We start from the raw sequence: 111845 nt of genomic DNA on the forward strand, positions 1-111845 counted from the left end.
GGACCCAGCAATGCGCATCGGCCGGTACCCGCATATGGCTGCGATGGGCGCAGTAGAACTTGTTGAGTATCGACTGACATTCGGCGGGTAGCTGACGCGGTTTGAGTTCGAGCATGAGCAGTATCCGATGACGCAGCGCATGGTACCCGATGAGCGCCGTAACCTGTTCTAGCCGGCCCGCCCGATCCGTTTATCCGATAGCCGCAATTTTCGCTGTAGTGCAGGCTCTGAAGAGAACTACTCCACAGGGCCATAACAATGATAGATCTCCTGATAGTGGTGGTTTTCATCCTGTACGGTCTGGGTTCAGGCCTCCGCGCGCGCGGAAAGGCCTCTCAGAGTCTCGATGAGTATTTTCTCGCCGGCAAAACGATCAAAGGCTGGAAGGCGGGGTTTTCCATGGGGGCGACTCAGTTCGCCGCCGATACTCCGCTACTTGTTACCGGCCTCGTTGCAACGGCTGGCATCTTCGCGCTTTGGCGATTGTGGATTTACGGCCTTGCGTTCCTGCTCATGGCTTTCGTGTTCGCGGTTGGCTGGCGTCGGGCCGGGGTATTGACCGATGCCGAGTTGACCCGGGTGCGATATAGCGGCAAGGGTGTCACTCCGTTACGTTTGCTTAAGGCGATCTACTACGGCACGGTGATCAATTGCGTGGTGCTGGCGATGGTGCTGGTGGCCGCCATTCGTATCGCCGAAGTGTTCCTGCCATGGCATTTGTGGCTGCCCGCTGGAGTGTACGAGCCCATCGTGGATTTCATCGCCTCTACAGGCATACAGCTCGGTGAAAGTATTACCGGGCTGGAGCCGGCGATGATGAGCGCCAACAACCTGATATCGATTCTGCTGATTCTCGCGTTCACCGCGATGTATTCGATAACGGGGGGGCTTCGCGCTGTGGTCCAGACGGATGTAATGCAGTTCAGCCTGGCGATGATCGGCACGCTGCTTTATGCCTGGTTCGTCGTCGACGCCGCCGGTGGGTTGGGCGGGCTGACGGATCGCATTGTGGAAATCTACGGAGCCGAGCAGGCGAGCAGGATGTTGTCCTTCGCCCCGCCAGCCGATGCGGGTGAGGCGCTGATGCCGTTCCTGGTCATCATCGGTCTGCAGTGGTTCTTCCAGATGAACTCCGACGGTACTGGCTATCTTGCGCAGCGAAGCATGGCGTGCCCGACCGACCGTGACGCTCGAATAGCCGGTCTGGTGTTCGCCTGGCTACAGATATTTCTGCGCAGTCTGTTCTGGCTTGCGATTGCGGTTGGGCTGCTGGTGCTATACCCATTCACTCCAGCCGAGATGGCCGGCGATGGTTTCACGGCCGGGCGGGAAGCACTGTTCGTGCAAGGTATCGAGGATTTGTTACCGCCGGGCGTGCGCGGCCTGATGCTGGTCGGATTGCTGGCCGCGTTGGCGTCTACCGTCGATACACACCTCAACTGGGGCGCGTCTTACTGGAGCAACGATGTCTATGGCGGCGTATTCGCGCCACATGTGCTCAAGCGCAAGCCAAGGGATCGCGAGTTGGTGCTGGTGGCGCGGCTGTCCAACGTGCTGATTCTGGTGATCGCGATGATCATCATGGCCAATCTCGGTTCGATCCAGACCGCCTGGTTTATTTCGCTACTGTTTGGCGCGGGGATGGGTTCGGTGCTAGTGCTGCGTTGGCTCTGGGAACGAATCAATCTGTACTCGGAGCTGACCGCCATGGCGGTATCGCTGATTACGGCGCCTTTGCTCCTCTATTACTTGGGCACCGATCCGGAGCGCGAATGGATACGTCTCGGAATTATGGCCTTGACCACTACATCCGCCGCGATCCTGGTTACCTTCATCACTCCGGCGACGGACGACGCCACGCTCAAACGCTTCTATCGCCGTGTTCGCCCCTTCGGCTTCTGGCGGCACGCAGCGATGCTCAACGGCATTGGGGCTGCGGTGTCGGTCAAGGCATTAGGGACTCGGTTGTTCGCCGTGGCGGTAACCGCCGTTTCGCTTTTTTCATTGCTAGTCGGTGTTGGTCGCCTGATGTTCCCGCCGCCGCAGGGCAGCTCCCTTATTAGTTGGCTGTGTCTGGCGGTTGGGTTATTGCTGATACCGGTCTGGCTGCGAATCGCCATGGGACGACAGTTCGATACGGATCCGGAAGATGAACTATTGCCGGAAGATGTATCGGCGCGAAAAAGTAGCTCGGCGTGATTGGACATCCATTCTTGGGTCGGGCTTCATGTCGGCTGATCGGGTTGTATAGATTCGCTCCGTTTGTTGTTTGGCGATCTCAGCCCGGTTAGGCGATAACTAGCGCAGCGGCGAAACAAATTAAATAATCAATAAAAATAACAGCTTACTTGATATACCTAAAATAAAATGAACAGTAGTTGTGCTCCTCTTGTCATTAAAATACGCATCGCGTGAGCGTTACTGCGTATCCGCCATAGTAAGAACAAGAGGGTGTTGTCATGAAACGACTTTTCAAAACTTCTCTCCTGGTAGCCGCCATGCTTCCCGCTATCGCAGTTGCCGCTCCGGTGGCAGGTGATCGTGAAGTTACCTTGAGCGGTGCGGGAAGTAGCGACAAGGACTTCGACGATACAGTGTTCTCAGTACAAGGTAGTTGGGGTACTTATCTTGATGAGCGATCCATGTGGGGCATTCGGCAAACGGTTAACGCCCGCGATTCTGAAGGTGAAAGCGTGCAGTTCGATGGCTCCACCCGAGTGTTTTATGACTACCACTTCGGTAGTGGGAACACTCGCCCATTCATTGGCCTGAGCGTGGGTGGAGTCTACGGCGAGGAAGTGGACGAGACCTTCATGGGGGGGCCGGAACTCGGCATAAAATACTGGGTTCAGGACAAGACGTTCATCACTGCGATGGCTGAATATCAGTTTCTGTTCAAGAGCGGAAGCGATGCGCGAGATCGTTATGACGATGGAGCGTTCTTCTATAGCGTCGGTATTGGTTACAACTACTGATGCATGTGAGTGCGATGCCCGGCGGCATCGCACTTTTATCGCTTCGTTTGTTTATTCTTTCGCTTCGCTTGATATAACCATAGCCCGTTAGCCTTCAACCAGATTCCGCAAAAAGTTCTGCAAGGCCAACCCCGGTTCGTCATCTTCCGAAGTGATCATCTGAATTCCCCATTGGCTGAGAATTTCTTCCTGCACCGGGTTGGGTTTGTGCGAGAAGACATAGGATATCGGCCGGACGCCAAGGGTTTCGTGTTCGTTCCAGATCTTCGATAGTTTGTAGAACAATAATCGAATGTTGGTATCCGAAAGGCTGTAGCCAATAAACAGAACGGCTTTGCTCAATGTGTCCGCGCGCAACTTGATATCCAGCGGCGTTTCGAATTGCAGGCGCTCGTAATAGCTCGTTTCATCGAGCACGATTGAGTCATCGTCATCGAAGTCGCCATGAAATTTGACGATCTGCCTGACGCCATCGCGGGCCTTTACCAGGTCACTGGCATTGGCGATCTTGATGTAACCAACGCCATGAGCATCATGGGCGTTCTCCAACCAGCGGTCGTAGTTGGTCGTGTAGATCGCTGGAAACCGACCTTGAACGATCAGCCGGTGAATCTCCGAATCCCGAATCTCGATGCTCTTGTGCCACTCCCGGTCCATCCAGCTGCGCAGTGGCCCGATGTTGCCTTTTCTGATGCGGTAGTACTCGGCAAGCGAGAGGAAGTTTCCATAGGTATCGAAGACATCGGGGTCGTAATCGAGTTGCTGGGCAATTTCGTTGATCAGGTCGCGCCAGGGCGGTAGTCCGATATTGGCCGACACGCCGGAGCCTACGAAAAGAATCAGGCGGTTATGCCGGTATGCCTCCAGAAGCTTCTGCATCTATACCTCTCAGACCCGGCGCAAGTGATTGATGAAGGCGTTTAACGCCCGCTTGCGCATGGAAAGCTCGTTATGGACGCCACCCAACTCGGCGAATGTGCAGGAGTAACCATCGGGAATGAACACGTTATCCCACTCGAAGCCCTCTGCACCCGCCGGTTCGCGGGAAATTCTGCCGGTAACTTCTCCCTCGAAGAAATGCCGCTTGCGACCGTCGCAGTAGCCGATCAGCGAACGTGCCACCGCGGAAGAATCGTCCAGATTGCCGATCAGTTCGGAGAAGCGCACGGCGTGCAAACGATCCCAGAACGTCTGGGTCAGGCCGCCGGGGAAACCGTTCAGGCTATTGATGAACAGGCCCGAGTGCTCGACGAAGACCGGTTTGCCAATCATTTTGAAGGCGTCCATCAGCTTGTCACTGACCAACTGATGCAGATCTTCGGTTTGCTGTTCCACGATGCGCACCGGGAAGCTGATGATCTCAATGCCGCTCTGCTCGAGAAATTCCCGTGCGTCGCAAATCTTCTGCTCGTTGACCGATGCAAAGCGGATCTTCATCTAATCACCCTGACTGCTGTTCGAAGCGGATGCCGCATCCGAGCATCGTTATCCCACAGAGTTATGACGCAGCGATGTGCCCAGGGTTCGGCCTGCCGATCCGCGTCGGTTATGGCCGCAGCGAGTGCGGGTGCGCCGGGCACGACTGTTGTCCGGCTTGCAGGATGCGTTCCGCCGGTACCCGCAACTGCACCAAGAGGTAGTCGGCGAAGTCCGCTGAGTAGTCCTGCCTGGCAATGGCGAGCGCCATGCATTCGAGCCAGGCGTCCCGCTCGGTTTCGCCCACCGTCCAGCGTCTGTGGAATTGCGGGATGCTGATGCTGCCGAACTTTTCGGCGTAACGGCGCGGCCCACCCAGCCAGCCACAGAGAAACGCCGCCAAACGTTCGCGCGCCTCACTCAGGTCCTGCGGATACAAACGGCGTACGCAATGGGCGGCTTCGTGCTCGTCCACGATCCGGTAGAATTCCGCGACCAGCTGTTGGATGCCGGCTTCGCCGCCGGCTGCCTTGAACGAGGCGTCGCCGACGCCGAACGGAGCGTTGGAGGTTGTACTCATCGACTGTCTCGCAAAGGAGTTGATTGTTTCCGGTGCTGGGATTGATCCAGCGCAATGGATATGTTCCTGGCGCTCGGGAGCATTGGGCGGTGGTCTATGCTGTTCTCAAATGTTCAATGGAGACCGCCATGCGCAACATTCTTTTAGCTTTCGACGGTTCGGACAACGCTAAACGGGCGCTGCGATACATCGTCGACTTCGCCGCCGATGCGCCTAAACCGCTTCAGGTGCACGTCCTGAATGCGCAGCAGGAACCGGTCATCTATGGCGAATTCGTCACCGCAAGTACGGTTGAAGATCTGAACAAGAGCTTTCTTGAAAAATCTCACCATACACTGGAGCAAGCCGCTACGGAGTTACAGGCCGCCGGCATACCGCACCAGACCCATGCCGTTCTAGGCGACGTCGCAGCGCAGGTGAATGCGGCGGTGCAGCAATTCGGCTGCGACACCGTCGTCATGGGCACACGCGGCCTAGGCAGCTTTACCGGCATGTTGCTGGGCTCGGTTGCCAACCGTGTGGTCCATGAGGTTTCGGTGCCGGTCCTGCTGGTCAAGTAACCAGAGCGTGTGAGCTGTACCCGTTTCGTCGCGGCTCACGCGAAACGGGAACAGATTCGAGATCACTGAATCAATCCGACTTGCCCTTGAGCAGGTCACCTAGGTTGGCGAAGGCCTTAAAGGTTTCCTTCGAGCCCAGATCGCTGCCTGGCCTGGCTTCGGCCTGGTACTGATTGTCCGTATAGCGTGAATGCTCGTTGTCGTGGCAATACAGGCAGAGCAGTTCCCAGTTGGAGCCATCCTCGGGGTTGTTGTCGTGGTTGTGGTCCTTATGGTGGACCGTCAGTTCGCTCAGCCGCTTGCCTGAAAACTCCCGCGCGCAACGTCCACAGACCCAGGGGTACATTTTCAGCGCCTTCTCGCGATAGCCCTGTTCGCGCTGGGCGTACGGCGTATTCGGTTTGTTCGTGCTCATGGTGTTTACCCTCTACCGGAATCCAGACCCGTCAGCCCGCCAGGCCGACATAGACGTTCTGCACATCGTCATGGGCATCGATGGCCGCGAGGAAGGCTTCGACTTCTTCGAGCTCCGCATCGGAAAGCGTCGTGACGGGGTTCTTGGGTCGATAACCAAGCTGGGCCGACTGTACGGTGAAGCCCTGTTCAGGCAGCGCCCGGCAGACCACGTCCATATCGCTGGGATCACTGATGAATAGCGTGGCCCCGTCTTCGGCGGCTTCGAAATCCTGCGCACCGGCTTCGATGGCGGCCAGTTCCGGATCGGCGTCAGCCGTGTCCGGCGCCGCTTCGATCAGGCCGCAGTGGTCGAAATCCCAAGCGACAGAGCCGGACGAACCGAGCTGACCCTTGCGGAACAGTACGCGGATCTCAGCGACGGTGCGGTTGACGTTGTCGGTCAGGCACTCGACGATCACCGGCACCTGATGCGGGGCGAAACCTTCATAGGTGGTGCGTTCATAGTGGACGCTTTCACCGAGCAGGCCGGCGCCTTTCTTGATTGCGCGCTCCAGGGTTTCTCGCGGCATCGAGGCTTTCTTGGCCTGTTCCACCACCAGGCGCAAGCGGGGATTCATATCCGGATCGGCGCCGCTGCGGGCTGCGATCATGATCTCCTTCGACAGCTTGCCGAAGGTGCGTCCCTTGGCGTTGGCTGCCGCTTCTTTATGCTTCGCTTTCCACTGTGCGCCCATGCTTGCTCTCGTGCGGGTTGATTCGTTCGCAGAGATTCTAGCTCTTTGCAGCCGAAGCTGGCACGGAGTGCATGACATCGACCCATGCCGGAAAGAGCCATTCGCGGGGCAGGTTTGCCGCGTTGCGACTGTATTGCCGAATCCTTTGCTCGCTGTATGAGTGCACGATCGCAAGGGAGGGCTTTAATGATTTTTTAACTTGGGAAGTGCGCCATGGCACCCAAAGACCTCCTGCTGGCCCTCGTGGTAATCGTTGTCTGGGGCATGAACTTCGTGGTGATCAAGGTCGGTTTGGACGATATTCCGCCAATGCTGCTCGGTGCGTTGCGTTTCATGCTTGCCGCCTTCCCGGCGATTTTGTTCATCAAACGTCCGCTACTGCCGCTGCGCTGGCTGCTGGCCTATGGCGCGACCATCTCGCTTGGGCAGTTCGCCTTTCTGTTCTCGGCCATGAATGTCGGCATGCCGGCCGGGCTGGCTTCGTTGGTGCTGCAATCGCAGGCATTTTTCACGCTGTTCTTCGCCGCGCTGTTTCTTGGCGAGCGTCTGCGGGCGACCAATTTCATCGGCTTGTTGATCGCTGCGGGCGGGCTGCTGCTGATCGGCATGCAGGGCGATCGCAGCATGACCTTGGCTGGCTTCGTGCTCACCATCTGTGCGGCGTCGATGTGGGCGCTGGGCAATATCGTGACGCGCAAGGTGGGCAAGGTGAACCTGGTTGGACTGGTGGTGTGGGGCAGCCTGATTCCACCGATCCCATTCTTTGCGCTTTCATGGATGATGGAAGGCCCGCAAGTAATCGAAAGCGCATTGCGCGGTATCGGCTGGAGTTCGGTTCTGGTGCTTCTCTATCTGGCCTTTGGTGCCACCATCCTCGGCTACAGCCTGTGGAGCCGGCTATTGTCGCGCTACCCGGCCAACACCGTGGCACCTTTCTCGCTACTGGTACCGGTGGTGGGGCTGACCTCCGCCGCGCTGCTACTCGATGAGCATCTTGGTGTGATGCAGGCAATCGGAGCACTGCTGGTAATGCTGGGGCTGATGATCAACGTAGGCGGCGGCTGGCTGCTGGGCCGGGTGCGCATGGTGCTGGGCAGTTCGACTGCCTGACAGCAAAACGCCCCGCACCGGGAGCCGGGCGGGGCGCTGTAACTTAGGATATCTCAGCGAGCGGCGTGGCTTCCCAATAGAGGTGTGGCTCCGTTGGCTTTCTCTCGTTTAGCCGAGCGCTTTTCCTGCGCAGTTTTCAGTGGTTTCTTTTTTGCGTTCTTCTTTGTATCCATACCTTTGCTCATGGTGTCGCCTCGCGGATTAATGGCTGGTTGTGCATCCCTGCGTCGGTCTGCTCTGTGGCCAGGGCACCTCGGAGTGAGCGTTGAGGATTCAAAGTAGATGTGCCCGAGACTACGCCTGATCGGCCGCTCTGGATAGCGGCACTTGAGCTGCGGTCAGCGTCTGCTGCCGGTTGTTCAGCTGCTGAGCGATACGTTTGCCCCAGCGGCGCCAGACAGGGGTAAGCAAAGTGCGCTGGCCGCGCTGCTGCCACCTCGAATCGGGGCTCTGACTGTAGTCCATCGGCAGGGGCTCGAGCCGCGAAGGAGGCCTTCAACCGACTGCTCATCCGTTCAGGCGAGCCAGTTCACGGCGAACCATCGCCGCGTATTCCGGCGGGGTGAGTTGGTAGAGCTCCGAGGCGACCCACGGTAGCCAACGAGTTCCCAGTTCGGGTCGTTTGTCGAGTAGCCGCCGTGCTTCGGCGGTCGCCCGCTCGGCATGTTGGCGATGAAAGTCCGCTCTGCTCATGATGGCTTCGCTCTTGGCTGAGCAGGCGATTCTAGTCGAGCAGGCGCGAGGGCGGGGCAGCGGTCTTGGTAAAGCCGTCATGCCGCGCTAGGCTCGGCATTCTTATTTACCGAGTGCGATCCATGCCAGTGCCCCTGAACTTCAAGGACAAGATCTCCCGCCAACGGCCATACGGCCAGATGGAACAGGGGATGCGCGCCTCGGACGGCAACCTGCAGGCGGTCATCGATCAACTGGAAAGCGACCGCGGCCGCATCATAAATTCGGCTGCGGTGCGTCGCCTGCAGCAGAAAACGCAGGTGTTCCCGCTGGAGCGCAACGCGGCGGTGCGTAGCCGGCTAACGCATTCGTTGGAGGTCCAACAGACCGGTCGTTTTATCGTCCGTACGCTATATAAGCAGCTTGGCAACAAGGCTAGCCTGTATGGCCTCGATGATCTGGAAGGAGCGCTGGAAAGCCTGGTGGAAATGGCCTGCCTGATGCACGACATCGGTAATCCGCCCTTTGGGCACTTCGGCGAGTTCGCCATCAGTGAGTGGTTTGCACGCCATCTCGAGACGCTTTTCGACTCGGCCGTACCGATGGAGCAGGGAGGTATCGAGCTGCGCGCACGCATGCTGCTCGATCTCAAACAGTTCGAAGGCAACGCTCAGGCGATTCGTTTGGTGGTGAGCCTGTTGCGGCTCAATCTGACCTATACCCAGACGGCCGGCCTGCTCAAGTACGTGCGTGCGGCCTACGCGCCCAAGCCTGACAAGGGCACGCCTGGCGCCTATCTGCACAAGAAGCCGGGCTTCTATCTATCCGAAGCGCCGTTCGTGGATGATTTGCGCACGGCGCTGGGTCTGCAATCCGGTACGCGCCATCCCGTTGCCTACATCATGGAAGCGGCGGATGACATCGCCTATTGCCTGGCCGACATTGAGGACTCGGTGGAGAAAGGCATCTTCACCATTGAACAGCTGGCGCAACTGCTGGTAGCCAAGTTCGCCGAGCACGGATCGCCAGACGAGCCGATCGAGCCAACCGGGCGCAGCTTTCGCAGCATGGTCGCCTATGCCGAGTCGCGCGCGCGGAAGGAGCCGATCAACAAGGTCGGCGAGTTCTTCATCTGGTTACGGGTAAACATGGTCCATCCGCTGGTGCAGCATGCGGCTCAGCAGTTCGTCGACAACATCGAGTCGGTCTACCACGGCACACTGGACCGCGCACTGCTGGAAGATTCCAGCTTGGTCAACGCCATCGTGCAGACCTTCAAGGACGTTGCGATGGACCGCGTGTTCTGCCATCGGGAAGTGGAAACCCTGCAATTGCAGGGCTATCGCATTCTGCAGGGCTTGCTCGACGCCTATGCACCACTGCTGCGCGTAGCCCCGGAAACCTTCCAGGCCCTGACCGAGGGAGGCTGCCGCAGCGAGCCACATCTGCAGATGTTGGCGCGGCGATTGCCAAGCCAGCTGATCAAGGCCTACCACGAGGCCATGAAAGTCCACTCTATGGAATCGCCTGACCAGCCGCTTTGGGAGTTCTACTACCGCTGCCGAATGCTGCAAGATTTCGTTAGCGGCATGACCGATCAGCTTGCACAGGACGAATATCGGACCCTTTCCGCCTTGTAGTCGATGTGGCGCCTCCCTTCGCTCCGTGCTGCAGTCGCGAAACTATCGGGCCGGTTCGTGTGCCGTCTCAGTTCGACCCGGTTTCACATTCCATAGTTACGCATGAACAAGGCGACGCAGTCCTGCACATGCTTGTCGGCTTCTGCCTGGTCGGGCAGTTCCGCGTAGCCGATCAACAAGCGGAAGTGCGCGGCGCCCTTTATCAGCGAGCAGAAATGTTCGGCAGCGCGCATGGGCTCGCTCACCCGCAGCAATCCACGCTGGTTGGCCTGAATCAGCAGTTGCTCCAGATCCACCAGCAAACGCTGCGGTCCTGCGTCGAAAAACATGCGTGACAAAGCAGAATTCTGCGTGGCCATGGCCACCATCACACGGTGCAGTCCGATGGATTCCGGGCTGTTAACTAAGGCATGGAATGCATAGCCCAACTCCAGTAGTACCTGGCTGATCGAGCAGCCGTCCTCGAGGACGAACAGCTTGCGCGGCAAGCGCGTCTCGCAAGTGGTTTTTATCGCCTCGCCAAACAACGCTTCCTTGTCCTTGAAATGGCTGTATAGCGTGAGCTTGGAAACGCCGGCCTCGGCAGCGATGGCCTCCATGCTGCTGCCTTCGTAGCCGTTGCTGAGGAATAGCACCTTAGCGGCGGCCAGTACTGACTGGCGCTTGGCTAAATCCTTCGGACGGCCGGGGCCAGAGGGTGCGGATGGGGTTTTTGTCATATGCGCTTTTAATACTAGACTGGTGAGTTCGGTATTTTTACTATACCGCGCAGTATAAGTATTAAAGCCCGCCTGGCGACAAAGAGAGATCCATCGTGTTCCGACATGCCCTGCCTTTCCTCGGTGTCATTGGTTTCGCCTTGCTTGCCGGTTGCGGCAATGGTGAGCCCGAGCAGCTTTCTGCAAGGCCGGTCATGGTGGTTCAGCCGCAACCGGCCAGCGAGTCGGTCGAAAGCTATCCAGGCGAGGTGCATGCGCGTTACGAGCCTGAACTGTCGTTCCGGATCGGCGGAAAGGTGACCGAGCGTCTGGTTGAAGCCGGTGAACGAGTGCGCAAGGATCAGCCCTTGGCCAAACTTGATCCGCGGGACGTGCAGTTGCAATTGGAAGGCTTGCGCGCTCAGGTTGCCGCCGCGGAAGCCAACCTTCGCGTTGCCCGCGCTGAGCATGAGCGCTACAAGACGCTGATGGATCGCCAGCTGGTCAGCCGCTCGCAATTCGATTCTTCCGAAAACGCCTATCGCTCGGCCCAGGCGCGTCTACAACAGGCGCGCGCTGAATTCGATGTGGCGAGCAACCAGGTCGGCTATGCCGTTTTGCGGGCGACCCGCGACGGGGTTATAGCCCAGCGTCGGGTCGAGGTCGGCCAAGTGGTCGCGGCAGGGCAGACCGCATTCGTGCTCGCCGCCGACGGCGAGCGCGAGGTGGCGATCAATCTGCCGGAGCAGGCGCTGGATCGCTATGCGGTAGGGCAGAAGGTCTCGGTGGAAATCTGGTCGCATCCGGGCAAGCAGTACCCGGGACATATTCGTGAACTATCGCCGGCAGCTGATCAGCAAACGCGTACCTACTCGGCGCGAGTCGCGTTCACCGATGCCGAGGTGCCGGCCGAGCTGGGGCAGAGCGCCCTGGTGTCGATCCGCAATAACGGCGAGGTGCCGCTGGCTGTTCCGCTCTCGGCTGTCACGGCGGAGCAGGGCAAGGCCTATGTCTGGCGAGTGACGGAGGGCGCCACCTTGGAACGAGTCGCCGTGCGCACCGGCGCCTTCGGCGAAACCCTGGTACCCATACTGGACGGCTTGCAAGCTGACGACTGGGTCGTGCTGGCCGGCGTGCAGATGCTGCATGAAAACCAAGAGGTCAGGGCGGTCGACCGCGACAACCGGCCGGTCGTGCTGGCGGCGCAGGAGTAATCGCGATGCGCTTCAACCTCTCTGCCTGGGCGCTGGGTAACCGGCAGATCGTGATCTATCTGATGCTGTTGGTGGCTGTCGTCGGAATACTTTCCTATAGCAAGCTCGGCCAGAGCGAAGATCCACCCTTCACCTTCAAGGCGATGGTGATTCAGACCCAGTGGCCTGGCGCCACGGCCGAGGAAGTCTCTCGTCAGGTCACTGAGCGCATCGAGAAGAAGCTGATGGAGACCGGCGATTACGAGCGCATCGTTTCCTTCTCGCGGCCGGGCGAATCCAACGTAACCTTCATGGCGCGCGACTCGATGCGCTCCGAGCAAATCCCTGAACTTTGGTACCAGATCCGCAAAAAGATCGGCGACATTCGTCACACCTTGCCGGCCGGGGTGCAAGGTCCTTTCTTCAACGATGAGTTCGGCACCACCTTCGGCAACATCTATGCGCTGACCGGCAAGGGCTTCGACTATGCGGTGCTCAAGGATTATGCCGACCGCATCCAGCTGCAGCTGCAGCGGGTGACGAATGTCGGCAAGGTCGAGCTGATCGGCCTGCAGGACGAAAAGATCTGGATCGAGCTTTCCAACGTCAAGCTGGCCAACCTGGGAGTACCGCTGGAAGCCGTGCAGCAGGCGCTCGAAGCGCAGAATACGGTGTTGTCGGCGGGCTTCGTCGAGACCCCGAGTGACCGAGTCCAACTACGCGTGACCGGCAGCTTCGAGACGGTCAAGGAAATTCGCGACTTCCCCATCCGCGTGGCTGGCAGCACCTTTCGCATTGGCGATGTGGCAGAAGTCTATCGTGGCTTCAACGATCCGCCGGCGCCCCGTATGCGCTTCATGGGCGAGCCGGCGATCGGTCTGGCGGTGTCGATGAAGGACGGTGGCGACATTCTCGTGCTGGGCGAGGCGCTGCAAGGCGAATTCGCACGCTTGCAGCAGGAACTGCCGGCCGGCATGGAGTTGCGCAAGGTGTCCGACCAACCGGCAGCGGTAAAGACAGGGGTCGGCGAGTTCGTTCAGGTGCTCATTGAGGCGCTGGTAATCGTACTGCTGGTGAGCTTCTTCTCGCTCGGCGTGCGCACCGGTCTGGTGGTGGCGCTATCGATCCCGCTGGTCTTGGCGATGACCTTCGCGACCATGAATTACCTCGACATCGGTCTGCACAAGATCTCGCTCGGCGCGCTGGTGCTGGCGCTCGGGCTGATGGTGGATGACGCGATCATTGCGGTAGAGATGATGGCAATCAAAATGGAGCAGGGCTTCGACCGGCTCAAGGCGGCGAGCTACGCCTGGACCAGCACGGCTTTTCCGATGCTGACCGGCACCCTGATCACCGCGGCGGGTTTCTTGCCGATTGCCACGGCGCAGTCGAGTACCGGTGAATACACCCGTTCAATCTTTCAAGTGGTGACCATCGCACTGGTTGCTTCTTGGATCGCCGCAGTGGTATTCGTCCCTTTATTGGGGGCCAAGTTGCTGCCTGATCTGGCCAAGCGTCACGCGCAAAAACACGGTGGTAGCGATGCGGGGCACGATCCCTATTCAACGCCGTTCTATCAGCGGGTGAGGCGGATCATTCACTTCTGCGTGCGTCGACGCAAAACGGTGATCGTACTGACGCTGTTGCTCTTCGCCGGCTCGATTGCCCTGTTCCGTGTCGTTCCACAGCAATTCTTCCCGGTATCGGGACGTCTGGAGCTGATGGTCGATCTCAAGCTGACCGAAGGCGCTTCGCTCAAGGCCACCGAAGCCGAGGTGCGTCGCCTCGAAGAGTTGCTCAAGGATCGTGCCGGTATCGACAACTATGTCGCCTATGTCGGCAACGGCTCGCCACGTTTTTATCTGCCGCTCGATCAACAGCTGCCTGCTACCAGCTTCGCTCAGATTGTAGTGCTGGCTAACAGTATCGAAGAGCGCGAAGCCCTTCGCAGCTGGTTGATCGATCGCCTGCGAGAAGATTTCCCAACCCTGCGCGGGCGTGTCAGTCGGTTGGAAAATGGTCCGCCCGTGGGGTATCCGGTGCAGTTTCGGGTAACCGGCGAGCACATCGATGTCGCCCGCAAACTGGCACGTCAGGTCGCCGCCAAGGTTCGTGAGAATCCTCATGTGGCCAACGTACACCTGGATTGGCAGGAGCCGAGCAAGGTGGTCTGGCTGAATATCGACCAGGATCGCGCCCGCGCCCTTGGGGTGAGCACGGTCGAGCTTTCGAGTTTTCTCAAGCGCACCTTCACCGGCACCACTGCGGGCCAGTTCCGCGAAGACAATGAGCTGATCGAAATCCTGCTACGCGGCACCGAACGCGAGCGCGAAATGCTGTCGATGCTGCCCAGCCTGGCGATTCCTACCGCCAGCGGTTTAAGCGTGCCTCTGTCTCAAGTCGCCACGCTGGAATATGGCTTCGAGGAAGGCGTGATCTGGCATCGCAATCGCCTGCTGACGGTAACGGTGCGTGCCGATATCTATGGCGAACAGCAACCGGCTTCTCTGGTGCAGCAGATCGAGCCGACGCTGAGCGAGATTCGCGATGCGCTCCCCAGCGGCTATCTGCTGGAGGTTGGCGGGACGGTGGAAGATTCCAGCCGCGGGCAGGCGTCGGTGAATGCCGGTATGCCGCTGTTTATCATCGTCGTGGTCAGCCTGTTGATGGTCCAGCTCAAAAGCTTTTCGCTTTCGGCGATAGTCTTTCTCACGGCGCCGCTGGGGCTGATCGGCGTTGCGCTATTCCTGTTGTTGTTCGGTCAACCGTTCGGCTTCGTCGCGATGCTCGGCACCATCGCGTTGTCGGGGATGATCATGCGCAACTCGGTGATTCTGGTGGACCAGATCGAACAGGACATCGGTGCCGGCCATGACCGCTTCAACGCCATTGTCGACGCCACGGTGCGCCGCTTCCGGCCCATCGTATTGACCGCGCTGGCATCGGTGCTGGCGATGATTCCGCTGTCACGCAGCGTGTTCTTCGGGCCGATGGCCGTGGCGATCATGGGTGGCTTGATCGTTGCGACCGCACTGACGCTGCTGTTCCTGCCGGCACTTTATGCGGCCTGGTTCCGCGTGAAGGAAGAGCGCCTGGCATAAGGGCGCATCGCCGGCGTTTATTCAGACGCCGGCCGCCTGCAGCAACTGATCAGCCGCCGCCTTGGCAAGCAGCGCCTGATCGGCGGGACCTTCGATGTGCGCCATGCTCAGCGCGCCCTCGATCAGAAACTGCAGTTGTCGCGCTAGCTGCTCTGGCTGCGGTGCGTCGAGCGCTTCGAGCAGTTCGCGCAGATGCGTCTGAAACTGAGCCTTGTACGTCGCCGAGCGCTGATGAATCGGATGATCGCGGTCCTGGTATTCGGCCGCGGCGTTGATGAACAGGCAGCCACAAAACGCGCTCGGGCTGTGAATCATATTGTTCAACCCATCGAAAACGCCGAGAAGCGCCTTGCGTGGCGGCAGGGTGTCGCGCGCTTCGCGCAGGCGCTCGAGCATTGGCAGCTGACGGGCGTCGAGCACCGCGAGAATCAACTCTTCCTTCGATTTGAAGTGCTTGTACAGCGTCATCTTCGCCACGCCAGACTCGCTGAGAATCCGGTCGATGCCCGTGGCGTGGTAGCCCTCTGTGTAGAACAGCCGCTCGGCAGTGCTGAGCAATAGGTCGCGCTTGTTCGTTGCCATATCGGTCTCCTCGGGCGGCCATTATGCGGGAGCGATTCTTTTCCCTCCAATCGTCATCCTCGTGAACATTTTGTGCTTGAAGTGTACAGACAGGTCTGTCTATTATCCAGTCGTGCCTCTACAAACCCCCATCTTGCGAAGGAGCGACACGATGAAACTGTACGATCTGACCCTGTCCGGTAATTGCTATAAGGCGCGCCTGTTTCTCAGCCTGATCGGCCAGCCGGTTGAGCTGGTTCCGGTGAACCTGCTGCAAGGGGAGCACAAGCAACCGCCGTTTCTCACTATCAACCCGCGCGGGCAGGTACCGGTTCTGGAGGATGGCGATATCCGCGTGATCGACTCCCAGGCCATCCTCGTTTATCTGGCACGGCGCTACGCCGGCGAAGTCTGGTATCCGCAGGATGCGCTGGCTCAGGCCCGCATCGTTGGCTGGCTGAGTTTCGCCGCCAACGAGATGCATCACGGCCCGGCCACGGCTCGGGTAGGGCGCTTGTTCCGCCGTCCGATCGACGAACCCTTGACCGCCAGCCGTGCTATCGCTGCTTTGCAGCTGGTCGAGCAGCAGCTCACCGAACATGCCTGGCTGGCCGAAACCGCTGCGCCAACCATCGCCGATCTCGCGGTATATCCCTACGCGGCGCTGGCTGGTGAGGGCGGTATTGATCTCGGTCCGTACCCGGCAATCCGTGCCTGGTGCTCGCGCATCCGCGAGCTACCGGGCTACATCGGCATGCCCGGATTGGAATAGGACGGCTTGGAATTGGAGATACCGTCATGAGCAGCCCCTTCCACATCGGCGAGCAATCCGTTCAGGCCCGCGCCGGCGTTCGCGAAAAAGCTGAGCAGATAGGCAGTCGCATGATCCGCCCATTCATGCCGGAGCAGCATCGGGAATTCTTCGCGCAATTGCCGGCGTTGTTAGTGGCGGCAGTGGACAGCGAAGGGCAGCCTCATGCATCGGTACTCTGCGGTGAGGCCGGGTTCGCCTGGTCGCCGCATCCGGCCCTGCTTTGTGTCGGCGCCAAGCCTCAAATCGACGATCCGATCACGTCATTGCTGCAGCCGCGCGCCGCGGTCGGTTTGCTCGGGCTCGAGTGGCCGACCCGCAGACGCAACCGGATGAATGGGCGAGTCGTTGAAAGCGACGAGCGAGGCTTCAGCGTTGCGGTCGCGCAGTCGTTCGGCAATTGCCCGAAGTACATCCAGGCGCGTGATTGGCAGGTGATTCCGCGCCCGCCGGGTTTAATGCTCGAAGGCGATGGCCTGGACCAGCAGTGGCTGGCGCTGGTGACGGACGCCGACACGCTGTTCATCGCCAGTCAGAGTTCGGACCCGCAGGGTGGTGGGGTGGATATCTCGCATCGTGGCGGACCGGCCGGCTTCATCGAAATCGGCCGGGACGGTCGTCTCTGGATGCCGGATTACAGTGGCAATCGGCTGTTCAACACGCTCGGCAATCTGCTTATCGAGCCGCGTTGCGGACTGCTGATGATCGATTTCAGCAGCGGCGATCTGCTGCACCTGCAGGCGCGTGCCGAGGTGGTCTGGCCTGAGCAATATGCGGCGCTGGGCGTCACACCGCCGCCCGGTGCCGAGCGAATGCTTGCACTGACTCCGGGACGCTGGATGCTACGCCGCTCGCGTTTGCCGTTGGCGTTCGCTTCACCCCAGTTTTCGCCATTTCTTCCCAAGGCAGGAGTGTGAGCCATGCGCAGCCTGAGGATCATCGGCCTGTCATTTATGCTGTTGGCCGGGACAGTGAACGCGGCGGAACTGCGCTTCAGCTTGGTTCGCACAGCGCAGACCACGTCCAGCGGTGAATTCACCTGGCGCGACGGTAGCTGGGTAGCGCCGCCAGTGGTCAATCACATAGCCGTTCTAATCGAGTATCAGGGCAGCCGGCTGTTATTCGGCACCGGCCTTGGCCGGCAGATCGATGCGCAGCTGAACAGCGCGGTTCCCTGGCGTGAAAAGCGCTACGGGGCCGTGCAGCCTGCGCGTGATCAGCTGGATCGTGACGGCATTACAGTCGACCGGGTTGTGCTGGGTTGTGCCCGTTGGGAGTACGCGTCCGGGTTGGCTGACTTCGCCGATCTGCCGGTGCTGGCAAATCCGGAAAGCATTCATTACGCCAGTACCGCAACGCCGCCAGCGGTGATCCCAGCGCAGTTCGCCCATGGGGTCGATTGGCAGCCGCTGCGCTTCGAACGGCGTACTTTTTATGGATTCGAGGATAGCCTCGACCTATTTGGCGACGGGCGGCTGATAGTGGTGAAACTGCCCGGACATGGCGCGCTAGGACTGTTTCTCCTACTGGATGATGGGCAGCGCTACTTCTATCATGGCGATGCCGTCGGCAGTGAAGGCGCTCAAAAGCTGCTACCTGCCGATGTCTTGCAGGTGCGAGATGCTCAGCTGCAAGCGCGGCTCGGTTTTTATCCAGCGTGGATCGAATAAGGGGCTCTGCCAAGGCCGTTCTTGAGCGGCTCCGTTCGTCTGCTTGAACACGTGAACGAAACGCCAACAGCTAAGCTTAAGCCTGTGATTTTCCTAGGAAGCCAGGCCGGAACATATGGGCGCAGTATGGCGGAGCGATACCTCCCGGGCGGCTGGTGGCAAGCGCGCATCGAAGACCAGCAAAACCGGTAGACCAACCACGCACGGCAGCCGTCTGGCTCGCCGCATGACCCTGTTGCTGGGCATCTCGCTACTGGCGGGCGGCGGCTATGCGGCCTGGCATGAGATGCATACCTCAAAGCTGCAGGCACTCTGGCTAAGCCGCTATGCGGAAAACCTCGACTATCGGGTCGAGCCCGGCGCAAGTACCAGTATCCATTTTCCCGAGGCCGGACCTTTCGACCGGCGTCTGGGCTACTCGGCGCTGCCGACTTTTCTCGAACGGCTGGCCGAGCGCGGTTTCGATATCCGCCAACAGGTGCGTTTTTCACCGGCCTTGCAACGCTACGCCAGCCACGGCTTCTTCGTGCCCTATCCGGAAAAGTCGCAGGCGGGGCTGACGATAGACGATTGCCGGGGTGAACCCCTGTACGCCAACAGCTACCCGCATCAGTACTACGAAACCTTCGAAGACGTGCCGCCGATCATCGCGATGAGCCTGCTGTTCATCGAGGATCGCGGGCTGCTCAACGCCGAGCGACCGCTCGCGAATCCGGCTGTGGACTGGCCGCGTTTCACCATGGCGGCTGTGAGTCAGGTCGAGAAGAAGCTCGGCCTGCCGGTGCAGGCGGCGGGCGGCAGTACGCTCGCGACCCAGGTGGAGAAATACCGCCACTCACCAGAAGGTCGAACCGGAAGCGCCGAAGAAAAGATTCGGCAGATGATATCGGCGAGCGTGCGCACCTACCGCGAAGGTCAGCTGACCTTCGCCACACGCAAGCGTATCGTGCGCGACTACCTCAACAGCGTGCCGCTGTCGGCGGCGTACGGCCACGGCGAAGTGCATGGCATCGCCGATGGGCTGCGGCTCTGGTTCGGCGCGGATTTCGCCGAGGTTAACCGTGCGCTGGACTCACGCCGCAACGCCGATGTCAGTTATGAGGCGCAGGGTCTGGCGCTGCGCCAGGTGTTGTCGCTGCTGATCGCGCAGCGGCGTCCATCGTATTACCTGTTCACCGGGCGCGACGATATGGCGACGCTCACCGACAGCCACATCCGTCTGCTGGCCAACGGCGGCGTGATCGACACCCGGCTGCGCAACGCGGCGCTGCAGCAGAAGGTCAGCTTTCGCGACCTGCGCCGTGAACCGGGTATTCGTGAAGTTCCGACCAGCAAAGGCATCACCGCCGCGCGCATGCGTCTGAGCAGCCTGCTCGGCGTGTCGCTGTATGAACTGGATCGTCTCGATCTGGCCGCCACCACGCCGCTGCACGGGGAATTGCAGAAGCAGGTCAGCGATTATTTGCTGCGTCTGGCGGAGCCGGACTTCGCGGGCGAGGTCGGGCTGTTCGGCGAGCGAATGCTGTCGCCGGAGCGCACGGCGGACGTCCGCTACAGCTTCACGCTGTTCGAGCGCGGTGAGCAGGGCTTTCGCGTGCGTGTACAGACCGACAACACCAACCAGCCGTTCGACATCAATGAAGGCAGCAAGCTGGAGCTGGGCTCCACGGCCAAGCTGCGCGTGTTGACCACCTATCTCGAAGTGATTGCCGAATTGCACGATCGCTACGCGCAAAGCGAGATCAGCGAATTGCGCAAAGCCGAGGCGGTCGATCCGCTGACACGCTGGGCCGTGGGTTATCTGATCGAGAATAAGGATCGCAACCTGCCGGCGATGCTCGATGCGGCGCTGGAACGACGTTACTCGGCCAGCCCCGCCGAGCGCTTCTTTACCGGTGCGGGCATGCACCGGTTCGGCAATTTTCGTCGTGAGGATGACGGACGTTTGCCTACCATGCGCGAGGCGCTGCGAGAGTCGATCAACCTGCCGTTTGTACGCCTGATGCGTGATCTGGTGAGATACAGCACCTATCAGACTTCCAACGGCGCCGAACTGTTGAAAAGTGACGACAACCCTGAGCGGCGTGAATATCTGCGTCGCTTCGCCGACCGCGAGGGCTCGGTGTTCCTTCAGCGCTTCTGGAAAAAATACCGTGGCAAGACTGCAGACGAACGCATCGAAGTGCTGCTCGACGGCATGCGTCCGACGCCGCCCCGGCTCGCCGCGGTGCACCGCTACCTAATGCCAGAAGCCGATCGCGCCGCCTTTGATCGTTTCCTCAAGCAGGCCCTGCCGGGTGTCGAGCTTAACGACGAAAAGCTTGATTCGCTGTACACCCGTTATGGCCCCGGTGCCTATAGCCTGCCAGATCAGGGTTACATCGCCCGGGTGCATCCGCTGGACCTTTGGTTGCTGGGCTATTTGATCAAGCACCCCGACGCGGGTATCTCCGAGGTGATCGCTGCCAGCACCGCCGAGCGGCAGGAGGTCTACGGCTGGCTGTTCCGCAGTCGGCACAAGAGCGCGCGCGACAGTCGTATCCGCATCATGTTGGAAGTGGAAGCCTTCACCGATATTCATCGCCGCTGGCAGCGCCTGGGTTATCCCTTCGATCATTTGGTGCCGTCGCTCGCCACCGCGCTGGGCAGCTCCGGCGACCGCCCGGCCGCGTTGGCGGAGCTGATGGGCATCATCGTCAACGATGGTGTAAGGCTGCCCAGTGTGCGTATCGACAGCCTGCATTTTGCCAGCGACACGCCGTATGAAACGCGCGTGGGCGTCAGGCCGAATACGGGTGTCAGGGTGCTGCACAGCGAAGTGGCCGCGGCGTTACGCGAAGCGCTCGCCAACGTGGTCGAGGGGGGTACGGCGCGCAGGCTGCGCGGCAGCTTCCTGCAAAGCGACGGCGAACCGCTGCGTGTTGGCGGCAAGACCGGAACGGGCGACAACCGCATCCAGACCATCGGTGCAGGCGGGCGGTTGATCAGTTCGCTGGCATTGAACCGGACTGCCACTTTCGTTTTCTTTCTCGGCCCGAATCATTTCGGCACCTTGACTGCCTACGTTCCAGGGCGCGGCGCAGACAGTTTCCGCTTCACTTCGGCGCTGCCGGTGCAGGTGCTCAAAGGCATGGCGCCGATTCTCCAGCCCTATCTGCAGATCGGCGCGCAGACGCAATGTCAGCCGCCGGCAGAGCCGATCAAGCCCACGCTGACTGCCAGCATGGTGTCGAGCTCCTGACCGGCCGCAGCCAGGTCGGCTCAGGAAGAATTGCAGAGCGCTTCCCGCTCGGCGAGACTCGTTCGATTAGCGCGCCCGACGGCGGGCGCCGAGCAGGGGTGAGGGCCGAGCATGAAACTGCCGATCTATCAGGTCGATGCATTCACTGGTGAGCTGTTCAAGGGCAACCCCGCCGCGGTGGTGCCGCTGGAACAATGGCTGAGCGATGCGCAGATGCAGTCGATCGCCATCGAGAACAACCTGTCGGAAACGGCCTTTCTGGTACGCGAGCCGGACGGTGCCTTTCACATTCGCTGGTTCTCGCGCATTACCGAGATCGACTTTTGCGGTCACGCAACGTTGGCCAGCGCGTTCGTGTTGCTCAGTCAGGGAATGGCGACGGCGCCGCTGACCTTCCGTGCGGCGGCGGTGGGCGACATCAGCGTCGCGCAGCTGGACGACGGATTGCTGGAAATGAACTTCCCCAACCGCGAACCCGAGCGCGTGGATAACCCTCCGGCGGAGCTATTCAACGGCCTAGGCATCGTTCCGCAAGCCGTCCTGAAAAGCAGTCAGGCCTGGTTCGCCGTATACGAGGACGAGGAGCAGGTACGCGCTCTGACGCCGGACCTCGCCGCCCTCAAAACACTCGCCCCGCTGGATGTGGTGATCACCGCGCCGGGGCGTGAGCAGGACTTCGTCTCGCGTTACTTCTGGCCGGCCAATGGTGGCGATGAAGATCCGGTAACTGGCTCGATCTATGCCGGCCTCGCGCCTTACTGGAGCGGGCGCCTGGGTAAATCCTCGCTGGTTGCGTTGCAGGCCTCGCGTCGTAGCGGACTACTGTATTGCCGGGTGGAAGGGGAGCGCGTGTTCGTCGCCGGGCGAGCAGTGCAGTACCTGCAAGGAACGATCGAGGTTTAGCGTCGTGTGTGGCTTGCCGCCGAGGCTTCGTTTTTAGAACGATTTAATCATACGTCCGAGTAATTCCATGGCCTTCTCACTGCGCTCATCCCAGGGGTGGCCATGGTTCAACCGCGCGCAGTTTCGGAATCGTTGAGTGGCCGAAAAGATCGGGCCGGGGGCGAGGCTGATGCCTTGAGCGAGCGCGAGCTGCAGCAGCTGCAGGGAATCGACCTGCTCCGGAAACTCGAACCACAGGAAGTAACCGCCAGCGGGGCGTGTGACCCGGGTGGTCGCCGGGAAATGTCGGGCGGCAGAGGCGAGCATGGCGCCTTGTTGCATTTCCAGCGCGTGGCGCAGCTTGCGTAAATGGCGGTCGTAGCCGCCGTGTTGCAGGTAATCGGCGATGGCTGCCTGGGCCGGGACGGAAGGCGAAATAGTGGTCATCAGCTTGAGCCGGCTGATCTGCTCGGCGTACCGCCCGCCAGCGACCCAGCCGACTCGATAACCCGGCGCGAGGCTTTTGGAGAATGAGCCGCAGTGCATGACCAAGCCGTCGCGGTCATGGCTTTTGACGGGCTTGGGCGGTTCCTGGGAGAAATAGAGCTCGGCGTAGACGTCGTCTTCGATCAGTGGCACCTGATGCTGCCGCAGCAGCTCGTAAAGCTGCAGTTTCTTCGGTTCACCCATGCTCGCGCCCAGCGGATTTTGCAGGCTGCTCATGAACCAGCACGCCTTGATCGGAAGCTTGGCGAGGCTGTCCGCGAGGGTTTCCAGATCGATGCCCTCGCGCGGATGCACCGGGATTTCCACCGCCTTGAGCTTGAGCCGTTCCAGCACCTGGAGCGTGGCGTAGAAGGCGGGTGCTTCGATGGCGACCAGGTCACCTGGCTCGGTTACGACCTGCAGGCACAGATTCAGCGCCTCCATGGCGCCGGTGGTGATCACCAGCTCGTCCATCGGCAGCATCACGCCGCTGACCATGTAGCGCAGGGCGAGTTGCCGGCGCAGGTCCGGATTGCCGGCCGTCATCTCGGCGATCACCGCGCTGGCCGGCATGTCGCGTATGCACTGAGCCATGGAGCGCGCCAGGCGTTGCAGCGGAAAGAGTTCCGGGCTGGGAAAGGCCGAGCCGAAGGGCACGGTGTTTGGATCGCGTAGCGAGGCGAGCACCGAGAACACCAGCTCGCTGACGCCAACGTCGGTGGTTTCGGCCAGCCGCGGCCCGATCTCGGGTTCGTGCAGCGGACGCTTGGCATGTTCGCGAACGAAGTAGCCCGAACGCGCCCGCGCTTGAATCAGGCCGCGATCCTCGAGCAGGTAGTAGGCCTGGAATATTGTCGACGGGCTGACCCCGTAGGTGCGGCTGGCGTGGCGCACCGACGGCACTCTTTCGCCCGGCCCCAGTACGCCGGTGCGGATCAGTTCGGCTATTTCGTCAGCAAATTTTTCGTAACGCTTCATGCGTCTGGCTCAGCTGCGGCAATGGGTGACGATACTGCACGAAGCGTGAACGGTGCACCTCGTGTTGCCGCGCGGATCACCACGCGCTCACGGATTGGCCGGCGCGACGAAGGTGCTGTTGATACTGACGGCACTGTGTGGATCGTCCAAGTCACGAACCTTGAACTGCAGCCTGTGGCTCAGTGCACGGCTGTGGCTGGGGTCGGTGAGCGCCACGCTGACTGGCAGATCGGCGATCTCGCCGGGCGCCAGGCTGATTTCGCGTCGAGCGTGCAGCTCGAACGGCCCCTTGCCGAGCGATATCGCGTACTGCCGGTGCTGCTGGGTCTTGTTGATGACCTTGAGGCGGTACATGTTTTCGATCTGGCCCTGCGTATTTTCGCGATACAGGGTGCGGTCCTTGGTGACGTCCAGCGAAAGCATCGGTCGGGCATCCAATGCCCAGACGAAGGCCCCGATCATCACCAGCAGTGCCGCGGCATAGCCGACCAGACGAGGGCGAAACAGACGCGTCTTGCCGCCCTGCAATGCGCGCTCGGACGTGAAGCGGACCAGTCCGCGCGCATAGCCCATCTTGTCCATCACGCTGTCGCAAGCATCGACGCAGGCGCCGCAACTGATGCAGTCCAATTGCAGGCCGTCGCGGATGTCGATGCCGGTGGGGCAGACCTGCACGCACAGGGTGCAGTCGATGCAGTCACCGAGGCCCTGCGCGCGCGGGTCGCTGTCCTTGCGCCGCGCGCCGCGGCTTTCGCCACGGGCCGCATCGTAGGAAACCAGCAGGGTATCGGCATCGAACATCACCGCCTGGAAGCGCGAATAAGGGCACATGTGCAGGCAGACCTTTTCCCGCAGCCACCCCGCATTGAGGTAGGTCGCAGCGGTGAAAAAGAACAGCCAGAAACCGGCGGACAATCCGAGCTCCAGGGTGAACAGGTCACCCACCAATTCACGTACCGGAACGAAGTAGCCGACGAAGGCGAGCGCCGTCGCGAGACTGACCGCCAGCCAGATCGCGTGTTTGGCGGAGCGGCGCAGCAGCTTCGCAGCGGACCAGGGCGCGGCGTCGAGCTTGATCCGCTGGCCGCGGTCGCCCTCGGTGATCTTTTCCGCCCACATGAAAATCCACGTCCAGGTGCTCTGCGGGCAGGCGGAGCCGCACCATACTCGGCCGGCCAGCACGGTGATGAAGAACAGGCCAAAGGCCGCGATGATCAGCAATGCCGACAGCAGGATGAAGTCCTGCGGCCAGAAGGTGGCACCGAAGATGTGGAATTGCTGTTTACCGAGATCCCAGAGCACAGCCTGACGGCCGTCCCAGTTCAGCCACTGGGTGCCGAAGTAGAGCAGCAGCAACAGACCTCCGCTCAGCAGGCGCAGATTGCGAAACAGGCCGGAGAAGCTGCGGGTATGGATCGGTCCGCCCGTCTGGGCGGGCGTCAGGCGTATCGGTTTGCTCGGATCAACAGTAGCGATGATCGTGGCGGGAATTCGTTCGGTCATTTTGTGCGCCCCATAGGCATTCAGGCGGGACGAATGATCGAGCGGAGCAGAGATGTAGAACAGTCTCAGTCCTTGAGTGTAAATACAGATCAGATGGCGGGCGGAGGAGCTCGCATTATGAGCGCATTAGCCTGGAAGGCTGGCTATGCCCGGGCTCGTGATCGGCATCATCGGAAAAATACGACAAACTGCTCTCAGGCCCTGCGACGTCGCGCCACAGGAGAATTAGGATGAAACCCGTGAATAACTGATCCGGTTTTTTTGCCTCTATCTGCACCTGTTTCGCCTCTGCCACAGCGGGCGATAGTCCCGAGCTTGCATCGGTTGCGAGCGCATGCTGCTATCGATCCCTGGTTTAGCCTTTCTGCGTACCGTTCTGCTGTCGACCCAAGGAGTACCAATGATCCTCAAAGGCCTGACTTGGCTAGTAGTGCTGCAATTGCTTGGCAGCGTCATCAATCTTCTGCTGCTCCCTGCACTCCCTGGGCCGATCATCGGCATGGTGCTGCTGTTCGGCCTGCTGTTGCTGCGCCGCGGTATTCCTGAACCACTCGAGAAAACCGCGGCCCTGCTGCTGCAATACCTGCCGCTGCTGCTGATTGTGCCGGCGGCCGGGATCATGACCAGCAGCGATGCCTTGCTAGCCGATCTGCCTGCCATCGCGGCCGGTCTGGTGCTTTCGTTGATGGTGACCGTTCCGTTTTGCGGCTGGCTGATGCAGTACCTCATTCGGCGGACGGAACGCCGCAGAGAGAATCAGCTATGAATGGTCTTGAATGGCGCGATGTCTGGGCGAAGACATTCGACCACCCGCTGTTTTCCGTGGCGCTAACGCTGATCGCGTTCCAGCTTGCACTGGCACTCTACCGACGCAGCGGCTGGCTGGTGCTGCAGCCGGTGATGATCGGCATGCTGCTGGTGGTCGGAACGCTATACCTGTGCGGCATCGATTATGCGAGCTACCGCGAGGGCGCCTCGATGATTGCCGTGCTGGTCGGCCCGGCAACGGTGGCCTTGGCGGTGCCACTGTATCGTCATATCAAGCGTATCCAGCAACTGTTCTGGCCGATCCTCATTACCCTGGTGAGCGGCGGCGTGCTGGGCGTCGTCCTGACGTTGCTGATTTCCAGTGCGATGGGCGCGGATCTGTCGGTACTGATGAGCCTGTCGCCCAAGGCCGCAACCATGCCGATCGCCATGCTGGTGGCTGAGCAGATTGGTGGCCTCGCTTCGCTGGCGGCGGTATTCGTGATGCTCACCGGTGTCATCGGCACGGCGCTGGGGCCGTGGCTGTTGGGTTGGGCAGGTGTCGATCATCCCGCTGCCCGGGGCCTGAGCTACGGCATCAACGCCCACGCCATCGGCACAGCTCGCGCGTTGGAGGAAAGCGATGAATGCGGCGCCTTCGCCGCGCTGGGCATGAGCCTGCTGGGCATTCTCATCGCGCTGTTTCTGCCGGTGCTGTTGGGTTGATGTTGCTGTTGCGCTTGGGCGATCTGAGCCTAACCTTAAGGTCCTAACCTTCCGGAGTGGCCCCATGTTCGAGCAGTTCCAGCGTGACGAGTGCGAGGTCAATGGCGTACGGATCGCCTATCGCAAAGGCGGCTCCGGGCCGCCCTTGCTGCTGCTTCACGGCTACCCGCAAACGCATGTCATGTGGCACGAAGTGGCCGATCAGCTGGCGGAACGGTTCACTGTCGTAGCGGCGGATTTGCGTGGCTACGGCGATAGCAGCAAGCCCGAGGGTGGCGAGGATCATGTGGCCTACAGCAAGCGCGAGATGGCGCTCGACCAGGTCGAATTGATGCGCACCTTGGGCTTTGAGCGTTTCGATATTCTTGCCCACGACCGCGGCGCCCGGGTCAGCCATCGTCTAGCGATGGATCATCCACAGGCGGTTCGCCGGCTGATTCTGCTGGACATCGCACCGACCCTGGCGATGTACAGCCAGACCGATGAAACCTTCGCGCGCGCTTACTGGCACTGGTTCTTTCTGATCCGCCCGGCGCCGTTGCCGGAAACGCTCATGGACGCCGCAACCGAGCTGGTATTGAAGACCGCCGTGGCGACCCGCGCCGACCATCATCACCCGTTCACCGCTGCCGCCTACGCTGAATACCTGCGCTGCATGAGGCTGCCCGGCACTATTCACGCGTTCTGTGAAGATTATCGGGCCAGTGCCGGCATCGATCTGCAGCATGACCAGGAAGATCGTGCTGTTGATCGGCGTATCGAGGCGCCCCTGCTGGTGCTCTGGGGTGCCAAAGGCGTCGTCGAGCGTTGCTTCGATCCGCTGAAGGAGTGGCGTGCCGTGGCAACGAGCGTGCCAGGCAGGGCGCTGCCGGCTGGGCATTACATCGCCGAGGAGGTTCCGCAACTGCTGTTGGAGGAGGTTCTCGGCTTTCTGTCGTAAACGTTAGGCGCCTGAGATATCGAATGGATAGATAGGTTCTACCGAGAATATCCGCTATTCGTGCGATGGATTGAATGGAAAATGACGGCCATAGCGCTCGGCATGGTGTCGAGCTGATTGACCCAGAGGCTGCCATCGATGATCGAAATCCGCCCGCGCGCCGAGCTTGGCGCCGCACACCACGGCTGGTTGCATGCCCGCCATCACTTTTCTTTTGCCGATTATCACGACCCGCTGCGCATGCACTGGGGCCGCTTGCGGGTCTGGAATGACGACACTATCGCGCCGGACTCAGGCTTCCCGACCCATACGCACCGCGACATGGAAATCATCACCTACGTTCGCAAGGGCGCCATCACCCACGAAGACAGCCTGGGTAATAGCGGCCGTACGGCTGCCGGTGATGTACAGGTCATGAGTGCCGGCACCGGCATCGCCCATAGCGAATACAACCTCGAAAGCGAGTCCACTGAGATTTTCCAGATTTGGATCTACCCGGACCAAACCGGGCTGCCTCCAAGCTGGGGGACGCGCCCGTTCCCTACAGCTGAGCGTGCGGGTGCATTTGTCACGCTAGCCAGCGGCATGAGCGATGACAGCGATGCGCTGCCGATCCGGGCCGATGCGCGTCTGGCCGCAGCTGCACTTTCACCAGGTCAGGTTGCCCAATACCGAATTGGTGATGGTCGCAAGGTCTATCTGGTGCCCGCCAGTGGACGTATCGAGGTTGCTGGGCTCGTTGCAGCGACGGGGGACGGCGTGGCGGTGCGTGATGAGACGCTGCTCACCGTCAAGGCGCTGGAACATAGCGAAGTGGTGCTGGTGGACGTTCGCTGAGCGAGTCGGCGACAGCGTAGATAGAAACAGAGTCGAAACATAACCCAGAAAGAGGAAATGAAAATGGCGAAGATTCTCGTGCTGTATCACTCGATGTATGGCCACATCGAAACCATGGCCAACGCGGTCGCTGAAGGTGCGCGCCGTGTGCAAGGTGCCGAAGTGACCATCAAACGTGTGCCGGAAACCATGCCGCAGGAGGTCTTCAAGAATGCAGGCGGCAAGACCGATCAGGCTGCAGACATCGCCACTCCGGCCGAGCTGCCCGATTACGATGCGATCATCTTTGGCACGCCGACCCGCTTCGGCAACATGTCCGGGCAGATGCGCAACTTTCTCGACCAGACCGGCGGCCTGTGGGCCAAGGGCGCGCTGCATGGCAAGGTCGCCAGCGTATTCACTTCCACCGGTACCGGCGGCGGTCAGGAGATGACCATCACCTCCACCTGGACCACCCTGGCCCACCACGGAATGATCATCGTGCCGACCGGCTACGGCATCGGCGAGTTCTTCGACATTTCCGAGACCAACGGTGGCACGCCTTATGGCGCCTCGACCATCGCCGGCGGTGATGGCTCGCGTCAGCCGTCCACCAAGGAACTGACCATCGCCCGCTACCAGGGCGAGCTCGTGGCGAAGACCACGGTCAAGCTCAATAGCTGAGCCTGACAAGCGGCGCCGCCCGGCGCCGCTACCTCCCTCCGATAAAAAATGTCACTTGAGTCGTATGCTGCGGATCAGCTGTCGGCGGCGCGATTGCGGTGATAATGCAGCGAACGACTTCCTGCTCATTGCCGCTCAAGGACCCACCCATGGTGACATTCGAAATCAAGCCGCTTGACCCGCAGACCTATCGTCAACAAACACGGCGCAGCACGCTGATCGTCGTTGCGACCTTCGCGATGCTGGCGTTAGGACTGGCTGCGGCGGCAGTTGCGTTATTTGGCGAGGCGGGCGGGGATAACCTTTACCTGAATGCCACGGGAGTCGTCGTCGGGCTGCTGCTGACCATCGCGCTGGTGCGTTCGGTGTATTGGAAGCAGCCCTGGATGGCCTGTGCTGTCTATGGTTGGCGTCTGAAGCGCAGCCTGATGAGCGTCACCAACGTCATGCATCACGTCACCGCTGGCGTGGCGGTCGGCGATGCGGAGGCGATGAAGCTGCTGCGCTTTTACCACCTGGGATTGACCCAGATGCATCAGTTGGACGGTAACAGCGCGGCTCTGAGCGACGCGGTGCGCGAGATCGACCTGCACCGCGAAAAGTTGCTGGAGCAAGGAATGGACGTCGATCAGACGCGGTTGGAAGCCGACTGGCTCGAATCCGTAAAGCGCTTCGCGGCAACCCGGTAAGCCCTGCCGTTTCGCCTGCCTCATGCCAGCCCTGATCGCCGAGCTTTCTTCAATTTTGGCCTCCGGCTCTGATAGCCGGTGCGGCCCGTGAACGCGGCTCGGATGACCCCTGTATTACCACTCTTTCGATTGGGTGCGCGGGGCGCTTGGCGGGTCTGAAAAAAGTCCTCTCAGGCCGGCTATCCAGCGCCTGTGCGGCATGTGAAGATGCGCCGCTTCGCTTGTTCCGCAGGGAATCATTTGCCGCTGCGGTAGACCAACGTGGGCAAACTGGGCCGGAAAAGCGGTCAGCAGTAATACTCAGGAGGCGATGTGTCACGTACCGTTCATGTTGAAGCGGGTGCTCGTAAAGGTCGGGCGCTGGGAATGGCTTTAGGCCTGTGCATGAGTCTGTTTGTCGGGCACGGCTGGGCATTCAGCCTCGACGACGTAGCGCAGAAGGCTGAAAAGCTGGCGGCGGAGGGTTATGCCGCGCCGCAAAGCAACCTGCCTCCCGTGTTCCGCAACATGGCATTCGGCGATTATCAACAACTGCGTTTTCGCGGCGACAAGGCGCTCTGGCATGATGCAGAGACGCCGTTCGAGTTGCAGTTCTACCATCAGGGCATGCACTTCGACGTGCCGGTGAGGATCAACGAGGTCACCGCAACGGGTGTAAATGAGGTCCGCTACAAGCCGGAGATGTTCGATTTTGGCAAGGTGCAGATCGAGCCCGCGGCGCTGGAAAATCTCGGCTTCGCTGGTTTCAAGGTCCTCTATCCGCTGAACAAGGCGGACAAGCAGGACGAGCTCATCACACTGCTGGGCGCCAGCTACTTCCGTGTGGTCGGTAAGGATCAGGTTTATGGTCTGTCGGCACGCGGGCTGGCCATCGACACCGCGCTGCCGAGCGGGGAGGAATTTCCCCGTTTCCGCGAATTCTGGGTCGAGCGCCCGCAAGCTGATCGGCGCAATCTGGTGATCTACGCGCTGCTGGATTCGCCCCGCGCCACCGGCGCCTATCGGATGGTGGTGACGCCCGGCAAGGACAGCACCGTTGACGTGCAGGCGCGTGTCTACCTGCGCGAACCCGTGGAAAAGCTGGGCATCGGCGCGCTCACCAGCATGTACCTGTTCGGCGCTAACCAGCCGAGTAATCTGCTCAACTACCGCCCGCAGCTGCACGACTCGGAAGGCCTGGCGATTCATACCGGCAATGACGAGTGGATCTGGCGGCCGCTGAACAATCCCAAACGGCTTTCGATCAGCAGTTACAGCGTCGAAAACCCGCGTGGCTTCGGACTGCTCCAGCGTACCCGCGACTTCGGTCGTTACGAGGATCTGGACGATCGCTACGAGCTGCGCCCGAGCGGCTGGATCGAACCGGTTGGCGATTGGGGCAAAGGCCACGTAGAGCTGATCGAGATTCCCACCCCGGACGAAACCAACGACAACATCGTCGCCTTCTGGGTGCCCGAGCGGCGACCTGAACCCGGCGAGTCGCTGAATTTCGAATATCGCCTGCACTTCACCATGGACGAGCCGGCGCTGCACGATCCCAAGCTCGCCTGGGTCAAGCAGACGCGCCTGTCGGCCGGTGATGTGAAGCAGTCCAACCTGATTCGCCAGCCCGATGGCAGCACAGCGCTGATAGTCGATTTCGTCGGGCCGAACCTGGCCAAGCTGCCGGCGGATGCGCTGGTCAGTACTCAGGTCAGTGTCGATGACAACGTCGAGCTGGTGGAAAACAACCTGCGCCATAACCCGGTCAGCAAAGGCTGGCGGCTGACGCTGCGGCTGCGGGTCAAGGACCCGGCGCGTCCGGTGGAGTTGCGCGCTGCGTTGGTGGACGGCGAGACCACGCTGTCCGAAACCTGGAGCTATCAGATACCTGTCCATGACTGAACACGCGCAACAATCGCTCGCCCGGCGTTATCTTGCCGAGCTTCCCCTCGACGTCGATCAATCTCAGGCGCTGGGTGAGCAAGTGGACCAGCAAGGGGGCGAGCTGGCCGGCGTCCATCGGGCTCTGGCGCAGGGCCCATCCGACAAGCATGGCTTGCATAGGGGCGATCCGCTCGGCTCGGTCGCGACGCGCCTGCGGCTTGCCTGGGGCGATCTCTTCGAGCGTGGTGGGGTGCTGACCAAGGATCATCAGGGCCGCACCTGCATTCAGTCGACGCCGCCGATCGTGCGCACGCGGATGGTGCCCGAGCCATGGCATACCAGCGTGCTGCGCCTGAGCTGGTGGCGACTGCTGTTCAAGAAGAATCGTACGGTGGAGCAGCCCAACGTGGCGGCGCCCCTCGACAGGTCGGGCTGGCGCCGGGTTGCCGCTTACCGGCGCGCCGCGCTGCTGATCCTGATGCTGGCGCAGACGGCTATCGCTACCTGGCACATGAAGGCTGTGTTGCCTTATCAGGGTTGGGCACTGGTCAGTCTGCAGGAGGTTTTTCTGCAGCCCTGGCAGGAGTCGGCGCGGCAAATCCTGCCGTACGTAGTGCAGACCAGCATCCTGCTGCTGTTCGCGCTGCTGTTCTGCTGGGTGTCGGTGGGATTCTGGACGGCGCTGATGGGCTTCTTCCAATTGCTCAAGGGGCGCGACCGCTACAACATCTCCGCCACCAGCACGGGCAACGAACCGATTCCGGCCGAGGCGCGCACGGCGCTGGTAATGCCCATCGCCAACGAGGACGTGCCGCGGGTGTTCGCCGGACTGCGGGCGACCTACGAATCGCTGCTGGCCACGGGTGAGATCGAGCACTTCGATATCTTCGTGCTCAGCGACAGCAACGACCCCGACACCTGCGTGGCAGAGCAAAAGGCCTGGCTGGAGCTGTGCCGCGAGGTCGACGGTTTCGGCCATATCTTCTATCGCCGCCGTCGGCGCCGGGTGAAGCGCAAGAGCGGCAACATTGACGACTTCTGCCGGCGCTGGGGCAGCAGTTACCGTTACATGGTGGTGCTGGACGCCGACAGCGTGATGAGCGGCGGTTGCCTGACGTCGCTGGTGCGGCTGATGGAAGCCAACCCTGGCGCCGGCATCATCCAGACCGGGCCGAAAGCCTCTGGCATGGATACGCTCTACGCGCGCATGCAGCAGTTCGCCACGCGGGTCTATGGGCCGCTGTTCACTGCGGGGCTCAATTTCTGGCAGCTGGGCGAGTCGCATTACTGGGGCCATAACGCGATCATCCGGGTCAAACCCTTTATCGAGCACTGCGCCTTGGCGCCGCTGCCGGGCAAGGGCTCCTTCGCTGGCGATATTCTTTCCCACGATTTCGTCGAGGCGGCCCTGATGCGACGAGCCGGCTGGGGCGTGTGGATCGCCTACGACCTGCCGGGCAGTTACGAAGAGCTACCGCCGAATCTGCTCGACGAACTCAAGCGCGACCGCCGCTGGTGTCACGGCAATCTGATGAACTTCCGCCTGTTCCTGGTCAAGGGCATGCACACGGTGCATCGCTTCGTGTTCCTCACCGGGGTAATGTCCTATCTGTCAGCACCGCTGTGGTTCACCTTCCTGGCGCTGTCCACCGGGCTGCTGGCGATCCATACGCTGATGGTGCCGGAGTATTTCCTGCAGCCCAACCAGCTATATCCGCTGTGGCCGCAGTGGCATCCGCGGGAGGCGATTGCTCTGTTCTCCGCGACGTTGACACTGCTGTTCCTACCCAAGCTGCTCAGCGTGGTGCTGATCTGGATTCAGGGTTCGAAGGAATATGGCGGTGGGCTCCGATTGCTGCTGTCGATGATTCTGGAAACCCTGTTCTCGATGTTGCTGGCGCCGGTACGCATGCTGTTCCATACCGTCTTCGTCACCGCGGCGTTCCTTGGCTGGTCGGTGCAGTGGAAGTCGCCGCAACGCGCCGACAACGCCACGCCCTGGGGCGAAGCGCTGCGCCGGCACGGTTCGCAGATGCTGCTGGGCGTGCTCTGGACGGCTCTGGTGGCCTGGCTCGATCCGGCGTTCCTTTGGTGGCTGGCGCCCATCGTGGTGTCGCTGATCCTCTCGGCGCCGGTCTCGGTGCTGACCAGTCGCACGGGCCCTGGGCTGGCGGCGTTCCGGCGCAAGCTGTTCCTGATTCCGGAGGAATTCGACCCGCCCACCGAATTGGCCGCCACGGACCGCTACAACCAGCAGAACCAGGCCAATGCGCTGCAGCAGGGGTTCATCGCCGCGACGGTGGATCCGTCGTACAACGCGCTGGTCTGCGCCATGGCGCGCGCGCGGCACGCCAAGGTGGTACCAGCGGCCGAAGTGCTACGTGAACAGCGTATGCGTGAAATTCTCGCTGCCGGGCCCGATGGCCCCGCCGAAGCGGCGCGTTGGCGATTGCTCAACGACCCCGAAGGCATGGCGCGCCTGCATGATCGCGTCTGGCAGGACGAGCAATATCAGACTTGGCGCGAGGCGTACTACCGACGGTAACCCGTCAAACAAGGCTGCTTTCCGAAAGCAGCCTTGTCTGATTGCGAGGCCTGGCTGTGTAAACCCGGTTGCTTGTCTTCTGTGGGAGCGAGCTTGCTCGCGAAGCTTTAGCGTGATGCCACTCTTCGCGAGCAAGCTCGCTCCTACAGGTCGGAATCGGCGTGATGCTTTTGTGGGCGAGCTTGCTGGCGAAGCCTGTTGGGGCTCGATGGCATTTTCGCGGGCAAGCTTTACGCCTCGACTGACGCCTTGCGTGACTTCCGTTTTCCAGCGCTGGCAGCCTTGCGCGGTGTCGCCTTGCGTTTCTTCTTCCAGGGCGCAGCGTTACCGGCCGGGCTTGCCGGTCCGGTGATGGTCAGGCTCAGCCCGCGGCAGCGTTCCACCTGTTTGCGCATCCAAGCCGATTGCTTGGCGACGAATTCCTCCAGACTCATCTCGCCGCTCTGCACCATGTCCAGCGCTTGTTCCCAGATTGCCGTAGTGCCGGGGTCGGCGATAGCGCGCGGCACGGCATCGATCAGGCTGAAGGCCGCCGGGCTGGCCGACAGCGCCTTGCCCTGTTTGGTCAGGTAGCCGCGATCAAGCAGTCCCTGAATGATGCCGGCCCGCGTCGCTTCGGTGCCGATGCCGGTGGTGTCCTTGAGCTTTTGCTTGAGGCGTGGGTCGTCCACCAGCTTGGCGACGTTCTTCATCGCTTTGATCAGATCGCCCTCGGTGAAGGGCTTGGGCGGCTGGGTCCAGAGGTCCTTGAGGTTTACGCTCATGACATTGCAGTGCTGGCCTTCGCTCAACACCGGCAGTGCCTGGGCAGGTACCGGCTCGCGACCCTTGACGGGCGTCAGCGCCTCGGGCAGCGCGCGGCGCCAGCCGGGTTCGACGATCACCTTGCCCACCGCCCGCAGCGCCTGCCCGGCGCAGTCGAAATCCGCCTGGGTGCGGTCGTATTCGTGATTCGGCAGGAACTGCGCCAGGTAGCGGGCGCGAATCAGCGTATAGACCGCGCGTTGCTTGCCGACCAGACGTGACAGGTCGGTAACGGCGGCGGTGGGGATGATGCCATGGTGGGCGCTGACCTTGGCGTCGTTCCAAGCGCGGGAACGGCGTTGCGGCTGTACGTGGGTGAGCAGTTCGGACAGCGACGGATCGCTGCGGCCAAGGGCGGCGATGATCGCCGGGGCCTCGCCGTGCTGGCTCAGCGGCAGGTAGCCGCAATCGCTGCGCGGGTAGGTGATTAGCTTGTGGGTTTCGTAGAGCGCCTGGGCGATATCCAGGGTTTCCTGGGCACCGAGGCCGAGTTTCTTCGAGCAGACTTCCTGCAGGGTGCCGAGGTCGAAGAGTAGTGGTGGCGCTTCACGCATGCGCTCGGTGCGTACCTTCAGCACCTGCGCCTGCTCACCGCTTTCGATGGCGGTAGCTGCCTGGCGCGCATGTTCCGGGTCGAGGCAACGGCCCTGGTCGTCGCAGCGATCCTCGGCGGCGCGCCATTGTGCGGTGAAGGGCATGCCGTCGGCCCGCAGCGCGACCTCAATGCTCCAGTAAGGCACCGGCACGAAGTCGGCGATGCTGCGGTCGCGATCCACCACCAGGCGCAGCGTTGGCGTCTGCACCCGGCCCACCGGCAGCACGCCCTGATAGCCGGACTGACGGCCTAGCAAGGTGAACAATCGGCTCATATTCATTCCGATCAACCAGTCGGCCCGCGAGCGGCCCAGTGCCGAATGATAGAGGCTGAAGGTTTCGGCGCCGGGCTTGAGCGCGGCCAAGGCCTTGCGGATCGAGGCATCGTCCAGCGCCGACAGCCAGAGCCGCTGGATAGGGCCGCGATAACGACAGTGTTCCACCAACTCACGGGCGATCATCTCGCCTTCGCGGTCGGCGTCGGTGGCGATCACCAGTTCGCTGGCCTCACCGAGCAGGCGCTTGACGGCCTTGAACTGGCTGGCGGTTTTCGGCTTGACCTGCATCTTCCAGCGCTCGGGAATGATCGGCAGATCGCCCAGCACCCAGCGCTTGTAGCGGGTGTCATAGGCATCCGGCGGGGCGGTTTCCAGCAGATGGCCGATGCACCAGGTCACGGTCACTCCAGGCCCAAGCCAGCAGCCGTCGCCACGCCGATTGGCGCCGAGGACCTTGGCGATGTCCTTGGCCTGGGAGGGTTTTTCGCAGAGAAACAGCCGCATCGCCGTCATCTATCCATTTTTCAATGGGCATAGGATGAGCAGCGGAGCGACTTCAGGCAATCTTTATCTGTATGGATGTACAGGTTTTGTCATTGCATCGGATTCTCGATCGAGCTGGTTGCCATCTGCCGGGTTCCGACGCGAGCGGCTTTTAGCCCTGCTGATCGATAGCAATGTCATCCGCGTGCCGTTCCAACGCCACCTGACGGATCGACAGGCGAATCTCGGCGGGCAAAACCCGTTTGGCTACGCCTTCGACCAGCTCGCCAAGCTTGTCGTGGTAAGCGAGTTTGCCGGCCTCGTCCTGACGCAGCACGTCTTGCTCCTGAAGGCTCTCGATGAAATGGCGGAACAGACTCTTGTCGAAGAATTCCGGTGCGTTCAACCCATGCAGGATCGACAGCCGCTGAGCCATCACCGTGCACAGCGTCTCCAACTCTTCGGCGGTGAGGCTGTGCTGGCCGCTGTTGAGCAACAGCGAGATCGCCATGTAGAAGCGCTGTAGCGTCTGCACAATGACCCGCGCCAGCAGCGTGAGCAGCACGAACTGCCGCGAGCTGGGCGCCGGGCGCACATAAGTCTCGCCATCGAGCTTGAGCAAGCCCTGTTCGACGAAGGCGGCCAGCCACTGGTCGATCACCGCCTCCAGTTCTTCCGGCTCCCAGCGTATGAACAGCTCGGCTCGCAGATACGGATACAACGCCAGGGTGAAGCGCAGGATCTGCGCGCGGCTGATGCGAGAACTGCTCTGGAAGAAGCTCGCCAGCAGCGCCGGCAGGGCGAAGATGTGCATCACGTTGTTACGGTAATAGGTCATCAGGACCGCGTTCTGCTCGTCCAGATAGAGGATGTTGCCCAGCGCATCCTTCTGTTCGGCCAGCAGGCCGAGGGCCTTCACGTAACCGATCAACGCCTCGCCATTGCCTTCCGGCAGCGTGGTATGGGGCGAGTAGGGCACGGCGCGCAACAGGCTCTGATAGAGATCGAGGATGCGTGCCAGAGAACGCTGGTCCAGCGCCTGACGGCTGGTGGATAACATGGCCAGCGCCACCAGGTTGACCGGATTGACCGCCGCCGCTTCATTGAGGCCCTGGGCGATCCGCTCGGCGAGGCGATTGGTCGTGCCGCTGAGCCATTCCGGACGGTAGCTCGGTGCCAGGTTTTGCTGGCGCCAGCCGGGCTGCTCTTTGTCCAGGAATGCGTTGAGCTTGAGCGGTTCGCCGAAATTTACCCAGACTTGGCCGAAGCGCTGCTTGAGCGCGCCGATGACCTTGAAGATATCGAAGATCGACTCCTTCTTCTTCTGCGCGCCGCGCAGTTCGCCCAAGTAGGTGCGCCCCTCCAGCACGCGTTCGTAACCGATGTACACCGGCACGAAGAGGATCGGCAGCCGCGGCGAGCGCAGGTAGCTGCGTAGCGTGATCGCCAGCATGCCGGTCTTGGGCTGCAGCATGCGCCCAGTGCGCGAGCGGCCGCCTTCGACGAAATACTCCACCGGAAAGCCGCGGCTGAACAGCGTGTGCAGGTATTCGTTGAACACCGAGGTGTACAGCGGGTTGCCCTTGAACGAGCGGCGCATGAAGAAGGCGCCGCCGCGCCGCAGCAGCCCGCCGACTACCGGCATGTTGAGGTTGATGCCAGCGGCGATGTGCGGCGGCGTCAGCCCGTTGCGGAACAGCAGATAGGACAGCAGCAGATAGTCGATATGGCTGCGGTGGCACGGCACGTAGATCACCTCATGCCCGCGCACTGCCTCCTGCAGCGGCTCGATGTGATTGACCCGGATGCCGTCGTAGATCTTGTTCCAGAACCAGGACAGCACCACCTCGAGAAAGCGCACCGCCGTATAAGCATAGTCCGAGGCGATCTCGTTGCCGTAGCGCAGCGCTTTGGCCTCGGCCTTCTCCACGGAAATATTCTCGCGCTCGGCTTCGTCGCGGATCGCCTGACGCACCGTCGGCGCGTGTACCAGCCCTTTGACCATATTGCGCCGGTGCGAAAGGTCTGGACCGATCACTGAGGTCTTCTGCTGCCGGAAGTGCACCCGCAGCATGCGATGAACCATGCGCAGGGTGCGCTCGTGGCCCTTGTTCATTGCCACCAGTTCGTCGAGCTGGATCGGCGTGGAGAACTGCACACGCGTTTTGCGTCCGAGGATCAGAATGCTCAGCAGCTTGCGCAGCCGCCCAGTCACCGCCCAGCTGTCGGCGAACAGCAGCTTCCAGGGGCTGGTCTCCCGGTCCGGTGACTGGCCCCAGAACACGCTCACCGGGACGATCTGCGCGTTGTCCACGGCATTCTGCTCCAGCGCGCCGACCAGCCGCACCAGCGGCGCCGGAGGCACGATCCGTGTGCGTCGACCGAACCAGCTCGCGGCGGGATTGAGAAAGATGAATGCCGCCGGCTCGATATGGCTACCCACAGCGACCTCCGCGACCGGACGTGGCAAACCGGCCTTGCCACACTCTTGATCGAGCACCGCCAGATCACTCAGCGAGGCGCGTTGCAACACATAGAACACCGGCCTGCTGCGGTCCAGCTTGAGGTTGAAGGCTGACTGGTTGATGGTTTCCGAGCGCACCCAGAAATACAGCACACGGCGCACGATGGAGAAAATAAAACGGCGGATCGGAGAGCGGGTCATACGAAGATTCGGCTAAAAAGGGGCAGGGCCCTCGAAGGCGGCAAGTGTGCCGCAAGCGCAGGCAGCGGACAAAAAAATCGATGCTCGATGTGTGCAGGGTGGAAAACCGCGCAGCGTATTCCACCGCAGGTATGCCTTCCTGCTGACTCGAGCCGAGGTGTGCGCGTGCGAAGGATCAAGCACCTTCGGACCGAGTCGACAGCTGCGCTTCGATGGCGGCCTTGTCGATGATTGAGCTGACCTCGAAGATCTTCCCGCCCTTGAACTCGTAGAAGACATTCTCCGCGAACGAAACCTTCCGCCCGTCGACATCAAGCTCCAGAAACCGGGCTTTTGGCGAGCAGTTGAATCGCAGACGGCTCGCGACATAAGGGGGCTCGGCAACCAGCAGTTCGATGTTGAAGCGCAGATCGGGAATGGTGGCGTAGTCGTTTTCCAGCATTTGGCGATAGCCGGCCAGGCCGATCTGCTTGCCGTTATGACGCACCTCGTCATGCACGAAGCGCCCCAGATTCGGCCAGTCCCTGGCGTTCAAACAAACGATGTAGTCCCGATAGATGCTGGCCAGGTCTACTGGGGTCATCGGCGTTCCTCCGTCGTGCGAGTCGTTGTCGGTCTTGAAAACACTAGTTCAGCGTCGCGCAATGCGTGCTGGCTATTCGGGCCTCGGTAGCGTCAGCGGCGAAGGCGGATGTCGTCAGCGCGTCCGAATACGAGCACCGGCATAGGCACCGACCAGCAACAGCAGTGACCACACCAACAGGAACACCAGGCCTACCGCCATCAAGGGGCTGGGCGGCAAGAACAGCAACAGGTACAGCGCCTGCCCGACTATGCCACCCAGATAGTGCGCCCAGAGCGGCTTCGGCACTGTGACGCCCGAGAGCAATCCTGCTGCCAACAGCGCGCCGCTGTAGTACAGGCCTGCGTCCCAGGGTTCAGCCTGGCCGGTGATCCAGGGCGACAAAGCCCAGATAGCCACGCTTGCCAACGCTGCGATCAGGAAGGGCAGTGCCCATGACCGGCTCATGGCGCCTCGCCAGCTGGGCGTTTTGAGAACCAGGCATGAATCAACCCGGCCTGATAGAACAGAACGGGCTCATCGAAGCCACCAGCCTTGAGGATAGATGCGATCTACGAGGTAGGAAGTATCGCGACGTCCTTGGCGTAAGCCGCACGCATCTGCTCCAGGCCTGCAGCAGGAATATCCGCCTTCTGCATCATCTTCAGCCATGCATCGAGAAGGGCATCGTATTCGCTGGAAGTCGTATCCGATGCCAGATCAGAACTTGCCAATATCGCGCCGGGGCGAAGCCTTGCGGCTATGGTCCGGAAAAAGTCGGCTCGGGCTTCCCGTTCCAGAATGAACTGGGAAACCAGAAAACAGGTTGCTGCATCGAAGGTATCTACGCCAGGCAGCGATTCCAGATATCCCTCATGGAAATCACAGCGGGAGACGAACCCTCCCTTCACCGCCTTGTTGCGACACACATCGAGCATGGCGCCGGAGGGCTCCACGGCGGTAAAGGTCCACAGGGGATAACGCCTGGCGAGATAATCGATCTCTTCGCCCGTGCCAGCACCAACACAAAGAATTCGCGCATCGGCCGGCAGCTCGGCAAGCACCGCTTCCAGCAGCAAATGCAATGCGCTTCGAATCGGCGCTGTCTTGGCCCAGCGCTCGTCGTAACTCGAAGCCTGTTGATCGAATATGGCTTTGATTTCATCGCTCTGCATCGTGGGCTCCATCGCAGTGGAAGTCGGGCTTGCAAGCTCAGGTAACGGTTATGCGCTTCGGGCCTCAGACATCACGTCTCAGCACCAGCGCCGCTACACCATAGCTCACACCAGCGGTGGCCAATCCCCATACATAGGAGACAGGAACGGCAATCGCCGCCCACATGCGTGCTTCCGGGTCCGCAGGGTAGATGAAGGATGTGAACGCCACCAATGCCGGCAAAACCAGCCCGACGCCGGCAATCGCTACCAATGCTTTAACACGGCGCCAACGCAAATAGCCCGCCAAGAGTAGCGTTGCCATAAGGCCTGTCACGAATGCCATCGATGCCTCCTTAACATGCTGGACTGAAAGCGAGGAATAGGCGGGCAGGTCACTTGCCGGTTCGCTACCGCACCAGAGGATTGCATATCTGCCGTGACAACTACCGTGTCGAATTTCCACTTCACCGTTCGACCACAGGGCAGGGCAACCGCAAATCGAAAGGAGACAGCTATGAAAATCACCGTAGAGACTCGCGTAAAGGCCGAGCTAGGCAAGGTCTGGGATGCCTACAACAATCCCGCAGACATCAAGCAATGGAATGCGGCTCAGGATGATTGGCACACGACCAGGAGCACCGTCGATCTGCGCGAAGGCGGCACGTTCATGTCGCGCATGGAAGCGAAGGATGGCAGCCTGGGGTTCGACTTCGAAGGGACCTACACTCGCGTCATACCGAACAAGCTCATCGAATACCGGATGGGCGATGGCCGTGAGGCCGAGATCGAGTTTGCCGAGCGCCCTGACGGCGTTCTCGTGACCGTCAGGTTCGATGCGGAGACCGAAAACCCGCCCGAACTCCAGCGCCAGGGTTGGCAGGCCATTCTGGACAACTTCGGTCGGCATGTGGAGGACAAGAGCTGAGACGAGGCGCTGAAAGGGGTGGCGTTTGCCCATCCATTAAGCGAAGCGAACGGTTGCGTCTGTTGTCGGATGCGCCTTTGACGGAGCGCCGGCATGCGCACAACATCTGCGCATGCATAGCCAAGGAGTGAAGACCGTGCTCGCAGCTGACCCTCATGCCCCAAAGCGGGCCCAACCTCTCCGCGACATTGGAACAGGCTCTGGTCGAGACCCTGAAGAAAAAAAGCGTGAGCAATGGCTGGCAGAGAACAGCAAAGCCATCGATGCCTATAACGAATACGTGGAAGCCCAGGGCGTGTTCAGCGATGAGCTGCGGAGCTTTTGATGCCTCAGTTTGCCGTTTACAAAGAACACAAACTCAGCCACCAAGGCTGCCGTACCCTTCCTGCTCGATGTGCAAAGCGATTTAATCGCCGAGCTGGGTACGCGAGTTGTGGTGCCTCTCCTCACGGCTTCTGCCATGAAAGGAAAAATCCTCAGGACCCTCACGCCAACCTTTGAAATCGAAGGCAGGCAGTACGTGATGGTAACTCCGCAACTGGCCGGTATCGCCAAGAAGCACCTTGGCACCCAAGTTGCGGAACTCTCCGCACAACGCGATGAAATCATTGCTGCTCTTGATTTGCTTATCACCGAAATTTGATAGGTGTATCTAACGCTTGATGAATTGTTAGACATTCTTAGTGGCCGGCATCGAGCAATTTAACGATTCAGCGCGGAACCCTAAAAGTGCACTGCCAGTAGCGTCGATGCCAGATGACGCTGGACGATATCGAGTGCCTGCGACAGCTGTGCCGAATTTCCTCAGGTACTGAAATAGCCATGATGTTTAACGATTAAGAGACGAGCAGAAGCGTAGCTTTGCGAGAGTCTAGTGAGCGAGGCGAACGATGCAATCTCCGGTAAATCTCCCAACCGCTTTGTCCGTTGCATTCGTCGCGCCCATCTTCATATAGTTCCGCCGGCATTTTTGCAGGCCGGGTGCGTGGTGCATGCGTGGCGCCGGCCTTGATCCATGGATGAGAGGCCAATGATCGAGTTAAAGAATCTGACCAAACGATTTGCCCAGCACACGGCGGTCGATGCGCTGTCGTTCAGCGTCCAGCCTGGTGAGGTGCTGGGTTTTCTCGGCCCCAATGGCGCCGGCAAGTCCACCACCATGAAGATGCTGACCGGTTTTCTCGCGCCGACTTCTGGCACGGCCAGCATTTTCAGTTGCGACATCCAGACCCAGACGTTGCACGCCCAACGGCAGATTGGCTATCTGCCCGAAGGCGCGCCGTGTTACGGCGACATGACGGTACGCGGTTTTCTCGAATTCATCGCTGAGGTGCGCGGCTATCGCGGCGCGGACAAGCGCGTACGGGTCGATACCGCGGCGGGGCAGGTGGAGTTGGAAGCGGTGCTCGGCCAGACGATCGAGACGCTGTCCAAGGGCTTCAAGCGGCGCGTCGGGCTGGCGCAGGCGATCCTGCACGACCCGCGCGTGCTGATCCTCGACGAGCCCACCGATGGCCTGGATCCGAATCAAAAGCATCAGGTGCGCGGGCTGATCCAAGGGCTGGCGCAGGACAAGATCGTGATCATCTCCACGCATATTCTCGAAGAGGTCACTGCGGTATGTACGCGCGCGGTGGTAATCGCCAGCGGTCGCCTGGTGGCCGATGGCACGCCGTTCGAACTGGAGAGTCGTTCGAAGTATCACCAGGCGGTAACGCTGGTCAGCGACGGCCCACTGGATGAGATCGCGCTGGCGGCCATGCCGGGCGTGGCGGGGGTCGAGCACAACGAGCCGGAACACAGTGTCACGGTGCTGGCCAAGCCGGGTGAGGTGATCTTTCCACAGATCAATGCGTTGATTGGCCAGCAGGGTTGGCCGGTGAAGGAGCTGAACGTGGAGCGTGGTCGGCTGGACGAGGTGTTCCGTACATTGACCCGCGGGGAGGCGCTATGAGCCAGTTGCCGGTGATTTTCAAGCGCGAGCTGGGCAGCTATTTCGCCACGCCGCTCGCCTATGTGTTCATTCTGATTTTCCTGGTGCTGTCCGGGGTGTTCACCTTTTATTTGGGTGGCTTCTACGAACGGGGCCAGGCGGATCTGGTGCCATTCTTCGGCTTCCATACCTGGCTGTACCTATTCCTTATCCCCGCCCTCGCGATGCGCTTATGGGCGGAGGAGCGTAAATCTGGCTCCATCGAACTGTTGATGACGCTGCCGATCAGTCTGTTCGAGACGGTCACCGGCAAGTTTCTCGCCGCCTGGGTGTTTGCTGGCATGGCGCTGCTGCTGACCTTTCCAATGGTCATCACCGTCAACTATCTCGGTGAGCCGGATAACGGCGCGATCGCCGCCGGCTACTTCGGCAGCTGGCTGCTGGCGGGTGCCTTCCTCGCGATAGGTTCGTGCATGTCGGCATTGGCGAAGAATCAGGTGATCGCCTTCATCCTGGCAGTCAGTGTGTGCTTTCTGTTCATCGTGAGCGGCTTGCCGATGGTGCTCGATGCCTTCGCCTGGGCGCCGCAGTGGCTAGTGGATGCGGTGGCTTCGCTGAGCTTCCTGATCCGTTTCGACTCGCTCAGCAAGGGCGTGATCGATCTGCGAGACCTGCTGTACTTCGTCACGCTGATCATCGCCTGGCTGGCGGCCACCGCCGTGGTCGTCGATCTGAAGAAAGCGGCATAAGGGAGCCCACATGAAACGAGTTATTTATTCGGGTGCCGGACTGCTGCTGATCGCCCTCGCGTTCCTGGCGTTCAACATCTTCTCCGGTCTGCTGTTCACCGGCGCTCGATTGGACCTGACCGAGCAGAAGCTCTACACCATTTCCGAAGGCACCGAGACCATCCTCGATGAGCTCAAAGAACCCATCGAATTGCATTTTTTCTACTCCGACCATGCAGTGAAAGACCTGGTAGTGCTACGTAACTACGCCCGGCGCGTCGAGGAAATGCTGCGCGCCTACGAGCGCGAGGCGGGGGGGAAGATCAAGCTGCACGTGATCGATCCGCAGCCGTTCTCGGAAGAGGAAGATCGCGCCGCCGAGCTGGGCCTGCAGGCGGTGCCGTTGAACCAGAGTGGCGACACGATCCATTTCGGCCTTGCCGGTATCAACGCCGAAGGCCAGACGCAGGGCATTCCGTTCTTCCCGCTGGATCAGGAAGAGTTTCTGGAATATGAGATCAGCCGCCTGGTGCAAACGCTGGCTGCGCCGCAGATGCCCGTCGTAGGCGTACTGTCCGGGTTGCAGATCAATGGCGGTTTCGACATGCGCACCCAGCAGGCGACGCAGCCCTGGATGGTGCTGGAGAACATCCGCCAGGTTTTCCATATCGAGAGTCTCAAGCGCGACGTCGACATGATCCCGGCCAGCGTGTCGGTGCTGATGCTGGTGCACCCCAAGGATCTTCCCGAGCAGACGCTCTACGCCATCGACCAGTTCGTCATGCGTGGCGGCAAGCTGCTGGTGTTCGTAGATCCTTACAGCGAAGCCGATCCTGGTATGGACATTGGCCCGGGCGAGTTCGGCGAGAACAAGGCGTCCGATCTTGAGCCGCTGTTCAAAGCCTGGGGCGTGCGCATGGCTGCCGAGCAGGTGGTAGCGGATGCGTCCTACGCGATGTCCGTCGGGGTTGGCGCCGAGCGTCGTTCGGTCCGTCATCCCGGCTGGTTGAACCTGCCTCAAGGCACCATGGATACCGAGGATGTCACCACTGCCTCGCTGGAAAGCCTGACGGTGGCCACGGCTGGTTTCCTCGAGCCGCTGCAAGATGCGACGACCCGCTTCACGCCGCTGCTTCAAAGCTCGGGCTATGCCATGCCGTTCGAGGCCGCACGTTTCGCCACGCTGGACAATCCCGAAGTGCTGCTGCGCGAGCTACAGCCGACCGGCGAGCGCTACACCCTGGCCGCGCGCATTCAGGGGCCGGCGCAATCGGCCTATCCGGACGGAATCGTAGGACGCACTGAGGGCCTTAGGGAAGCGGCTCACATCAATGTCATCGCCGTGGCGGATACTGATCTGCTAGCCGACCGTATGTGGGTACAGGTACAGGATTTCTTCGGCCAGCGCCTGCCGCAGCCCTGGGCTGACAACGGCACCTTCGTGGTCAATGCGTTGGACAATCTCGCCGGTACCGATGCGCTGATCAGCATTCGTTCGCGCGGCCGCTTTGCCCGGCCTTTCGTGGTTGTCGAGGAATTGCAGCGTCAGGCCGAAAACCGTTTCCGCGAGACGGAAGATGTCCTGCAGCAGCGCCTGGCCGCAACGGAAGCGAAGCTTTCCGAATTGCAGAGCTCCGACCCTGGACAGGCACTGGAACTGAGCGCCGAGCAGGAGGCGGCATTGCATAACTTCATGCAGGAGAAGCTGAGCATCCGCAAAGAGCTGCGCGAGGTGCGCTACCAGCTCAACGCTGACATCGAGGCGCTGGGCCGCACGCTGAAGTTCGTCAATATCGCCCTGATACCGCTGCTGCTGACGCTGGGTGTGCTGCTGGCGTGGTTGTGGCGCAGGCGCAAGATCGGCTGAGGTCGCGCTCAACGGCTGCAAAACAACCGAAGCCGAGAGTTTCCTGTTTATACTCAGCCGGCGAACGGCCTGGAAACGCACCTGTCATGTCTGGTCCGTAGATTGTCGGGCGGACGGCTTGCTGCAGCCGGGCCGGATCGTTCCATCCCCACGGTGGGGAATAACAAGAATCGAGTTGGAGAAAGTTAGGATGGCTGAGCGCGAGACCGGAACCGTCAAGTGGTTCAACGATGCCAAGGGTTATGGATTCATCCAGCGTGGTAGTGGTCCGGATGTGTTTGTTCACTATCAGGCGATTCGTGGCGAAGGCCACCGCTCTCTGGCCGAAGGTCAGCAGGTGGAATTCTCGGTTATCCAGGGCCAGAAGGGCTTGCAGGCCGAGGACGTAGCGGGGTTCTGACCTTTGCTGCGGCAATGAAGAGGCCCGTCGCTCGATGGCCCACATTGATGACAAACCCTGCTAACCAGCGGGGTTTGTTTTTTGATGAAGTCGTTTCTAGGCAGTTTGCTGGAACGAGCTGGAGCAGTAGATCCAGCTTCCTTGCAAGGCGCGCCTCCAGATTCGGTGCGCACCTAGCTGCTTTTGTGGGAGGCCGGCCCTCCGGGCGAAGCTTTGACTTTTTTTGGGCGGGCTTCAGCCCACCTCAGAGACGCCCATGGTGGTTTTCGGCCGAATGAATTCGGCCCCACGGATGTGCGCTTCCAAAATGGAACAAGCCACCAAGGATCCGTTCCGAGGCCCCATTCAATCCGTACGCCAGACGATTTCTTCTTCGCCGCGTTCGCTGATGCTGATCCAGCGATCAGCATCTTCCACTGATTCTTCCTCCTGCCAACCGCCGGGCGCGCAGCGGATTTCTACGCCCAGCGCATGATATGCGGCACGCGCGCAGGCGACATCGTCCTCCCAGGGGGTTGCGTCGCTTTCGAGCAGCAGGCTATGCCATTTGCCGACCGCCTTCGGCAGCCAGGTAATCGGGACCTGTCCAGCGCGGCACTTGAACGTCTTACCTTTGGGTTGCCACGCAGAGCAGGGCCCGACGGCCAGGTTCAGCCAGTCGGTGACGGCGTCCTGGCTGGCATCCCTGAGGTAGATCTCGATGTCCGGTTGGCGCATGGGCGGCTGCCTTGTTGGTGATGTGTCAGTTAATTCTGTGTCGGTCGGTATCTGTACTGACCCGCTTACGACGAGGCGTCTGCAAGACGGGTCCTAGCGCGCATGGCAACACTAGGCGTCGCGCTGAATCCAGTCGTAGCGTATCGCAACCCGTACACGCAGTGGCGCCTCGATCACCGCTGCCCGGCGTTCGGCGCTGGCGCGCCAGCCGTGCGGGGTCATCGCCAGTAGATCGGCACGGTCATCGGCACTGTCCAGCTGCAGTTCGAAGGTCAGCGTTTCGCTGTGGGCGAGGTGCATGCCTTCTGGGATCAGTGACAAGTGCTTTTCGTCATCGTAGTCACGTACTTCGTCATACAGCAGGCCGCGCAGTTCCCACAGATGCTCGCGGGTCGGGCCCATGCGCAGCAGGCCTCCGCCGGGTGCGAGCAGGCGCCGGGTTTCGGACCAGTCCAGAGGGCTGAATATGCTGGCGAGCAAGTCGCAGCTGGCGTCTGCCAGCGGTACTCGGGCCATGCTCGCCACCAGCCATTCAAGCTGCGGCGCACGTTTGCAGGCGCGCTTGACCGCCTCGCGGGAAATATCCAGTGCATAGCCTTCAGCATTCGGCAACGCCTGGGCGATCTGTGCGGTGTAATAACCCTCGCCACAACCGATATCCAACCAGCGACCAGGCGCACGCTCAGCTGCCAGCTGCGCCAGGCGTTCGGCCAGCGGCGCATAGTGGCCGCCATCGAGAAAGCGCCTGCGCGCTTCGACCATGGCCTGATTGTCGCCGGGGTCGCGGCTATTCTTGTGCTGCACTGGCAGAAGATTGAGATAACCCTGACGGGCACGATCGAAACGGTGATTGGCCGGGCAAGCGACGCCATTGTCGACTGCGTTCAGCCCGGCGCGGCAGATGGGGCAGATCAGCATGCGAGCAGATTGACCAGCGTCTGGTAGTAGATCTCGGTCAGCAGGTCGAGATCGCTGGCCAGGATATGTTCGTCCACTTGATGAATCGTTGCGTTGACCGGGCCAAGCTCGACCACCTGGGTACCCAGGGTGGCGATGAAGCGCCCATCAGAGGTGCCGCCGCTGGTGGAAGGAATTGTTTCGCGACCGGTCACGCTGCGGATCGCTGCGGCCACGCCGTCGAGCAGTTCCCCCGGCTCGGTGAGGAATGGCAGACCCGACAGCGCCCAGTCGACGCTCCAGTCCAGCCCATGCTTGTCGAGAATCGACGCGGTGCGTTGCTGCAAGCCTTCGACGGTGGATTCGGTGGAAAAACGGAAGTTGAACACAGCCTCCAGCGCGCCGGGGATGACATTGGTCGCGCCGGTCCCGGAATTCAGGTTGGATATCTGGAAGCTGGTCGGCGGGAAGAAGGCGTTGCCATCGTCCCAGTGTTCGGCGGCCAGTTCGGCCAGCGCTGGCGCGGCCAGGTGAATCGGGTTCTTCGCCAGGTGCGGATAGGCCACGTGGCCTTGCTGACCGCGTACGGTCAGGGTGCCGCCGAGCGAGCCGCGGCGGCCATTTTTCACTACATCACCCACCAGCGTGGTGCTTGACGGCTCGCCGACAATGCACCAGTCCAGGCGCTGACCGCGTTCGCGCAGACGCTCGACCACAGCCTTGGTGCCGTGGTGCGCGGGGCCCTCTTCGTCGCTGGTAATAAGGAAGGCGATTTGCCCTTTGTGATTCGGATGATCGGCGGTGAAGCGCTCCACCGCGATGATCATCGAGGCCAGGCTACCTTTCATGTCCGCCGCGCCTCGGCCGTGGAGCATGCCATGCTCGTCGATGTGCGCCCTGAATGGTGGGTTCTGCCACGCCTGCACCGGCCCGGTCGGGACTACGTCGGTATGGCCGGCGAAACACAGGACCGGCCCTTCGTTGCCGCGTATCGCCCAGAAGTTCTCGACCTCTTCGATGTGCATCGGCTCGATGGCGAAACCGCAGGCGGCAAGACGCTCGCTCATCAATTGCTGGCAACCTTCGTCCAGCGGGGTCACCGATGGGCGATTGATCAGCTCGCAGGCGAGTTCGAGGGTCGGGGAAAGGGCTGCGGCGGTCATTACGGCTCCGGTACGGCGAAAGGTGGCCATATTAAATTAAAAAGCACGCCAGCAGAGCGCTGGCAACGGGGCGAAAGAACGGCATTCGCCATGCTTGTTGGAACCGCTTGCAAACGACTGGCGCGAACCATGGACGCTCGAGTACGTCTGGCATGGTGCAGGGGCTAGGTTGACGCCTTTGGTTGGTTTACTCCGTTGACGGGAAGAGGCGCTATGGTCAGAGACCCGCGTTCGAGTTCGGCCAGGCGCTCGAGTGCCTCGTTCACTGTTCGGCGGTCCTGCTGGTTCTGTACTTTCGCGTCGGCTTCTTCACGCAATGCACGCAGCTCGCCGTGAAGCGCCTCCAGCTGCTTTTCGCTCGGATTACCGTGCATGGCATTTTTCAGACACTGCAGCAGCGTGGTCAGAACTTGTGGGTCGTGGCTGCCGTAAACGCGGATAGGGGCTACGACGGTTTGCAGCAGGCGCTGCATGCCTACTTGCGGATAGAAGAGGCGCGGCTGGCCCTTGTCAAAACAGCCAGCGTCGAGGGGCGGCATACCGCCGAGCCGTTTCAACAATACGCCGAGTAAGTTGGTTGCCCGCATCGCCGTTCCGGGGTCGTTGATGGCCGGGCTTATAGCCTTGACTGCTATCTCGGAAATCTGCCGCATGCCGTAAGAGACGTTGTCACCGGCGAATTCGTTGTCATGGAAGTCGAAGCAATCCAATACTTCGCCGGCATCTTCGTCGCTCAGCGGCTTGCTGAGCTTGATCAGCGGATGGCCCTCAATGAGGAAGAAGCCCGGCTCTACCTGAATCATGGCGATAAGGTCCCTTTTGCGTAGCAGCTTGCCCAGGCGCCTTTCGTTCACCTCGCGCAGATAACCCGGTTGGGCTGCAGGCAGGCACCACCAATCGGATGCATCGGGAATCTCAGCGATCTGGACAATGCGCCGCTTGCGCTTGCCGAGATTGGCCGACGCGCCGTTGTAAAGCTGGCTGAGAACCCAGTCGACCTGAATCGATTGCGAAACCGAGCGAATGAACACGACGAACAAAGCCATGCAGAACATCCCGAACAGCACAGCCAGCAGCAGGCCGAGCACCGGAACGCTTTGCGGGTCGCATCGTGTTGATGCTGGTAATCAGCAGCAGATAGTAGACGATGCTTCCCAGGTAAATGCCGAGAATCACCTGATTGCGTCGGTCGCTGATCAGTCCGGGCAGCACGCGTGGTGACAGACGGGAAGCCGCTCCGTTCAGCACCACCATCACCATCGAGAAGCTGAAGACCACAAGAGAAATGATGCCGGTGATAAGCGTGCCAAGCACCTCGCGGCTGTTGTCGGCATCGATCAGGCCTGGAGGCAGTTCGTCGCGTAGCGTCGCGGCGGTGTCTGTCGATTCGAATGCGAAGACCAGGAGGGCCACCACGACATAGAGCGCGGGGATCAGGACCGGATACAAAGCGATGCTTTCAGTAACGCGTCTAACGACGCGAAAGTACAGGTTGGCTGGGTCTGACATCCATCGAACCTCGGCGTTAGCGGGCGGATAGCCTCATCCCTACGACCGCGAAGAACGGCGAAGTACGCCGCGGCCGAACCGTCTATGCTTCAAGGGACGGCGTTTTGCCACGGCTTGCAGCCAGCGGAACGCTTTGAGCCCGCATAGCTCGAACGTGAAGTCGCCCAGGCGCCTGGTTTGATGCATATGGTTCGCCTGAGACAGGGTTATTCGAAACGATAACAAGACCGACGAGTGAGGTATTTACCCATGAGTGCTGAGTCCCTGTATCCCGTAAATCCAGACGTTGCGGCTCGGTCGCTGACCGACGAAGCCACTTACAAAGCCATGTATCAACAGTCGGTGGTCAACCCTGACGGCTTCTGGCGCGAGCAGGCGGAGCGTATTGACTGGATCAAACCGTTCACACGCGTCAAGCAGACATCCTTCGATGATCATCACGTCGACATCAAGTGGTTTGCCGATGGCACCTTGAACGTCTCGGCCAACTGTCTGGATCGCCATCTGGACACGCGTGGCGATGAGATCGCGATCATCTGGGAGGGCGATGATCCCTCGGAGCAGCGCAAGATCACCTACCGTGAGTTGCATCAGGAGGTCAGCAAGTTCGCCAACGCTCTGCGTGGGCAAGATGTGCACCGAGGGGATGTCGTCACTATCTATATGCCGATGATTCCCGAGGTCGCCGTGGCGATGCTGGCCTGCGCACGCATCGGCGCCATCCATTCGGTCGTGTTCGGCGGTTTTTCACCGGAGGCGCTGGCCGGACGAATCATCGACGGCAATTCGAAGGTCGTGATCACGGCCGACGAAGGGCTGCGCGGCGGCAAGGCCATACCGCTGAAGGCTAACGTCGACGAGGCATTGACTAACCCGAAAACCCGCTGCGTGCAGAAGATCATCGTGGTGCGGCGTACCGGCGGCAACATCAAATGGAATCAGCATCGCGACATCTGGTACGAGGATTTGATGCGCGTTGCGGGAGAAGTCTGCGCGCCCAAGGAAATGGGAGCGGAGGAGCCGCTGTTCATTCTTTATACCTCCGGCTCAACCGGAAAACCCAAAGGCGTGATGCATACCACGGGCGGCTATCTGCTCTATGCCGCGCTGACCCACGAGCGGGTCTTCGACTATCGACCCGGCGAGATCTACTGGTGTACCGCCGACGTGGGCTGGATCACCGGACACAGCTACATCATCTACGGGCCGCTGGCCAATGGCGCGACCACCTTGATGTTCGAAGGTGTACCCAATTATCCCGATGTGACGCGGATCGCGCAGATCATCGACAAGCACAAGGTCAACATTCTCTATACCGCGCCCACGGCGATCCGCTCGATGATGGCCGAAGGCAGCGCGGCGATGGAGGGTGCCGATGGGTCGAGCCTGCGGTTGCTCGGTACGGTGGGTGAGCCGATCAATCCAGAAGCCTGGCACTGGTATTACGAGACGGTTGGGCGATCACACTGCCCGATCGTCGATACCTGGTGGCAAACCGAGACCGGCGGCATCCTCATCTGCCCGCTGCCGGGTGCAACCGCACTGAAGCCAGGTTCTGCGACGCGGCCTTTCTTCGGGATAGTACCGGGGTTGGTGGATAACCTCGGTAACCTCTTGGAAGGCGCGACCGACGGCAATCTGGTGATCCTCGACTCCTGGCCAGGGCAGATGCGCAGCATCTATCGTGACCATGACCGCTTCGTCGATACCTACTTCAAAACCTTTCGCGGCATGTATTTCACCGGAGACGGCGCGCGCCGCGACGAGGATGGTTATTACTGGATCACTGGCCGGGTAGACGACGTGCTGAACGTTTCCGGCCACCGCATGGGGACGGCCGAAATTGAAAGCGCGCTAGTGGCGCATCGCAAGGTGGCCGAAGCGGCGGCGGTGGGCGTGCCGCATCCGCTCAAGGGGCAGGGAATATATGTGTATGTGACGCTGGTGACAGGGGAGGAGTCTTCCGATCAGCTGCGTCAGGAACTGCAACAGTGGGTGCGCAAGGAAATCGGACCAATCGCCGTGCCGGACGTGATTCAGTGGGCGCCGGGGCTGCCGAAGACGCGATCGGGCAAGATCATGCGGCGCATTCTGCGCAAGATCGCCGCTGACGAATACGACGCCCTGGGCGATATCTCGACACTGTCTGACCCGGGCGTCGTGGAGCAATTGGTTGAAACCCACAAGCAGATACGTCTACCTTGAAGCGAGCCGCGGCGGCGTCCACTCTGGCCGGACGCCGCCAGTCGTCAGCCGTTTGGTTGAGCGCTCTGAGCTTCCTGGTTGGCCGCGGGTTTTTCCTTGGGAATACCGGCTACGTTCACTTCCGGCAGGTTGCCGCCAGTGAATTCGACCTTGCGAACCGGGAAGGCGAACTGCACGCCCATCTCTCGAATGCCGTCGAGTAGTTGCAGGTTGATCTCCTGCTGAGCGTCCATGTACGCGTTGTAATCCGACACCTGCATGATGTAGACGACCTCGAACGTGAGCTGGCTATTGTCGAAGGCAAGGAAGTGCGCCCGGTCGAATTTGGCGTTCTCCAGGCTCTCGATGATCTGCTTAACCAGTGCTGAAACCTCGCGAACCTTGTCCGACGGCGTCTGATAGGCAATGCCGAACTTGAACACGATCCGCCGCGTGTTCATGCGCTTGTAGTTGTGCAGGACCTGCGTGAGCAGATCGGCGTTGGCGGTGACGATCTGCTCGCCGCTCAATGCTCGGATGCGCGTGGTCCTGAGGCCGATGTGCTCGATTGTCCCGGCGACATCGCCGAACACGACGAAATCGCCAATCTCGAAGGGTTTGTCCACGCCAATGGACAAAGATGCGAACACGTCGCTGAGCAGCGTCTGGACCGCCAGAGCGATGGCGATACCGCCAACCCCGAGGCTGGCGACCATCGCCGTGATGTCAACGCCGAGGTTGGCCAGGATCGAGAGCAGCATCATCGTCCAGATGACGATGCGGATCATGATGCCGATGATGGTGGTGGTGACAGGGTTTCGCGCCTTGCCGTCGCGGCTCAGGCTTTCCATCCACAGCCTGACGGCGGTGTCCATCCAGAGTGCGAGCTGGAAGGCGAGGGCGATGAACCAGCCATGCGACATCGCCGATTCCCAGCGATCCGGCAGTTCGACGATCTTGAGGCTGATCAGTAACGAGAGAGCAATCAGTAACAGATGGCTGGTGCGGCTGAGCATTTCCGCCGCAATGGCGACGAAGCCGCTTTTGGAGCGTTTGCTCATCGCCCGCAAGCGGCTGGTAATGATCCGCAGAATGGCCTGCAGGATGAGATAGCTGACAATTGTGACGCCAGCGATTATGGCAGTGTTGATCCATAGGGTTTCGTTAAACAGCACGTCCCAATTCATCAATCCGAGTCCTCCGGGCAGTTGCGGGCAGGCGCAAAAAATAGCGGCTTCTTTTTCAGTAGCCGCTGCTACGCATTAGTTCCCGCTAAAGGCGAAGGGAGGTGACGCTGACGGCGATGAGCAAGAGCGTGCGGCTCAGCGTGGTGGAACGACTGCTTGCAAGTCCTGATAAGCGCCAGCATTGATGACCTGGCGATAACCCATTTCCTGGAGAAGATCCTGCGCGGCGGATGAGCGACGGCCACTGCGGCAGTACAGAACGATCGGAGCGTCCTTGTCGGGAGCGACACTGGCGATGCGCTCGGAGAGATCCTGGGTCTCGATTCGCGTCGCGCCGGGCAGAGCGCCCTCGGCGTATTCCTGCGCGGTGCGAACGTCGATCAGAATGCTGTCGGCGCGTTGCAACGCGGCCAGCGCGGCGGGCTGATCGATTTCGCCGCCAATCGCTGTGCCGGTCGCCATCATCAACAACAGGAACAGTCGGTGCATGGGTTCTTCTCCGCCGCGCTTGGGTGATCAGCTGATCAGGCGAGTCAGGTTCGGCAGGATCAGGATGATCGCCGTAGCGATCAGGATCATGGTGGCCTGCCTGAACTTCTTATGTTTGAACATGGTAGCGGCCTTTCTATTGATCTGGCGCGTGGGCTCCGGTTGTCCGGCTCACCCGTCGAGCGTCTTGCCGAAAAAATTACGCGCCGATGAATTGCGACGCGCTGTATAGGTTTGTGGTGGCGGCAACGGTCTGATCCGCTGCCCGACAACGGCCTAATGATCACTCTCGAAGGCGTGGGCTTAATCTCAAGCAATTTACAGACCAGTAAACGTGAGCTTCATTCAGGCGCGACCTGACGGGTCAGCTTTATGGGCTGATCATCACTCGTGCGCAGCTGCGTGGTTTTCGTTGTCCATGAAATGAACACCTTGAATGGAGACTGACCATGAATAGGCTTAGCGTGCCGGCAATGCTGTTCGCTCTGATCGCTTCAGGCGCGGCGAATGCCGAAGAGGAAAGCATGACCCTGCAGCAGGAGCGTGACCAGATCGGCGCTGAGATGGAGCAAAATCGCCAACGGATTGGGGACGAGATCAACGCCATTCGCGAGCCTGGGGTATCTAGCGGCTCGGCAGCTGAGTCGGGCGCAGCGGGCTCGGCCAGCCCGAACAATTCGGTCGGCACACACGCAACTCAGCCCGGACAGGCCCCGAGTGGTGGCGCTCCTAATCCCGGCGTCACGCGGCCGGGTGATAGCGATAGTCCGATCACGACCACTGGTCCGGGAAGGCCGACGGTGGAGCCTGGCAGGTCGACGACCACCGGTACGCCCGTTGAGCCCATCCGCGATCGTGATGCCAATGGAAACGTTAGCCTCGAAAACGGCGCAGCCGCGGGTGAAATCGGAACATCAGGCGGTAACGGAACCAGAGGGCCCGGTAGCAACCCAGCGGGCTCCGCAGCCGGCGGAGCCGGTGGTGATTGACCGATCGGGTAATGGCCTCGTTGCGGTGCATTTCCAGGCGGCCATGGATCGTATGGCTGCGCGAGCCAAAACACTTCTGATGGTATTGCGAACGGTAGAAACGACAAAGCCCCGATAATCGGGGCTTTGCATGTTTCGAGTCTGGCGGTGAGGGTGGGATTCGAACCCACGATACGATTTCTCGTATACACACTTTCCAGGCGTGCTCCTTCAACCGCTCGGACACCTCACCGGGTCTCGACGGGCTTGATGTCCGTCGAGGCGCGCTAATGTAGCCGAAGAGAACGCGGATGGCAAAAAGTTTTTTAGATCTTTCATGTGGTTAACGCACCGTTAGAATTCGGGCGAAACGTAGGGTTGAAGTGAACCTATATTAGATTTTGAGGCTCTCAGCTCTAGTAACATCTCGGTGCTTTACGCAAGCGGAGTCGAGCGTCGCGAATATAAAGAGCCAGGACAGGCTTCGATGAAGTTATTCAAAAGCAAGCGCAAGCGGCCTGACGTGGCGGAAGTCGCTACGAAGCGGCGTCTGCACGTCAGTCATCTGGAGCTCGGCATGTATATATGCGAGCTGGATCGGCCGTGGCGCCAGACCGACTTTCTATTCCAAGGGTTCCCGCTGCTCAAACTGGAGCATATCCAGGCGGTGCGTGAACGCTGCGACTACGTTTTCGTCGATGACACTCGGCGAGTGCTGCTCGATCAGGGCCAGATGATGGTGCCATCGGCGACGCCACTACGGGTGAAGCGCAAGATGTCGCGTATCCCGCTCTCGCTTGAAGTGCAGGAGGCGCGCGAAGCCTATCGAAGTAGTGCACTGGTATTGGATCAGGTGCTGCTAGATGTCCAGCAGGGTCGAGTGATCGATACCAAGGCCTGCCAGGCACTGGTCAAGCGGAACCTGGAGAGCATGCTGCGCAACGAAAGCGCCATGCTCTGGCTGACGCGTCTGAAGTCTCGGGACGTGTACACCAGCCTGCACTGTCTTTCCGTCTCCATTCTGGCGATGGGCTTCGGGACGCACCTTGGGTTGCCAGACGAGAAAATAGAGCTGTTGGGTATCGCGGGGCTTCTGCACGATGTCGGGAAGATGAAGATTGATCCCGCCATTCTGAACAAGCCGGGCAAGCTGACCCAGAAAGAGTTCGAGCACATCAAATTGCACCCATCGTTCGGCTACGACGCCTTGTGCGGCCAGGATGATATCCCCGCTGCCGCCGTCCACGCCGCGTACGGGCACCATGAGCGGCTGGATAGCAAAGGTTATCCGCAAGGGCTCGATCAGTATCAGATTCCATTCACCACGCGAGTGATCACCATCGTTGATGCCTTCGATGCGATCACCAGCCATCGCACCTATGACGATGCACGTCCGATCCAGACTGCCTACGACGTGCTGCGCAGCAGTGCCGGCCAGCAATTCGACGAGAGTCTGGTGAATGAATTCATTCGTTGGCTCGGGGTGTTCCCGGTAGGGACGTTGGTCGAGCTGCATACCGGTGAGATCGCGCTGGTGCTGGAGAAGCATCAGCAGTTGCACCTGCGGCCCAAGGTGGTGGTCATGCGGGACGCAAACAAGATGCCTTGCGAGCCTCGTTATCTGGATCTTTCCCAGCTGACCGTCGATGCAGATGGCACGCCCTATCGGATCAGCGGCGGTATTGCCGACGGCTCCTACGATCTGTTCATCGCCGATCCGCACTTGCAAACGCTCCTGCACCCCGAGTTGCTTGCCGTGCTTGAACTGGAGCCGGATACAGCTGAGAGCTGAGTCTGCCGTCTTTGAATCGCGAATTCTGCTGAAACATTGAACGCTGCGACGCTCGTACTGCACTGATGACGCGGCCAACATGACTTGTCAGTCAGTCACGGCCCTTTACCTGGCGGGTTGCGCTGAGTAACGTCTGCGGACTTCTAACAAGGAACTATTCGTCATGAGTGATCTGGTTTCCTACGACCTCGAAGACGGCATTGCCACGCTGACCCTGAACAATGGCAAGGTCAATGCGCTGTCGCCGGCCGTATTCGACGCGCTCAACGCCGCATTCGATCGCGCAGAGCAGGACCGCGCGGTGGTGATTCTCACCGGCCAGCCGGGGATACTGTCCGGCGGCTATGACCTCAAAGTCATGACTTCAGGGCCTGAAAACGCCATTGCTCTCGTAGCCATCGGTTCGGCCTTCACGCGGCGAATGCTTGCCCATCCCTTCCCGATCATCGTCGCTTGCCCTGGACATGCCATTGCCAAGGGGGCGTTCCTGCTGCTTTCCGCCGATTACCGCATCGGTGTCGACGGCGCCTTCAACATTGGTCTCAATGAAGTGCAGATCGGCATGACGATGCATCATTCGGGTATCGAGTTGGCGCGGGATCGGCTGACCAAACCGGCGTTCCAGCGTTCGGTGATCAACGGCGAAATCTTCGCACCGCAGGCGGCCCTCGATGCCGGCTTCCTCGACAAGATCGTTCCTGCTGGTGAGCTTATGGACGTCGCCAAAGCGGCTGCGGCACAGCTGAAGAAAATCAATATGACGGCTCACAAGAACACCAAGCTCAAGGCGCGCAAGGCGTTGCTGGAAACGTTGGATCAGGCCATCGTGCTTGACCGGCAGCACTCGGTCGTCTCCTGAAGATAATTTTGGCAGGGCCGCCCATTCCTGCCGGCCCTGCGTTTAAACTGCGAGTGCTGCGCCCCGCCATGGCGGGGCGTTTTCATTCATATCGTGTCGCATCGCAGGAGAGTCCTGATGTCCGCCCCGCACACCCCGGTAGAACGCGCAGATTTCGACCAGGTCATTGTCCCCACTTTCGCACCCGCCGCTTTCATTCCCGTTCGTGGCCAGGGTTCGCGAGTCTGGGATCAGCGCGGACGAGAGCTGATCGACTTTACCGGTGGCATCGCCGTGAACGTGCTGGGTCATGCCCATCCGGCGCTGGTGGCTACGCTGACCGAGCAGGCCGGCAAGCTGTGGCACATCTCCAATATTTTCACCAACGAACCGGCGCTGCGCCTGGCCAAGAAACTGGTCGCCGCGACCTTCGCCGATCGGGCATTTTTCTGTAATTCCGGGGCCGAAGCCAACGAGGCGGCATTCAAGCTGGCGCGCCGCTATGCCTTCGATAATCACGGGCCGGAGAAATGCGAAATCATCTCCGCAGTGAACAGCTTCCATGGTCGGACGCTGTTTACCGTGACGGTCGGTGGCCAGCCGAAGTACTCCGACGGTTTTGGGCCGAAGATTCAAGGCATCAGCCATGTTCCTTACAACGATCTCGATGCGCTGGCCGCCGCCATCTCCGATAAAACTTGCGCTGTGGTACTTGAACCGATTCAGGGTGAAAGCGGCGTTCTGCCCGCCGACCAGGCTTATCTGGAAGGGGCTCGCAAGCTGTGCTACGAGCACAACGCATTGCTGATCTTCGATGAAGTCCAGACTGGCATGGGCCGTACCGGCGAGCTTTTCGCCTACATGAACTACGGTGTCACGCCGGATATCCTGACCAACGCCAAGAGCCTCGGTGGCGGTTTCCCGATCGGATTGATGCTGACCACGAATGAAATCGCCGCGCATTTCAGTGTCGGCACTCATGGCACTACTTATGGCGGCAATCCGCTCGCCTGCGCGGTGGCCGAAGCGGTGGTCGATATCGTTAATACCCCGGAAGTTCTGAACGGCGTCAAGGACCGGCACGAGCGTTTCAAGCGCGGGCTGTTGGAAATCGGTCAGCGCTACGGGTTGTTCGATCAGGTGCGCGGTATGGGCATGCTGATCGGCTGCGTGTTGAGTGAGGCGTGGAAAGGCCGCGCTAGAGAGATCTTCGATGCCGCCGAAAGGGAAGCGCTGATGATCCTGCAAGCTGGTCCTGATGTCATCCGCCTGGCACCGAGCCTGATTATCGAAGAAGCCGATATCGCTGAAGGTCTCGCTCGCTTCGAGCGGGCGGCGGCGAAATTGACCCAGGCCTGATCAAGGCCTGAATCCGGCAGGGCGGCTAACGTCCTGCCTCCTTTATTCATCGAGAGTTTTGACCATGAGCGATAGCCTGCAACTGATCCTGGAAGACGTAGACGGTACTCAGCTCGAAACGTCCTGCACCCGTTTTGCCGTGATGTGGCAAGGGCGGGAGGTGTGGATTCAACAGGTCGGCAACAACCAGCTGATGATCGGCGTCGACGTGGAGGAAGGTGACACCGAATACGCCAATCTGCTGCTGCGCCCGCTGGCTACCAATTTGGTCAGTCTCGAGCTCGAGATGGAGCCGGTCGAATCCGCCGAGGACGATCACGTTCATGGGCCGGACTGCGATCACGACCACTGACGGGAGCCCCTTGCGCTCGGAAAGCTGCCATCCGCGATGCCTGTGCTTTGGCGCGCCCATCAAGGCGCGCCGGTTATCGCTCAGACGCCGGTTTGCGGATTGGTAAGCGAATCGTTGCCGGTAACCGTCGCGGTCGAGGTGGCTGCTTGGGCGTTGGCTTTCATTCTCTCCCGGTCCGCCTCGCTGCGTTCCAGCGGCATGCTCCGGTAGTTGCCTTCGGCCATTTTGGCCTGTTCGTTCACTTCGCAAAGTACGCGCTTGGCTTCGCAATGCCCGGTCATGCCGCGTGCCAGGGCCATACCGCCCACCGCTAGCTGCAGTAACCCGCCCAGCCCCCCGCGGCCGATGCCTTTGCCGAGAAAGTACAACCCGCCTGCGATCGAAGCCGCGCGCTCCCAGCCATGCACGTTCTGTGACGCCTGGTTTGAGGATGTCCTGGTCATGGGTAATCGCTCCGAAAACAGTGGTGTGTTAGATGACCCCGACGCGCAGGAGGCGTTCCGACCACAAGTCGGCATACCCCGGCGCTGCTGGCGGCACAATTGCCGAATTACACCTACTTGCTCGCCTCAGCGCGCTGCCATGTTGAAAACCTTTAGTACGAAAGCGTATTCCAAGGCCACATCCCTCAACCCCTGATAACGACCGCTCATGCCGCCATGGCCGGCGCCGAGCTCGGTCTTCAGCAGCAGCAGATTGTCGTCGGTCTTATTGGCGCGAAGCTTGGCGACCCATTTTGCCGCCTCCCAGTACTGGACCCGACTGTCGTTGTAACCAGCGACTGCAAGAATTGCCGGGTAGGCCTGCGCCCGGACATTCTCGTAAGGCGCATAGGCCTTTATTCGTGCGTGCACGTCCGGCTGGTTGGGGTCGCCCCATTCGTCGTATTCGGTGACGGTCAGGGGCAGCTCTTCATTGAGCATGGTATTGAGCACGTCGACGAAGGGCACTTCGGCGATGGCGACACCGAAGAGTTCCGGACGCTGATTGAGCACCGCGCCGATCAGCAAGCCACCGGCGCTGCCACCGCTGATGGCTAGGCGCTGCGGCGTGGTATGTCCATCGGCGATCAGTCTCTCCGCGCAGGCGATGAGGTCGCCGAAGGTGTTCGTCTTGTGCTCCAGCTTGCCGGCGCGATACCAGGCTTCGCCCAGGTCGCCACCACCACGCACATGGGCGATGGCAAAGATGAAGCCGCGGTCGAGCAGCGATAGCCGCGCATGGGAGAACCAGGGATCGAGGCTGTGGCCGTAGGCACCGTAGCCGTACAGGTAGAGCGGCGCAGCTTTGCCGAAGGTCTCGCGGCGACCCACCAGGCTGATCGGCACCTGGGTGCCGTCCGCCGCGGTTGCCCAGATGCGCCGGCTTTCGTAGGCATCGGCGTCGAAGGGGCCTTCTACCGGGGTTTCTTTCAGGACCTCCTGTTCGCCGTCGGCAAGCTGCAGCTGACGAATCTGCGCGGGGCGGTTGAGCGCTTCGTAGCGCAGGCGGATCACCGAGCTTTCGAATTCCAGGGTGTTCTGCACATGCAGGCTGTAGGCCGCGTCCGGCAATTGCAGGCGATAGGCCGCGCCGTTCTGCGGCCGTACCTCGATGATCGGCAGGCCGGCTTCGCGTAGGCTGAGAGTAAGGGCACTAGCATTCAAGCTGATCTCTTCGAGCATCACCGCGTCGTCTTGTGCGACCAGCTCCTGCCAGTTTTCTCTTTGCGGCGCGCTTTCCGCCGCCTGATACAGAGCGAAGTTGATCCCGGTCTGGTTGCTGCGCACGAACCAGCGCCACTCGCCGTAGAACTGGCCGTGGTCGGGGTAGTACTCGTGGTTTTCCTCGCGCGGGGCGAGGCAGGTCCAGTGGCCTTCCGGTTCGTCAGCCGGCCGAACCCAGGCTTCGCTGGTGGTCTTGCTGTTGGAGAGGATCACCAGTTGGCGCTCGGAGCTGGTGCGGTAGCAATGCACGAAATAGCGACCATCCGGGTCGTGGTAGACCTCGCTGCAACCTTCGTCTCCCAGGCGGTGACGATAGATCTTGTGCGGGCGATGGGTATCGTCGAGCTCGCCGAAGAACAGCGTCTGGTGGTCGTTCGCCCAGGTCATGCTGCCGTCGCAATTGTCGAAGGGCAGGGCGATAACTTCTCCGCTCTCCAGATCCTTGACGAATAGCCGGTAGATTTCGTCGCCCTGGGTGTCGAGGCTGTAGGCCAGCTTGCGCTGGTCCTGGCTAACGCTGAAGGCGCCCAGCGCGAGAAAGCCACCGCCTGCCAGTTCGTTGGGGTCGAGCAGCAGTTGCTCGGCGTTTTCATCGACCGTGAGCGAACCGTCCGCTGGGCGCGGGCAACGGTAGTGACGCGGGTATTCATCGCCGGCCGTGGTGCGTTGATAGTAAAGCCACGGACCCCATGGGGCGGGCAGCGAAAGATCGGTTTCGCGGATGCGGCCCTTGATTTCCTGGAACAGCGCTTCGCGCAGCTCGGCCTGATCTGCCAGCTGGCTCTCCAAGTAAGCGTTTTCCGCCTTCAGGTAATCGAGCACCTCAGGTGCGTCGCGGTTCTCCAGCCACCTGTAGGGATCTTGGCCGCTATCGACGCGGGCAATGGGTACGGACATGCATAACTCCTGATACGCGGCCGCGAACGGCGCAGCTGAACGAGATGAGGCAGGCGCGGAGTGTACAAGGCGCCTCGTCAGTGTGACGACGCTGTGCGGTCTGGGTTCATCGCGCCGGCATTGGCCGATCGGCTATGTGGCGCTCCGCAATGGGATATCTAGAGCTTGGCTAGGCTTAGCTGTTCGATTGGCAAGGGCCAGCGTTTCGAGTGAGGGGACAGCAGATTGACAATAGATCGCTTTTCCATGAAGGTGTGCTACCCAAATCAAACGGGCGTATGAATCGAGCGTTTGCCATGCAAATGCCGTCAGCCCGGTTTATCGTGTCGGTGGGTGTCGTTTCACCGTATTCGGTGACGGTCGTTCAGACCGGCGACGTGCGACACGTAACGTTTAGCTTCCATTCCTGGAGATCAGTTGATGATTTACGAAGGTAAAGCCATCACGGTTAAGGCTCTTGAGAGCGGCATCGTCGAATTGAATTTCGACCTCAAGGGTGAGTCCGTCAACAAGTTCAATCGCCTCACTCTCAACGACCTGCGTCAGGCCGTCGATGCCATCAAGGCACACGCGTCGGTCAAGGGCGTGATCGTTACCAGCGGCAAGGACGTGTTCATCGTCGGCGCGGACATCACCGAGTTCGTCGACAACTTCAAGCTCCCGGACGAAGAACTGGTCGCCGGCAACCTCGAAGCGAACAAGATTTTCAGCGATTTCGAAGACCTGGGCGTACCCACCGTCGCCGCCATCAACGGCATCGCCCTAGGCGGCGGTTTCGAGATGTGCATGGCGGCTGACTATCGCGTCATGTCCACCACGGCCAAGGTCGGCCTGCCGGAAGTCAAGTTGGGCATCTACCCAGGCTTTGGCGGCACCGTGCGCCTGCCGCGCCTGATCGGTGTCGACAACGCCGTCGAGTGGATCGCCTCGGGCAAGGAAAACCGTGCCGAAGATGCGCTGAAAGTGCATGCCGTCGATGCCGTGGTCGCGCCGGAGAAGCTGCAGGAAGCTGCGCTGGATCTGGTCAAGCGCGCCATTTCCGGTGAGCTGGACTACAAGGCCAAGCGTCAGCCAAAGCTGGAAAAGCTCAAGCTCAACGCCATCGAGCAGATGATGGCCTTCGAAACCTCCAAGGGCTTCGTCGCCGGCCAAGCTGGTCCGAATTACCCGGCGCCGGTCGAAGCGATCAAGACCATCCAGAAAGCCGCCAACTTTGGCCGTGACAAGGCCATCGAAGTCGAGGCCGCCGGCTTCGTCAAACTGGCCAAGACCTCGGTCGCACAGAGCCTGGTCGGCCTGTTCCTCAGCGATCAGGAACTTAAGAAGAAGGCCAAGAACTACGACAAGCAGGCCCGCGACGTGAAACTGGCCGCCGTTCTTGGTGCAGGCATCATGGGTGGCGGCATCGCCTATCAGTCGGCTGTCAAAGGCACGCCGATCCTGATGAAGGATATTCGCGAAGAAGGCATCCAAATGGGCCTGAACGAGGCCTCCAAGCTGCTCGGCAAGCGCGTCGAGAAGGGTCGTCTGACCCCGGCCAAGATGGCCGAAGCCCTCAATGCCATCCGCCCGACCACTTCCTATGGCGATTTCGGCAACGTCGATATTGTCGTCGAAGCCGTGGTCGAGAATCCGAAGATCAAGCAGTCGGTGCTGGCTGAAGTCGAAGGCTTGGTGCGTGAAGACGCGATCATCGCCTCCAACACCTCGACTATCTCCATCAGCCTGCTGGCTCAGGCGCTCAAGCGTCCGGAAAACTTCTGCGGCATGCACTTCTTCAACCCGGTGCACATGATGCCGCTGGTGGAAGTCATCCGTGGCGAGAAGACCAGCGAAACCGCGATTGCCACCACCGTCGCCTACGCCAAGAAAATGGGCAAGAGTCCGGTCGTGGTCAATGATTGCCCGGGCTTCCTGGTCAACCGCGTGCTGTTCCCGTACTTCGGCGGCTTCGCCCGTGCCATCGCTCACGGTGTCGACTTCGTGCGCGCCGACAAGGTGATGGAGAAATTCGGCTGGCCGATGGGCCCGGCCTACCTGATGGACGTCGTCGGCATGGACACCGGCCACCACGGTCGTGACGTCATGGCCGAAGGCTTCCCGGATCGCATGAAGGACGACAGCAAGACCGCCGTCGACGTCATGTACGAGGCCAACCGCTTGGGCCAGAAGAATGGCAAGGGCTTCTACGCCTACGAGATGGACAAGAAGGGCAAGCCGAAGAAGGTCGTCGATCCGCAATCCTACGAGCTGCTCAAGCCGATCGTCAGCGAGACCCGCGAGCTTTCCGACGAGGACATCATCCACTACATGATGATCCCGCTGTGTCTGGAAACCGTTCGCTGCCTGGAAGACAACATTGTCGAGACGGCTGCCGAAGCCGACATGGGCCTGATCTATGGCATCGGCTTCCCACCCTTCCGCGGTGGTGCACTGCGCTACATCGATTCGATCGGGGTAGCTGAGTTCGTGGCGCTGGCGGACAAGTACGCCGACCTGGGCCCGCTGTACCACCCGACTGCGAAGCTGCGTGAGATGGCTGCCAACGGCCAGCGCTTCTACGGTTAATTGAGGAATAGAGAAATATGAGCCTTAATCCGAGAGACGTCGTCATTGTCGACTTTGGCCGCACCCCAATGGGCCGGTCCAAGGGCGGCATGCACCGCAACACCCGCGCCGAGACCATGTCCGCGCAATTGATCGAAGGCGTGCTCGCGCGCAATCCGAAAATTGATCCGGCCGAAGTGGAAGATGTGATCTGGGGCTGCGTCAACCAGACTCTGGAGCAGGGCTGGAACATCGCGCGCATGGCGTCGCTGATGACCCGCATCCCGCACACCAGCGCCGCGCAAACTGTTAGCCGCCTGTGTGGCTCGTCCATGAGCGCGCTACACACTGCCGCTCAGGCGATCATGACCGGCAATGGCGATGTGTTCGTCGTCGGTGGTGTCGAGCACATGGGCCACGTGAGCATGATGCACGGCGTTGACCCGAACCCGCAGCTGTCGCTGTACGCCGCCAAGGCGTCCGGCATGATGGGCCTGACTGCTGAGATGCTGGGCAAGATGCATGGCATCACCCGTGAGCAGCAGGATGCCTTCGGTGAGCGTTCGCACCGTCTGGCGCACAAGGCGACCGTCGAAGGCCTGTTCAAGGATGAAATCATCCCGATGCAGGGCCATGACGAGAACGGCTTCCTCAAGGTCTTCGACTACGACGAAACCATTCGCCCGGAAACCACCCTGGAAAGCCTGGCCACCCTCCGGCCTGCGTTCAACCCCAAGGGCGGCACCGTGACGGCGGGGACTTCCTCGCAGATCACCGATGGCGCGTCCTGCATGATCGTGATGTCTGCGCAGCGCGCTCAGGATCTTGGCATCCAGCCGCTGGCCGTGATTCGCTCGATGGCGCTGGCTGGTGTCGATCCGGCGATCATGGGCTACGGCCCTGTACCGGCTACCCAGAAGGCGCTCAAGCGCGCCGGTCTGACCATGGACGACATTGACTATGTCGAACTCAACGAGGCCTTCGCTGCCCAGGCATTGCCCGTGTTGAAGGATCTGAAGCTGCTCGACAAGATGGACCAGAAGGTCAACCTGCATGGCGGCGCCATTGCACTGGGTCATCCGTTCGGTTGCTCCGGGGCGCGCATTTCCGGCACCCTGTTGAACGTGATGAAGCAGAACGGCGGTACCCTCGGCGTGTCCACGATGTGCATCGGCTTGGGTCAAGGTATCACCACGGTGTTCGAACGCGTCTAAGCTGTTCGGTGACACGGAAACCGGGGCCTCGTGCCCCGGTTTTCATTTGATGGATATGTGGTTTTTCAGAGGCAGTCCAGATGCAGGTCACACCAGGCCGTTATCGTCATTACAAAGGCCCCGAGTACCGGGTATATGCAGTTGCCAGGCATTCCGAAACCGAAGAGCCAGTCGTCTTCTACCAGGCGCTCTACGGGGATTTCGGTCTTTGGGTGCGTCCGTTGTCGATGTTTACCGAGACGGTGGAGGTCGACGGTGAAACGCTTCCCCGTTTTGCATTGGTCGAAGCCGAGCCCAGCCGTTTTTGAGTGCCTTCAGGTCACTCTGGCTTAACCCTTATGCTTGACCTCGGCTCTATCGCCACTATATATAGCGGTGCTTTCAAGCCGAGTGCTGGCGACTTCGCCGGGTTTCGGGCAGTACAAAACCCACCGGGCAGCCAGGCTGCCAATGGATTTTGCTCGTGGGTACGAAAGATTTCCGGAGCAAATGACTGCTCTTTGCAGTCCCGTAAAAGGGCTGCTTCGCTTCTTTCAGGCAGGCCAAGCGTCGTTTGTGGCGCTCGACTACTGTCGGTTCGATATTCTCAGTTCACCTCTCGATTCAGGAACTCTCGTCTCCATGGGTAAATCGCTGGTCATCGTGGAATCACCGGCCAAGGCCAAGACAATCAACAAGTATTTGGGCAACCAGTACGTGGTGAAGTCGAGTATCGGCCACATCCGCGACCTTCCTACCAGCGGTTCCGCGGCTCGCGAACCGGTAAAGCGCGGCAAGGCGGCGGCTGCAGAAGCCCCTGCGCTGTCACCGAAGGAAAAAGCCAAGCGTCAGCTATTCACCCGCATGGGGATCGATCCCGAGCATGGCTGGAAAGCCAAATACGAGATCCTTCCGGGTAAGGAGAAGGTGATCGAGGAGCTGCGCCGCCTGGCCAAGGAAGCCGACACCATCTATCTCGCGACCGACTTGGATAGAGAGGGGGAGGCCATTGCCTGGCACCTGCGCGAATCCATCGGTGGCGATGACAGCCGCTTCAAACGCGTGGTGTTCAACGAGATCACCAAGAAGGCCATCCAGGAAGCCTTCTCCAAGCCGGGCGAGCTGGATATCAATCGCGTCAATGCGCAGCAGGCACGACGCTTCCTCGACCGCGTAGTGGGCTACATGGTTTCGCCGCTTCTGTGGGCCAAGATCGCCCGTGGTCTGTCAGCCGGGCGCGTGCAGTCTGTCGCAGTGAAGCTAGTGGTCGAGCGCGAGCGAGAGATCCGCGCCTTCGTTCCGGAAGAATATTGGGAAGTCCACGCCGACCTGGCCACCGCCGACAAGGCCAAGGTTCGCTTCGAAGTGGCACGCGAAAATGGCGAAGCGTTCAAGCCGTTGAACGAAGCTCATGCCATGGCTGCGCTGGAGCAGTTGCGCGGGGCGAGCTACAACGTCAGCAAGCGCGAAGACAAGCCGACCAGCAGCAAGCCGTCCGCGCCTTTCATCACATCGACCTTACAGCAGGCAGCGAGCAATCGCCTCGGCTTCGGCGTGAAGAAAACCATGATGATGGCCCAGCGTCTGTACGAGGCCGGTTACATCACTTACATGCGTACCGATTCCACCAACCTGTCGGCGGATGCCATTGGCATGGTGCGCGGCTTCATCCAGGACGAGTTCGGCGATAAGTACCTGCCGGAAAAGCCCAACGTCTATTCCAGCAAGGAAGGCGCCCAGGAAGCGCACGAAGCGATTCGCCCGTCCGACGTCAACCTGCGCCCGGCCCAGCTGTCCGGAATGGAGCGCGATGCCGAGCGGCTCTACGATCTCATCTGGCGCCAGTTCGTTGCCTGCCAGATGCCGCCAGCGCAATACCTGTCCACCAGCGTTGCGGTAACAGCCGGCAACTTCGAACTACGTGCCAAGGGCCGCATCCTCAAGTTCGACGGTTATACCAAGGTCATGCCACAGCAGAGCAAGAGTGGCGAAGATGACGTACTGCCGGAAATGAACAAAGGCGATGCCATGGCGCTGCTCAAGCTCGACCCGAGCCAGCACTTCACCAAGCCGCCGGCGCGCTTCTCGGAAGCGAGCCTGGTCAAAGAGATGGAAAAGCGCGGCATCGGCCGTCCGTCCACTTATGCGGCGATCATCTCGACCATTCAGGATCGCGGCTACGTGTCGCTACATAACCGCCGCTTCTATTCCGAGAAGATGGGCGACATCGTCACCGAGCGCCTGTCTGAAAGCTTCAACAACCTGATGGACTACGGCTTCACTGCCGGCATGGAAGAGCACCTCGACGACGTCGCCCAGGGCGAGCGCGAATGGAAGCATGTGCTGGACGAATTCTATGGCGACTTCCGCAAGAAATTGGAGGTCGCCGAGGCCGGCGAAAATGGCATGCGCGCCAACCAGCCGACGCTGACCGACATTCCCTGCAAGGTCTGTGGCCGGCCGATGATGATCCGCACGGCTTCCACCGGCGTGTTCCTAGGCTGCTCTGGTTACAGCCTGCCGCCGAAAGAGCGCTGCAAGTCCACGGTCAATCTGATTCCGGGTGACGAGATCGCCGCCGACGACGAGGGCGAATCCGAATCTCTGGTATTGCTCGGCAAGCGCCGCTGCTCGATCTGCAGCACCGCCATGGATGCCTACCTGCTGGATGAGACGCACAAACTGCACATCTGCGGCAACAACCCCGACTGCACCGGCTATGAGATCGAAGAAGGTCAGTACCGCATCAAGGGCTACGAAGGGCCGAGCCTGGAGTGCGACAAGTGTGGCAGCGAAATGCAGCTCAAAACCGGTCGCTTCGGCAAATTCTTCGGCTGTACCAATGCGGAATGTAAAAACACTCGCAAACTGCTCAGAAGCGGTGAGGCAGCACCACCGAAGATGGATGCGGTGAAGATGCCCGAGCTCAAATGCGAGAAGGTTGACGATACTTATGTTCTGCGTGACGGCGCGTCCGGGCTATTCCTCGCGGCCAGCCAGTTTCCGAAGAACCGCGAAACCCGTGCACCGCTTGTGTTGGAGCTGATTCCACATAAGGATGAGATCGATCCGAAGTATCACTTTTTGATGAGTGCGCCGCAGAAGGATCCGGAAGGCCGCCCAGCCGTCATCCGCTTCAGCCGTAAAACCAAGGAGCAATACGTGCAGACCGAGGTGAACGGTAAGCCGACTGGCTGGAAGGCCTTCTACGATGGCGGTAAATGGAACGTAGAAGACAAAACCACCAAATAGGCTAAAGCTGAAAAGATGCTTGAGGCTAGGCAGCTGCATAGCCTCGATGGAGGCAGGTGGGGACGCCTGCAACTTTCTTGACGCTGACCTACGAGGGCGACCCGTCATGGCTCATGAGCTGTATACCCGAACCAATCAGAAAATCTACTTCGCCGGGCTCGCTCTCGAGAACTGGCGGCGGGCAGAAGAACATGGCGCGCTGAATGCTCCAGGGGTGATCCAGGCAGAGCGAGAGGCCAGTCTTTTTCATCTGTACGGCGCGCTGCTGGGCCTTTGCCATGAGATTGCCGGTTACTACCGTCTCCCTGGAGCGAGCGCGCCGCATGTTGAATCGCTGTTGGTGCGCCCGACGACCGATCCCTCTCCCAGTCCAGAACTTGCAGAGCTGAGCGAGCTGGCCGAGCACTCCGAAACCTGGCTTGCGCAATTGTTGCAGGCTCATGCCGCGCTATTCGAGCCGCCACGCGCACCGGCCAAGAGCAAGACCGACCCAACCGTGCCGCTGATCGAGGCGGTCAGCGTGAGCGAAGAAATCCCGGAATTGGCGCGTGCGGATGTGGAATCCTGGCGGGGCAATTTGAAGGATCTGGCCTTGCGCTTCCGCGAATCGCTCACCGAGTGGTGAACGGAAAGCCATATGCGGCTTTCCGGGGTTGCTTCATGTGTTGTGCTTGACCCGCAGGACCAGAGCGATGCCGCCCAGGATTGCAACGCCGGCACTCAAGAGTTGGACGGTTAGCGTTTCCCCGAGCAGCAAGCTGCCCGCAAGCGCAGTGATAAGCGGCACACTCAGCTGCACGCTGGCGCCCTGGATAGCCGTAAGGCTAGGTAGCGCGGCATACCAGATCGCGTAGCCGACACCGGATGTCAGCCCACCGGATAACAAGGCGTATATAACTCCTGCGCGGTCCCATTCGAGCCCACCCAAAGCCAGCAGACAAAGCACGGCCATGAGCGGCAGGCTGCGAATGAAATTCCCAGCGGTGGCGGCCAGTGGATCGGGCTCGCCTTTTCCAAGCAGCGAATAGGCTGCCCAGGCGACACCTGAAATTACCATCAGCAACGAAGCCGATAGAGGCGGCATGCTCGCGCCGGGTAGAAGTATCGTGACCAGTCCTCCTGCGGCCAGCGCCAGCCCGGTGAACTGCAGGCGGGATAGCCGCTCTCCTGTGATGAGACCCCAGACAATCATGCTCAGCTGCACGGCACCGAACAGCAGTAAAGCACCGGCGCCTGCATCGAGGTGCAAATAGGCATACGAGAAAGCCGCAGCATAGACAAAGAGCGCGAGGGCCCCGTACCAGCCGCCGGCTGCAGCCGAAGGGCCGTTACGCAGCCGTAGCAATAGCCATAGCACGAGGGCCCCGGCCAGCAGGCGTAGCGCGGTAAAGCTTGAAGGATCGATCTGGCTGTCACGCAATGCGGCGCGGCAAAGCAGCGAATTGCCAGCGAATGCGAGCATTGCCAATGCTGTCCAAAGTAAGGTTCTTGTGCTCATCCTGAGTCCTTGAAGCGGCTAGGGCTGTCCGTGTCTGGACTTCTGTAAGTTCCATCCTTGTATGTTGTCCCCATCGTCAATTGACGATAATCCAGAGCGTCACCGGGAGGCGGTTCCATCCTGGCGACACATTGAGTGATCTGGTGAACTTCGCATTAAGCGGTAAGAAGTACGGGGTCTGGAGCCGGTGACGATTGTTGCGCACAATTCAGCGGAGGTGAACCCGTGGAGACCTCTGTTGTGTGCTGCGCAAGGAGCTGAAGGCCCTCAGGACAGTCGCTACACTGCGCTAGACTTCCGGCGATACCAGCGTCAACAAACCCTGACGGCTGAGCAAAGCAGGCGATGTCTACCTGCGAAGTACGCTTTACTTGCCTGCCTTGTCTGCGGTGCGCCATGACCCCAACGCCAGGGCGTTCTACGAGGCGTTGCAGAAGCGTGGCAAGAAGAAAATCCAAGCCTTGTTCGGTGTCATGCGCAAGCAACTGACGGGACTCTGGGGCCTGTCTCAAGCTCGGGGTGCCCTTCAACTCATGCAGGCTATTTAGCGAGCAGCACATAGAAACGCTTGTTCGCCAGCAGAGCATCTATTGCGTCGTTGATCGACGGCGCACGTGCTTTAAGCCCACCGCTAACATGATGAGCATGGCAGGGGTTCTCACGTAGAAAAGCCAAGGGCAGCCGACTAGCCGGTCGGCTGCTACAATGCGCCGTTTCACGGGGAGCAGACTCATGCCAACATCGTTTCTGGAAATCGTCGAGCTACCCGACGGTACCATCGTATTGCGTCGTGCTGAGGACGAAGGTGTTTTGGTCACGCTGGATTTTTCCGACGATGCCAAGATGTTCCTGCAAGGTCAGCATGTCGAAATCGCCAAGGCGATGTTCAATGTCGGCGTGCAGATGGCGGGACGAGTATCGGAAGGGGAGTTCGAGCGGGAGGAAGAGGAGGGGCCGCGCGTACTTCATTGAAGGCTGCCTGGTTGCCATCGCGGCTGGGCGGGTTTCGGCACTTCCATATGCCGAGCAGGCGGTCAATTTCCCAAACGTATATTCAAGCTTCGCGCGCTGCCTTGGTCCGCTGCCGTGCGAAGTTTTAGCCGACCAGTTTTGTCGAGGCGTGGCAGCCAGGTGATGACCGTATGGCTGCAACCTGACATGAGCGCCTTGCATGCCAGGTCAAGTGCGCCCTGGGTTTCTCGGGCCTGCAACAACAAAATGCGGTCGCGGTTGAGTCCGGTATCTCGCAACCAGCTTTGGGAAAGCGATGCGGGTGGCGCAATCAGTGTCAGCCAGCGCGTATCGGGGGCCTCACTGAGATCGCGAAGAATGGAGGCCAGCAACAGGCGACAGTGGCCACTATCGCCGCTCAGGGTCATTTCGCTCAGGCTGTCATCGGCCTCTTTCGACGTGCTGCGGACGACTTCCTGGATTGGCATCAAACGATGTGCAATCAGGCCTTCGAACAAGGAAAGCTGTGGTGGTTTGCCTGTGGTGGGCTGCGGTTGGTACTGCATGAACCTCTCCTTGGCAGCTGTTGAGCTGCCTGCGTTGCCGATACGTCGTAAACAGCTTCAGGCGCCTTTCGAACAATCAGCTCGTAAGCGAGCCCGGTCAATCCCGGACTGTTTGCCAGCTACGCTCGCTGCTTGTGCTGTGTCTTGCTCGTAAATCGTTGCGCCTTGCTTACCTCGCCTGCATTCTTGTTAGCGGCGTATCACGCCAACACTTAAACCTTCGATCACCAGTTCCTGTTGCTCAAGATCGATTTCGATCGGAGCAAATTCGGGGTTTTCGGCCAGCAGCAAAACCTTGTCGCCCTCGCGCTTGAAACGCTTCACCGTGACCTCATCATCGATGCGGGCCACAACGACCTGACCGTTGCGCGCCTCGCGTGTGGTATGGACGGCCAGCAGGTCCCCGTCGAAGATGCCGATGTCTCGCATGCTCATGCCGTGCACGCGCAACAGGTAATCAGCTTTCGGATGAAAGAATGCCGGGTTGATTTGGCAGGATTCTTCTATATGTTGCTGAGCCAGGATGGGCGCACCGGCGGCGACGCGACCAATGATAGGCAAGCCGCTTTCCTCTGCTGCGGGTTCGAAGCCGGGAATACGTATCCCGCGCGACGCGCCGGGCGTCATCTCGATAGCGCCTTTTTTGTTCAGCGCTTTCAGATGCTCTTCGGCAGCATTGGGCGATTTGAAGCCCAGCTCTTGAGCGATCTCGGCTCGCGTAGGCGGATAGCCGTTGTCTTCCAGGCAGCGCTTGATGAACGAAAGAATTTCCGACTGGCGAGGGGTCAGCTTGATCATGAGCGTCTCTGTTCTTTTATACAGTGGCTGGGATTATATACAGTGCTTGATGCTTGGCAATTGTTGTTTGGCGGGAGCTGAGCGAGCGTGCCGCTAACTTTGGTTGAAAGCGAAAGCGTTCAGGCGTTTCGATGGTTGACTTGGGGTGGGCTGAAACGTAAGTTTCAAACAAGTGTTTGTCGGAGGAGGGGGCATGGCGCAGTCTGAAACAGTGGAGCGTATTCTTGACGCAGCGGAACAGTTATTCGCTGAGAAAGGCTTCGCCGAGACTTCGCTTCGTCTTATCACCAGTAAGGCCGGGGTGAATCTGGCTGCGGTGAACTACCACTTCGGTTCGAAGAAGGCCTTGATTCAGGCGGTCTTCTCGCGTTTTCTCGGCCCGTTCTGTGTGAGTCTCGAACGCGAGCTGGACAGGCGTGAGGCTCAATCGGACAGAAAGGAAAGCCTCGAAGAGCTGCTGGAGATTCTCGTCGAGCAGGCGCTGGCGGTGACGCCACGCAGCGGCGACGACCTGTCGATCTTCATGCGCCTGTTGGGCCTGTCCTTCAGCCAGAGCCAGGGCCACCTGCGGCGATATCTCGAGGACATGTATGGCAAGGTCTTCCGTCGTTACATGATGCGAGTGCATGAAGCTGCTCCTTCGATTCCGCCGATCGAACTATTCTGGCGCGTACATTTCATGCTCGGCGCAGCGGCGTTCAGCATGTCGGGTATCAAGGCCCTGAGGGCGATCGCCGAGAACGACTTCGGTGCCAGAACGTCCATCGAGCAAGTCATGCGGATGATGGTCCCGTTTCTAGCGGCCGGTATGCGAGCCGACTCCGGCGTGGACGATCCCGACCTGGCGCAGGCTCACGCCATTGCCCGTCGCAATGCATTGGCAATGCCGGCCAAGGGTTGAGCTACACGGTTTGGGAATGATCGGCTAAGCTTGCCGCCAATGTCTGATCTCGATTTACTCCATATCTCGATTGCCGACCAGCTGCTCTACGGATTTTCCGAAGGCAGGCTGTGCCTCCGGCTTCCTGTGTCGACCGCTCTTAACGGTGCGGGGGAACGCAACGGTTCCGGTTGTACGCCGCGTGGCCTTCACCGGGTGCGCGCGCGCATCGGCGAAGGATTGCCGACTGGCGCTGTCCTACGTGGCCGCCGTTGGACGGGCGAGGTCTGGAGTTCGGAACTGCATGATCGCTACGTGGGGCGCGATTGGATACTGACCCGTATTCTTTGGCTCAGCGGTTGCGAGCCTGGATACAACCGGATGGGCGCTGTCGATACCTTCCGTCGATACATCTATTTGCATGGCACACCTGATTCAGAGCCCATGGGTGTGCCGCTCTCTCATGGCTGCATCAGGCTACGCAATGCCGACTTGCTCGATCTCTTCCCGCGGGTGCCGGTTGGTTGTGCCGTACAGATAGGCGAAGCGGCATGCCCCGATTGGTCGAGCGCAACGCTGAATTAAGGATCTGCTCACTATCATGCAAGGTTCATTGATGCTGGACATCGCCGGCACTTGGCTGACCGCCGAGGATCGCCAGTTGCTGCGCCAGCCGGAAGTAGGCGGCTTGATTTTGTTCGCGCGCAATATCGAAAACCCGCGTCAGGTGGAGGGACTCTGCCGTGCGATTCGAGCTGTGCGGCCTGATATTTTGCTTGCGGTCGATCAGGAGGGCGGACGCGTCCAGCGGCTGCGGCGTGACTTTGTTCGCCTGCCGGCGATGCGCGAATTCGCGTCGCTCGCTGATGCACCGAAATTGGCGGAAATCTGTGGTTGGGTGATGGCTACCGAAGTGTTGGCGGTTGGGCTGGATTTTAGCTTCGCGCCAGTGCTCGACCTCGATCATCAGCGCAGCGCAGTGGTTGGTTCGCGCGCTTTCGAGGGCGATCCGCAGCGCGCTACCGAGCTTGCGGGCGCGTTCATCAAGGGTATGCACAGCGCTGGAATGGCAGCCACAGGCAAGCATTTTCCTGGCCATGGGTGGGCCGAGGCCGATTCGCACGTGGCGATCCCGGTCGATGAGCGAGGGCTGGAGGCGCTTCGCCAGCGTGACTTGATTCCGTTCCGGCGGCTAGCCGGCGAACTGGATGCGGTAATGCCCGCTCATGTGATCTATCCACAGGTAGACGACAAACCGGCTGGTTTCTCTCAGCGGTGGCTCCAGGACATCTTGCGCAAAGAGCTGGGCTTCCAGGGCGTGATTTTCAGCGATGATCTGTCGATGGCCGGTGCGCATGTCGCGGGTGATGCGGCGAGCCGCATCGAAGCTGCGCTTGCGGCGGGCTGCGACATGGGACTGGTGTGTAACGACAGGGGTGCCGCTGAACTGGCACTGTCGGCGCTGCAGCGTCTTGGCACGCAACCGTCGTCGATGCTGGCGAAGATGCGCAGCCGTGTTTCAGACTCGCTGGAATACAAGCAGGATCCGCGTTGGCGCGCATCGATTGCCACGCTCAAAGCAGCCGAATTGATCGTTTGACCAAGGAAACAAAGATGACTGTCCACGCCATTATCGGCGGCACCGGGCTCACCGAGCTGCCGGGGCTCAGCCTGCATGAAGCTGTACCCATGGAAACGCCCTACGGCCCGCCGTCAGCAGAAATTCTGCGTGGGGAATATGCTGGGCGAGAAATACTCTTTCTGGCGCGCCATGGTCATCCGCACCGCATCCCGCCGCATCAGGTGAACTATCGCGCCAACCTTTGGGCCCTCAAACGCGCCGGAGCGCAGGCAATCGTCGCGGTTAACGCCGTTGGCGGCATCCATTCGGCGATGGGGTCGGGCCACCTGTGTGTGCCGCATCAGCTCATTGATTACACCTATGGGCGTGAGCACACCTTCTTCGAGGGTGACGTCGAGCATGTTACCCATGTCGATTTCAGCTACCCCTACGACGAACCGCTGCGTCAGCGTCTGATTGCCGGTCTGGCTGCCGAGGGCTATCTGTTCAGCAGTCATGGCGTTTACGGCTGCACTCAAGGTCCAAGACTGGAGACAGTGGCCGAAATCGCCCGAATGGAGCGCGACGGGTGCGATATCGTCGGAATGACCGGCATGCCCGAAGCGGTGCTCGCTCGCGAGCTTGAGCTGCCATATGCCTGCCTCGCACTGGTGGTCAATCCGGCCGCCGGCAAAACCACCGGTGTGATCACAATGGCTGAAATCGAAGCAGCGCTGGCGGAAGGGATAGTCAAGACGCGGGCGGTGCTTGCGCGAGCACTTGCTGGTTGATTTATCGCAGACGCAGCAGCGTTCCTGGGGGAGGCCGAAAGGTGAGCAGAGCGCGACGGTTCCATGGCAGCGGCAGGAGTAGCAAAGACGTAGCAGGGACATGCTAATTTCGCCATACACCCATTGCAGCTGATCTGCCGCTTGCTACACTTGGCCGTCCTTTGGAGTACCTGAATGCTTTGCCACTCACTTATAAGAAGAATATCGAGAGCAGTGGTTTTGCTGGGTCTGCTGTCCGGCCTTGCGGGATGTTCGACCTGGTTCAGCGGCGATTTCAAAGATCCTCGGGTTCAGCTCACCGATGTCGAGATCATCAAGGCGAGACTCCTCGAGCAGCAGTTCATGCTGCGTTTCCGCATCGACAATCCCAATGAGCAGAGCCTGCCTGTACGTGGCCTGATCTATAGAGTTCATCTCAACGACATCGAGCTGGCGAGCGGCGAGTCCAGCGGTTGGACGACGGTGCCCGGTCATGGCTTCGACTATTACGAAGTGCCCATTCACACCAATCTCTGGCGTCACATGAAGTACATCGTGCGGTTGCTCGAGAAGCCGGACCGGCCGATTGCCTATCGTCTGGATGGTGAGCTGAAAACTGGCTTGATGCTCGGGCGGCGCGTGCACATCTCCACCAATGGCGAGATAATCCCCGGCAACTTTATCCCGGAGTAGCGACACCTCATGAACCACGAAACCCATGTGCACGGTCCCGATTGCAATCACGATCACGAGCATGACCATGCACCTCATGTTCACGGCCCGCACTGCAACCATAGTCATGATCCGGTACGCAATCCGTTGAAGGATGTCGGCCGCAACGATCCTTGCCCCTGCGGCAGCCAGAAAAAGTTCAAGAAGTGCCACGGAGCCTGACCCGCTGATGACGCCCCTCGTCATTGCGCTGCTCGTTTCCGGCTTGCTGCTGGTTGTGGCGCTGGCCGGATACGCCTTGCATTTGTGGCGCAGAGTCTGGCGCAGAGAGCAACAACTCGCGGACCAGCATGCGCAGCAGCATGCAGCGCTTGCGGCCGATCTGCGCGTGCTCGCCGGCAGCCTGCTCGACGAGCAGGTTCCGCTGATCGAAGGCGCGATTCGGATCAAGGTTCTGCTGGACAATTACGATTCGAACCTTAGCCAGGATCCGCGCTGCCAGGTCTTTCAGACGCTCTTCGAGGCAACCGAACAGGTGCCCACGCACACCGCCTGGAAAGCCCTGGACAAAACCGAGCGCCGTCGTCACGAAGCCAACTTCAGTGCGCTCGAACTGCAGCACAAGGCGGCAGCTCGCCGGTCCGCTCGCTGGTTGCTCGACGACGTCTTGCCGAAAGCTCGCGAAGCCGCCTGAGTGCGGCATAACGCATCGCATCCTCTATCCTGTCTAATCCTCATGCCCTGCCTGCAAGGAGCCATCATGTCTCTGCGTCTGCCGTTCGTTTTGGTTCGCCTGACTCTGGGCGCTGCATTGATTACTGGCGGCCTCAGCGGTTGCCAGGCCTACCTGGACAGTCGCTACAGTGACAGCCTGCCGCCAGCGCAGGGCGTCCAGGCAATTACCGGTCTGGACAAGAGCGTAAGCATTCGACGCAACACGCTGGGAATGCCGTTGATCGAGACGGCGACGTTCCACGATGCGTTGTTCGGCCTGGGTTATGTACATGCCACCGATCGCTTGAGCCAGATGGTCAGCTTGCGTCTCATCGCTGAAGGGCGGCTTGCAGAGATGGCTGGGCCTGGTGTGCTGGATATCGATCGCTTCATGCGCGCCGTCGATCTCCGGAAAAGCGCTGCCGTGCTCTATCGCGATGCATCGCCGCGCATGAAGCGTTTCTTCGAAGTCTATGCCCGAGGCGTCAATGCATATCTGTTCCGCCATCGCGACAAGCTGCCGATGGATCTGGCTGCCGCCGGGTATGTTCCGGAGTACTGGAAGGCCGAAGATTCGGTGCTGGTGTTCTGCCTGCTGAATTTCGGCCTGGCGGTGAATCTGCAGGAAGAAATCGCGTCGCTGGTCATGGCGCAGAAAGTCGGTGCCGACAAGCTCGCCTGGCTGATGCCCGTCTATCCTGACGAGCCGCTGCCATTCGAAGAGGCTCAGAAGCTCAAGGGGCTCAAGTTGAGTGGAGATATACCGGGACTTGCTGCGCTCGATAATGCCGCTTCTCAGGTTGCCTCACTGAACATGCTGGGTGTCGCTGCTTCGAACAATTGGGCTGTATCCGGCAGCAACACCCGCAGCGGCAAACCGCTGATGGCCAATGACACACACCTGCCGTTGTCGTTGCCCTCTTACTGGAATTTCGTGCAGATCCGTTCGCCTAAATTCCAGGCCGCCGGGGTGACGATCGCAGGCGTACCCGCCGTGGTCGCGGGCTTCAACGGCAAGCTCGGTTGGGGCATGACGATGGTCATGGGAGATAACCAAGATCTGTTTCTGGAGCAGGTACGCCGTGAGGGAGGCCGCCTGCTTTATCTCGCCGATGGTAAATGGGTGCCTGCTCGAGAGCGCCACGAGACTTTTTTCGTCAAAGGTGGACGGCCGCAGCGCGAGACGGTTTACGAGACCCGTAACGGCCCATTGCTGAACAGCGTACTGGGCGAGCGCAAGCATCCGTTGCAACCTTTGCAGCTGAGTAGCGGTTACGGGCTTGCGCTGAAAACCACGCCGTTCGAAGGCGATCGGTCGCTGGATGCGTTTTTCGACCTGACTCGTGCGCAATCGGTGGATCAAGCGTTCGAGGCGGCTCGTGAAATCCGTGCCGCGGCACTCAATATCGTTTTTGCCGATGAGCAGAGCACCGGCTGGCAAGTGACTGGACGCTATCCCAATCGTCGCGAAGGGCTGGGTCTGATGCCGTCACCAGGCTGGGAGGGCCGCTACGACTGGGATGGCTTCGCTGATCCTATGCTGCACCCCTATGATCAGGACCCGTCGCAAGGCTGGCTGGCGACTGCCAATCAGCGCACCGTCGCTAAAGGCTACGGCATGCAGTTGTCCAGCTCCTGGTTTTACCCGGAACGTGGCGAGCGCATTGCCGAGCTGCTTGCTCAGGGCAAACAGGACAGCCGCAGTGCAATCGCCATGCAATACGACCAGACCACGCCCTTTGTCGCCAAGCTGCAAACGATGCTGAAGGCGCCGGGAATGGCCGAGTCGCTGAAAACCGCCATCGATACGCTCGCCGCAGCTGAGGGGGACAGGGCGCGCGAGGCGCTTTCAAGCCTTCTGAGGTTCGATGGCAAGCTCGCACCAGACTCCGCCGACGCTGCATTGTATGCCGCCTTCCTGATGGAGTCGGCGCGACAGACCTTCCTCGACGAACTGGGGCCGGACACCAGTGCCGCATGGAAGGGATTGGTGGATATCGCCAACACATCCTACTCGGCGCAGGCGGACCACCTGCTCGGTCGCGACGACAGCCCTTTCTGGGATGACCTGAGCACGCCGCAGAAAGAGGACAAGCCCACCATCCTGGCGCGCTCCTTGGCAGCGGCAACCAAGCGCATGGAAGCCGTGCAGGGGGCGGATCGCGGTGCCTGGCGCTGGGGTGGCTTGCATAGCTACACCTGGCAAACCGGGACCACACAGCTGGCGCCGTACATGTCGGCCAGTCAGCGTGCTGGGATCAACGCCATCGCCAACTATCTCGACCGCGGCCCGTTCGCGGCGGGGGGCGATCACAGCACCCTGAACGTATCGGCTTATCGCTGGGGCGACAACTTCGATACCTGGCTGATTCCGGCCATGCGCATCATCGTCGATTTCGGACGCGACGAACCGATGATTGGGCTTAACAGCTCCGGTCAGTCAGGTAATCCGGCCAGCGCGCACTATGCAGACGGCATCGAGGCCTGGCTGAAAGGCGGGTACATGAGCTTCCCCTTCAAGTCCGAGAATCTGGATAAGGTCTACGGCACCCAACGGCTATTGCTCACCCCGGCGCGCCAGTAGCGTCGGGCAAACCGAGGGGATATTCCCGTTTTGCTGTGCTTTCGAGGGAGCCGTAGGGCCGAACTTGTTCGGCCTTCGCGAACCTGCGGCCGAACGAATTCGGCCCTACGGAGAGCGGGAAAAGGCCCTAGCGCGGTATCCGTGTCACTTCCAATACGGTGATGGATTCCGGATCAGGGTAGTGCCAGCGCACATCGACATCCCACAGGCGCGTGCCGTAACGACGCGTCGGTAATGGCGTCTGATAAGCCGGTCGCGGGTCCTGCGCCAGGCATTGTTCGATCAATTCCTGCAGCGGCTCGCCCAACCGTAGGGCTTCGCTACGGGCCTGTTGCAGACTCGCCTCGGTCCAGCGCACGGTTATCGGCTCCGGCGCATCGGCAGCCAAGCCGTTGTGAGCATTGGTGATTGCATCGGCATACGGCACGTAAGGTTTGATATCCAGCACTGGCGTGCCGTCCAGCAGATCGATTCCCGACAGCTGAAGACGGCCAGGTGCGATCCCGTCCAGCCTGACCACTGATTGTCCAATCCCATTCGGGCGGTGCGTCGCGCGGGTCGAGAAGACGCCCACCATTCGATTCCCACCCAGTCGCGGCGGGCGTACCCGTAGACGTGGCTCGGCTTCCAGCGCTTGATGGAAAAGGAATAGCAGCCAGACGTGACTGACCTGTTCGAGGCCCTCGAGCGCATGGGCCTGGTCGAATGGCGGCAACAATTCGAGAACGCCGCGTGCGGCAGGCGCCAGTTGCGGTTGCCGCGGAATGGCGAATTTTTCCTTGAAGCAGGAGCGGACGAAACCAATGGGTGATACGGAATAGGACATACGCGTGCTGTATGCGATGAGGGAGGTCGCCATCTTACCTGCTATAGCAGGGCGGGACGCTCCAGAGCGCGTTGTTACGCGGCCCCGAAGGGGTGAGGCTTGCCGAATAACCTGGGATGTAGTCCCTGGTGAGAGTCAGCAGACAATAAAAAACCCAGCGCTTAGGCTGGGTTTTAAATGTGGCTCCGCGACCTGGACTCGAACCAGGGACCCAATGATTAACAGTCATTTGCTCTACCGACTGAGCTATCGCGGAACTGCGGTGCGTATCCTACTGTTTATGAAGGGGAAGTCAACCCTGTGTCGGCTCAGATCACCTGCACGATGGCGTCGGTGACGTGGTCCAGATTGTTGTGGTTCAGCGCGGCCGCGCAGATGCGTCCGGTGCCGATGGCGTAGACGCCGAACTCGACGCGCAGGCGCTCGACCTGAGCGGCAGTCAGCCCGGAGTAGGAGAACATGCCGCGTTGCTTGGCGACGAAGCTGAAGTCCTGTTTGGCGCCTTTCTCGGCCAACTGGCGGACCATGGTCAGGCGCATTTCGCGAATGCGGATGCGCATCTCGCCTAGCTCGGCTTCCCACATGGCACGCAGTTCCGCGTTGTTGAGCACGGCGGAAACCACGGTGGCGCCGTGAGTCGGCGGGTTGGAGTAGTTGGTGCGAATCACGCGCTTGATTTGTGACAGCACGCGGGCCGACTCTTCGCGGCTCTGGGTGACCATCGACAGTGCGCCGACGCGCTCGCCATACAGCGAGAAGGACTTGGAGAACGAGCTGGACACGAAAAAAGTCATGCCGGATTCGGCGAACAGGCGCACGGCGGCGGCGTCTTCTTCGATGCCGTCACCGAAGCCCTGGTAGGCGATGTCGATGAAGGGCACGTGATCCTTGGTACGCAGCACTTCCAGTACCTGCTTCCAGTCTTCGGGCAGCAGGTCGACGCCGGTGGGGTTGTGGCAGCAGGCGTGCAGCACGACGATGGAGCGGGGCGGAAGATTCTTCAGGTCCTCGAGCATGGCTGCGCGGTCGACGCCATGAGTGGCGGCATCGTAATAAGCGTAGTTCTGTACGGCGAAACCGGCAGATTCGAACAGGGCGCGATGATTTTCCCAGCTGGGGTTGCTGATGGCGACCACAGCGTCTGGCAGGATGCGCTTGAGGAAGTCGGCGCCGATCTTCAGTGCGCCGGTGCCGCCCAGGGCTTGGCTGGTCACTACACGGCCGTCGGCCACCAGCGCCGAATCCGCGCCGAACAGCAGTCCCTGAACCGCCATGTCATAGCTGGCGATCCCTTCGATAGGCAGGTAACCGCGCGGTGCGTTCAGCTCCAGGCGTGCCATTTCTGCAGCGGCAACTGCGCGCAACAGAGGAATGCGGCCTTCTTCGTTGTAATAGACGCCAACTCCCAGGTTGACCTTGTTCAGCCGCGTGTCGGCGTTGAAGGCTTCATTGAGGCCGAGAATCGGATCGCGCGGCGCCATTTCGACAGCAGAGAACAAACTCATGGTGGGGAGGCTCGAAGAGAAGAAGGTGAGTGATACAGCACACCCTCGCTTCGCGCTGAGGGTGGTGCGCAAACGGGGCCAGAGTATAGCCGCACCGGTCCTCGGTCGCGAGATGCCGGTGCGGTTTTTCTGACAGAATTGGCCGCCCTTCGACAGCGCAGGGTTTCGCCAGGCATCGCTACCGCCAGCGCGTGAACTGTCACAATCGGCGCTTCAGCCGGTCCGCAACTCCAGAGGTCGTTATGTCGCAATTTGAACTGGTCACCCGTTTCAAACCCGCCGGTGATCAGCCCGAAGCCATTCGGCAGATGATCGAGGGCATCGAGGCCGGGTTGTCGCATCAGACGCTGCTGGGCGTGACGGGCTCGGGCAAGACGTTCAGCATCGCCAACGTGATCGCTCATGTGCAGCGTCCGACCCTGGTGCTGGCGCCGAACAAGACGCTGGCGGCGCAGCTCTATGGCGAGTTCAAGGCGTTCTTCCCACGCAACGCGGTGGAGTATTTCGTTTCCTACTACGACTACTACCAGCCTGAGGCCTATGTGCCGTCGTCGGATACCTTCATCGAGAAGGATGCCTCGATCAACGACCATATCGAGCAGATGCGCCTGTCGGCGACCAAGGCGCTGCTGGAGCGCAAGGATGCGATCATCGTCACCACGGTTTCCTGCATCTACGGCCTGGGCGATCCGCAGTCGTATCTGAAGATGGTGCTGCACGTGGACCGCGGCGACCGGCTCGATCAGCGTGAGTTGTTGCGTCGTCTGACCGGTCTGCAATATACCCGCAACGACATGGATTTCGCCCGTGCGACCTTCCGCGTGCGCGGTGACGTAATCGATATCTTCCCAGCCGAATCCGACTTGGAAGCGGTGCGCATCGAGCTGTTCGACGACGAAGTGGAAAGCCTGTCGGCCTTCGATCCGCTGACCGGCGAAGTCATCCGCAAGCTGCCGCGCTTCACCTTCTACCCCAAGAGCCACTATGTGACGCCGCGCGAAACCTTGCTGGAAGCGGTGGAAAAGATAAAGGTCGAACTCAAGGACCGGCTGGACTACCTGCGCAGTCAGAACAAGCTGGTGGAGGCACAGCGCCTGGAGCAGCGCACCCGCTTCGATTTGGAAATGATCATGGAGCTGGGTTACTGCAATGGCATCGAGAACTACTCACGCTACCTCTCGGGGCGCGACAGCGGCGAGGCGCCGCCAACGCTGTACGACTATTTGCCGGCCGATGCGCTGCTAGTAATCGACGAATCTCACGTCAGCGTGCCGCAGGTCGGCGCCATGTACAAAGGCGACCGCTCGCGCAAGGAAACCCTGGTGGAGTACGGCTTCCGCCTGCCGTCGGCACTAGACAACCGGCCCATGCGCTTCGACGAGTGGGAGGCGATCAGCCCGCAGACTATCTTCGTTTCGGCCACGCCGGGGCCTTACGAAGCTGAGCACGCCGGGCGCGTGGTCGAGCAGGTGGTGAGGCCTACGGGACTGGTCGATCCGCAAATCGAAATACGACCGGCGCTGACTCAGGTCGATGATCTGCTATCGGAGATCACCAAGTGCGTTGCCAAGGAAGAGCGCGTGCTAGTTACCACGCTTACCAAGCGCATGGCCGAGGACCTGACCGACTATCTAGGCGACCACGGCGTGCGGGTGCGCTATCTGCACTCGGATATCGACACCGTGGAGCGAGTCGAGATCATTCGCGATCTGCGCTTGGGCGTGTTCGACGTGCTGGTAGGCATCAACCTGCTGCGTGAGGGGCTGGACATGCCCGAGGTCTCGCTGGTGGCGATTCTTGATGCGGACAAGGAGGGCTTTCTGCGTTCCGAGCGTTCACTGATCCAGACCATCGGCCGTGCGGCGCGCAACCTCAACGGCCGGGCGATTCTCTACGCCGACAACGTGACCGGCTCGATGCAGCGCGCCATCGACGAAACTGAGCGCCGGCGCAACAAGCAGATCGCCTTCAACGAGGCTCACGGCATCGTGCCCAAGGGGGTGTTCAAAGATGTGCAGGACATCCTCGAAGGGGCCACCGTGCCGGGCTCGCGCAGCAAGAAGCGCCGCGGCGAGGCTAAGGCGGCAGAGGAGGCGGCGCGTTACGAAAACGAGCTGCGTTCGCCTAGCGAGATCACCAAGCGCATCCGACAGCTGGAAGAAAAGATGCTTGCCTATGCACGCGACTTGGAGTTCGAGGCCGCCGCGCAGACGCGCGACGAAATACACAAGCTGCGTGAGCGGTTGCTGCAGGTGTAGGACGAGAGCTTGGAAGTTGCAACGGTCGAAACGCGCGGCCAAGTAGTTGCATTAGCCGACGGCGTAATCCGACGGTCACGGATCAAGCTTCATGTGTGCAGGCGGATGTGTCCAATTCGCGGTAAACGATGGAAGCGCCTTCGGCGATTCCATCCGAACTGGAGCGTCTTACGGCGTGCCTGTTACCATTCGTCCCTTCGATTTACGTTCGTTCGAGATCTTTCATGACCACCGTTCGCACCCGCATCGCGCCATCTCCCACTGGCGACCCGCACGTCGGCACTGCCTATATCGCGCTGTTCAACCTCTGTTTCGCCCGCCAGCACGGTGGTCAGTTCATCCTGCGCATCGAGGATACCGACCAGCTGCGCTCGACCCGCGAATCCGAACAGCAGATTTACGACGCACTACGTTGGCTGGGTATTGAGTGGGACGAAGGCCCTGACGTTGGTGGCCCGCATGGCCCGTACCGGCAGAGCGAGCGCGGCGAGATCTACAAGAAATACTCGGACGAACTGGTCGCCAAGGGCCATGCCTTCCCGTGCTTCTGCAGCGCCGAACGCCTGGATCAGGTGCGTGCAGAGCAGATGGCCAACAAGGAAACCCCGCGCTACGACGGCCATTGCATGCACATCGCCCCGCAAGAGGCGCAGCAGCGCGTCGCCGCTGGCGAGTCTCACGTGATCCGCATGAAGGTGCCCAGCGAAGGCGTTTGCCAGGTGCAGGACATGCTGCGCGGCACCGTCGAGATCGGTTGGGACCGCATGGACATGCAGGTGCTAATGAAGGCCGATGGTCTGCCGACCTACTTTCTCGCCAACGTCGTCGATGATCATCTGATGGGCATCACCCACGTGCTACGCGGCGAGGAATGGCTTCCGTCGGCACCCAAGCTGATCAAACTCTACGAATACTTCGGCTGGGAACAGCCGCAGCTGTGCTATATGCCGCTGCTGCGCAATCCCGACAAGAGCAAGCTGTCCAAGCGCAAGAACCCTACCTCGGTGACCTTCTACGAGCGCATGGGCTTCCTGCCCGAGGCGATGCTCAACTACCTGGGCCGCATGGGCTGGTCGATGCCCGATGAGCGCGAGAAATTCACCCTGGCGGAAATGATCGAGCACTTCGACATCAACCGCGTGTCTCTGGGCGGGCCGATCTTCGATGTGGAGAAACTGTCCTGGCTCAACGGTCAGTGGATACGCGAGTTGAGCGTAGAGGCCTTCGCCAGCCAGGTGCAGCAATGGGCGCTGAACCCCGAGTACCTAATGAAGATCGCACCGCACGTGCAGGGCAGGGTGGAGACCTTCAGCCAGATCGCGCCGCTGGCCGGTTTCTTCTTCTCTGGTGCGCTGAACCTTGATCCGTCGCTATTCGCTCACAAGAAGCTGGACGAAACCCGGGTGCGCCAAGTGTTGCAACTGACGCTCTGGAAGCTCGAAGCGCTGCGCCAGTGGGACAAGGAGCGCATCACCGAGGTCATCCAGGCGGTCGCTGCGCACCTGGAACTGAAGCTGCGCGACGTGATGCCGCTGATGTTCGCCTCGATCACCGGCCAAGCCAGTTCGGTCTCGGTGCTCGACGCCATGGAAATCCTCGGGCCTGACCTGACGCGCTTCCGCCTGCGCCAAGCGCTGGAGTTGCTTGGCGGGGCGTCGAAGAAAGAAGTGAAGGAGTGGGAGAAGCTGTTGGCGGCGATTGATTGAGCGGTTTTAACGCTTCGTGAACTAGCCGGCACCTGCGGTAGGCAGCACAGCTTTCTGTGGGAGCGAGCTTGCTCGCAAAAAATTTGAGACGCGCCATCCGTCGGCGGTAAGTAATTGTTCTCATGTCGAATTTCTTCGTCGAACAGTTAAAAATTTCGTTGACACTGTGCAGGGTCGCCCCTAATATGCGCCCCGTCCTCGAGATGGGGCTATAGCTCAGCTGGGAGAGCGCTTGCATGGCATGCAAGAGGTCGACGGTTCGATCCCGTCTAGCTCCACCAATCTCGGACAATGATTGCCACCGACACGCCAAACAGCGGGTCGCGTCAGAAGGTTTTGTCCCCTTCGTCTAGTGGCCTAGGACACCGCCCTTTCACGGCGGTAACAGGGGTTCGAGTCCCCTAGGGGACGCCATATACCAGCAGCGCTGCGCAAGCATCGCAAGTCGGGAGACGTTAAATCTGGGGCTATAGCTCAGCTGGGAGAGCGCTTGCATGGCATGCAAGAGGTCGACGGTTCGATCCCGTCTAGCTCCACCATTTCCACGCGTTTCGGCATTCGCCGGATCGTTCGAAGGTTTCGTCCCCTTCGTCTAGTGGCCTAGGACACCGCCCTTTCACGGCGGTAACAGGGGTTCGAGTCCCCTAGGGGACGCCATTTTTATTGCCCGTTTTGGGCGCCAAAGGGTCATTTCTCACGAAGTGGCCCTTTTTGTTTTGGGCGCATTGAAAGTGGGCACGCGGTCCCCTTCATCAAGATGAAACGGCTCGCTGTGCTGAATGGTCCGTCATAGACGTTCTGCACAGGCGTGACATCCATCAGCGTCTAGCTTCCAATAGCAGCATTAGCGTCTGACGGCGCACAGCACAGCGAGGAGGATGCATGATCTGGGATCAAGCCGACGCGTTCATAATCGACATCGCAGTCGAGACCGACCATATCGACGAATTGGGCCATGCTAATAATGCCGTGTACGTTTCCTGGTTGGAGCAGAGCGCCTGGCAGCATTCTCAGAGTCTGGGCTTGGGGGTAGAAGATTACCGTCGGCTGGATCGTGCAATGGCGGTGCTCAGGCATGAGATCGATTATCTGGCAGCGGCTTATCTGGGTGATCGCCTGCAGTTGGCAACCTGGATCGTCGATTCCGATCAGCGTTTGAAGATGAAGCGTAACTTCCAATTGGTCAGGCCGACGGACGGCACGACCCTGTTGCGGGCCCAGACAACCTTCGTCTGCATTCAGATGTCGAGTGGCAAGCCCAAGCGGATGCCTACGGAGTTCGTGGAGGGGTACGGCCAGGCTCTGGTTCAGCCTTATCCCCTCGAACTCTAACGAGCCTCGAATCAACGCTGTTCCGGTTTGCTCACATCGGCGTCACGGCGCTCTTCGGCGTCTTCGCGCCAATCGTCTTGCACCTCTTTCTTCATTTTTTCATCCAGAGTCGTACCGTCTTCATTGACATTGGCGGTGTTGGCGCGCTGATGGTTTTCGCTCATGGCGCTACCGTGGGTGTCACCGGCGGCACCGTGCGTGCTGTCATGCATATCGTCCTGGTTGGCCATCGCGCTAGTAGCGATAAAGCTGGCAAAGATGGCAGCGGTAAGATGCGTGGTTTTCATAGAAGTCTCCAGTAGTGGATTGGGCCTACTCCCTAATTCCGACTCGATGCACGGAGGATTGTTCGCTCGCATCGATTGAGCGCTCTGGTCGCGGGATGATGGATAATGGCGCCGCTCAGTCTGGCCTCGTCGCGGGTTCGATGGGTATCGATCACGTTTTTATGTGGGCCGATTCAGTCCAAAGTCAAGGCAGGCCAGTTGGTTAATAAGCTGCGCAAAATCATCCACGTCGATTGCGATTGTTTCTACGCGGCGATCGAGATGCGTGACGATCCCAGTCTTGCGAACCGGCCCATCGCTGTAGGAGGGCTGGCCGACCGGCGTGGCGTCATTGCCACCTGCAACTACGAAGCACGCGCCTACGGTGTGCGCTCTGCGATGGCGTCCGGGCACGCGCTGAAGCTCTGTCCGGACTTGCTGATCCTTCGGCCCCGCATGGACGCCTATAAGGAAGCCTCGCGTGAGATCCACGAGATCTTTCGTACCTATACAGATCTTATCGAGCCCCTATCGCTCGACGAGGCCTTTCTGGACGTCAGCGACTGCGAACACTTCTCCGGCAGTGCCACCCGTATTGCTCAGGATATTCGCCGCCGGGTATGGCAGCAGCTGCGCATCACGGTGTCGGCGGGTGTTGCGCCGAACAAGTTCCTCGCCAAGATCGCCAGCGACTGGAAAAAGCCTGACGGATTGTTCGTGATCACCCCGGATCAGGTGGAAGACTTTGTACTGGCGCTGCCGGTCGCCAAGTTGCATGGCGTCGGTCGCGTGACGGCCGAAAAACTCAAGCGACTGGGCATCTACACCTGCGCGGATCTACGCACCTGGAGACGTCTGGATCTGGTCCGGGATTTCGGTTCGTTCGGCGAACGACTCTGGGGACTGGCGCATGGGGTCGACGAGCGCCTGGTGAAAGTTGAAAGACGGCGCCAATCGGTCAGCGTGGAAAATACCTACGAGCGCGACTTGCCGGACCTCGCAGCCTGCCTGGAACGATTGCCCGAACTGCTTGAGGAACTCGCCGGCCGGATGGCGCGGCTCGACAGTGGATACCGGCCGGGCAAACCCTTCGTCAAACTCAAATTTCACGACTTTACCCAGACGACCTTCGAGCAGGCAGGCGCCGGTCTCGAGCTGGAGGATTACGCTGATCTCGTCGCTGGCGCCTATGCCCGAGGCAAGCGGCCAGTGCGGCTGATGGGTGTAGGGGTCCGTTTGATCGATTTGCGCAACGACTTCATGCAGCTGAGTCTGTTCTAGCCTTTGCCGTCGCTGGTCGGCTCCGTCACAGCGATACTTTCTGCAATTAAAGCTCATGGTTCGGTGCGCCGGAGCTGTCTTCCTGTCTGGCTGCAGCACCGCTGAAGCGGTGTTTCGAGCTGCAGTCGGCGAGTGGCGCCGCGACCTTTGATATCCCCCGGGCTCGGCCCTTGAGCTTCCGTTGCGAAAGCTATCGCTGAGAACCAAAGGGCCATTCATTGAATGGCCCTTCGTCTGGGTTGTAAAAGAGGGGATTCCCCGGCCTGCCTGTACCAAGGTCCCCAAAATTGGCTGAATGAACCTATGCATTGCATATGCCAGTTTCGGGTTCGGTTGCGGTCTGTTGCTGATGGCAACGTAGGGCGGGCCTATCGTGACTGTCTTTGAAGCGTTCAGGCCTGTAGGGCCGAATTTATTCGGCCGCGGATTTGCCCAGGCCGAACAAGTTCGGCCCTACGAGCCTTACTTCGCGAAGGGGGAGAATGTCGGTTTGCGTGCAAATAGGGTGCAGCTGTGCGCAGTTTGCCCACTTGTGGCGCAGTCAGTTCTGTTCCGGCCAGACGCGGAGCGGGGCGCCTTCAGCTGGCCAGAAGCGCAGCTGATCGATTTTGGATACGTCCCAGCGCTCAACACGGGAAAGCAAATCCAGGAATTGCTGTTCCTGCTTCATGATGTGCTCGGCGCACATCTTGCGCGTGCTGCCTACTTCGCTGAAGCGGATCTGCTGATCGTCGAGCTGGTAGTTGGCGAACCAGTGATTGCAGCCGGCGTTGCCGTAGGCGCGGTCTTCGCTGAAGGTCAGCGAGACCGGGTTGCGGCCTACCACGGGGTCGTCGCCGATCCATTCGGCGATGTAGGTGACGTCATGCTGCAGCGTGAGCGGGTCAACTGAGCAACCGCTGACAGACAACATGGCAAGGCCGGCCATGATGAGCTTGTTCATTGCTTGGACTCCCGGCATGCGGGGCACAGGTGTCGACCGCCGTCGTTCTTCCAGCCCAATTCGCTGATCCGTGCTTCCGCCTCCGGGGCGCGAGCGGATTCGCCTTTGGCTGCGTCTACGGCGAATTCGAAATCCAGCTGTTTACCGCAAGCGTCGCAGTCGACCTGCCAGTTGACGATCGCCAGTTCACGAAACACCGGGCCGCTCGCCACGGCCATCCACTGGCCCGGCGGGTTGATCAGGTGTCGAACCTTGTCGACCGTCAGGCGCTGGGAGAGCTCCCGACTACCTTTGAGCGTGACGATGAGCACGTCACCCGTGCGGATGTTGCCGCCGTTACCCGTGACCTGATAGCGGCCCGGTGCCAGGGCGCGGCATTCGGTCAGGGTGTGTGCAGGGTTGAGCAGGTTGTAGCGGAAATCGTGTTCGGCCATGACTCGCGATCGACTGGAATGAGGGGGCTTTTGCGGCGGGCCGTAATGCTAGCACGGCAGATGGGCAGAGGCTGCGCTGGGACGAGGCAAAGTGATCGAGCAATCGGGTTTTCCGATGCGTTGTTGGACAATCGGTTTAGGGTGCGGCGAGCGAGGGCTCCGGCGGCGAGGTTCGCCAGCCCCTCACCCCAGCCCTCTCCCCGGAGGGGAGAGGGGGCAGACCGAGTGATTGTTGTGAGTGTTTGTTTTTTTGAGGACGCGGAGCCAGAGGTTACGCGGCCTGGGGCGGTTTTTCGGCGACGAGGTTCGCCCGCCCCTCACCCCAGCCCTCTCCCCGGAGGGGAGAGGGGGCGGACCGAATGGTTGTTGTGGGTGTTTGTCTTTTTGAGGAAGCGAAGCCAGGTGTTACATAGCTTGGGAGCGATTTTTCCGGTGCCGAGGTTCGCCAGCTCCTCACCCCAGCTCTCCGCAGACCGATTGGCTGCTAGGGCTGTTGTCGGCTGCGGCCACTTTGTTACGTCATGAAGAATCCAGACCATGAGCACCGATGCCCAACCAGATTCAGTCAGATAGTTAGGGACGGGTATCGGCAAACGTCTCGTCGAGAAAACGCTGCATGTCCTTCCACGAGCGCTCATCGGCGGCCTTGTTGTACGCCACGTCGACACCCTTTTCCTGAAACTTGTCGGCACCTGGATTGGTGAAGCCGTGTTTGGCGCCGGGCAGGTTGACGAAGCGGTAGTCGGCACCGGCTTTGACCATTTCGGCATTCAGCGCTGCCACGTCATCGGCGCTGACCATGCTGTCTTCGCTGCCGTGTTCGACCAGTACGCGCGCTTTGACGCTGCCAGGGACGGCACGGGTTTGTGTGGCCAGTGCGCCGTGGAAGCTGACGACGCCTGCGAGCGGCGCTCCCTGGCGCGCCATATCCAGCACTACCTTGCCACCAAAGCAGTAGCCGACCGCGGCGAGTTTGGCGGCATCGGTTTGCTGTTGCTGTTTGAGCAGGTCCAGCCCGGCGTTGAAGCGGCCCTTGGCTGCGTCGGCATCGGCCAAGGCGGCCTGCATGAAACTCATGGCGTCCTTGGGATGCTCGGTGTTCTTGCCTTCGCCGTACATGTCGATCGCCAGCGCGCTGTAGCCTAGCTCGGCCAAATCTCGAGCGCGGCTTTTGGCGTAGTCGTTGAGGCCCCACCATTCATGCACCACCACGACCCCTGGGCGCTTGCCTTCGATGGCGTCGTCATAAGCGTAATAGCCGATCATCTCGGTGCCGTCGGCGGCGGTATAGGGAATTTCCTGGGTCTGGATTTCGGCTTGAGCGAAGGCGCTGGCGGCCATCAGCGCGCCGAGCAGGCAATAGCGCATGGGAGGACTCCTTGTTATGGCAACGTCGATTGATAGCCGTCGTTCGACTCGCCTGCAACTCGGTCGTTCAGGTGCGGGGAAGGGCGCAGCTGTGGAGAAACAGAGCCGGCGCGACTTTGGGGTCGCGCCGGATCGGGTTTTACCAGCCCGGCACGCCATGCATGTCTGGCAGCCGGTGGGCGATGCCCTTGTGGCAATCGATACAGGTGGCTTCGCCGTTGGCTAGAGCAGTGGAGTGGAACTGCGATGCGCGGGCTGACTGCCGTGTGAAGTCCATGTAATCGAAGTCGTGGCAGTTACGGCATTCCAGCGAGTCATTTGCTTTCAGGCGACGCCATTCACGTTCGGCCATTTCACGGCGCATGCCGAGGAATTTCTCGCGGGTATTGATGGTGCCGAAGATCTTGCCCCAGACCTCTTTGGAAGCCTGCATCTTGCGTGCGATCTTGTCCGTCCATTCATGCGGCACGTGGCAGTCCGGGCAGGTCGCGCGCACGCCCGAGCGGTTGGTGTAGTGAATGGTGTCCTTGATCTCCATGTACACGTTGTCTTCCATTTCGTGGCAAGAAATGCAGAACGCCTCGGTGTTGGTCACTTCCAACGCGGTATTGAATCCGCCCCAGAAAATGATGCCGGCAATGAACCCGCCAAGCGTCAGCGCGCCCAGGCTGTAATGCACGCTCGGGCGGCGCAGGACTGTCCAATATTTCTTGAGAAACGACAGTATCGACTTCATCCAGGCGTCCTCACTGTTCGTTCTGTTGGTTTTCGCGATAGAGCAACTCGTCGATGTTCTCGAAGTCGTTCTGCACCAGCGGTTTCACATCGTGCTGCACCACATGGCACTGGGTGCAGAAATAGCGACGAGGGGCGACGGTGCCCAACGTTTGGCTGTCGCGATCCGTGAAATGCGTGATGCTGATCATCGGCGCCTGGGTGCGCGCGCTGTTGGCGCGGCTGTGGCATGACAGGCATTTATTGCTGTTGGCGTCGACCTGGTAACCACGAATTGTGTGCGGAATGGTCGGTGGCTGCTCGGGGTAGTTGCGCTCGCGCTTGAGGTCCTTGTTTTCTTCATCCTTGAGCGGCGGTGGGGTGAATTCCTGGGTGATGGTGCCGCCTGGGCGTCGACCGTCCGGTGCGGGGGCGTCCAGTGGGTAGTCCTGCTCGGCGGCAATGGCCAGGCCAAACACCGCGAGGAGCGTCAAAGGCAGTAAGCGAAATTTCATGGCGACTCTCCTCAGGCGATGCTGACCACTTCGATTTTCACGGCGCATTTTTTGTAGTCGGTTTGCTTGGAGATCGGGTCGGTAGCGTCGAGGGTGACCTTGTTGATCAGCTTGTTGGCGTCGAAAAAGGGCACGAAGATCAAACCTTTTGGCGGCTTGTTGCGCCCACGGGTTTCGACGCGAGCCTGCATCTCGCCGCGCCGACTGATGACCTTGACCACGCTGCCACGACGCGCCTTGAGGTCGCGCGCGTCATCGGGGTGCATGTACACCAATGCGTCGGGAACCGCCTGGTGCAGCTCGTCGACGCGCTGGGTCATGCTGCCGGTGTGCCAGTGCTCCAGCACGCGGCCGGTGCTGAGCCAGAACGGATAATCCTCATCCGGTACCTCGGCTGGGACCTCGTAGGGCAGGGCGAAGATGATCGCCTTCTTGTCCGGGTAGCCATAGAACTGTACCCCGGTGCCTTTTTCGACATAGGGGTCGTAGCCTTCCCGGTAGCGCCAGCGGGTCTCCTCGCCGTTTACCACGGGCCAGCGCAGGCCCCGTTCCTGGTGATAACGATCGAAGTCCGCCAGATCATGGGCATGGCCGCGGCCGAACTCGGCGTATTCCTCGAACAGGCCCTTCTGAACGTAGAAGCCATACTCCTCCGACTCCTTGTTGCGGTAGCCCTCTTCGATATCCGACGTGGGGAAGCGATCGACCTTGCCGTTCTTGAACAGCACGTCGAAAAGCGTCTTGCCTTTTAAGTCCGGCGCATTGGCGAGCAGATCGGCCGGCCATACCTCATCGGTGGTGAAGCGTTTGGAAAACTCCATCAGCTGCCACAGGTCCGAGCGTGCTTCGCCCGGCGCGTTAACCAGTTGGTGCCAGAAATGAGTGCGGCGTTCGGCGTTGCCGTAGGCACCTTCCTTTTCCACCCACATGGCAGCGGGAAGGATCAGGTCGGCTGCTTGTGCTGAAACCGTTGGGTACACGTCGGAAACGACGATGAAAGTCTCCGGGTTTCGCCAGCCGGGCAGCGTTTCCTGCATCAGATTCGGACCGGCCTGCATGTTGTTGGAGGCCTGGGTCCAGTAGACCTTGAGCCCGCCATCTTTCAGTTCACGGCTCTGTTGCACGGCATGGAAGCCGGGTTTCTCCTGAATGGTGCCTTCTGGCAGCTTCCAGATTTTCTCCGCGGTGGCGCGGTGCTTCGGATTGGTGACCACCATGTCCGCAGGCAGGCGATGGGAGAAGGTGCCCACTTCCCGCGCGGTGCCGCATGCCGAGGGCTGGCCGGTGAGCGAAAAGGGGCTGTTGCCCGGCTCGCTGATCTTTCCGGTGAGCAGGTGAATGTTGTAGATCATGTTGTTCGCCCAGACACCGCGGGTGTGCTGGTTGAACCCCATGGTCCAGAACGACATCACCTTGGTCTTCGGATCGGCATAAAGCTCGGCCAATGCTTTCAGGCGCTCGGCGGGCACGCCCGACTCGTGGGCGGCGTGTTCGAGGGTGTAGGGTTTGAGGAACTCGGCGTAGTCCTCGAAGCTGATATCGGTCCAGCTGGCGGCTACTGCGGCGTTCTCGGCCTTCAACTCGCGTGGATCGGTGGGGCGCAGACCGTAACCGATGTTGGTGGCGCCCTTGGCGAACCGGGTGTGGTTCTTGATGAAGTCCTGATTGACCGCGCCGCTCTGAATGATGTGGTTGGCGATGTAGTTGAGAATCACCAGATCGGTCTGCGGATTGAACACCATCGGAATGTCGGCGAGATCGAAGCTGCGGTGCTCGAATGTCGACATTACCGCGACCTTGACGTGCGGCGCGCTGAGCCGGCGATCAGTGACCCGGGTCCAGAGCACCGGGTGCATCTCGGCCATGTTCGAGCCCCAGAGCACAAATGCATCGGCCGCTTCGATGTCGTCATAGCAGCCCATGGGCTCGTCCATGCCGAAGGTCCGCATGAAGCCTACCGCCGCCGACGCCATACAGTGACGGGCATTGGGGTCAAGGTTGTTGGAACGAAAGCCCGCTTTCATCAGCTTGTTGGCCGCGTAGCCCTCCCATACGGTCCACTGTCCGGAGCCGAACATGCCAATCGAACTCGGGCCACTCTCCCTGAGCGCCGCCTTGTATTTCTCTTCCATCACATCGAAGGCATGTTCCCAGCTGACCGGCTGGAATTCGCCCTGCTTGTCGTACTGGCCATCTTTCATGCGCAGCAACGGCTGCGTCAGACGATCGGAGCCATACATGATCTTGGACAGAAAGTAGCCCTTGACGCAGTTGATGCCGCGATTGACCTCGGCTTTCACATCGCCGTGGGTGGCCACGACACGATCTCCGGCAGTGGCGACCATCACACCGCAACCGGTGCCGCAGAAGCGGCAGGGTGCCTTGTTCCATTGGAGGTTGGTGACCTCCGGATTGGTGATCAGATTGCTGGCGCTGGTGGCGATCGGCAGTCCCGCCACGCTAGCCGCTATGGCCGCAGCATTGGCCTTGGCAAATTGACGTCGTGTGAGGCTCATTCAGGCTCTCCTTCGGGTGAGAGGAGTTCGTGGTAAATCAGGGCGGCATTGAGGACGCCGGGTATTTGTTGGATATGGCTGATGGTGTCGAGGATCTGGCTTTCATGTTCGGCTTCGAGGACCACGACCAGTTTCCCCGCTGCACTCTCTTGATGCAGTTCGGTTCCGGGCAATAGCACCAGGTTTCTCTTCACGGCTTCCAGTAACTCGGAGCGGCAATGCACGAGCAGACTGGCGATATGCAGGGCGTTATTCATTGTTTTAGGTAAGGCTCCGCCTACATTGAAACTGCAAGCTAAAAGAGGATTGTTAAGGTCAGGTTAGTGCCGCGGGTTCAACTCGGCGGGCCGGGTGGTCCGAAGACGACCAGCTGGCTTATCCAGACGATGAAGCCGTACCCAGCGACGATCACGACGCTTAGCAGAGGGAACAGGAAGACCAGCAGAAATACGAACAGTCGTGTTTCTTCCGGCTTGCTTACTAGGGCGGGATCGGTGTCGTGCGGCACTGCGTTCACCTTTTCTTCGACTGTGTATGGAGTCTAGGAAGCGCCAATGGCTTATTCAAAGGTCACCCGTCGATAACGACAGGCAAATAAGCGCTAATCACAGTTGTTTTGACTTGGCTCAACAATAAGGTTCGGTACGGGCGATATATGGCCGAAACTCAAAGCCTGTTCTTGCGCTTGTTTCGTTGAGACTGCGACGAAACAGGTGAACATTTAGCATTGATATATGACCGCTTGTGCCTTTATCTGGCCAGGTTGTGGCTGCGTGGTATCTGTATGGCAGTGTGGTAGCCTGCGCCGCTTTTTTCAGGCTCGTTCCGTCGGTAACGGGTTTAGGAATAAATGCATGCCTTCTGAATCGCTCAATCATGATCATCTCAAGCGCGGGACCGCTGCTTATCGCCGCGCCACGCTGGCATTGTTTTGCGCCGGTTTCGCCACCTTCGCCATGCTTTATTGCGTGCAACCCTTATTGCCGTTGTTAGCGTTGCAGTTCTCCGTATCGGCTGCTGTTAGCAGTCTGGCGTTGTCCTTGACGACCTTGACGCTGGCGCTCTCCCTGTTGATCTCTGGAAGTCTGGCTGAAAGCTGGGGTCGCAAGCCGGTCATGGCGCTGGCACTGGCTTTGGCTTGCCTGCTTGGCATCGCCTGTGTATCGGTGGAATCCTGGACGCTGCTGCTCGTGCTGCGAGCATTGCTGGGGCTCGCTCTCAGCGGATTGCCGGCCTTGGCGATGGCTTATGTCGGTGAGGAGTTCGATCCCGAGTCGTTGCCCGCCGCGATGGGTTTGTATATCGGCGGGACCGCTCTGGGCGGTCTGCTGGGCAGATTGCTTTCGGGTCTGTTGAGCGACATCGGCGGTTGGCCTTTGGCGCTGGGCGGGATAGCGGGTCTAGGGCTGCTGGCGCTGGGATTGTTCATTTGGCTGCTGCCGACATCACGTCATTTCAAGCCACAGCCTTTATCGCCGCGCGCACTTCTCGACAACTTCGCTCGGCATCTGGGCAATCCGCTTCTGCGCAACCTGTTTCTGCAGGCTTTTTTGCTGATGGGCGGCTTCGTCGCGCTGTTCAATTACATCGGCTTCCGTCTGGCAGGGGCACCATTCAGCCTTTCGTCGACGGTGATTGGCTTGCTATTCATTGTGTATCTGGCGGGAATCTTCAGTGCGGGTTGGGCAGGGCGCCTGGTACCGCGGCTGGGTGCCAAGACGGTTCTTCAATTCGGCGTCGGGCTGATGCTGCTGGGTGTCGGCTTGTGCGCAACGCCCTGGCTGGTGGCGATCATTGTCGGCCTGGCACTGTTCACGCTCGGCTTTTTTGCCGCACACGCCGTCGCCAGCGGCCAAGTTGGCGTGCACGCTAAAGGTGCTAAGGCACAGGCATCGGCGCTTTACTTATGCGCCTATTACCTGGGCTCGAGCGTGGTAGGTTATGCGGCCGGTTACGTCTGGGAGCATGCGGGCTGGCTGCCGCTGATGGCAGTGCTCGCTGCGTTGTTCGTCTTGGCCGCCTGGCGGGCAGGGCGGCTGTAAACGGTCACTCGACTCGTTGCTCGCCGCTGAATACCAGCGTGGCGCGGCAGCTGCGGCAGAAATAACGGCGGCCTTTGCGGACCAGCGAATGGCGCTGCGGCGTGAACGGAAAGTCCTGTTCGGGACAGGCGCAGCGATAGATAAAGCGGCTGACCTGGCGGCGGCTGACTTCATAGTTGTGGCAGCGATCAGGCGCCAGTTCGTACACCCCGCGCATGATCAATTGCCACTCTTCGCCATGCGGGCGAATACGACCACCAAACATTTGGTGTGCGATCAAATGCGCGACCTCGTGGGCCACGGTCTGCTTGAGAAAGTGTTCGCGATTTTCCTGGTACAGCTGCGGATTGAAGCGCAACAGATTCTGGTTCAGGTGTGCGACGCCTGCCTTTTGACCGCGCAATTTGAAGCTGACTAGTGGGCGCTCGAAGCGCTTGTTGAAGAAGGCCTCGGCCTGCTGGTAGCAGGCCTCGACACGGGCATTGAGTCGCTTGGGCATCAGGAACTCCGACTGCAGAGCGCGGCATTATGCCAAAGCGCTAGGCCGAGGTGGTCGGCCCGCATTTACTCGTTCGGACGTTCGTTGAATCGCCGCTCGTTGTCCACACCTCCCGGCGCTTCCTGTGGGCGGTTCTCTTCGAAGCCATAGCTCTGATTCTGTTCCACGGTGCGTTCGTAGTTCGGCTCGAGGAACTGCGACCAAAAAAGGATCATCGACACCAATACGGTCACCAATACAAGCAACGCGACGCCCCATATCGTGCTGGCGTATAGAAAGCTCTGCGAGCTGCGCTGACGCATGAAAGCGGGCAGGCCGGTGAACAGCAAATACGTGGAGTAGATGCCGGCGATCAGTAGCACGATCGCGGCGAACCAGCGGTTCGGGTACAGCCCGGCCACTCCGGCCACCAAAAAGGGCGTAATGACGTAGGCGATGAAGCCGATGCACTGGTTCAGACTGGGCCGTACTTCAAAGGCCCTCGCCATCCAGCGGACAAAGAGGCCCATGATCACGGTCCCGATGACAATGGTGACGTACAGCAGCAGACACAGCTGCAACGCACTGCCAAAGTCGAGCCTCACCCGCTCCGCCTCAACCAAAGTCCAGCCTACGAGCGAGACCCCAATGAATAAGCACACGCTTGGGATCAGAGAAAGCACGAGCAAGTGCATCAGGTAATGCAGACCGTGCGCATCCTCCTTCTGGCGAATGGCTTCCCAGGCACGATCCGGCCGGGTGAATAAGCTGATGAATTCTGGGGTCATGGAGCCTCCTGATACCGTGCTTGAGCCGCTGTTGTAGATTTAGACGTCACAGCGGCGCAGGGATTCAGCAGACTTTGGCTTCATTCTGTCGCGCCTGCATGGTTCAGGCACGCAAAAGCTTCAAGTCCCATCCATCCGGGGCTTGAAGCTCGTCGCTTAGCGTACGTAGATCGGCCCGACGCCCATGCCCCACATGATCACCGAGAGCGCGATAATCGCCACCAGCACGACCAGCCCAACGGCCAGTACCGAACTGGAGAATAGGAATCCCTCGTCAGTAGGGATATTCATGAACGTCGGCAAACCGACATAGAGAAGATAAGCCGTGTAGCAGATCGCTGCCGTGCCGACGATCATCCCGAGCCATATGTGGGGATAAAGAGCGGCCAGACCACCAACGAACAAGGGCGTTGCGGTGTAGGCGGCGAAGACGATGCATTGCACCAGGGTCGGGCTGGCATCGTAGGTGCGTGACATCCAATGTATGAATCCGCCCATCACTGCAACGCCCGCCAACATTGCCAGATAGGACAGAAGGGTGAGCAGCAACGCGCTGCTTTCGGTGAGTTTTACGGCATCCCCACCGCCGATGCTCCAACCCACCTGGGTGGTACCAATGAAAGCGGAAATAGCCGGTATCGCTGCCAAGACCGCCACTTCTCCGAGATGTAGATGTCCGACTTCGCGTTCTTCTCCAGTGATTTCCTGCCATTCCTGACCTGGGTGAGCAAATAATCCCCAAACGTGATTGATCATGCCAGCGTCTCCTCGGTTTTGGAGGGTCGCTTCGCCTGGCGTGCCGTCAGTTGGACGGGCGTGCGACCTTAAGTCGCAGTATAGGAATTTGGCGGTACGGCGCATCCGACTGGTTAGAGCGTTTGGGAGCTATGCGCTCAATGGTAATAGCGTTGCAGTATTTCCATCGCCAGATTGATTGACTGAATGCGTGTCGTGCTTCCTCCACGGTCCGGATGATGAATGCTCACCAGCTGGCGATAGCGCCGTTTGATTGCATGCAGCGTCAGCGAGGCGCTTTCCTGATCCAGCTCAAACAACTCGAGCGCCGCCTGCTTCTGCTCCGGATCCCAGGCTTCGCTCCGCTCACCGAGGTGGTCCCCACGCATCCGCGACCAGAAACTCGCCAGCAGGCGTTCCACCTCTTCCTCGTCGGTGTCACGCAGATTGGTCAAGTCCAGGTAGTACTCGCGCAGCGGGTCGTTCTCGACGACACCGGCGATCCCTGGCATGTAAGGCTGAAGCTGGACACACAATGGTGAAATCTGAAGGTTGTGGCGGTTCTCGCCCCAAAGCTGGTCGCGCAGACGGTACAGCGCGTTGAAAACGAGGAAATGCGTACGGAACAGTACCAGCTTGTCGAGTAGCGGCAGGTTGGGGATATGCGTGCTGTGACGGGCCTTTAGCTGCTGGATCAGCTGGTATTCGCTGCAGCCCTCCGGCTGTTCGCATAGCAGCACGAAAATCTGCTCGGCCAGCTCCATCTCGGGTTGGAAGTCGTCGGTCATGCAGGCAAGCCTAGCAGCCAGTAGTGCGAATCGTTGGATGGATGGGGTGGGGCGCGCCGCACTTTGCGCGTAAAATGCGCGCCTTTTCGCATTCCACCGGACTCCTCACATGGGCAACCTTTCGGTCAACCAGAACAAACTGCAAAAACGCCTGCGCCGTCTCGCCGGCGAGGCCGTTACGGATTTCAACATGATCGAGGATGGCGACAAGGTCATGGTCTGCCTGTCCGGCGGCAAGGACAGCTACACCATGCTCGATGTGCTGCTGTATCTGCAGAAGGTCGCGCCGATCCGCTTCGAAATCGTCGCCGTGAACATGGACCAGAAGCAACCGGGCTTTCCCGAGCACGTTTTGCCCGAGTACCTGAAGTCCATTGGCGTCGAGTATCACATCGTCGAGAAGGACACCTACTCGGTGGTCAAGGAGAAGATTCCGGAAGGCAAGACCACTTGCTCGCTGTGCTCACGCCTGCGTCGCGGCACGCTCTATACGTTCGCCGACGAGATCGGCGCGACCAAGATGGCGCTCGGTCACCACCGCGACGACATCCTGGAAACCTTCTTCCTCAACATGTTCTACGGCGGCACGCTCAAAGCCATGCCACCTAAGCTGCTCTCCGATGATGGTCGCAACGTGGTGATTCGCCCGTTGGCTTATTGCAGCGAGGCGGATATCGAAGCCTATTCGCAGATGAAGGAGTTCCCGATCATCCCGTGCAACCTGTGCGGCTCGCAGGAAAACCTGCAGCGCCAGGTGGTCAAGGAGATGCTGCAGGAGTGGGAACGCAAGTCGCCGGGCCGCGTCGAGATTATGTTCCGCGCCTTGCAGAACGTCGTGCCTTCGCAACTGGCCGATCGCAACCTGTTCGATTTCACCAGCCTGCGCATCGACGACAGTGCCACGCCACGCTTTCTCGATGTGATGAGCCTGTAAAGAGCAGCGATAAGCTTTGAGCCATAAGCTGGAAGGCTCTAACTGGTGGGCTGAAGCCCACCCTACGGGTAAGCAAAAAAAACTGGGCGCCGGGCAATCTGTAGGGTGGGTCGGGCGGCGCTCCGCTTCAGCCCACCACAGCGCGGGTGAGCTGAACGCGGGTGAGCTGAAAAAGGAAGCCATCCGGCCTACCCAACGAGCTTGCGGCGTGCAGCTTGCAGCAGTAAGGTAAGCGCCATTCAGGAGTTTGATATGTCCCTCAGCCTCGCTTCCCTTTCCTTCGTAAACGCCGGTGCCGCGCGCGCCGCGCAGTTGCGTGGCCAAGTGATAGCGGCTGATGGTTATCACTTTGGGTATTGGTTTAGCTATAAGCGCGCCTGATACCCCACGGGCGCCCTAACAAGCAGGGTCGCCACCAGACAGTTTTCGAAACCCCCGGTCGGCCACCCGACCGGGGGTTTTGTTTTTTCCGGCCCGAAAGGCCACACGCACTGAGGACAACACCATGCACAGCTACCGCAACGAATACCGCACTTACCGCTATGACTGGCGATTTAGCCGCTTCCCCGACGCCGCTTCGACACCAATAGACCGAACACTTCGCTAGCGCCGACGCGGCACAAAGCCGCGCCGGCCAAAGGACCGCCAGCTCATGAATGCACCGATTTCCGCTCAGCTCTCTAACGCCAACCCGGTCTCCAGCCCAGCCAGACGCAGCGCTCACCCGTTGCCCAGCCCCGCCTTGTTGCGTCAGCGCCTGCCGCTCAGTGCAGCGCTCGCCGAACGCGTCCATAAAGACCGCAACGCCATTTGCGCCGTGCTCGATGGCAGCGACCCGCGCTTGCTTGTAGTGGTCGGACCTTGCTCGCTGCACGACCCTGTATCTGCTCGTGAATATGCCGAACGCCTCGCTGGCCTGGCACCTCAGGTCGACGACCAGTTGCTGTTGGTGATGCGTGCCTACGTCGAGAAGCCACGAACTACGGTCGGCTGGAAAGGCCTGGTCTACGATCCCCATCTGGATGGCGGCGGCGATATGGCCGAAGGCTTGCGCCTGTCGCGGCGACTGATGTTGGACATTATCGAGACCGGGTTGCCGATCGCCACCGAGCTGCTGCAGCCGCTGGCCGCGGGATACTTCGACGACCTGCTTGGCTGGGCTGCCATTGGCGCACGCACCAGCGAATCGCAAATTCATCGCGAACTGGTGAGTGGGCTCGACCTGCCCGTGGGCTTCAAGAACGGCACCGATGGCAGCCTGGATATCGCCTGCGACGCCATGCGCTCGGCCGCCCACCCGCATCGGCATTTCGGTATCGATGACCTCGGGCAACCAGCGCTGCTGCAAACCCACGGAAATCCAGACACCCATTTGGTGCTGCGTGGCGGACACGCTGGCCCGAACTACGACGAAAAGAGTGTCGCCGTGGCTCGTGAGACGCTGCAGCGCCAGGGCATAGCGCCGCGGATTATGGTCGATTGCAGTCACGCCAACAGTGGCAAGAATCCGCTGCGCCAGCCCGCGGTGCTGAATGCGGTTATCGACCAGCGTCTGGCCGGCGATTCGAGCTTGCGTGGCGTGATGCTCGAGAGCCACCTGTTCGACGGCTGCCAGTCGTTATCCAGCGAGCTGCGCTATGGCGTTTCGATCACGGATGGCTGTCTGGGCTGGACGGAAACCGAGCGGATGTTGCGCGACGCGGCCGAACGTCTGCGGGATTGAGGGCAGACCATAGGGCGGATGACGGATTACGCCTTTGGATCGTCGGGGGTACGCCTCGAACAGTCGGATTTCGCCTTCGGCTAATCCAACCTACAAAAGCTGAGACCATGCAGTTGTAGGATGGAATCGCCGGAGGGCTTCCGCCGTTTACCGAACGTTTGCTACAGGTAAATCCAGTGTGGCGGCTGTCAGCAAAATCAGCAGCCCCGGCTGTGCTTTTACCTTGCAGCTCGTGGCTTGCGGCCTGTGGCTGCTATCGGCAACCTGTGACACTGCCGTTTTTGGACCGTAAGAACCCATGCATGACTACAAATGGCTGCACGAATACTGTCTCAATCGTTTCGGCTCAGCCGCCGCGCTGGAAAGCCGGCTGCCCCGGCCGAGCAGTCCCGATGAGCTGCGTGCTATTGCGGATGATCGCTACCTGTCGCTGATCAGCCTGCGAATCTTTCGCGCCGGTCTCAAGCACAGCCTGGTGGATGCCAAGTGGCCGGCCTTCGAAGAGGTGTTCTTCCGCTTCGATCCGGAAAAGCTGGTGCTCATGGGCGGCGAGCACATTGAGCGGCTGATGCAGGATGCGCGAATCATTCGTCACCTTGGCAAGCTCAAGAGCGTGCCGCGCAATGCTCAGTTCGTCCTCGACGTGGCGAAGGAGCACCGCAGCTTCGGCAACTTCATCGCCGATTGGCCAGCGTCCGATATCGTCAGCCTGTGGCGTTACCTGGCCAAGCACGGCACTCAGCTTGGCGGCTTGTCCGCGCCACGTCTGTTGCGCATGGCCGGCAAGGACACCTTCATTCCCAGCAATGACGTGGTGGCCGCGCTGAAGGCACAAAAGGTGGTCGACAAAGTGCCGAGCAGCCAACGCGACCAGGCGGCGGTGCAGGCCGTGTTCAACCGGTGGCATGACGAGAGCGGCCGGCCCATGTGTCAGCTGTCGGCTATGCTGGCGTTTACCGTTAACCACTGAAATCGCTGCAACGGGCGTCGAGGTGCTTTGAGTAGATTCATTGGCTGTCACGCGTGCCAGCTCAGGCTATATAGAGGAGGCTAGAAGTGAACGAGGCCATGCAGCGAGTCGCCGATGCGTTACGACGGGCCGAGCGCATCCTGATCATTACCGGTGCCGGCCTGTCAGCCGATTCCGGATTGCCTACCTACCGTGGCGTGGGCGGGCTTTACAACGATCGCACCGAAGATGGCTTGCCGATCGAAACGGCCTTGTCCGGTCCGATGCTCCGGCTCGATCCGACGTTGTGCTGGAAATACCTGGCTGAAATCGGCCGCGCCTGCCTCGCGGCGAAGCCCAACGCCGGCCATGTCGCTATCGCCGGATTGCAGCGGCACAAACCTGGCTGCTGGGTGCTGACCCAGAATATCGATGGCTATCACCGGGCGGCGGGCAGCCCGCCGCAGCGCCTGATCGAGATCCACGGGACGCTTGCTCATCTGTACTGCATGACCTGTGGCGAGCCGAGCGAGGAGCTGGCGGAGCATCTCGCCCGACCACTACCGCCTCGCTGTGCATGCGGCGGCGTGCTGCGGCCGCCGGTCGTGCTGTTCGATGAAATGTTGCCGGAGCCGGCCTTGGGACTCCTGCGCGAAGAAGTGGCGAAGGGTTTCGATGCGGTGGTCGCCGTGGGTACCTCGGCGAGCTTCGCTTACATTGTCGAGCCGCTCTTGCGGGCGCGCCATGGCGGCGGTTTCACGGCGCAGATAGATCCAGCCGCCAGCGAATTGTCGATGATGGTGGACGTACATGTCGCGGCGGGCGCGTCAGACGTTTTGCCGCAGTTAGTTCGTCACATTTTGGCCAATTGAATTTGATCATCGCGGCTCTGACAGGCATAGTCACGCCACTTTCGATTTCCCCTATATGCCTGCCCCATGCGTCGACGTTTCGCATCCCTGTTGCCCATTGCCCTGATCACGCTGCTGACGGCTTGTGCCGTTCAGCCTGAACAGAGCGACAGCGCGCTAACGCTGGAAGGCTTCGAGTTCGACTTCTCCAACGCGATATCCGAGCCGGACGCCAGCGTTCAGGCCGGATCGAGCGAGCCCACAGAGCAGCAACTTCGAGAGCTTGCCGACGACGAGAGCTACAAGCTGCCGGCGCTCGCCGACAGCGTGCTCGAGCGTGGTTTCACACTGGTCGGTACCCCGTATCGCTACGGCGGCAGCTCGACCAAGACAGGTTTCGACTGCAGCGGCTTCGTCGGTTTCGTTTTCCGCAAGGAAGCTGGGCTCGAGCTGCCGCGTTCCACCCGCGAGATGATCAAACTCGACGCACCGAAGGTTGCGCGCAGCGAGCTCGAGCCGGGCGATCTGGTCTTCTTCAACAATCGCGGCCGTGGCCGGGTCAGCCATGCCGGCATCTATATCGGCGACGACCAGTTCATTCATTCATCCAGCAGCCGCAGTGGTGGCGTGCGGGTGGACAGTCTGAACGACAAGTACTGGCGGGCCAGCTTCATGCAAGCCAAGCGCGTACTGGCGCTGGCCAGCGATTCGACCTCCATTCCCGTTCATCACTGAACGCCGGCCGGACGGGCCTGGAGTTGCATCCTCAAGCGTATACCGGCAGAGTGATGGCTCTCATGCCTGGACTGCTCTGTCATGCCCCTTCCGGCTCGTCTCGCGATCGCTCTGTTAACGACTCTCTTGCTAAGCGCCTGTGCCAATCGGCCATCAATTGATCCAGTGACGACAGTTCCAGCGTCAGCACCGCCCTTGTCGGGTGCGGCGGAGGATGTCCTGTTCACCGCCCTTGGACTGGTTGGTACTCCCTATCGCTATGGCGGCAACACCCCTGACAGCGGTTTCGATTGCAGCGGTCTGATCGGCTATGTATTCCGTGGCGCCGCGGGTCTTTCGTTGCCGCGTACGACTCGGGAAATGAGCACAGTAGGCGGGGCCGCTATCAGGCGCGATGCCTTGCAGGCCGGTGATCTGCTGTTCTTCGCCACAAACGGCGGTCGCGGTGTAAGCCATGCGGCCATCTACGTCGGCGAAGGACGTTTCGTCCACGCGCCGTCCAGTGGCGGAACGGTACGGCTGGATAGTCTTTCCAACAGTTACTGGCAGAGGACTTACCTCAGCGCCAAGCGCATCCTTGATAGCGAACAGATCGCTCGTAATCCCTGAGGCTCGATCTGCCTGGTTCGACGCTGACGGATTGGCTGTTATCTAGCATTCGCTGTACAGGAAGGTATTTTCCGCGCCGGATTCGATAGCAAAGAGGAGCTGAGCATGTCGCCCATTCTTCGCCTGCCAGATCCTCCCGAGGTGTGCGAACTGTGCAAGCGCGAGGTGCCGTTGACCCGCCATCACCTGATTCCCAAGGCGTTACACGGCAAAACCTACATACGAAAACGCTTCGCCCGCGAAGAGCGCATCACCGCCACGCTGTGGGTATGTCGGCCTTGTCATAACCAGATCCATCGGCTGTTCAGCGAGAAGGAACTGGCGCTCACCTACAACAGCCGAGAGGCGTTGCTCGCCGATCCGCAATTGCGCACCTTCGTCGAATGGCTGGCCACCAAACCGGCCGGATTAGTTCCACGGCACTGATCGCTCTCACCTGTGATGGGCGTGCGGCTTACCAGTGCAGATTGAAGTGCGAGCCCAACACGAAGCGATCATCCAGCAAGTCCCAGCGTTCGACACAGGCTTTCTTGTCGGCCCCGGAATGAAGCTTCAGACGGTTGAACGAGTTCGGTGACGTGCCGCGCACCCGTGACGAAAGCGTGGTGCCGGCCTGGACCATCCAGATCTCCCGTGACAAGCCGGGGTACTGCTTGGACAGGGGCAAGACGTAGGGCAGGTGGATATGCCCGCCCATCACCAGGTCCAGCCCGTGATCGGCCCAGCGGTGCAACGCGTCATCGGCGTTGTGCTGCAGGTTGCTCAGATCGCTCAATTTCATCGCCCCGAAAGGCTGGTGCGCGACCACAATGCGCAGTTTGTTCTGATCGGTTTGCTTCAATCGCCGCGTCACGGCCTGCACCTGCTCTTCTGTCACCAACCCATCCTTGTGACGCCGAGGATGCGTGGTGTTGAGGCCGATGATCAACGCCTCGTCGTTCTCGAAGGTGGGCTCGAGGTCATCGCCGAAATGCCGACGATAGTTGCGGTAGGGCATCAGGAAACGGGCAAAAACGTTATACAGCGGAATGTCGTGGTTGCCCGGGATTACCAGTGTTTCGGCAATGCCATGGCCATACAGGCGCTGGACAAAGGCCTGGGCAGCGGCGAACTGCTCGGCTCTGGCACGCTGGGTGATATCACCTGAGAAGATCAGCAGATCCGCGCCATGCTCGCGCACATGGTCTTCCATGGCTTGTACTACTGCAGGTTGCTCAGTGCCGAAGTGGGTGTCGGAAATCTGCACGATGGTCGTCATGTGGCTGGCGTCTTCTCGTTGGGGATGCCGAATTGATGGACACGTTATCGCATTCGAAGCCGGTAACGGCCCGGCGTTCCGGTAAAATTCAAGAACGCAGCCTGAAACGCCTGCGGCATTGCTTTCAGTTGCGCCGCGCAGGGCCTTGGACTAACCTCCGCGCCTGCTTCAGGTGCCCCTGGCGAAAAGCCAGTGGGTGAAACAGGGAAGCCGGTCCATTCTCACGAAGATTCCGGCGCTGCCCCCGCAACGGTAGGCGAGACAGGACACCGCTCACAGCCACTGTGCCACAGGCATGGGAAGGCGGCGGTTCCGGGATGCAAGGCATCCGCTCGCAAGCCCGGAGACCGGCCTGTCGCATTCCACGGCAGTGCGGCGGGCGCTGATCGGGGTGTGGCTGCCTGCACCTGCACCTCTTTCACTTTCTCCGTCTGCCTTTATCGACTGTATGTCGTGCGGCGGGCACGACGGAGAATCTCCATCCAATGCGCAATTCCCTTCCCCTGGCCGTGGTGCTACTGAGCCTTCCTTCCTGTGTCCTGGCCAATCACGGCGATGCTTTGCTGCTGGGCCAGCAGGTGATCACCGCCAGCCGGACCGGCCATTCGCCGGTCTCCATTGCTTCCAGCAGCCTCATCACCCGTGACGAGATCGAACGCCAACAAGCTGGCAGCGTGCCGGAGCTGCTGCAGCGTCTGGCCGGGGTGAGCGTCACCAGCAACGGCGGGCGCGGCAAGAGCACCTCGGTGTCCATTCGCGGCACCAGCGACAAGCACGTGCTGGTACTCATCGACGGGGTGCGGGTCGGTTCGGCCACCTCAGGCAGCGCTGCGCTGCAGAGCATCCCGGTAGAACAGATCGAGCGTATCGAGATCGTTCGAGGGCCGCGTTCCAGCCTGTACGGTTCGGAGGCCATGGGCGGGGTGATCCAGATATTCACCCGTCGCGGCGGTGAGGGTGGCTTCAAACCTTACTTCTCAGTGGGTGCCGGTTCGCGTTCGAGCTACAGCGGCTCGGCCGGCGTAGCTGGCAGCCAAGGCAACGGCTGGTTCAACCTCGGCGTGGCCAGCGAGTCCACCGACGGCATCAATGCCCGCGCCTATCGAAGCCGCTACCCTAATTCATACGAGCCGGATGCCGACGGCTACCGCGAACTGTCCACGCAACTGCGTGCTGGCTATCGCTTTGACAGTGACCTGGAACTCGACGGCAGCTGGCTGCAGAGCGAGAACCACAGCGATTTCGATAGTCCAAGTGGCCGCGATGCCTACAGCGACGGCTCCCTGCAGGTGATCAGCGGCCGCGCGCGCTTCTCTCCGCTGGCCTTCTGGGACGTCACCCTGCAGGCGGGACACAGCGAGGACCTAGATGACAGATTTCAGGAGGGCGCCTTCTATTCGCGCTTCGACACCCGTCGTGACAGCCTGAGCTGGCAGAACGACTTCAATTTCGGCAAAGCGCAGGTGCTGAGCCTCGGCGTGGATTACAAAAAGGATCGTGTCGACAGCAGCGACGACTATGAGAAGGACAGCCGCTACAACAAGGGCTACTTCGTCCAGTACCAGGCCGCTTTCGGCCGCCACGGCGTGCAGGCCGGCCTGCGCCGCGACAAGGATGAGTTCTTCGGCTCGCACGATACCGGCAGCCTGGGTTACAGCTTCGACCTGAGCGACGCGCTGACGCTGACCGCCGCCTACGGCACCGCCTATCGCGCGCCGACCTTCAACGACCTGTATTACCCTCTCACAAACGGCATGAAAGGCAACCCGGACCTCCAGCCGGAGGAATCGGAAAGCTACGAAATCGGGATCCGCGGCAGTCATGGGTGGGGTGAGTGGAGCATCAATGCTTACGAAAACCAGATCGAAGATCTAATCGTCTGGGGGACCAGTCCGGAGAACGTCGACGTGGCGCGCATCCGTGGCATCGAGACCACCGTCGCCACCGTGCTGGCTGGCTGGGACGTAGCCGCCAACCTGACCTTCATGGACCCGCAGGATCGCAGCAAGGCCAACCACGGCCATCTGCTGCAACGCCGCGCCAAGCGACAGTTCAATCTCGATCTGGATCGCCAGTTCGGTGCCATCGGCCTGGGTGCCTCGCTATACGCGGTGAGCGAGCGCTTCGACAAGGCGAGCAACACTGAAGAGTCCCGCATGCCCGGCTACGCCCTGATGGATTTACGCAGCGAATACCGCTTCGACGAGGCCTGGCGCCTTCAGGTCAAGCTGGCAAACCTGTTCGACCGCCAATACGAAACCACCCAGACCTACGAGCAGCCCGGCCGCGCGGTGTACTTCACCATCCGCTACCAAGCTATCTGACTGGCGACCCAAAGGAGATCACCATGCACGTCCTGTCCACACGCGCCCAGTTGGCAATAGGCGCTGCGCTGATTTTGCTGATGGCCATGACCCGTGGTCAACACTTCGCCAGCGTCGAAAATCTGCCCAGCGCCAGCTGGTCGATTTTCTTCCTGGCCGGCTTCTACCTGCGCCCGCGCGGGATGTTCGTGCTGCTGTTCGCCGTGGCGTCCGTACTGGACTTCGGCTCCCTGGCCAACGGCAGCATCAGTGACTGGTGCCTGTCGCCGGCCTATTGGGCGCTGGTACCGGCCTACGGCAGCCTGTGGCTGGCGGGGCGGCTGTTCGCCGGCTGGCAGCGCGACGATCTGCGCAGCCTGGCCGTGCTGGCGTTGACGCTGGTAGTGGCGGCTTTCGTCGCTTATCTGTTCTCCGGCGGCGGCTTCTACATCTTCTCTGGCCGCTACTCCGAACCGACGCTGGCCGGCTTCTTGGCGCGCATCGCCGAGTACGTGCCGCGGCATCTGAGTAACCTGGCGTTCTACGTCGGCACAGCGCTGGTGCTGCATGTCGGTATCGTCTCGGCGCTGCGCTTGATGCGCGCGCGGGAGGTGCACTGATGGACGGGCGCGACGAGCGGCACAAGGCGCGCATGCAGCGCAAGAAAGCGGTGGTCGATGCGAAGATCGCCGAGGCCCAGGAAGAATACGGCCTGCTGCTGGTGCACACCGGCAACGGCAAAGGCAAGAGTAGCTCGGCCTTCGGCATGGTCGCGCGTGCGCTGGGCCACGGTATCAAGGTCGGCGTGGTGCAGTTCATCAAGGGTGCGGCCAGCACCGGCGAGGAAAACTTCTTCCGACGCTTCCCCGATGAAGTTCGCTATCACGTGATGGGCGAAGGCTTCACTTGGGAAACCCAGGATCGTCAGCGCGACATCGCCAAGGCTCGCGAAGCTTGGGCCGTTGCGGCCGAGTTGCTGGCCGATCCGGAGATAGGATTGGTGGTGCTGGACGAGCTGAATATTGCGCTCAAGTACGGCTACCTAGAACTCGAGCCGGTGCTCGCCGATATTGAGTCGCGGCCGCTGCTGCAGCATGTCGTGGTTACCGGTCGCGGCGCGCCGCCTGGGCTGATTGAGGCGGCCGATACCGTGACTGACATGAGCCTGGTCAAACATGCCTTCAAGGCGGGCGTGAAGGCGCAGAAGGGCGTGGAATTCTGATGCCGGCGCTCACGGGCCGGATAGGGTGGATGACGTTTTTTTCGTCCACCATCGGCGTTGTCGGTGGATGGGTGAAGCGTCATCC

Annotated in this window: 106 protein-coding genes, 6 tRNA genes, 2 pseudogenes and 1 riboswitch; of the genes and pseudogenes, 68 read left to right on the forward strand and 46 right to left on the reverse strand. The window is 60.4% G+C overall.

The window, feature by feature from the left end; all coding sequences use genetic code 11:
• Window positions 1-258: 258 nt before the first annotated feature.
• Window positions 259-2199, forward strand: a complete 1941-nt coding sequence (locus NA647_RS05515) for a sodium:solute symporter family protein (RefSeq protein ID WP_256056790.1) — start codon at window positions 259-261, stop codon at window positions 2197-2199.
• 260 nt (window positions 2200-2459) lie between these two features.
• On the forward strand, window positions 2460-2975 hold the full coding sequence (locus tag NA647_RS05520; RefSeq protein ID WP_256050111.1) for a hypothetical protein: 516 nt from the start codon (window positions 2460-2462) through the stop codon (window positions 2973-2975).
• Window positions 2976-3062: 87 nt separating this feature from the next.
• Here the strand turns inward: NA647_RS05520 and NA647_RS05525 are convergent, their stop codons facing one another.
• The 3 genes from NA647_RS05525 to NA647_RS05535 all read right to left on the reverse strand — a co-directional run bounded on the left by NA647_RS05525 (window position 3063) and on the right by NA647_RS05535 (window position 4971).
• Window positions 3063-3854, reverse strand: coding sequence for an SIR2 family protein (locus NA647_RS05525; RefSeq protein ID WP_131648275.1), 792 nt, complete (start codon window positions 3852-3854; stop codon window positions 3063-3065).
• A gap of 9 nt (window positions 3855-3863) precedes the next feature.
• Window positions 3864-4412, reverse strand: a complete 549-nt coding sequence (locus NA647_RS05530) for a non-canonical purine NTP pyrophosphatase (RefSeq protein WP_256056791.1) — start codon at window positions 4410-4412, stop codon at window positions 3864-3866.
• A gap of 109 nt (window positions 4413-4521) precedes the next feature.
• Entirely contained in the window at window positions 4522-4971 is a 450-nt protein-coding gene (locus tag NA647_RS05535; RefSeq protein ID WP_256056792.1) for a group II truncated hemoglobin, read from the reverse strand.
• 128 nt (window positions 4972-5099) lie between these two features.
• Between NA647_RS05535 and NA647_RS05540 the strand changes: the two genes are divergently transcribed.
• On the forward strand, window positions 5100-5531 hold the full coding sequence (locus tag NA647_RS05540) for a universal stress protein (RefSeq protein WP_256056793.1): 432 nt from the start codon (window positions 5100-5102) through the stop codon (window positions 5529-5531).
• A gap of 70 nt (window positions 5532-5601) precedes the next feature.
• Here NA647_RS05540 and NA647_RS05545 read toward each other — a convergent pair whose 3' ends face one another.
• Entirely contained in the window at window positions 5602-5946 is a 345-nt protein-coding gene (locus NA647_RS05545; RefSeq protein ID WP_256056794.1) for a YajD family HNH nuclease, read from the reverse strand.
• Window positions 5947-5977: 31 nt separating this feature from the next.
• Window positions 5978-6682: a YebC/PmpR family DNA-binding transcriptional regulator gene (locus NA647_RS05550; protein ID WP_256050114.1), complete on the reverse strand. Its 705-nt coding sequence runs from the start codon at window positions 6680-6682 to the stop codon at window positions 5978-5980.
• 213 nt (window positions 6683-6895) lie between these two features.
• Between NA647_RS05550 and NA647_RS05555 the strand changes: the two genes are divergently transcribed.
• Entirely contained in the window at window positions 6896-7792 is an 897-nt protein-coding gene (locus NA647_RS05555) for an EamA family transporter (protein WP_256056795.1), read from the forward strand.
• A gap of 507 nt (window positions 7793-8299) precedes the next feature.
• On the opposite strand, the gene NA647_RS05560 is transcribed toward NA647_RS05555, so the two are convergent.
• Window positions 8300-8485, reverse strand: coding sequence for a hypothetical protein (locus NA647_RS05560; RefSeq protein ID WP_256056796.1), 186 nt, complete (start codon window positions 8483-8485; stop codon window positions 8300-8302).
• 122 nt (window positions 8486-8607) lie between these two features.
• Here NA647_RS05560 and dgt point away from each other — a divergent pair, with 122 nt between their 5' ends.
• Window positions 8608-10104: a dGTPase gene (dgt, locus tag NA647_RS05565; RefSeq protein ID WP_256056797.1), complete on the forward strand. Its 1497-nt coding sequence runs from the start codon at window positions 8608-8610 to the stop codon at window positions 10102-10104.
• Between the two features lie 83 nt (window positions 10105-10187).
• Here dgt and NA647_RS05570 read toward each other — a convergent pair whose 3' ends face one another.
• A complete protein-coding gene (locus NA647_RS05570; protein WP_256056798.1) occupies window positions 10188-10823 on the reverse strand; it encodes a TetR/AcrR family transcriptional regulator in 636 nt (211 codons plus the stop codon).
• Between the two features lie 95 nt (window positions 10824-10918).
• Here NA647_RS05570 and NA647_RS05575 point away from each other — a divergent pair, with 95 nt between their 5' ends.
• A complete protein-coding gene (locus NA647_RS05575) occupies window positions 10919-12016 on the forward strand; it encodes an efflux RND transporter periplasmic adaptor subunit (protein WP_256056799.1) in 1098 nt (365 codons plus the stop codon).
• Between the two features lie 5 nt (window positions 12017-12021).
• Window positions 12022-15096 (forward strand): efflux RND transporter permease subunit, encoded by a 3075-nt coding sequence (locus NA647_RS05580; RefSeq protein WP_256056800.1) that lies wholly within the window; start codon window positions 12022-12024, stop codon window positions 15094-15096.
• A 21-nt stretch (window positions 15097-15117) separates the two neighbouring features.
• On the opposite strand, the gene NA647_RS05585 is transcribed toward NA647_RS05580, so the two are convergent.
• A complete protein-coding gene (locus tag NA647_RS05585) occupies window positions 15118-15678 on the reverse strand; it encodes a TetR/AcrR family transcriptional regulator (protein WP_256056801.1) in 561 nt (186 codons plus the stop codon).
• 151 nt (window positions 15679-15829) lie between these two features.
• On the opposite strand from NA647_RS05585, the gene NA647_RS05590 reads away from it, so the two are divergent.
• The 5 genes from NA647_RS05590 to NA647_RS05610 all read left to right on the forward strand — a co-directional run bounded on the left by NA647_RS05590 (window position 15830) and on the right by NA647_RS05610 (window position 22282).
• Window positions 15830-16429 (forward strand): glutathione S-transferase family protein, encoded by a 600-nt coding sequence (locus NA647_RS05590; RefSeq protein WP_256056802.1) that lies wholly within the window; start codon window positions 15830-15832, stop codon window positions 16427-16429.
• Between the two features lie 26 nt (window positions 16430-16455).
• Window positions 16456-17385 carry a pyridoxamine 5'-phosphate oxidase family protein gene (locus NA647_RS05595; protein WP_256056803.1) on the forward strand — a complete coding sequence of 310 codons (930 nt, stop codon included), beginning with the start codon at window positions 16456-16458 and terminating at the stop codon, window positions 17383-17385.
• Between the two features lie 3 nt (window positions 17386-17388).
• Complete coding sequence (locus NA647_RS05600; RefSeq protein ID WP_256056804.1) at window positions 17389-18138, forward strand: Zn-dependent hydrolase; 750 nt, start codon at window positions 17389-17391, stop codon at window positions 18136-18138.
• A 226-nt stretch (window positions 18139-18364) separates the two neighbouring features.
• A complete protein-coding gene (locus NA647_RS05605) occupies window positions 18365-21379 on the forward strand; it encodes a transglycosylase domain-containing protein (RefSeq protein ID WP_256056805.1) in 3015 nt (1004 codons plus the stop codon).
• 123 nt (window positions 21380-21502) lie between these two features.
• On the forward strand, window positions 21503-22282 hold the full coding sequence (locus tag NA647_RS05610) for a PhzF family phenazine biosynthesis protein (RefSeq protein ID WP_256057068.1): 780 nt from the start codon (window positions 21503-21505) through the stop codon (window positions 22280-22282).
• Between the two features lie 33 nt (window positions 22283-22315).
• On the opposite strand, the gene mapR is transcribed toward NA647_RS05610, so the two are convergent.
• Together mapR and ccoG are read right to left on the reverse strand one after the other, a co-directional pair.
• Window positions 22316-23725, reverse strand: coding sequence for a GntR family transcriptional regulator MpaR (gene mapR, locus NA647_RS05615; protein ID WP_256056806.1), 1410 nt, complete (start codon window positions 23723-23725; stop codon window positions 22316-22318).
• An 87-nt stretch (window positions 23726-23812) separates the two neighbouring features.
• Window positions 23813-25228, reverse strand: coding sequence for a cytochrome c oxidase accessory protein CcoG (ccoG, locus tag NA647_RS05620; protein WP_256056807.1), 1416 nt, complete (start codon window positions 25226-25228; stop codon window positions 23813-23815).
• Between the two features lie 400 nt (window positions 25229-25628).
• On the opposite strand from ccoG, the gene NA647_RS05625 reads away from it, so the two are divergent.
• The 8 genes from NA647_RS05625 (at window position 25629) to mdoH (ending at window position 34241) form a co-directional block, all read left to right on the forward strand.
• A complete protein-coding gene (locus NA647_RS05625) occupies window positions 25629-25994 on the forward strand; it encodes a CidA/LrgA family protein (protein WP_256056808.1) in 366 nt (121 codons plus the stop codon).
• Window positions 25991-26701 carry an LrgB family protein gene (locus NA647_RS05630; protein ID WP_256056809.1) on the forward strand — a complete coding sequence of 237 codons (711 nt, stop codon included), beginning with the start codon at window positions 25991-25993 and terminating at the stop codon, window positions 26699-26701. The genes NA647_RS05625 and NA647_RS05630 overlap by 4 nt, the downstream gene beginning before the upstream one ends.
• Window positions 26702-26765: 64 nt before the next feature.
• A complete protein-coding gene (locus NA647_RS05635) occupies window positions 26766-27641 on the forward strand; it encodes an alpha/beta fold hydrolase (RefSeq protein WP_256056810.1) in 876 nt (291 codons plus the stop codon).
• Between the two features lie 138 nt (window positions 27642-27779).
• Window positions 27780-28478, forward strand: coding sequence for a pirin family protein (locus tag NA647_RS05640; protein ID WP_256056811.1), 699 nt, complete (start codon window positions 27780-27782; stop codon window positions 28476-28478).
• Window positions 28479-28541: 63 nt separating this feature from the next.
• Window positions 28542-29141, forward strand: a complete 600-nt coding sequence (wrbA, locus tag NA647_RS05645) for an NAD(P)H:quinone oxidoreductase (protein ID WP_256056812.1) — start codon at window positions 28542-28544, stop codon at window positions 29139-29141.
• A 149-nt stretch (window positions 29142-29290) separates the two neighbouring features.
• Window positions 29291-29830, forward strand: coding sequence for a DUF3087 family protein (locus NA647_RS05650; RefSeq protein WP_256056813.1), 540 nt, complete (start codon window positions 29291-29293; stop codon window positions 29828-29830).
• Window positions 29831-30196: 366 nt separating this feature from the next.
• Window positions 30197-31714, forward strand: a complete 1518-nt coding sequence (locus NA647_RS05655; protein ID WP_256057069.1) for a glucan biosynthesis protein G — start codon at window positions 30197-30199, stop codon at window positions 31712-31714.
• Window positions 31707-34241: a glucans biosynthesis glucosyltransferase MdoH gene (gene mdoH / locus NA647_RS05660; RefSeq protein WP_256056814.1), complete on the forward strand. Its 2535-nt coding sequence runs from the start codon at window positions 31707-31709 to the stop codon at window positions 34239-34241. The genes NA647_RS05655 and mdoH overlap by 8 nt, the downstream gene beginning before the upstream one ends.
• 230 nt (window positions 34242-34471) lie before the next feature.
• Here the strand turns inward: mdoH and NA647_RS05665 are convergent, their stop codons facing one another.
• The 6 genes and pseudogenes from NA647_RS05665 to NA647_RS05690 form a co-directional block, all read right to left on the reverse strand.
• Window positions 34472-36421: a DNA topoisomerase III gene (locus NA647_RS05665; RefSeq protein WP_256056815.1), complete on the reverse strand. Its 1950-nt coding sequence runs from the start codon at window positions 36419-36421 to the stop codon at window positions 34472-34474.
• Between the two features lie 151 nt (window positions 36422-36572).
• The gene (gene plsB / locus NA647_RS05670; RefSeq protein WP_256056816.1) at window positions 36573-39065 is read right to left on the reverse strand and encodes a glycerol-3-phosphate 1-O-acyltransferase PlsB; all 2493 of its coding nucleotides are present in this window, start codon (window positions 39063-39065) and stop codon (window positions 36573-36575) included.
• A gap of 175 nt (window positions 39066-39240) precedes the next feature.
• Window positions 39241-39648 carry an ester cyclase gene (locus tag NA647_RS05675; RefSeq protein ID WP_256056817.1) on the reverse strand — a complete coding sequence of 136 codons (408 nt, stop codon included), beginning with the start codon at window positions 39646-39648 and terminating at the stop codon, window positions 39241-39243.
• Between the two features lie 114 nt (window positions 39649-39762).
• Window positions 39763-40095, reverse strand: coding sequence for a hypothetical protein (locus NA647_RS05680; RefSeq protein ID WP_256056818.1), 333 nt, complete (start codon window positions 40093-40095; stop codon window positions 39763-39765).
• Window positions 40092-40802: pseudogene (locus NA647_RS05685) on the reverse strand (class I SAM-dependent methyltransferase). Before NA647_RS05685 ends, NA647_RS05680 begins: the two are co-directional and overlap by 4 nt.
• 64 nt (window positions 40803-40866) lie before the next feature.
• Complete coding sequence (locus NA647_RS05690) at window positions 40867-41127, reverse strand: hypothetical protein (protein ID WP_256050143.1); 261 nt, start codon at window positions 41125-41127, stop codon at window positions 40867-40869.
• A gap of 171 nt (window positions 41128-41298) precedes the next feature.
• Between NA647_RS05690 and NA647_RS05695 the strand changes: the two genes are divergently transcribed.
• From NA647_RS05695 to NA647_RS05725, 7 genes are all read left to right on the forward strand, one after another.
• Window positions 41299-41709, forward strand: a complete 411-nt coding sequence (locus tag NA647_RS05695) for an SRPBCC family protein (protein ID WP_256056819.1) — start codon at window positions 41299-41301, stop codon at window positions 41707-41709.
• Window positions 41710-41845: 136 nt separating this feature from the next.
• Entirely contained in the window at window positions 41846-42034 is a 189-nt protein-coding gene (locus tag NA647_RS05700) for a type II toxin-antitoxin system CcdA family antitoxin (RefSeq protein ID WP_256056820.1), read from the forward strand.
• A gap of 69 nt (window positions 42035-42103) precedes the next feature.
• Entirely contained in the window at window positions 42104-42352 is a 249-nt protein-coding gene (locus tag NA647_RS05705) for a CcdB family protein (RefSeq protein WP_256050179.1), read from the forward strand.
• Between the two features lie 387 nt (window positions 42353-42739).
• A complete protein-coding gene (locus NA647_RS05710; protein WP_256056821.1) occupies window positions 42740-43663 on the forward strand; it encodes an ABC transporter ATP-binding protein in 924 nt (307 codons plus the stop codon).
• Entirely contained in the window at window positions 43660-44391 is a 732-nt protein-coding gene (locus tag NA647_RS05715; protein WP_256056822.1) for an ABC transporter permease subunit, read from the forward strand. Before NA647_RS05710 ends, NA647_RS05715 begins: the two co-directional genes overlap by 4 nt.
• Window positions 44392-44401: 10 nt before the next feature.
• Window positions 44402-46237: a GldG family protein gene (locus NA647_RS05720; protein WP_256056823.1), complete on the forward strand. Its 1836-nt coding sequence runs from the start codon at window positions 44402-44404 to the stop codon at window positions 46235-46237.
• 190 nt (window positions 46238-46427) lie between these two features.
• Window positions 46428-46637 carry a cold-shock protein gene (locus tag NA647_RS05725; RefSeq protein WP_256050148.1) on the forward strand — a complete coding sequence of 70 codons (210 nt, stop codon included), beginning with the start codon at window positions 46428-46430 and terminating at the stop codon, window positions 46635-46637.
• A gap of 345 nt (window positions 46638-46982) precedes the next feature.
• Here NA647_RS05725 and NA647_RS05730 read toward each other — a convergent pair whose 3' ends face one another.
• The 5 genes and pseudogenes from NA647_RS05730 to NA647_RS05750 form a co-directional block, all read right to left on the reverse strand.
• Window positions 46983-47354: a hypothetical protein gene (locus tag NA647_RS05730; RefSeq protein ID WP_256056824.1), complete on the reverse strand. Its 372-nt coding sequence runs from the start codon at window positions 47352-47354 to the stop codon at window positions 46983-46985.
• Between the two features lie 111 nt (window positions 47355-47465).
• The gene (locus NA647_RS05735; protein WP_256056825.1) at window positions 47466-48272 is read right to left on the reverse strand and encodes a putative RNA methyltransferase; all 807 of its coding nucleotides are present in this window, start codon (window positions 48270-48272) and stop codon (window positions 47466-47468) included.
• Window positions 48266-49414: a succinyl-diaminopimelate desuccinylase gene (dapE, locus tag NA647_RS05740; RefSeq protein WP_256056826.1), complete on the reverse strand. Its 1149-nt coding sequence runs from the start codon at window positions 49412-49414 to the stop codon at window positions 48266-48268. The genes NA647_RS05735 and dapE overlap by 7 nt, the downstream gene beginning before the upstream one ends.
• 164 nt (window positions 49415-49578) lie before the next feature.
• Window positions 49579-50502, reverse strand: a complete 924-nt coding sequence (locus NA647_RS05745; RefSeq protein ID WP_256056827.1) for a DUF2254 family protein — start codon at window positions 50500-50502, stop codon at window positions 49579-49581.
• Between the two features lie 79 nt (window positions 50503-50581).
• Window positions 50582-50923, reverse strand: a pseudogene (locus NA647_RS05750) (DUF2254 family protein); the annotation flags it as partial.
• 249 nt (window positions 50924-51172) lie between these two features.
• Here NA647_RS05750 and acs point away from each other — a divergent pair.
• Window positions 51173-53128, forward strand: coding sequence for an acetate--CoA ligase (gene acs, locus NA647_RS05755; protein WP_256056828.1), 1956 nt, complete (start codon window positions 51173-51175; stop codon window positions 53126-53128).
• A gap of 44 nt (window positions 53129-53172) precedes the next feature.
• Here acs and NA647_RS05760 read toward each other — a convergent pair whose 3' ends face one another.
• Both NA647_RS05760 and NA647_RS05765 read right to left on the reverse strand, forming a co-directional pair.
• Window positions 53173-54294, reverse strand: a complete 1122-nt coding sequence (locus NA647_RS05760) for a mechanosensitive ion channel family protein (RefSeq protein ID WP_256056829.1) — start codon at window positions 54292-54294, stop codon at window positions 53173-53175.
• Between the two features lie 135 nt (window positions 54295-54429).
• Window positions 54430-54783, reverse strand: coding sequence for a rhodanese-like domain-containing protein (locus NA647_RS05765; RefSeq protein ID WP_256056830.1), 354 nt, complete (start codon window positions 54781-54783; stop codon window positions 54430-54432).
• A 449-nt stretch (window positions 54784-55232) separates the two neighbouring features.
• Between NA647_RS05765 and NA647_RS05770 the strand changes: the two genes are divergently transcribed.
• Window positions 55233-55772 (forward strand): hypothetical protein, encoded by a 540-nt coding sequence (locus NA647_RS05770; protein WP_256056831.1) that lies wholly within the window; start codon window positions 55233-55235, stop codon window positions 55770-55772.
• 142 nt (window positions 55773-55914) lie between these two features.
• On the opposite strand, the gene NA647_RS05775 is transcribed toward NA647_RS05770, so the two are convergent.
• A tRNA-Ser gene (locus NA647_RS05775) sits at window positions 55915-56004 on the reverse strand.
• Window positions 56005-56238: 234 nt separating this feature from the next.
• On the opposite strand from NA647_RS05775, the gene NA647_RS05780 reads away from it, so the two are divergent.
• The 4 genes from NA647_RS05780 to NA647_RS05795 all read left to right on the forward strand — a co-directional run bounded on the left by NA647_RS05780 (window position 56239) and on the right by NA647_RS05795 (window position 60092).
• Complete coding sequence (locus NA647_RS05780; RefSeq protein ID WP_256056832.1) at window positions 56239-57543, forward strand: HD-GYP domain-containing protein; 1305 nt, start codon at window positions 56239-56241, stop codon at window positions 57541-57543.
• 163 nt (window positions 57544-57706) lie between these two features.
• Window positions 57707-58402, forward strand: a complete 696-nt coding sequence (locus tag NA647_RS05785) for a crotonase/enoyl-CoA hydratase family protein (protein ID WP_256050157.1) — start codon at window positions 57707-57709, stop codon at window positions 58400-58402.
• Window positions 58403-58519: 117 nt separating this feature from the next.
• Window positions 58520-59740 carry an aspartate aminotransferase family protein gene (locus NA647_RS05790; RefSeq protein ID WP_256050158.1) on the forward strand — a complete coding sequence of 407 codons (1221 nt, stop codon included), beginning with the start codon at window positions 58520-58522 and terminating at the stop codon, window positions 59738-59740.
• 64 nt (window positions 59741-59804) lie between these two features.
• Window positions 59805-60092 carry a topoisomerase II gene (locus tag NA647_RS05795; protein WP_256050159.1) on the forward strand — a complete coding sequence of 96 codons (288 nt, stop codon included), beginning with the start codon at window positions 59805-59807 and terminating at the stop codon, window positions 60090-60092.
• A gap of 80 nt (window positions 60093-60172) precedes the next feature.
• On the opposite strand, the gene NA647_RS05800 is transcribed toward NA647_RS05795, so the two are convergent.
• Together NA647_RS05800 and NA647_RS05805 are read right to left on the reverse strand one after the other, a co-directional pair.
• Window positions 60173-60535, reverse strand: coding sequence for a YgaP-like transmembrane domain (locus tag NA647_RS05800; RefSeq protein WP_256050160.1), 363 nt, complete (start codon window positions 60533-60535; stop codon window positions 60173-60175).
• A 126-nt stretch (window positions 60536-60661) separates the two neighbouring features.
• Complete coding sequence (locus tag NA647_RS05805) at window positions 60662-62695, reverse strand: S9 family peptidase (RefSeq protein ID WP_256056833.1); 2034 nt, start codon at window positions 62693-62695, stop codon at window positions 60662-60664.
• 420 nt (window positions 62696-63115) lie between these two features.
• On the opposite strand from NA647_RS05805, the gene fadB reads away from it, so the two are divergent.
• The 5 genes from fadB (at window position 63116) to NA647_RS05830 (ending at window position 70312) form a co-directional block, all read left to right on the forward strand.
• Window positions 63116-65263 carry a fatty acid oxidation complex subunit alpha FadB gene (gene fadB, locus NA647_RS05810; RefSeq protein ID WP_256056834.1) on the forward strand — a complete coding sequence of 716 codons (2148 nt, stop codon included), beginning with the start codon at window positions 63116-63118 and terminating at the stop codon, window positions 65261-65263.
• Between the two features lie 17 nt (window positions 65264-65280).
• The gene (gene fadA / locus NA647_RS05815; protein ID WP_256050163.1) at window positions 65281-66456 is read left to right on the forward strand and encodes an acetyl-CoA C-acyltransferase FadA; all 1176 of its coding nucleotides are present in this window, start codon (window positions 65281-65283) and stop codon (window positions 66454-66456) included.
• Between the two features lie 80 nt (window positions 66457-66536).
• Entirely contained in the window at window positions 66537-66764 is a 228-nt protein-coding gene (locus tag NA647_RS05820) for a DUF1653 domain-containing protein (RefSeq protein ID WP_131648339.1), read from the forward strand.
• 313 nt (window positions 66765-67077) lie between these two features.
• A complete protein-coding gene (gene topA, locus NA647_RS05825; protein ID WP_256056835.1) occupies window positions 67078-69687 on the forward strand; it encodes a type I DNA topoisomerase in 2610 nt (869 codons plus the stop codon).
• Between the two features lie 106 nt (window positions 69688-69793).
• The gene (locus tag NA647_RS05830) at window positions 69794-70312 is read left to right on the forward strand and encodes a DUF6586 family protein (RefSeq protein WP_256056836.1); all 519 of its coding nucleotides are present in this window, start codon (window positions 69794-69796) and stop codon (window positions 70310-70312) included.
• 33 nt (window positions 70313-70345) lie between these two features.
• On the opposite strand, the gene NA647_RS05835 is transcribed toward NA647_RS05830, so the two are convergent.
• Complete coding sequence (locus NA647_RS05835; RefSeq protein ID WP_256056837.1) at window positions 70346-71185, reverse strand: DMT family transporter; 840 nt, start codon at window positions 71183-71185, stop codon at window positions 70346-70348.
• A 329-nt stretch (window positions 71186-71514) separates the two neighbouring features.
• On the opposite strand from NA647_RS05835, the gene NA647_RS19685 reads away from it, so the two are divergent.
• Window positions 71515-71733, forward strand: a complete 219-nt coding sequence (locus NA647_RS19685; protein WP_423836461.1) for a transposase — start codon at window positions 71515-71517, stop codon at window positions 71731-71733.
• Window positions 71734-71917: 184 nt separating this feature from the next.
• Window positions 71918-72157, forward strand: a complete 240-nt coding sequence (locus tag NA647_RS05845; RefSeq protein WP_256056838.1) for a hypothetical protein — start codon at window positions 71918-71920, stop codon at window positions 72155-72157.
• Window positions 72158-72219: 62 nt separating this feature from the next.
• Here the strand turns inward: NA647_RS05845 and sulA are convergent, their stop codons facing one another.
• Both sulA and lexA read right to left on the reverse strand, forming a co-directional pair.
• Window positions 72220-72702 (reverse strand): SOS-induced cell division inhibitor SulA, encoded by a 483-nt coding sequence (gene sulA, locus NA647_RS05850; RefSeq protein WP_256056839.1) that lies wholly within the window; start codon window positions 72700-72702, stop codon window positions 72220-72222.
• A gap of 189 nt (window positions 72703-72891) precedes the next feature.
• Window positions 72892-73500: a transcriptional repressor LexA gene (gene lexA, locus NA647_RS05855; protein WP_256056840.1), complete on the reverse strand. Its 609-nt coding sequence runs from the start codon at window positions 73498-73500 to the stop codon at window positions 72892-72894.
• 193 nt (window positions 73501-73693) lie between these two features.
• Between lexA and NA647_RS05860 the strand changes: the two genes are divergently transcribed.
• The 8 genes from NA647_RS05860 to NA647_RS05895 all read left to right on the forward strand — a co-directional run bounded on the left by NA647_RS05860 (window position 73694) and on the right by NA647_RS05895 (window position 80681).
• Window positions 73694-74401: a TetR/AcrR family transcriptional regulator gene (locus tag NA647_RS05860; RefSeq protein ID WP_256050168.1), complete on the forward strand. Its 708-nt coding sequence runs from the start codon at window positions 73694-73696 to the stop codon at window positions 74399-74401.
• Window positions 74402-74440: 39 nt separating this feature from the next.
• A complete protein-coding gene (locus NA647_RS05865; RefSeq protein ID WP_256056841.1) occupies window positions 74441-74965 on the forward strand; it encodes a L,D-transpeptidase in 525 nt (174 codons plus the stop codon).
• Between the two features lie 16 nt (window positions 74966-74981).
• On the forward strand, window positions 74982-75980 hold the full coding sequence (gene nagZ / locus NA647_RS05870) for a beta-N-acetylhexosaminidase (protein WP_256056842.1): 999 nt from the start codon (window positions 74982-74984) through the stop codon (window positions 75978-75980).
• A 14-nt stretch (window positions 75981-75994) separates the two neighbouring features.
• On the forward strand, window positions 75995-76732 hold the full coding sequence (locus NA647_RS05875; RefSeq protein WP_256056843.1) for an S-methyl-5'-thioinosine phosphorylase: 738 nt from the start codon (window positions 75995-75997) through the stop codon (window positions 76730-76732).
• A 174-nt stretch (window positions 76733-76906) separates the two neighbouring features.
• Window positions 76907-77404: an LEA type 2 family protein gene (locus tag NA647_RS05880; protein WP_131648348.1), complete on the forward strand. Its 498-nt coding sequence runs from the start codon at window positions 76907-76909 to the stop codon at window positions 77402-77404.
• 9 nt (window positions 77405-77413) lie between these two features.
• Complete coding sequence (locus NA647_RS05885) at window positions 77414-77605, forward strand: SEC-C metal-binding domain-containing protein (RefSeq protein ID WP_256050171.1); 192 nt, start codon at window positions 77414-77416, stop codon at window positions 77603-77605.
• Between the two features lie 7 nt (window positions 77606-77612).
• Window positions 77613-78077, forward strand: a complete 465-nt coding sequence (locus NA647_RS05890; RefSeq protein ID WP_256056844.1) for a DUF2489 domain-containing protein — start codon at window positions 77613-77615, stop codon at window positions 78075-78077.
• 66 nt (window positions 78078-78143) lie between these two features.
• Window positions 78144-80681 (forward strand): penicillin acylase family protein, encoded by a 2538-nt coding sequence (locus tag NA647_RS05895; protein WP_256056845.1) that lies wholly within the window; start codon window positions 78144-78146, stop codon window positions 80679-80681.
• Window positions 80682-80808: 127 nt separating this feature from the next.
• Here the strand turns inward: NA647_RS05895 and tsaA are convergent, their stop codons facing one another.
• From tsaA to NA647_RS05910, 3 genes are all read right to left on the reverse strand, one after another.
• Window positions 80809-81507 (reverse strand): tRNA (N6-threonylcarbamoyladenosine(37)-N6)-methyltransferase TrmO, encoded by a 699-nt coding sequence (gene tsaA / locus NA647_RS05900; protein ID WP_256056846.1) that lies wholly within the window; start codon window positions 81505-81507, stop codon window positions 80809-80811.
• A 180-nt stretch (window positions 81508-81687) separates the two neighbouring features.
• A tRNA-Asn gene (locus tag NA647_RS05905) sits at window positions 81688-81763 on the reverse strand.
• Window positions 81764-81815: 52 nt separating this feature from the next.
• Entirely contained in the window at window positions 81816-83012 is a 1197-nt protein-coding gene (locus NA647_RS05910) for an amino acid aminotransferase (RefSeq protein ID WP_256056847.1), read from the reverse strand.
• Between the two features lie 242 nt (window positions 83013-83254).
• Between NA647_RS05910 and uvrB the strand changes: the two genes are divergently transcribed.
• From uvrB to NA647_RS05945, 7 genes are all read left to right on the forward strand, one after another.
• Window positions 83255-85270, forward strand: a complete 2016-nt coding sequence (gene uvrB, locus NA647_RS05915; protein ID WP_256056848.1) for an excinuclease ABC subunit UvrB — start codon at window positions 83255-83257, stop codon at window positions 85268-85270.
• A gap of 224 nt (window positions 85271-85494) precedes the next feature.
• A complete protein-coding gene (gene gltX / locus NA647_RS05920; protein WP_256056849.1) occupies window positions 85495-86976 on the forward strand; it encodes a glutamate--tRNA ligase in 1482 nt (493 codons plus the stop codon).
• A 205-nt stretch (window positions 86977-87181) separates the two neighbouring features.
• Window positions 87182-87257: transfer RNA gene (locus NA647_RS05925), tRNA-Ala, on the forward strand.
• Window positions 87258-87314: 57 nt separating this feature from the next.
• Window positions 87315-87390, forward strand: a tRNA-Glu gene (locus NA647_RS05930).
• Between the two features lie 49 nt (window positions 87391-87439).
• Window positions 87440-87515 (forward strand) — tRNA-Ala (locus NA647_RS05935).
• 42 nt (window positions 87516-87557) lie between these two features.
• A tRNA-Glu gene (locus NA647_RS05940) sits at window positions 87558-87633 on the forward strand.
• Window positions 87634-87858: 225 nt separating this feature from the next.
• Window positions 87859-88308, forward strand: a complete 450-nt coding sequence (locus NA647_RS05945) for an acyl-CoA thioesterase (protein ID WP_256056850.1) — start codon at window positions 87859-87861, stop codon at window positions 88306-88308.
• 11 nt (window positions 88309-88319) lie between these two features.
• Here NA647_RS05945 and NA647_RS05950 read toward each other — a convergent pair whose 3' ends face one another.
• Entirely contained in the window at window positions 88320-88595 is a 276-nt protein-coding gene (locus NA647_RS05950; protein ID WP_256056851.1) for a hypothetical protein, read from the reverse strand.
• A gap of 198 nt (window positions 88596-88793) precedes the next feature.
• On the opposite strand from NA647_RS05950, the gene dinB reads away from it, so the two are divergent.
• Window positions 88794-89855 carry a DNA polymerase IV gene (gene dinB / locus NA647_RS05955; RefSeq protein ID WP_256056852.1) on the forward strand — a complete coding sequence of 354 codons (1062 nt, stop codon included), beginning with the start codon at window positions 88794-88796 and terminating at the stop codon, window positions 89853-89855.
• Between the two features lie 541 nt (window positions 89856-90396).
• Here the strand turns inward: dinB and NA647_RS05960 are convergent.
• The 8 genes from NA647_RS05960 to NA647_RS05995 all read right to left on the reverse strand — a co-directional run bounded on the left by NA647_RS05960 (window position 90397) and on the right by NA647_RS05995 (window position 96862).
• Window positions 90397-90798: an META domain-containing protein gene (locus NA647_RS05960; RefSeq protein WP_256056853.1), complete on the reverse strand. Its 402-nt coding sequence runs from the start codon at window positions 90796-90798 to the stop codon at window positions 90397-90399.
• Complete coding sequence (locus NA647_RS05965; protein ID WP_256056854.1) at window positions 90795-91232, reverse strand: hypothetical protein; 438 nt, start codon at window positions 91230-91232, stop codon at window positions 90795-90797. Before NA647_RS05965 ends, NA647_RS05960 begins: the two co-directional genes overlap by 4 nt.
• A 573-nt stretch (window positions 91233-91805) precedes the next feature.
• The gene (locus NA647_RS05970; protein ID WP_256056855.1) at window positions 91806-92600 is read right to left on the reverse strand and encodes a dienelactone hydrolase family protein; all 795 of its coding nucleotides are present in this window, start codon (window positions 92598-92600) and stop codon (window positions 91806-91808) included.
• Between the two features lie 139 nt (window positions 92601-92739).
• On the reverse strand, window positions 92740-93336 hold the full coding sequence (locus NA647_RS05975) for a cytochrome c3 family protein (protein WP_131648361.1): 597 nt from the start codon (window positions 93334-93336) through the stop codon (window positions 92740-92742).
• Window positions 93337-93346: 10 nt separating this feature from the next.
• Window positions 93347-93829, reverse strand: coding sequence for a nitrate reductase cytochrome c-type subunit (locus tag NA647_RS05980; protein WP_256056856.1), 483 nt, complete (start codon window positions 93827-93829; stop codon window positions 93347-93349).
• 11 nt (window positions 93830-93840) lie between these two features.
• Window positions 93841-96345 carry a nitrate reductase catalytic subunit NapA gene (gene napA, locus NA647_RS05985; protein ID WP_256056857.1) on the reverse strand — a complete coding sequence of 835 codons (2505 nt, stop codon included), beginning with the start codon at window positions 96343-96345 and terminating at the stop codon, window positions 93841-93843.
• Window positions 96342-96602: a chaperone NapD gene (locus NA647_RS05990; RefSeq protein WP_256056858.1), complete on the reverse strand. Its 261-nt coding sequence runs from the start codon at window positions 96600-96602 to the stop codon at window positions 96342-96344. Before NA647_RS05990 ends, napA begins: the two co-directional genes overlap by 4 nt.
• Before the next feature lie 77 nt (window positions 96603-96679).
• Window positions 96680-96862: a nitrate reductase gene (locus tag NA647_RS05995; RefSeq protein ID WP_423836459.1), complete on the reverse strand. Its 183-nt coding sequence runs from the start codon at window positions 96860-96862 to the stop codon at window positions 96680-96682.
• Between the two features lie 337 nt (window positions 96863-97199).
• On the opposite strand from NA647_RS05995, the gene NA647_RS06000 reads away from it, so the two are divergent.
• Window positions 97200-98387 (forward strand): MFS transporter, encoded by a 1188-nt coding sequence (locus tag NA647_RS06000; protein WP_256056860.1) that lies wholly within the window; start codon window positions 97200-97202, stop codon window positions 98385-98387.
• A 4-nt stretch (window positions 98388-98391) separates the two neighbouring features.
• Here NA647_RS06000 and NA647_RS06005 read toward each other — a convergent pair whose 3' ends face one another.
• The 4 genes from NA647_RS06005 to NA647_RS06020 form a co-directional block, all read right to left on the reverse strand.
• Window positions 98392-98886, reverse strand: coding sequence for a SprT family zinc-dependent metalloprotease (locus NA647_RS06005; RefSeq protein WP_256056861.1), 495 nt, complete (start codon window positions 98884-98886; stop codon window positions 98392-98394).
• Window positions 98887-98951: 65 nt separating this feature from the next.
• On the reverse strand, window positions 98952-99653 hold the full coding sequence (locus tag NA647_RS06010) for a Yip1 family protein (protein WP_256056862.1): 702 nt from the start codon (window positions 99651-99653) through the stop codon (window positions 98952-98954).
• Window positions 99654-99809: 156 nt separating this feature from the next.
• Window positions 99810-100409, reverse strand: a complete 600-nt coding sequence (locus NA647_RS06015; protein WP_256056863.1) for a Yip1 family protein — start codon at window positions 100407-100409, stop codon at window positions 99810-99812.
• A 137-nt stretch (window positions 100410-100546) separates the two neighbouring features.
• The gene (locus tag NA647_RS06020; RefSeq protein WP_256056864.1) at window positions 100547-101176 is read right to left on the reverse strand and encodes a DNA-J related domain-containing protein; all 630 of its coding nucleotides are present in this window, start codon (window positions 101174-101176) and stop codon (window positions 100547-100549) included.
• A 109-nt stretch (window positions 101177-101285) separates the two neighbouring features.
• Here NA647_RS06020 and ttcA point away from each other — a divergent pair, with 109 nt between their 5' ends.
• The 8 genes from ttcA to NA647_RS06060 all read left to right on the forward strand — a co-directional run bounded on the left by ttcA (window position 101286) and on the right by NA647_RS06060 (window position 107403).
• Entirely contained in the window at window positions 101286-102110 is an 825-nt protein-coding gene (ttcA, locus tag NA647_RS06025) for a tRNA 2-thiocytidine(32) synthetase TtcA (RefSeq protein ID WP_256056866.1), read from the forward strand.
• A 252-nt stretch (window positions 102111-102362) separates the two neighbouring features.
• Window positions 102363-102491 carry a hypothetical protein gene (locus NA647_RS06030; RefSeq protein WP_256056867.1) on the forward strand — a complete coding sequence of 43 codons (129 nt, stop codon included), beginning with the start codon at window positions 102363-102365 and terminating at the stop codon, window positions 102489-102491.
• A gap of 271 nt (window positions 102492-102762) precedes the next feature.
• Window positions 102763-103833 carry a 3-deoxy-7-phosphoheptulonate synthase gene (locus NA647_RS06035; protein ID WP_256056868.1) on the forward strand — a complete coding sequence of 357 codons (1071 nt, stop codon included), beginning with the start codon at window positions 102763-102765 and terminating at the stop codon, window positions 103831-103833.
• Between the two features lie 298 nt (window positions 103834-104131).
• A complete protein-coding gene (locus tag NA647_RS06040; RefSeq protein WP_256056869.1) occupies window positions 104132-104803 on the forward strand; it encodes a DNA-3-methyladenine glycosylase I in 672 nt (223 codons plus the stop codon).
• Window positions 104804-104901: 98 nt separating this feature from the next.
• The gene (locus NA647_RS06045; RefSeq protein ID WP_256057070.1) at window positions 104902-105654 is read left to right on the forward strand and encodes an NAD-dependent protein deacylase; all 753 of its coding nucleotides are present in this window, start codon (window positions 104902-104904) and stop codon (window positions 105652-105654) included.
• 66 nt (window positions 105655-105720) lie between these two features.
• Window positions 105721-106368, forward strand: coding sequence for a C40 family peptidase (locus tag NA647_RS06050; protein ID WP_256056870.1), 648 nt, complete (start codon window positions 105721-105723; stop codon window positions 106366-106368).
• 81 nt (window positions 106369-106449) lie between these two features.
• Window positions 106450-106977, forward strand: a complete 528-nt coding sequence (locus NA647_RS06055) for a C40 family peptidase (RefSeq protein ID WP_256056871.1) — start codon at window positions 106450-106452, stop codon at window positions 106975-106977.
• Between the two features lie 105 nt (window positions 106978-107082).
• Window positions 107083-107403 (forward strand): HNH endonuclease, encoded by a 321-nt coding sequence (locus tag NA647_RS06060; protein ID WP_256048104.1) that lies wholly within the window; start codon window positions 107083-107085, stop codon window positions 107401-107403.
• A 28-nt stretch (window positions 107404-107431) separates the two neighbouring features.
• On the opposite strand, the gene NA647_RS06065 is transcribed toward NA647_RS06060, so the two are convergent.
• Window positions 107432-108235 carry a metallophosphoesterase family protein gene (locus NA647_RS06065; protein ID WP_256056872.1) on the reverse strand — a complete coding sequence of 268 codons (804 nt, stop codon included), beginning with the start codon at window positions 108233-108235 and terminating at the stop codon, window positions 107432-107434.
• Window positions 108236-108388: 153 nt separating this feature from the next.
• Window positions 108389-108605, forward strand: a riboswitch (cobalamin riboswitch).
• A 115-nt stretch (window positions 108606-108720) separates the two neighbouring features.
• On the opposite strand from NA647_RS06065, the gene btuB reads away from it, so the two are divergent.
• The 3 genes from btuB to cobO are packed head-to-tail and all read left to right on the forward strand — an operon-like array spanning window position 108721 to window position 111760.
• Window positions 108721-110559: a TonB-dependent vitamin B12 receptor gene (gene btuB, locus NA647_RS06070; protein ID WP_256056873.1), complete on the forward strand. Its 1839-nt coding sequence runs from the start codon at window positions 108721-108723 to the stop codon at window positions 110557-110559.
• A gap of 23 nt (window positions 110560-110582) precedes the next feature.
• Window positions 110583-111158: a hypothetical protein gene (locus NA647_RS06075; RefSeq protein ID WP_256056874.1), complete on the forward strand. Its 576-nt coding sequence runs from the start codon at window positions 110583-110585 to the stop codon at window positions 111156-111158.
• Window positions 111158-111760: a cob(I)yrinic acid a,c-diamide adenosyltransferase gene (cobO, locus tag NA647_RS06080; RefSeq protein ID WP_256056875.1), complete on the forward strand. Its 603-nt coding sequence runs from the start codon at window positions 111158-111160 to the stop codon at window positions 111758-111760. Before NA647_RS06075 ends, cobO begins: the two co-directional genes overlap by 1 nt.
• The last annotated feature ends 85 nt before the right edge of the window (window positions 111761-111845 follow it).

Source organism: Stutzerimonas stutzeri (genome assembly GCF_024448985.1).
In the GTDB taxonomy this organism is placed as follows: Bacteria; Pseudomonadota; Gammaproteobacteria; order Pseudomonadales; family Pseudomonadaceae; genus Stutzerimonas; species Stutzerimonas stutzeri_AP.

Excerpts from the sequence above, each read along its gene's own strand:
- NA647_RS05515 (WP_256056790.1), top strand. The coding sequence starts at position 259 with ATGATAGATCTCCTGATAGTGGTGGTTTTCATCCTGTACGGTCTGGGT.
- NA647_RS05520 (WP_256050111.1), top strand. The coding sequence starts at position 2,460 with ATGAAACGACTTTTCAAAACTTCTCTCCTGGTAGCCGCCATGCTTCCC.
- NA647_RS05525 (WP_131648275.1), bottom strand. The coding sequence starts at position 3,854 with ATGCAGAAGCTTCTGGAGGCATACCGGCATAACCGCCTGATTCTTTTC.
- NA647_RS05530 (WP_256056791.1), bottom strand. The coding sequence starts at position 4,412 with ATGAAGATCCGCTTTGCATCGGTCAACGAGCAGAAGATTTGCGACGCA.
- NA647_RS05535 (WP_256056792.1), bottom strand. The coding sequence starts at position 4,971 with ATGAGTACAACCTCCAACGCTCCGTTCGGCGTCGGCGACGCCTCGTTC.
- NA647_RS05540 (WP_256056793.1), top strand. The coding sequence starts at position 5,100 with ATGCGCAACATTCTTTTAGCTTTCGACGGTTCGGACAACGCTAAACGG.
- NA647_RS05545 (WP_256056794.1), bottom strand. The coding sequence starts at position 5,946 with ATGAGCACGAACAAACCGAATACGCCGTACGCCCAGCGCGAACAGGGC.
- NA647_RS05550 (WP_256050114.1), bottom strand. The coding sequence starts at position 6,682 with ATGGGCGCACAGTGGAAAGCGAAGCATAAAGAAGCGGCAGCCAACGCC.
- NA647_RS05555 (WP_256056795.1), top strand. The coding sequence starts at position 6,896 with ATGGCACCCAAAGACCTCCTGCTGGCCCTCGTGGTAATCGTTGTCTGG.
- NA647_RS05560 (WP_256056796.1), bottom strand. The coding sequence starts at position 8,485 with ATGAGCAGAGCGGACTTTCATCGCCAACATGCCGAGCGGGCGACCGCC.
- dgt (WP_256056797.1), top strand. The coding sequence starts at position 8,608 with ATGCCAGTGCCCCTGAACTTCAAGGACAAGATCTCCCGCCAACGGCCA.
- NA647_RS05570 (WP_256056798.1), bottom strand. The coding sequence starts at position 10,823 with ATGACAAAAACCCCATCCGCACCCTCTGGCCCCGGCCGTCCGAAGGAT.
- NA647_RS05580 (WP_256056800.1), top strand. The coding sequence starts at position 12,022 with ATGCGCTTCAACCTCTCTGCCTGGGCGCTGGGTAACCGGCAGATCGTG.
- NA647_RS05585 (WP_256056801.1), bottom strand. The coding sequence starts at position 15,678 with ATGGCAACGAACAAGCGCGACCTATTGCTCAGCACTGCCGAGCGGCTG.
- NA647_RS05590 (WP_256056802.1), top strand. The coding sequence starts at position 15,830 with ATGAAACTGTACGATCTGACCCTGTCCGGTAATTGCTATAAGGCGCGC.
- NA647_RS05595 (WP_256056803.1), top strand. The coding sequence starts at position 16,456 with ATGAGCAGCCCCTTCCACATCGGCGAGCAATCCGTTCAGGCCCGCGCC.
- NA647_RS05600 (WP_256056804.1), top strand. The coding sequence starts at position 17,389 with ATGCGCAGCCTGAGGATCATCGGCCTGTCATTTATGCTGTTGGCCGGG.
- NA647_RS05605 (WP_256056805.1), top strand. The coding sequence starts at position 18,365 with ATGACCCTGTTGCTGGGCATCTCGCTACTGGCGGGCGGCGGCTATGCG.
- mapR (WP_256056806.1), bottom strand. The coding sequence starts at position 23,725 with ATGAAGCGTTACGAAAAATTTGCTGACGAAATAGCCGAACTGATCCGC.
- ccoG (WP_256056807.1), bottom strand. The coding sequence starts at position 25,228 with ATGACCGAACGAATTCCCGCCACGATCATCGCTACTGTTGATCCGAGC.
- NA647_RS05625 (WP_256056808.1), top strand. The coding sequence starts at position 25,629 with ATGATCCTCAAAGGCCTGACTTGGCTAGTAGTGCTGCAATTGCTTGGC.
- NA647_RS05630 (WP_256056809.1), top strand. The coding sequence starts at position 25,991 with ATGAATGGTCTTGAATGGCGCGATGTCTGGGCGAAGACATTCGACCAC.
- NA647_RS05635 (WP_256056810.1), top strand. The coding sequence starts at position 26,766 with ATGTTCGAGCAGTTCCAGCGTGACGAGTGCGAGGTCAATGGCGTACGG.
- NA647_RS05640 (WP_256056811.1), top strand. The coding sequence starts at position 27,780 with ATGATCGAAATCCGCCCGCGCGCCGAGCTTGGCGCCGCACACCACGGC.
- wrbA (WP_256056812.1), top strand. The coding sequence starts at position 28,542 with ATGGCGAAGATTCTCGTGCTGTATCACTCGATGTATGGCCACATCGAA.
- NA647_RS05650 (WP_256056813.1), top strand. The coding sequence starts at position 29,291 with ATGGTGACATTCGAAATCAAGCCGCTTGACCCGCAGACCTATCGTCAA.
- NA647_RS05655 (WP_256057069.1), top strand. The coding sequence starts at position 30,197 with ATGGCTTTAGGCCTGTGCATGAGTCTGTTTGTCGGGCACGGCTGGGCA.
- mdoH (WP_256056814.1), top strand. The coding sequence starts at position 31,707 with ATGACTGAACACGCGCAACAATCGCTCGCCCGGCGTTATCTTGCCGAG.
- NA647_RS05665 (WP_256056815.1), bottom strand. The coding sequence starts at position 36,421 with ATGCGGCTGTTTCTCTGCGAAAAACCCTCCCAGGCCAAGGACATCGCC.
- plsB (WP_256056816.1), bottom strand. The coding sequence starts at position 39,065 with ATGACCCGCTCTCCGATCCGCCGTTTTATTTTCTCCATCGTGCGCCGT.
- NA647_RS05675 (WP_256056817.1), bottom strand. The coding sequence starts at position 39,648 with ATGACCCCAGTAGACCTGGCCAGCATCTATCGGGACTACATCGTTTGT.
- NA647_RS05680 (WP_256056818.1), bottom strand. The coding sequence starts at position 40,095 with ATGAGCCGGTCATGGGCACTGCCCTTCCTGATCGCAGCGTTGGCAAGC.
- NA647_RS05690 (WP_256050143.1), bottom strand. The coding sequence starts at position 41,127 with ATGGCATTCGTGACAGGCCTTATGGCAACGCTACTCTTGGCGGGCTAT.
- NA647_RS05695 (WP_256056819.1), top strand. The coding sequence starts at position 41,299 with ATGAAAATCACCGTAGAGACTCGCGTAAAGGCCGAGCTAGGCAAGGTC.
- NA647_RS05710 (WP_256056821.1), top strand. The coding sequence starts at position 42,740 with ATGATCGAGTTAAAGAATCTGACCAAACGATTTGCCCAGCACACGGCG.
- NA647_RS05715 (WP_256056822.1), top strand. The coding sequence starts at position 43,660 with ATGAGCCAGTTGCCGGTGATTTTCAAGCGCGAGCTGGGCAGCTATTTC.
- NA647_RS05720 (WP_256056823.1), top strand. The coding sequence starts at position 44,402 with ATGAAACGAGTTATTTATTCGGGTGCCGGACTGCTGCTGATCGCCCTC.
- NA647_RS05725 (WP_256050148.1), top strand. The coding sequence starts at position 46,428 with ATGGCTGAGCGCGAGACCGGAACCGTCAAGTGGTTCAACGATGCCAAG.
- NA647_RS05730 (WP_256056824.1), bottom strand. The coding sequence starts at position 47,354 with ATGCGCCAACCGGACATCGAGATCTACCTCAGGGATGCCAGCCAGGAC.
- NA647_RS05735 (WP_256056825.1), bottom strand. The coding sequence starts at position 48,272 with ATGCTGATCTGCCCCATCTGCCGCGCCGGGCTGAACGCAGTCGACAAT.
- dapE (WP_256056826.1), bottom strand. The coding sequence starts at position 49,414 with ATGACCGCCGCAGCCCTTTCCCCGACCCTCGAACTCGCCTGCGAGCTG.
- acs (WP_256056828.1), top strand. The coding sequence starts at position 51,173 with ATGAGTGCTGAGTCCCTGTATCCCGTAAATCCAGACGTTGCGGCTCGG.
- NA647_RS05760 (WP_256056829.1), bottom strand. The coding sequence starts at position 54,294 with ATGAATTGGGACGTGCTGTTTAACGAAACCCTATGGATCAACACTGCC.
- NA647_RS05765 (WP_256056830.1), bottom strand. The coding sequence starts at position 54,783 with ATGCACCGACTGTTCCTGTTGTTGATGATGGCGACCGGCACAGCGATT.
- NA647_RS05770 (WP_256056831.1), top strand. The coding sequence starts at position 55,233 with ATGAATAGGCTTAGCGTGCCGGCAATGCTGTTCGCTCTGATCGCTTCA.
- NA647_RS05780 (WP_256056832.1), top strand. The coding sequence starts at position 56,239 with ATGAAGTTATTCAAAAGCAAGCGCAAGCGGCCTGACGTGGCGGAAGTC.
- NA647_RS05785 (WP_256050157.1), top strand. The coding sequence starts at position 57,707 with ATGAGTGATCTGGTTTCCTACGACCTCGAAGACGGCATTGCCACGCTG.
- NA647_RS05790 (WP_256050158.1), top strand. The coding sequence starts at position 58,520 with ATGTCCGCCCCGCACACCCCGGTAGAACGCGCAGATTTCGACCAGGTC.
- NA647_RS05795 (WP_256050159.1), top strand. The coding sequence starts at position 59,805 with ATGAGCGATAGCCTGCAACTGATCCTGGAAGACGTAGACGGTACTCAG.
- NA647_RS05800 (WP_256050160.1), bottom strand. The coding sequence starts at position 60,535 with ATGACCAGGACATCCTCAAACCAGGCGTCACAGAACGTGCATGGCTGG.
- NA647_RS05805 (WP_256056833.1), bottom strand. The coding sequence starts at position 62,695 with ATGTCCGTACCCATTGCCCGCGTCGATAGCGGCCAAGATCCCTACAGG.
- fadB (WP_256056834.1), top strand. The coding sequence starts at position 63,116 with ATGATTTACGAAGGTAAAGCCATCACGGTTAAGGCTCTTGAGAGCGGC.
- fadA (WP_256050163.1), top strand. The coding sequence starts at position 65,281 with ATGAGCCTTAATCCGAGAGACGTCGTCATTGTCGACTTTGGCCGCACC.
- NA647_RS05820 (WP_131648339.1), top strand. The coding sequence starts at position 66,537 with ATGCAGGTCACACCAGGCCGTTATCGTCATTACAAAGGCCCCGAGTAC.
- topA (WP_256056835.1), top strand. The coding sequence starts at position 67,078 with ATGGGTAAATCGCTGGTCATCGTGGAATCACCGGCCAAGGCCAAGACA.
- NA647_RS05830 (WP_256056836.1), top strand. The coding sequence starts at position 69,794 with ATGGCTCATGAGCTGTATACCCGAACCAATCAGAAAATCTACTTCGCC.
- NA647_RS05835 (WP_256056837.1), bottom strand. The coding sequence starts at position 71,185 with ATGAGCACAAGAACCTTACTTTGGACAGCATTGGCAATGCTCGCATTC.
- NA647_RS05845 (WP_256056838.1), top strand. The coding sequence starts at position 71,918 with ATGCCAACATCGTTTCTGGAAATCGTCGAGCTACCCGACGGTACCATC.
- sulA (WP_256056839.1), bottom strand. The coding sequence starts at position 72,702 with ATGCAGTACCAACCGCAGCCCACCACAGGCAAACCACCACAGCTTTCC.
- lexA (WP_256056840.1), bottom strand. The coding sequence starts at position 73,500 with ATGATCAAGCTGACCCCTCGCCAGTCGGAAATTCTTTCGTTCATCAAG.
- NA647_RS05860 (WP_256050168.1), top strand. The coding sequence starts at position 73,694 with ATGGCGCAGTCTGAAACAGTGGAGCGTATTCTTGACGCAGCGGAACAG.
- NA647_RS05865 (WP_256056841.1), top strand. The coding sequence starts at position 74,441 with ATGTCTGATCTCGATTTACTCCATATCTCGATTGCCGACCAGCTGCTC.
- nagZ (WP_256056842.1), top strand. The coding sequence starts at position 74,982 with ATGCAAGGTTCATTGATGCTGGACATCGCCGGCACTTGGCTGACCGCC.
- NA647_RS05875 (WP_256056843.1), top strand. The coding sequence starts at position 75,995 with ATGACTGTCCACGCCATTATCGGCGGCACCGGGCTCACCGAGCTGCCG.
- NA647_RS05880 (WP_131648348.1), top strand. The coding sequence starts at position 76,907 with ATGCTTTGCCACTCACTTATAAGAAGAATATCGAGAGCAGTGGTTTTG.
- NA647_RS05885 (WP_256050171.1), top strand. The coding sequence starts at position 77,414 with ATGAACCACGAAACCCATGTGCACGGTCCCGATTGCAATCACGATCAC.
- NA647_RS05890 (WP_256056844.1), top strand. The coding sequence starts at position 77,613 with ATGACGCCCCTCGTCATTGCGCTGCTCGTTTCCGGCTTGCTGCTGGTT.
- NA647_RS05895 (WP_256056845.1), top strand. The coding sequence starts at position 78,144 with ATGTCTCTGCGTCTGCCGTTCGTTTTGGTTCGCCTGACTCTGGGCGCT.
- tsaA (WP_256056846.1), bottom strand. The coding sequence starts at position 81,507 with ATGTCCTATTCCGTATCACCCATTGGTTTCGTCCGCTCCTGCTTCAAG.
- NA647_RS05910 (WP_256056847.1), bottom strand. The coding sequence starts at position 83,012 with ATGAGTTTGTTCTCTGCTGTCGAAATGGCGCCGCGCGATCCGATTCTC.
- uvrB (WP_256056848.1), top strand. The coding sequence starts at position 83,255 with ATGTCGCAATTTGAACTGGTCACCCGTTTCAAACCCGCCGGTGATCAG.
- gltX (WP_256056849.1), top strand. The coding sequence starts at position 85,495 with ATGACCACCGTTCGCACCCGCATCGCGCCATCTCCCACTGGCGACCCG.
- NA647_RS05945 (WP_256056850.1), top strand. The coding sequence starts at position 87,859 with ATGATCTGGGATCAAGCCGACGCGTTCATAATCGACATCGCAGTCGAG.
- NA647_RS05950 (WP_256056851.1), bottom strand. The coding sequence starts at position 88,595 with ATGAAAACCACGCATCTTACCGCTGCCATCTTTGCCAGCTTTATCGCT.
- NA647_RS05960 (WP_256056853.1), bottom strand. The coding sequence starts at position 90,798 with ATGAACAAGCTCATCATGGCCGGCCTTGCCATGTTGTCTGTCAGCGGT.
- NA647_RS05965 (WP_256056854.1), bottom strand. The coding sequence starts at position 91,232 with ATGGCCGAACACGATTTCCGCTACAACCTGCTCAACCCTGCACACACC.
- NA647_RS05970 (WP_256056855.1), bottom strand. The coding sequence starts at position 92,600 with ATGCGCTATTGCCTGCTCGGCGCGCTGATGGCCGCCAGCGCCTTCGCT.
- NA647_RS05975 (WP_131648361.1), bottom strand. The coding sequence starts at position 93,336 with ATGAAGTCGATACTGTCGTTTCTCAAGAAATATTGGACAGTCCTGCGC.
- NA647_RS05980 (WP_256056856.1), bottom strand. The coding sequence starts at position 93,829 with ATGAAATTTCGCTTACTGCCTTTGACGCTCCTCGCGGTGTTTGGCCTG.
- napA (WP_256056857.1), bottom strand. The coding sequence starts at position 96,345 with ATGAGCCTCACACGACGTCAATTTGCCAAGGCCAATGCTGCGGCCATA.
- NA647_RS05990 (WP_256056858.1), bottom strand. The coding sequence starts at position 96,602 with ATGAATAACGCCCTGCATATCGCCAGTCTGCTCGTGCATTGCCGCTCC.
- NA647_RS06000 (WP_256056860.1), top strand. The coding sequence starts at position 97,200 with ATGCCTTCTGAATCGCTCAATCATGATCATCTCAAGCGCGGGACCGCT.
- NA647_RS06005 (WP_256056861.1), bottom strand. The coding sequence starts at position 98,886 with ATGCCCAAGCGACTCAATGCCCGTGTCGAGGCCTGCTACCAGCAGGCC.
- NA647_RS06010 (WP_256056862.1), bottom strand. The coding sequence starts at position 99,653 with ATGACCCCAGAATTCATCAGCTTATTCACCCGGCCGGATCGTGCCTGG.
- NA647_RS06015 (WP_256056863.1), bottom strand. The coding sequence starts at position 100,409 with ATGATCAATCACGTTTGGGGATTATTTGCTCACCCAGGTCAGGAATGG.
- NA647_RS06020 (WP_256056864.1), bottom strand. The coding sequence starts at position 101,176 with ATGACCGACGACTTCCAACCCGAGATGGAGCTGGCCGAGCAGATTTTC.
- ttcA (WP_256056866.1), top strand. The coding sequence starts at position 101,286 with ATGGGCAACCTTTCGGTCAACCAGAACAAACTGCAAAAACGCCTGCGC.
- NA647_RS06030 (WP_256056867.1), top strand. The coding sequence starts at position 102,363 with ATGTCCCTCAGCCTCGCTTCCCTTTCCTTCGTAAACGCCGGTGCCGCG.
- NA647_RS06035 (WP_256056868.1), top strand. The coding sequence starts at position 102,763 with ATGAATGCACCGATTTCCGCTCAGCTCTCTAACGCCAACCCGGTCTCC.
- NA647_RS06040 (WP_256056869.1), top strand. The coding sequence starts at position 104,132 with ATGCATGACTACAAATGGCTGCACGAATACTGTCTCAATCGTTTCGGC.
- NA647_RS06045 (WP_256057070.1), top strand. The coding sequence starts at position 104,902 with ATGCAGCGAGTCGCCGATGCGTTACGACGGGCCGAGCGCATCCTGATC.
- NA647_RS06050 (WP_256056870.1), top strand. The coding sequence starts at position 105,721 with ATGCGTCGACGTTTCGCATCCCTGTTGCCCATTGCCCTGATCACGCTG.
- NA647_RS06055 (WP_256056871.1), top strand. The coding sequence starts at position 106,450 with ATGCCCCTTCCGGCTCGTCTCGCGATCGCTCTGTTAACGACTCTCTTG.
- NA647_RS06060 (WP_256048104.1), top strand. The coding sequence starts at position 107,083 with ATGTCGCCCATTCTTCGCCTGCCAGATCCTCCCGAGGTGTGCGAACTG.
- NA647_RS06065 (WP_256056872.1), bottom strand. The coding sequence starts at position 108,235 with ATGACGACCATCGTGCAGATTTCCGACACCCACTTCGGCACTGAGCAA.
- btuB (WP_256056873.1), top strand. The coding sequence starts at position 108,721 with ATGCGCAATTCCCTTCCCCTGGCCGTGGTGCTACTGAGCCTTCCTTCC.
- NA647_RS06075 (WP_256056874.1), top strand. The coding sequence starts at position 110,583 with ATGCACGTCCTGTCCACACGCGCCCAGTTGGCAATAGGCGCTGCGCTG.
- cobO (WP_256056875.1), top strand. The coding sequence starts at position 111,158 with ATGGACGGGCGCGACGAGCGGCACAAGGCGCGCATGCAGCGCAAGAAA.